General features: G+C 62.8%; 88 protein-coding genes, 1 tRNA gene and 1 riboswitch (1 of these 90 running past the window's edge). Of the genes, 53 read left to right on the forward strand and 36 right to left on the reverse strand.

Annotation, left to right across the window (positions count from 1 at the left end; translation table 11 throughout):
• Positions 1–543 precede the first annotated feature (543 nt).
• Positions 544–774 carry a hypothetical protein gene (locus AB3G31_RS16175; RefSeq protein ID WP_367847105.1) on the forward strand — a complete coding sequence of 77 codons (231 nt, stop codon included), beginning with the start codon at positions 544–546 and terminating at the stop codon, positions 772–774.
• A 326-nt stretch (positions 775–1,100) separates the two neighbouring features.
• A complete protein-coding gene (locus AB3G31_RS16180) occupies positions 1,101–1,313 on the forward strand; it encodes a hypothetical protein (RefSeq protein ID WP_367847106.1) in 213 nt (70 codons plus the stop codon).
• A gap of 204 nt (positions 1,314–1,517) precedes the next feature.
• Here AB3G31_RS16180 and AB3G31_RS16185 read toward each other — a convergent pair whose 3' ends face one another.
• From AB3G31_RS16185 to AB3G31_RS16200, 4 genes are read right to left on the reverse strand one after another with little or no spacing between them, the layout of a single operon-like run.
• Complete coding sequence (locus AB3G31_RS16185; RefSeq protein ID WP_367847107.1) at positions 1,518–1,805, reverse strand: hypothetical protein; 288 nt, start codon at positions 1,803–1,805, stop codon at positions 1,518–1,520.
• Positions 1,806–1,808: 3 nt separating this feature from the next.
• Positions 1,809–2,909 (reverse strand): type IV secretion system protein, encoded by a 1,101-nt coding sequence (locus AB3G31_RS16190; RefSeq protein ID WP_367847108.1) that lies wholly within the window; start codon positions 2,907–2,909, stop codon positions 1,809–1,811.
• 8 nt (positions 2,910–2,917) lie between these two features.
• Positions 2,918–3,181 (reverse strand): EexN family lipoprotein, encoded by a 264-nt coding sequence (locus tag AB3G31_RS16195; RefSeq protein WP_367847109.1) that lies wholly within the window; start codon positions 3,179–3,181, stop codon positions 2,918–2,920.
• The gene (locus tag AB3G31_RS16200) at positions 3,178–3,654 is read right to left on the reverse strand and encodes a hypothetical protein (protein WP_367847110.1); all 477 of its coding nucleotides are present in this window, start codon (positions 3,652–3,654) and stop codon (positions 3,178–3,180) included. The genes AB3G31_RS16195 and AB3G31_RS16200 overlap by 4 nt, the downstream gene beginning before the upstream one ends.
• Before the next feature lie 723 nt (positions 3,655–4,377).
• Here AB3G31_RS16200 and AB3G31_RS16205 point away from each other — a divergent pair.
• The 6 genes from AB3G31_RS16205 to AB3G31_RS16230 all read left to right on the forward strand — a co-directional run bounded on the left by AB3G31_RS16205 (position 4,378) and on the right by AB3G31_RS16230 (position 15,606).
• Complete coding sequence (locus AB3G31_RS16205; RefSeq protein ID WP_367847111.1) at positions 4,378–4,599, forward strand: hypothetical protein; 222 nt, start codon at positions 4,378–4,380, stop codon at positions 4,597–4,599.
• Between the two features lie 6 nt (positions 4,600–4,605).
• A complete protein-coding gene (locus tag AB3G31_RS16210; RefSeq protein WP_367847112.1) occupies positions 4,606–6,477 on the forward strand; it encodes a DNA methyltransferase in 1,872 nt (623 codons plus the stop codon).
• A gap of 41 nt (positions 6,478–6,518) precedes the next feature.
• Positions 6,519–8,558, forward strand: coding sequence for an N-6 DNA methylase (locus AB3G31_RS16215; RefSeq protein WP_367847113.1), 2,040 nt, complete (start codon positions 6,519–6,521; stop codon positions 8,556–8,558).
• The gene (locus AB3G31_RS16220; RefSeq protein WP_367847114.1) at positions 8,545–11,781 is read left to right on the forward strand and encodes a hypothetical protein; all 3,237 of its coding nucleotides are present in this window, start codon (positions 8,545–8,547) and stop codon (positions 11,779–11,781) included. Before AB3G31_RS16215 ends, AB3G31_RS16220 begins: the two co-directional genes overlap by 14 nt.
• 208 nt (positions 11,782–11,989) lie before the next feature.
• Entirely contained in the window at positions 11,990–14,656 is a 2,667-nt protein-coding gene (locus AB3G31_RS16225) for an AAA family ATPase (RefSeq protein WP_367847115.1), read from the forward strand.
• A 386-nt stretch (positions 14,657–15,042) separates the two neighbouring features.
• Positions 15,043–15,606, forward strand: coding sequence for a GbsR/MarR family transcriptional regulator (locus AB3G31_RS16230; protein WP_367847116.1), 564 nt, complete (start codon positions 15,043–15,045; stop codon positions 15,604–15,606).
• Positions 15,607–15,612: 6 nt separating this feature from the next.
• Here AB3G31_RS16230 and cydX read toward each other — a convergent pair whose 3' ends face one another.
• From cydX to cydD, 5 genes are read right to left on the reverse strand one after another with little or no spacing between them, the layout of a single operon-like run.
• Complete coding sequence (gene cydX / locus AB3G31_RS16235) at positions 15,613–15,744, reverse strand: cytochrome bd-I oxidase subunit CydX (RefSeq protein WP_315186722.1); 132 nt, start codon at positions 15,742–15,744, stop codon at positions 15,613–15,615.
• Positions 15,745–15,780: 36 nt separating this feature from the next.
• Positions 15,781–16,935: a cytochrome d ubiquinol oxidase subunit II gene (cydB, locus tag AB3G31_RS16240; RefSeq protein WP_367847117.1), complete on the reverse strand. Its 1,155-nt coding sequence runs from the start codon at positions 16,933–16,935 to the stop codon at positions 15,781–15,783.
• A 16-nt stretch (positions 16,936–16,951) separates the two neighbouring features.
• Positions 16,952–18,535, reverse strand: coding sequence for a cytochrome ubiquinol oxidase subunit I (locus AB3G31_RS16245; RefSeq protein ID WP_367847118.1), 1,584 nt, complete (start codon positions 18,533–18,535; stop codon positions 16,952–16,954).
• A gap of 20 nt (positions 18,536–18,555) precedes the next feature.
• On the reverse strand, positions 18,556–20,208 hold the full coding sequence (locus AB3G31_RS16250) for an amino acid ABC transporter ATP-binding/permease protein (protein WP_367850364.1): 1,653 nt from the start codon (positions 20,206–20,208) through the stop codon (positions 18,556–18,558).
• A 35-nt stretch (positions 20,209–20,243) separates the two neighbouring features.
• On the reverse strand, positions 20,244–21,926 hold the full coding sequence (cydD, locus tag AB3G31_RS16255) for a thiol reductant ABC exporter subunit CydD (protein WP_367847119.1): 1,683 nt from the start codon (positions 21,924–21,926) through the stop codon (positions 20,244–20,246).
• Positions 21,927–22,248: 322 nt separating this feature from the next.
• Here cydD and AB3G31_RS16260 point away from each other — a divergent pair, with 322 nt between their 5' ends.
• On the forward strand, positions 22,249–22,713 hold the full coding sequence (locus tag AB3G31_RS16260; RefSeq protein WP_367847120.1) for an META domain-containing protein: 465 nt from the start codon (positions 22,249–22,251) through the stop codon (positions 22,711–22,713).
• Positions 22,714–22,779: 66 nt separating this feature from the next.
• On the opposite strand, the gene gshA is transcribed toward AB3G31_RS16260, so the two are convergent.
• The 4 genes from gshA to AB3G31_RS16280 all read right to left on the reverse strand — a co-directional run bounded on the left by gshA (position 22,780) and on the right by AB3G31_RS16280 (position 30,503).
• Entirely contained in the window at positions 22,780–24,363 is a 1,584-nt protein-coding gene (gene gshA, locus AB3G31_RS16265; RefSeq protein ID WP_367847121.1) for a glutamate--cysteine ligase, read from the reverse strand.
• A gap of 191 nt (positions 24,364–24,554) precedes the next feature.
• Positions 24,555–26,006 (reverse strand): efflux transporter outer membrane subunit, encoded by a 1,452-nt coding sequence (locus tag AB3G31_RS16270; RefSeq protein ID WP_367847122.1) that lies wholly within the window; start codon positions 26,004–26,006, stop codon positions 24,555–24,557.
• Positions 25,999–29,148, reverse strand: a complete 3,150-nt coding sequence (locus AB3G31_RS16275) for an efflux RND transporter permease subunit (RefSeq protein WP_367847123.1) — start codon at positions 29,146–29,148, stop codon at positions 25,999–26,001. Before AB3G31_RS16275 ends, AB3G31_RS16270 begins: the two co-directional genes overlap by 8 nt.
• A 14-nt stretch (positions 29,149–29,162) precedes the next feature.
• Positions 29,163–30,503 carry an efflux RND transporter periplasmic adaptor subunit gene (locus AB3G31_RS16280; protein ID WP_367847124.1) on the reverse strand — a complete coding sequence of 447 codons (1,341 nt, stop codon included), beginning with the start codon at positions 30,501–30,503 and terminating at the stop codon, positions 29,163–29,165.
• Positions 30,504–30,599: 96 nt separating this feature from the next.
• Here AB3G31_RS16280 and AB3G31_RS16285 point away from each other — a divergent pair, with 96 nt between their 5' ends.
• From AB3G31_RS16285 to AB3G31_RS16315, 7 genes are all read left to right on the forward strand, one after another.
• The gene (locus tag AB3G31_RS16285) at positions 30,600–31,238 is read left to right on the forward strand and encodes a TetR family transcriptional regulator (protein ID WP_367847125.1); all 639 of its coding nucleotides are present in this window, start codon (positions 30,600–30,602) and stop codon (positions 31,236–31,238) included.
• A 33-nt stretch (positions 31,239–31,271) separates the two neighbouring features.
• Positions 31,272–31,664 (forward strand): S-adenosylmethionine decarboxylase family protein, encoded by a 393-nt coding sequence (locus AB3G31_RS16290; RefSeq protein ID WP_367847126.1) that lies wholly within the window; start codon positions 31,272–31,274, stop codon positions 31,662–31,664.
• A 230-nt stretch (positions 31,665–31,894) separates the two neighbouring features.
• On the forward strand, positions 31,895–32,335 hold the full coding sequence (locus AB3G31_RS16295) for a hypothetical protein (protein WP_367847127.1): 441 nt from the start codon (positions 31,895–31,897) through the stop codon (positions 32,333–32,335).
• The gene (locus tag AB3G31_RS16300) at positions 32,328–33,818 is read left to right on the forward strand and encodes an RAD55 family ATPase (protein ID WP_367847128.1); all 1,491 of its coding nucleotides are present in this window, start codon (positions 32,328–32,330) and stop codon (positions 33,816–33,818) included. Before AB3G31_RS16295 ends, AB3G31_RS16300 begins: the two co-directional genes overlap by 8 nt.
• Positions 33,815–35,410, forward strand: a complete 1,596-nt coding sequence (locus AB3G31_RS16305) for a putative bifunctional diguanylate cyclase/phosphodiesterase (RefSeq protein WP_367847129.1) — start codon at positions 33,815–33,817, stop codon at positions 35,408–35,410. The genes AB3G31_RS16300 and AB3G31_RS16305 overlap by 4 nt, the downstream gene beginning before the upstream one ends.
• Positions 35,411–35,576: 166 nt before the next feature.
• Positions 35,577–38,555, forward strand: a complete 2,979-nt coding sequence (locus AB3G31_RS16310; RefSeq protein WP_367847130.1) for a chemotaxis protein CheB — start codon at positions 35,577–35,579, stop codon at positions 38,553–38,555.
• Positions 38,548–39,222 carry a PAS domain-containing protein gene (locus AB3G31_RS16315; RefSeq protein WP_367847131.1) on the forward strand — a complete coding sequence of 225 codons (675 nt, stop codon included), beginning with the start codon at positions 38,548–38,550 and terminating at the stop codon, positions 39,220–39,222. The genes AB3G31_RS16310 and AB3G31_RS16315 overlap by 8 nt, the downstream gene beginning before the upstream one ends.
• Here the strand turns inward: AB3G31_RS16315 and AB3G31_RS16320 are convergent.
• Positions 39,219–39,944: a Crp/Fnr family transcriptional regulator gene (locus tag AB3G31_RS16320; protein WP_367847132.1), complete on the reverse strand. Its 726-nt coding sequence runs from the start codon at positions 39,942–39,944 to the stop codon at positions 39,219–39,221. The genes AB3G31_RS16315 and AB3G31_RS16320 overlap by 4 nt on opposite strands.
• A 242-nt stretch (positions 39,945–40,186) precedes the next feature.
• On the opposite strand from AB3G31_RS16320, the gene AB3G31_RS16325 reads away from it, so the two are divergent.
• The 6 genes from AB3G31_RS16325 (at position 40,187) to AB3G31_RS16350 (ending at position 50,717) form a co-directional block, all read left to right on the forward strand.
• Positions 40,187–40,453: a hypothetical protein gene (locus AB3G31_RS16325; RefSeq protein ID WP_367847133.1), complete on the forward strand. Its 267-nt coding sequence runs from the start codon at positions 40,187–40,189 to the stop codon at positions 40,451–40,453.
• Between the two features lie 3 nt (positions 40,454–40,456).
• Entirely contained in the window at positions 40,457–48,802 is an 8,346-nt protein-coding gene (locus AB3G31_RS16330) for a glucoamylase family protein (protein ID WP_367847134.1), read from the forward strand.
• A gap of 10 nt (positions 48,803–48,812) precedes the next feature.
• Complete coding sequence (locus AB3G31_RS16335) at positions 48,813–49,364, forward strand: DUF1003 domain-containing protein (protein ID WP_367847135.1); 552 nt, start codon at positions 48,813–48,815, stop codon at positions 49,362–49,364.
• Positions 49,365–49,560: 196 nt separating this feature from the next.
• A complete protein-coding gene (locus AB3G31_RS16340) occupies positions 49,561–50,073 on the forward strand; it encodes a bacterioferritin (protein ID WP_367850365.1) in 513 nt (170 codons plus the stop codon).
• A gap of 73 nt (positions 50,074–50,146) precedes the next feature.
• The gene (locus AB3G31_RS16345; RefSeq protein ID WP_367847136.1) at positions 50,147–50,467 is read left to right on the forward strand and encodes a BON domain-containing protein; all 321 of its coding nucleotides are present in this window, start codon (positions 50,147–50,149) and stop codon (positions 50,465–50,467) included.
• Positions 50,468–50,498: 31 nt separating this feature from the next.
• Complete coding sequence (locus tag AB3G31_RS16350; protein WP_367847137.1) at positions 50,499–50,717, forward strand: CsbD family protein; 219 nt, start codon at positions 50,499–50,501, stop codon at positions 50,715–50,717.
• A gap of 71 nt (positions 50,718–50,788) precedes the next feature.
• On the opposite strand, the gene AB3G31_RS16355 is transcribed toward AB3G31_RS16350, so the two are convergent.
• Positions 50,789–51,205 carry a hypothetical protein gene (locus tag AB3G31_RS16355; protein ID WP_367847138.1) on the reverse strand — a complete coding sequence of 139 codons (417 nt, stop codon included), beginning with the start codon at positions 51,203–51,205 and terminating at the stop codon, positions 50,789–50,791.
• A 185-nt stretch (positions 51,206–51,390) separates the two neighbouring features.
• Here AB3G31_RS16355 and AB3G31_RS16360 point away from each other — a divergent pair, with 185 nt between their 5' ends.
• Positions 51,391–52,161 (forward strand): exodeoxyribonuclease III, encoded by a 771-nt coding sequence (locus AB3G31_RS16360; RefSeq protein ID WP_367847139.1) that lies wholly within the window; start codon positions 51,391–51,393, stop codon positions 52,159–52,161.
• A 195-nt stretch (positions 52,162–52,356) separates the two neighbouring features.
• On the opposite strand, the gene AB3G31_RS16365 is transcribed toward AB3G31_RS16360, so the two are convergent.
• The 11 genes from AB3G31_RS16365 to AB3G31_RS16415 form a co-directional block, all read right to left on the reverse strand.
• Entirely contained in the window at positions 52,357–54,996 is a 2,640-nt protein-coding gene (locus AB3G31_RS16365; RefSeq protein WP_367847140.1) for a putative bifunctional diguanylate cyclase/phosphodiesterase, read from the reverse strand.
• A 431-nt stretch (positions 54,997–55,427) separates the two neighbouring features.
• A complete protein-coding gene (gene ntrC / locus AB3G31_RS16370) occupies positions 55,428–56,969 on the reverse strand; it encodes a nitrogen regulation protein NR(I) (protein WP_367847141.1) in 1,542 nt (513 codons plus the stop codon).
• Between the two features lie 38 nt (positions 56,970–57,007).
• Positions 57,008–58,081, reverse strand: coding sequence for a nitrogen regulation protein NR(II) (glnL, locus tag AB3G31_RS16375; protein ID WP_367847142.1), 1,074 nt, complete (start codon positions 58,079–58,081; stop codon positions 57,008–57,010).
• Between the two features lie 11 nt (positions 58,082–58,092).
• On the reverse strand, positions 58,093–58,590 hold the full coding sequence (locus AB3G31_RS16380) for a hypothetical protein (protein ID WP_367847143.1): 498 nt from the start codon (positions 58,588–58,590) through the stop codon (positions 58,093–58,095).
• 213 nt (positions 58,591–58,803) lie between these two features.
• Positions 58,804–60,219: a type I glutamate--ammonia ligase gene (glnA, locus tag AB3G31_RS16385; protein ID WP_367847144.1), complete on the reverse strand. Its 1,416-nt coding sequence runs from the start codon at positions 60,217–60,219 to the stop codon at positions 58,804–58,806.
• Positions 60,220–60,444: 225 nt separating this feature from the next.
• Complete coding sequence (locus AB3G31_RS16390) at positions 60,445–61,284, reverse strand: competence/damage-inducible protein A (protein ID WP_367847145.1); 840 nt, start codon at positions 61,282–61,284, stop codon at positions 60,445–60,447.
• Positions 61,250–62,146 carry an EI24 domain-containing protein gene (locus tag AB3G31_RS16395; protein WP_367847146.1) on the reverse strand — a complete coding sequence of 299 codons (897 nt, stop codon included), beginning with the start codon at positions 62,144–62,146 and terminating at the stop codon, positions 61,250–61,252. The genes AB3G31_RS16390 and AB3G31_RS16395 overlap by 35 nt, the downstream gene beginning before the upstream one ends.
• 24 nt (positions 62,147–62,170) lie before the next feature.
• A complete protein-coding gene (locus AB3G31_RS16400) occupies positions 62,171–63,136 on the reverse strand; it encodes a sterol desaturase family protein (RefSeq protein ID WP_367847147.1) in 966 nt (321 codons plus the stop codon).
• 16 nt (positions 63,137–63,152) lie between these two features.
• The gene (locus tag AB3G31_RS16405) at positions 63,153–63,926 is read right to left on the reverse strand and encodes a polysaccharide deacetylase family protein (RefSeq protein WP_367847148.1); all 774 of its coding nucleotides are present in this window, start codon (positions 63,924–63,926) and stop codon (positions 63,153–63,155) included.
• Positions 63,927–63,939: 13 nt separating this feature from the next.
• Positions 63,940–64,887, reverse strand: a complete 948-nt coding sequence (locus tag AB3G31_RS16410) for a YncE family protein (protein ID WP_367847149.1) — start codon at positions 64,885–64,887, stop codon at positions 63,940–63,942.
• A 74-nt stretch (positions 64,888–64,961) separates the two neighbouring features.
• Positions 64,962–65,714: a 16S rRNA pseudouridine(516) synthase gene (locus tag AB3G31_RS16415; RefSeq protein ID WP_367847150.1), complete on the reverse strand. Its 753-nt coding sequence runs from the start codon at positions 65,712–65,714 to the stop codon at positions 64,962–64,964.
• A gap of 143 nt (positions 65,715–65,857) precedes the next feature.
• Between AB3G31_RS16415 and AB3G31_RS16420 the strand changes: the two genes are divergently transcribed.
• The 23 genes from AB3G31_RS16420 to AB3G31_RS16530 all read left to right on the forward strand — a co-directional run bounded on the left by AB3G31_RS16420 (position 65,858) and on the right by AB3G31_RS16530 (position 89,622).
• Positions 65,858–66,346 (forward strand): hypothetical protein, encoded by a 489-nt coding sequence (locus AB3G31_RS16420; RefSeq protein WP_367847151.1) that lies wholly within the window; start codon positions 65,858–65,860, stop codon positions 66,344–66,346.
• 81 nt (positions 66,347–66,427) lie between these two features.
• Positions 66,428–67,918 carry a Do family serine endopeptidase gene (locus tag AB3G31_RS16425; RefSeq protein WP_367847152.1) on the forward strand — a complete coding sequence of 497 codons (1,491 nt, stop codon included), beginning with the start codon at positions 66,428–66,430 and terminating at the stop codon, positions 67,916–67,918.
• 612 nt (positions 67,919–68,530) lie between these two features.
• Positions 68,531–69,364, forward strand: coding sequence for a transglycosylase SLT domain-containing protein (locus tag AB3G31_RS16430; RefSeq protein ID WP_367847153.1), 834 nt, complete (start codon positions 68,531–68,533; stop codon positions 69,362–69,364).
• 22 nt (positions 69,365–69,386) lie between these two features.
• Positions 69,387–69,549, forward strand: a riboswitch (ZMP/ZTP riboswitch).
• 47 nt (positions 69,550–69,596) lie between these two features.
• Entirely contained in the window at positions 69,597–70,841 is a 1,245-nt protein-coding gene (glyA, locus tag AB3G31_RS16435) for a serine hydroxymethyltransferase (protein ID WP_367847154.1), read from the forward strand.
• Positions 70,842–70,860: 19 nt separating this feature from the next.
• A complete protein-coding gene (nrdR, locus tag AB3G31_RS16440; RefSeq protein ID WP_367847155.1) occupies positions 70,861–71,304 on the forward strand; it encodes a transcriptional regulator NrdR in 444 nt (147 codons plus the stop codon).
• A gap of 95 nt (positions 71,305–71,399) precedes the next feature.
• The gene (locus tag AB3G31_RS16445) at positions 71,400–72,026 is read left to right on the forward strand and encodes a GspH/FimT family pseudopilin (protein ID WP_367847156.1); all 627 of its coding nucleotides are present in this window, start codon (positions 71,400–71,402) and stop codon (positions 72,024–72,026) included.
• A gap of 12 nt (positions 72,027–72,038) precedes the next feature.
• A complete protein-coding gene (gene pilV, locus AB3G31_RS16450) occupies positions 72,039–72,818 on the forward strand; it encodes a type IV pilus modification protein PilV (protein ID WP_367847157.1) in 780 nt (259 codons plus the stop codon).
• Positions 72,815–73,927 (forward strand): PilW family protein, encoded by a 1,113-nt coding sequence (locus AB3G31_RS16455; RefSeq protein WP_367847158.1) that lies wholly within the window; start codon positions 72,815–72,817, stop codon positions 73,925–73,927. Before pilV ends, AB3G31_RS16455 begins: the two co-directional genes overlap by 4 nt.
• Before the next feature lie 9 nt (positions 73,928–73,936).
• A complete protein-coding gene (locus tag AB3G31_RS16460; RefSeq protein WP_367847159.1) occupies positions 73,937–74,656 on the forward strand; it encodes a PilX N-terminal domain-containing pilus assembly protein in 720 nt (239 codons plus the stop codon).
• 62 nt (positions 74,657–74,718) lie between these two features.
• The gene (locus tag AB3G31_RS16465; protein ID WP_367847160.1) at positions 74,719–79,962 is read left to right on the forward strand and encodes a pilus assembly protein; all 5,244 of its coding nucleotides are present in this window, start codon (positions 74,719–74,721) and stop codon (positions 79,960–79,962) included.
• Complete coding sequence (locus AB3G31_RS16470; protein WP_367847161.1) at positions 79,959–80,447, forward strand: type IV pilin protein; 489 nt, start codon at positions 79,959–79,961, stop codon at positions 80,445–80,447. Before AB3G31_RS16465 ends, AB3G31_RS16470 begins: the two co-directional genes overlap by 4 nt.
• A gap of 366 nt (positions 80,448–80,813) precedes the next feature.
• Positions 80,814–81,083 (forward strand): hypothetical protein, encoded by a 270-nt coding sequence (locus AB3G31_RS16475; RefSeq protein WP_367847162.1) that lies wholly within the window; start codon positions 80,814–80,816, stop codon positions 81,081–81,083.
• A 66-nt stretch (positions 81,084–81,149) separates the two neighbouring features.
• On the forward strand, positions 81,150–82,235 hold the full coding sequence (gene ribD / locus AB3G31_RS16480) for a bifunctional diaminohydroxyphosphoribosylaminopyrimidine deaminase/5-amino-6-(5-phosphoribosylamino)uracil reductase RibD (protein WP_367850366.1): 1,086 nt from the start codon (positions 81,150–81,152) through the stop codon (positions 82,233–82,235).
• Between the two features lie 141 nt (positions 82,236–82,376).
• Complete coding sequence (gene ribBA, locus AB3G31_RS16485; RefSeq protein WP_367847163.1) at positions 82,377–83,552, forward strand: bifunctional 3,4-dihydroxy-2-butanone-4-phosphate synthase/GTP cyclohydrolase II; 1,176 nt, start codon at positions 82,377–82,379, stop codon at positions 83,550–83,552.
• Positions 83,553–83,554: 2 nt separating this feature from the next.
• The gene (ribH, locus tag AB3G31_RS16490; RefSeq protein WP_367847164.1) at positions 83,555–84,031 is read left to right on the forward strand and encodes a 6,7-dimethyl-8-ribityllumazine synthase; all 477 of its coding nucleotides are present in this window, start codon (positions 83,555–83,557) and stop codon (positions 84,029–84,031) included.
• Entirely contained in the window at positions 84,028–84,591 is a 564-nt protein-coding gene (gene nusB, locus AB3G31_RS16495) for a transcription antitermination factor NusB (protein ID WP_367847165.1), read from the forward strand. The genes ribH and nusB overlap by 4 nt, the downstream gene beginning before the upstream one ends.
• A gap of 11 nt (positions 84,592–84,602) precedes the next feature.
• The gene (locus AB3G31_RS16500; protein ID WP_367847166.1) at positions 84,603–85,802 is read left to right on the forward strand and encodes a pyridoxal phosphate-dependent aminotransferase; all 1,200 of its coding nucleotides are present in this window, start codon (positions 84,603–84,605) and stop codon (positions 85,800–85,802) included.
• Positions 85,795–86,196, forward strand: coding sequence for a tol-pal system-associated acyl-CoA thioesterase (gene ybgC, locus AB3G31_RS16505; protein WP_367847167.1), 402 nt, complete (start codon positions 85,795–85,797; stop codon positions 86,194–86,196). Before AB3G31_RS16500 ends, ybgC begins: the two co-directional genes overlap by 8 nt.
• Positions 86,193–86,903, forward strand: coding sequence for a protein TolQ (gene tolQ / locus AB3G31_RS16510; RefSeq protein ID WP_367847168.1), 711 nt, complete (start codon positions 86,193–86,195; stop codon positions 86,901–86,903). Before ybgC ends, tolQ begins: the two co-directional genes overlap by 4 nt.
• Positions 86,904–86,906: 3 nt before the next feature.
• Positions 86,907–87,326 (forward strand): protein TolR, encoded by a 420-nt coding sequence (tolR, locus tag AB3G31_RS16515; RefSeq protein WP_367847169.1) that lies wholly within the window; start codon positions 86,907–86,909, stop codon positions 87,324–87,326.
• A 28-nt stretch (positions 87,327–87,354) separates the two neighbouring features.
• On the forward strand, positions 87,355–88,359 hold the full coding sequence (tolA, locus tag AB3G31_RS16520; protein ID WP_367847170.1) for a cell envelope integrity protein TolA: 1,005 nt from the start codon (positions 87,355–87,357) through the stop codon (positions 88,357–88,359).
• 13 nt (positions 88,360–88,372) lie between these two features.
• On the forward strand, positions 88,373–89,068 hold the full coding sequence (locus AB3G31_RS16525; RefSeq protein ID WP_367847171.1) for a fumarylacetoacetate hydrolase family protein: 696 nt from the start codon (positions 88,373–88,375) through the stop codon (positions 89,066–89,068).
• An 8-nt stretch (positions 89,069–89,076) separates the two neighbouring features.
• A complete protein-coding gene (locus tag AB3G31_RS16530) occupies positions 89,077–89,622 on the forward strand; it encodes an NUDIX hydrolase (RefSeq protein WP_367847172.1) in 546 nt (181 codons plus the stop codon).
• 104 nt (positions 89,623–89,726) lie between these two features.
• Here AB3G31_RS16530 and AB3G31_RS16535 read toward each other — a convergent pair whose 3' ends face one another.
• From AB3G31_RS16535 to AB3G31_RS16550, 4 genes are all read right to left on the reverse strand, one after another.
• On the reverse strand, positions 89,727–101,705 hold the full coding sequence (locus AB3G31_RS16535) for a YDG domain-containing protein (protein ID WP_367847173.1): 11,979 nt from the start codon (positions 101,703–101,705) through the stop codon (positions 89,727–89,729).
• Positions 101,706–101,717: 12 nt separating this feature from the next.
• Entirely contained in the window at positions 101,718–103,451 is a 1,734-nt protein-coding gene (locus AB3G31_RS16540; RefSeq protein WP_367847174.1) for a ShlB/FhaC/HecB family hemolysin secretion/activation protein, read from the reverse strand.
• A 241-nt stretch (positions 103,452–103,692) separates the two neighbouring features.
• On the reverse strand, positions 103,693–104,286 hold the full coding sequence (locus AB3G31_RS16545; protein ID WP_367850367.1) for a lytic transglycosylase domain-containing protein: 594 nt from the start codon (positions 104,284–104,286) through the stop codon (positions 103,693–103,695).
• Positions 104,287–104,326: 40 nt separating this feature from the next.
• Positions 104,327–106,084: a proline--tRNA ligase gene (locus AB3G31_RS16550; protein ID WP_367847175.1), complete on the reverse strand. Its 1,758-nt coding sequence runs from the start codon at positions 106,082–106,084 to the stop codon at positions 104,327–104,329.
• A gap of 103 nt (positions 106,085–106,187) precedes the next feature.
• Here AB3G31_RS16550 and AB3G31_RS16555 point away from each other — a divergent pair, with 103 nt between their 5' ends.
• Complete coding sequence (locus AB3G31_RS16555; RefSeq protein WP_367847176.1) at positions 106,188–106,799, forward strand: RNA pyrophosphohydrolase; 612 nt, start codon at positions 106,188–106,190, stop codon at positions 106,797–106,799.
• A 22-nt stretch (positions 106,800–106,821) separates the two neighbouring features.
• On the opposite strand, the gene proB is transcribed toward AB3G31_RS16555, so the two are convergent.
• From proB to rplU, 4 genes are all read right to left on the reverse strand, one after another.
• Positions 106,822–107,985 (reverse strand): glutamate 5-kinase, encoded by a 1,164-nt coding sequence (gene proB / locus AB3G31_RS16560; RefSeq protein WP_367847177.1) that lies wholly within the window; start codon positions 107,983–107,985, stop codon positions 106,822–106,824.
• Positions 107,986–108,036: 51 nt separating this feature from the next.
• The gene (cgtA, locus tag AB3G31_RS16565; RefSeq protein WP_367847178.1) at positions 108,037–109,122 is read right to left on the reverse strand and encodes an Obg family GTPase CgtA; all 1,086 of its coding nucleotides are present in this window, start codon (positions 109,120–109,122) and stop codon (positions 108,037–108,039) included.
• 167 nt (positions 109,123–109,289) lie between these two features.
• The gene (rpmA, locus tag AB3G31_RS16570) at positions 109,290–109,550 is read right to left on the reverse strand and encodes a 50S ribosomal protein L27 (RefSeq protein WP_315429619.1); all 261 of its coding nucleotides are present in this window, start codon (positions 109,548–109,550) and stop codon (positions 109,290–109,292) included.
• Between the two features lie 12 nt (positions 109,551–109,562).
• Entirely contained in the window at positions 109,563–109,874 is a 312-nt protein-coding gene (gene rplU, locus AB3G31_RS16575; protein ID WP_295960805.1) for a 50S ribosomal protein L21, read from the reverse strand.
• A gap of 147 nt (positions 109,875–110,021) precedes the next feature.
• On the opposite strand from rplU, the gene AB3G31_RS16580 reads away from it, so the two are divergent.
• Positions 110,022–111,005, forward strand: a complete 984-nt coding sequence (locus tag AB3G31_RS16580; protein ID WP_367847179.1) for a polyprenyl synthetase family protein — start codon at positions 110,022–110,024, stop codon at positions 111,003–111,005.
• 26 nt (positions 111,006–111,031) lie between these two features.
• A tRNA-Pro gene (locus AB3G31_RS16585) sits at positions 111,032–111,108 on the forward strand.
• 6 nt (positions 111,109–111,114) lie between these two features.
• Here AB3G31_RS16585 and AB3G31_RS16590 read toward each other — a convergent pair.
• Both AB3G31_RS16590 and AB3G31_RS16595 read right to left on the reverse strand, forming a co-directional pair.
• Positions 111,115–111,831, reverse strand: a complete 717-nt coding sequence (locus AB3G31_RS16590) for an LrgB family protein (RefSeq protein ID WP_367847180.1) — start codon at positions 111,829–111,831, stop codon at positions 111,115–111,117.
• The gene (locus AB3G31_RS16595) at positions 111,824–112,189 is read right to left on the reverse strand and encodes a CidA/LrgA family protein (RefSeq protein ID WP_367847181.1); all 366 of its coding nucleotides are present in this window, start codon (positions 112,187–112,189) and stop codon (positions 111,824–111,826) included. The genes AB3G31_RS16590 and AB3G31_RS16595 overlap by 8 nt, the downstream gene beginning before the upstream one ends.
• 148 nt (positions 112,190–112,337) lie before the next feature.
• Here AB3G31_RS16595 and hppD point away from each other — a divergent pair, with 148 nt between their 5' ends.
• The 4 genes in view from hppD to maiA are tightly spaced (at most 5 nt apart) and all read left to right on the forward strand, a layout consistent with a single transcriptional unit that may run on beyond the window.
• Positions 112,338–113,414, forward strand: coding sequence for a 4-hydroxyphenylpyruvate dioxygenase (gene hppD, locus AB3G31_RS16600; protein WP_367847182.1), 1,077 nt, complete (start codon positions 112,338–112,340; stop codon positions 113,412–113,414).
• Complete coding sequence (locus AB3G31_RS16605; protein ID WP_367847183.1) at positions 113,411–113,950, forward strand: VOC family protein; 540 nt, start codon at positions 113,411–113,413, stop codon at positions 113,948–113,950. The genes hppD and AB3G31_RS16605 overlap by 4 nt, the downstream gene beginning before the upstream one ends.
• Positions 113,947–115,197 carry a fumarylacetoacetase gene (gene fahA, locus AB3G31_RS16610; protein WP_367847184.1) on the forward strand — a complete coding sequence of 417 codons (1,251 nt, stop codon included), beginning with the start codon at positions 113,947–113,949 and terminating at the stop codon, positions 115,195–115,197. The genes AB3G31_RS16605 and fahA overlap by 4 nt, the downstream gene beginning before the upstream one ends.
• A gap of 5 nt (positions 115,198–115,202) precedes the next feature.
• Positions 115,203–115,343: the start of a maleylacetoacetate isomerase gene (gene maiA, locus AB3G31_RS16615; protein WP_367850368.1), read on the forward strand. Its footprint extends 501 nt past the window's final position; only the first 141 of its 642 coding nucleotides appear in the window; its start codon is at positions 115,203–115,205; its stop codon lies beyond the right edge, outside the window.

Below are 115,343 nucleotides of genomic sequence, written 5' to 3' on the forward strand. Positions count from 1 at the left end.
AGCGGACGCTCATCTGTGTGTGTCATCAGAAACTGATCACAAACCTCGCCAATGGTTAGATCGCGCACCATCGCTAAAAACTGCAAAACCTGACAATGGCGACGCCCGCGAGTCGGCCAGGCCGAAAGGCTGTCACCAAAATTCTGTGGATGAGCCTGTGGACGGGCAGGACTTGTCTACGCTGAAACGCCGATACGAATGCCAACCGGCGCAACCCCTTGCCCACCAACGTTTTCCAGTCTTTCAGCCGAATTTATTCACGCTGAAACACCGATATCGCTACGCTGAAACGCCGATACGGGCACGCTGAAACGCCGATATCACGCTTAGTCATGCAACACTTAACTTGTTGATTTAAAATGGAAATTCTCGTTAAGCGACTACCAAGCAGGTAGTTCTTCAAATAGTTCTGCATGTATAAACAAGTAGTTGCTCGCCTTGAAAATGTGGACAAGCTATAGCTTCTGTGGTTTTTCTTGTGAGATCGCGCAACTTATCCACATCCCTGCGGTAGGGTGTAGGCATAGATGAAGGGGTGAAGTAATGAGTGACCAATGCAAGCCCTACAAGCGTCGGCCAGCCGACGACGGCGGGGAATATCTACTGATGCCCCGCGACGATGATTTCCCTGGCCAATCAATGGCTCCCGGCAAGCCAGTTCGCATTGGAATACCGATGTCGGATCAGCCGCAATGTACGCCCAAGGTAGAAAGCTCAGCAGAAGTCGAAGCAATGGTTGAAGCGTTCTTTGCATCCCTCAACAAAGCGGGTTAACGCACGCAGTCCTGCATCCAGGTTATGGGAGGAGGCCACCCAGATCATGAGGCCGCAGCCCCGCCCCTCGCCAGCGAGGGGAGCGAGTCGCCCTCTGTCGTCAGGGGTGCAGGCGGGGCGGTGCGCTTCGCTTCCTTCGACTGCCCCCCAGACTGGAGGCTTGGGGCGCTCCTGCCGCGTCAAGGGGCCGAGTCCTCGCCCTACGGGCTGCGGGCCGCACCAACCCCTTGACCCGTCATCCGCTGGCTGAAGCAGGCCGTGCCGCGATCCTGGCCGGGCTTCGGTTGTTGGCTGGAGGTGGTGTCAAGGGCACGCCCGGAGGCCGCATGCGGAGCGCAGCCGAAGGCGAGTACCGAACGGGTGAGGACGTGGGCGAAGCCGCACCCTTGACGCCACTGGAGGCCATGCAGCCTGTCGGCAAGGGGGAGGTCAAGGGCAACGCCCGCCGCGCCTGCCCCCGCAGCCAGTCGGGCAAGAACCGACGCAGGATGCAACCCAAAGGGGGTTGCCCAAGCGAAGCGCGGAGCAAGGGCCGCTAGTAGGAATAGTAGTAGTAAGACTATTACTATTCCTACGGAGTCCAGCTGTTGATTCCAAATGGTGACAGGGCTACCACCTGGTCGAGTTGCCGGTGTCACCAAGCCAGGCAGATGGTGACACCGCCGCGCGATCAAAGGATATCCGTTGTCATCAAAAAGACACCCCTCTGATGCGGGGTTGAGGCTGCTGCTATGGTTCCTGCTCTAATGGGGGAGCGGGTAAACGCGTTCAATGTTTTGCATGTTGTAGGCGTATTCCAGGCGGCCCAACGTCGTAGGCCGGTCGCCATCGCGCTTCACTGCCTTGGCTACCTTCGCCACATCAAGGGCATGGGCAGCCGCCAGACCGGGCACATGCGCTTTGGCTGTGCGCGGGTTTTCGGCCCTTTCCCACTCTTGCAGCCAGTGGGCAATTCGCTGGCTGTCGGCCGTGTGGCCCGTGGCATAGGTCATAAGCCGCATTAAGGCTTCGTGTTCAAGCTGATTGAGCATGGCTTATTTCCCCTTTACGTCACCGCCTGGTTGCTTTGCCCATGCTGACCCCAAGCGTTCCTTGATGGCCTCCCGATACGCGGGGTTGCGTGCCCATACGCTGCGACCCATAGCAAGGTGTTCGGCTCGCCGCGCTGTCGTCTGGTGGCCGGTCCGAGGGTCAAGGCGGGTTGAAGCGGGATTGACCACGTTATGAGCAGCGCCCACGGCACGGACCGGCGACATTGCGCCCGACGCAATTTGGCGCAGTGACAGCGCGGAGGTGGAAACGCCGCCGGCCAAGCCAGATGCCATGTTGCCCGCCTGCATGGCAATCCAGCTCAGAATCAGGGTCAAGCCAAACACTTGAAGGCCGGCAATATAAGGGTTTTGTATGCCTTCACCCGTCAAATCAACGCCGCCGATAAAACCATTAAATGCGACGATGCCAAAAGACATGATGAGGGCAATAATCACAATCGTGAAAATGTAATTCATCACCTGACTTAGCCACCTGTCGAAGAACTGCGAAGTCAGCGGGAACATTGCGCAAGCAACGAAGAACGGACCAAGGGCGAACATCACGGCAAGAGAAAATTTCGCCACGATGATATTCACGCCGCCGACGATGGCAAATATCAAGGTTCCGATAGAAACGAAGATGCCAGTAATGAACCACGATGCCGCTGCGCCGATGTTCCATCCTGCATCGCTGGCTTGTTGCAAGGCGATAGAGGCCAGTTGAGCGCCCTTGTTCACGACCTCATCAAGCGTTTGATATATGGTGGAGGGCGGCGCACCTGGAGCGGTGATTTTCAGAACGTCGGAGAGGCCAGTTTCAATACCGTTCAGCGTGCCCATGACTTGTTGATGGTATCCATCAGCAGTGAAGGCGAAATAGGCAATGAACATGATCTTGGCCCACTGCTTCATGACAGTCCAAAAAGGCGATTCCATCGAACCCGTTGCAATCGCATAACCCGACATGACGATGTATAGGGTGACGCCGCCCAGAACGGCCATTTGCAGCTTGAACATTAAGTCGCTAGCCGCCGGCACCATGAATGCGTTGGTGGCGTTTGTGATTGTTTCACCAATGAATGTGAATAATGTGAGCTCGTCCATAGCGTCACCTACCTCGTGAATTGGGGAGGGGTGGCCTTAATATTGAAATTTTGGCTACCGAATATTGTTTGATCGTGTGCGGATTTGGCGTTGATGCAATTCGGAGTGCCCGCAATTTCGCCCGGACTGCTCTTGCACTTTTTAACCATTTCGATGCGTTCGGCGTCGTGGGCTTTGTACCAATCGACGGTTTGAACGACTTCGACGGGCTGATCTTCTTTGCAACCGGCCAACGCCATGAGCGCGGCGAGGACTATAGAGAGGTTTTTCATTTGTCCACATCGCGGAAGTTGCCGACTTCAATCACTCGGCTATTTTTGGCTTCGTGTTCGCGAACGTATTGCAGCGCATAGGCCAGTTCGGCCGCGTCGATGATGCGCAGCATGGCGACGACACGTAATGCACCTTCACGCGAGCCAGCCCAAGAGAGGGCGAGGCGTTCACCCGTGTTCTTGAGAAGGAGCAGGCACCCACCGAGACATGCCGCAGACATGAACGCCGCAATGTAGGCATTCATCGGGGCGGTCTGGTGAGGTAAGTTGATGCCTGACCAAGTAACCACCGCGATCAATAGCGGCATGATGGCAAGCACTGCGGCTAGCAAATGGCCCTGGAACATCAAGGGTGCCCGCTGTAAAACCTCCCTCATGAACCCGAGCCGATCAATGCATGCCCACAAACGCCATATTGCCAGCAATATGAACGAGCAAAGCGTCGCGATGGGCAGATGACTATAAGAAACCATGTTCGCCTCTCCTGAATAGGGAGGGACACCGGGCATTTCAGCCACTCTGCCAACGCTATCGGCAGTCTTGCCCACCTTCCGAGGGCGTGCCCATGCGGGCTATCACAACGTGTCTTCCCACGTCTCCATGCCGTTTTACGGCCATCAGCTCAGGCTTTCACAATGAGCGCCCTACCCCATCAGGGTGGAGGGCGGTGTAGAAGGTCGATGCCCCAGTTTGGGGTTAAAAAACGCGCCAGAACATGATGTTATGGCACTTGTTATTGTCTCACTTTGAAGTCGGTTGGTCGATGGTAGAAGGCATCCAGACCGTACGCAAAAAGCACCGCAGCAGTCCGACGCGCAAAGCGGAAAAGAAGACATCATGGGTTTGAAATTGGTCATGACCAAATTTTGAGGGCGGCCCGGCATTTCCCGAATATTTGGTCATGACCAAAAATATTATGCAGTGTGGACTAGTGCAGGATAGGCGAACCGCCAGTGAACTACGCGCGTACGCGTTTTTTTCTAGTGATGGCCAGTCCACGAGGATTTGGTCATGACCAAATATCTGAATCGTGTGGGCTAATGCAGGATAGGCGAAGCGCCGGTAAGCTGTGCGCACAGCTACCACAAATACAACCAGAACGACGCACGCGTCGAGCAGGTGGCACGCTGAATGTTCTACTTCCTACACGCCGCTCTGATACCATAACGCAAATGCACAGACATCTGCGGGGCGCCATGAGATTTGACGACGTGAAGAGCGACACACTGAACTTGAGGGTGTCGCCCAGCTTCAAACTTGCTTTGAAAGCTGCAGCCGACCATGAGCAACGAAGTATGGTGAACATGCTGGAAGTTCTGGTCGCGGTTTTTTGCGAATCCAAGAACATCGCCGTTCCTGCCGTGCGAGCGACTCAAACGCGAGCCGACAAAAAACTGCACGTCAAAGCCGTGGCCTGAACTGCCATGAGCCTCGAACGAGAAGCGACCTGCGCCCATTCGGACCCGCAAGAGGTCGACAACCAAAAGAATCAATCACCTGTGGCAAACATCGCTGAGCTTTACAGCACTCCCTTGCCATCACCGCGCACGGGACCGCTTTACAACGCCTTTTCCTATCCAACGAAAATCTCACCCGAGGTGATCGCCGTCTTTATCGCGGCACATACAAAGCCGGGCGCGACTGTTCTCGACGCATTCGCAGGAAGCGGAACCACAGGGCTCGCGACACTGCTATGCGATCGTCCCACCGATGAGATGCGGCGCATGGCCGACGCGCTTGGAATCAAACCAAAGTGGGGACCGCGCACCGCCCATCTTTTCGAGATCGGCACCTTGGGCTCGTTCGTCTCAGAAACTCTCTGCCGCCCACCAGAGCCGGAGACATTCGCAGCGGCGGTCAATGAGCTGTGCCGGCGCGCCGAAGAAAAGCTCTCCTGGCTATATGAGGCGAAGGACGCGAGCGGCTCTCCCGGAACGCTGCGCCACATGATCTGGTCCGAAGTGCTCGTTTGCCCGCACTGCGGCAACGAAGTCTCGTTGTGGGATGCGAGCGTGAAGACAAAGCCACTGAGCATGTCGGACACTTTTCGCTGCAAGAGCTGCCGAAAGCAGGTCGCGGTCGGAGCCTGCGAGCGAGCGCTTGAGTCATCCCTAGACGCATTTGGACGCAAGCAACTTACAAAGAAGCGCGTGATCGCGCGGGTGCATGGCCGGACCGGGTCGGCCAAATGGCAGCGGCCACCCACGCCCGAAGACCATGAAGTCCTCGCGCGAATCGCCAAAGCGAGACCGCCGAAGTCCGCTCCCAACGCCGATCTTGTTTGGGGCGAGCTGCGCCGCACGGGCTATCACGTCGGCATCGAGAAGCTTCATCACTTCTACACGAAGCGCAACTTCATCGCGATGGCGGCCCTTTTCGATCTCGTCGCCGATTTCCCAGAGGACGTGCGCGACGCATTGCGACTCCTAGTCCTGAGCTACAACTCGAGCCACTCGACGCTCATGACCCGCGTGGTTCTCAAAAAGGGGCAGAGCGACTTCGTTCTCACGGGGTCGCAAAGCGGCGTGCTCTACATCAGCGGACTGCCGGTGGAGAAGAACATTCTCGAAGGCGTGCGGCGCAAGTCCAAAGCGTTCATCGATTCCTTCCACATGCTCCATGGCAGCAGAAGCACGGTTGTCGTCCACAACGGCACCAGTGAAAGCATGTCGCTAAAACCTCATTCGGTGGACTATGTCTTTACGGACCCACCTTTCGGCGCCTACATCCCCTACGCGGAACTCAATCAGATCAACGAACATTGGCTTGGAAAGACCACTGACCGCGCACGCGAAGTGATCGTGAGTCCCTCGCAATCCAAAGGCGTGTCGGAATATGGAGCCATGATGGCGAGCGTCTTCAAGGACATTTCGCGCGTGCTTAAACCAGAGGGCTTGGCGACGGTAGTGTTTCACTCTGCGCATTCGGAGGTATGGCGGGCGCTTGCGCAGGCCTACGTGGCTGCTGGCTTCACCGTCGAAGCCACGAGCGTCTTGGACAAGATTCAAGCGAGCTTCAAACAGGTCGTCTCCACCGTTTCGGTCAAAGGCGATCCATTGTTGTTGCTGTCGAAGCGCTCTCCTGATCGGGCAGTTGGCAAGACGAGTTCCAAGATCGCAGCGGAAGTGATCCGAGGTGCCGGCAATAGCTCGCTGTCTGATCCGCAATTGCTCTATTCGCAATTCGTCGGCAAGTGCTTGCAGCTTGGCTGTGACGTTGAGATGGACGCCAAGGCCTTCTATGCCCTTGCGCGCGCAGAGGTCAGTTCGGGCCGCAGGCCCTCCGCAGACCGATGAAGCAAGCTCGCCAGCCACTGCCTGCTGGCCACGCGCCAGATATGGAGCGCCGCAAACGCTTGGGCCAATACTTCACTGGTGTGGGCCTCGGCCGAATCCTTGCCGCGCTGGCCCAAGCGGAGAAGGCAGAGAGCATCATCGATCCAATGGCTGGATCAGGCGATCTGCTGGCTTCATGCCTGGAAATTGGCGCAGCTCCGGCATCGATCGTGGGCATCGAAATCGACCGCGCCGCCAGAGACGTGTGCTCAAACCGATTGCCGCAGGCCGACTGCATTCTTGGCAGCGCTTTCGACTCAGACACCATCTCGCGCCTGCCAAAGACGGAGTGGGACTTGGTGATTGGCAATCCACCCTACGTCCGATATCAGTCGTTCTCAGACAAGTCGGAGATTGACCACTTTCTTCCGAGCGCGATGCAAATTCGGACCGGGCTGCTGCAGACCTTGCCAAGGCTCTCTGCTCTCGATGCAGAGGACAAACGCCTCTTCGCGCACCTCATAAGCGGCTACTCCGGCCTGTCCGACCTGGCCGTTCCCTCCTGGATTCTTTGTGCCGGCCTCGTAAAGCTTGGTGGCCGCTTGGCGTTGGTAGTGCCTGAGTCTTGGCTGACGCGGGACTACGCGACGATCGTGCACTACCTGCTGTTCCGCTGGTTCGACATTGAGTTCGTCGTGGAAGACGAGCACGCCTCTTGGTTCGACGACGCTCAGGTCAAGACGACGCTCATCGTGGCTAAGCGGGTGAAGCGGCGCGCATCGGCCCTAGTGCGAGCAGACAGCTCCACCTACTGCCATATCTTAATCTCCGCCGCTGCGGCCAGCCCGGAAAGTCCCATTGGGAGGATCGCACTCGCAGGAGGATCGAGCCCAGAAAGAGATTTCGCTAAGCAAGCGCGTTCGTGGCTTCGAAATGGCGCTAGCCATCCCACAGGCCTCGCCCGCGCGCGTCCCGCGTCGATGAAGCTCGCATGCAGAAACATGGTTGCCGCCGCCTCCAGGCAAAAATGGTTCGCAGCTATCGGCGAAACAGGTAGCCAAGCGTCGGAAGGCATCTACGTCTCTCACGAGATTCATGATTGGCTTACCCGCCAGGGCATCGCCCCATCCTTCGCCACGTTCGAGTCGCACGGCGTGGCTGTTGGTCAGGGCCTGCGCACCGGAGCCAATGGCTTCTTCTACGCCGACGGCGTGCGCTCGTCAGGGCACATAGCGCTGTCCTTTTCTGGCCCGCTGGCGGGATTGGTCGCGCGGGCACCAGATAGCGTCGCTCGGCCCGTCATTCGCCGGCAATCTGAGCTTCCGGCGGGCTTCGCCGTCTCTCCTGAGCTCGCCACGGGCTGGGCGCTGGACCTCAGACAGCACGCGCTCCCGGAGGACTTGGGCGAAGCCGACATGTTCCCATCGGTCTATGAACGCATGCCCGAGTCAATTGCGGCGGTAGTTCGGGCGGCAGGCCAGGCCAACTTCGGCACTGACGTCAAGCCGCAAAAGGTTTGGAACCTCACCGCCGTCTCTCCGAACATCAGGCCTGCGGCTCGCGGCATGCCGCCGCGCCATTGGTACATGTTGCCCGACTTTGCGGCGAGGCATTTGCCGGACGTTCTGTTGGCGCGAGTGAATTCATCCACCCCGACGGCCTACTTGAACAAGGCTCGGCAATGCCTCATCGACGCAAATTTTTCGACGATGTGGACTTTGCCGCTCAGCAAGTGGAACGCAGCAGCTTTGCTCGCTTTCATGAACAGCGCGTGGGCGCAGGCGGTCATCGAAACGTCGGGAGCAGTCATGGGCGGCGGCGCCCTGAAAGTGGAAGCCGCGCACCTGCGGCGCTTCCCAGTTCCAGCGTTCAATGAAGAGCAGCTTTGCAAACTCTCACGGCATGGCGACGAGCTCGCTGCCAAGGCCGAACACGCAGAAGCGGAAGCGTCGCTGAACAGCATCAACGCCATCGTGGCCGAAGTTCTCGGGTGCGATGGCGAAGGAATCAAGGAATTGCGGCAAATCGCGCGCGGGGGACAGGAAAGACGCGCGAAACACAACACAAAAAAGGGGGGACAAGATGGTGGTGAAGTATGTTGAAGCGCAGGGCAAGGCTTTCCTGAAGGAAGCCAGCGACCTCATCCGTGAAGGCAAGGCGGAGGATGTGCTGCGGCACGCGCTCTCAGCCAAGCTGCCGTTGATGTTCCCCGACCAGCCTTGGTGGACCAAGGCTCACGTCACCGGGACGGAGTCGTTGGCAAAGTTCCACGAGCTCGGGGCCAAGAAGCATGGCTTCGTCGATGTGCTCGTGGGCGCCACCGTGATCGAATACGAGAGGGACTTGCACGCGCTGGGCACCTTCGCGCACGGCCTCCATCAGGTGAAGCAATACTGTGCTGGCCAGCTCAACGCGGGGACGCCTCGCGACCTGCTCGTTGGCGTGCTCTCCGACACTGTCCGATGGCATGCGTTCGGCATTTCGGAGGTCAAGGATATTTCGACCGTCGCTGGCGCCACCAGCTACGGCCCGGAGCACATCGAGCTCACCGAGATCGAATCATGCGACCTGTCAGCGGCAGGCGATGTCGAAGCGAAGAAACTCGGGGCGTTTTTGGTTCGCCATCTTGGGCGCGAAGGTGGCCGCTTGCTGGCCGCGCTCACTCTGGCGAAAGACTTGGGATTCAATAGCCCATTCTGTCAGGCCCATGTCCAGCCAATTGACGCGCTTGTGGACCACGCGTTCGCCCATGACCCGACCTATGCCAGCTTGATCACAAAGCTTTGGACAGACTTCGTTTCATACCTGGGCGGGGACGCCGCTGCCGGCAAGTTCGACAAAGGCTCGTATGTCGGGGAGCTATACATCCTCACGCTCGCCAAGCTCATTTGCGCCAACGTTCTGAACGGGAGGGCTTTGATCAGCGACGACGCAGAGTTGCAAGCGATCTTGGACGGCTCGTTCTTCAAAGCTCGTGGGCTGCCCAACCTCGTTGAATACGACTATTTCGGCTGGCTCAACGCCAGTCCCTACGTGAGCGACTTGGTCGCCGTTGCGCGCGATCTTCAAAACGACCTTCGCGCCTACGACTTCGAATCGTCCCCCGCCGAGGATCTTTTCGGCACTCTCATGGCGCAGTTGGCGGCCCGCTCGCAACGACTTCTGCTTGGGCAGGAATGGACCCCTTCATGGCTCGCCGGCAAGCTTGTCGAGCATGTCATGTCGGCGCTCCCCGAGGGACAACAGCCGCGCTTCGTCGATATGTGCTGCGGATCGGGAGCGATGGTCGTGGAGACGGTGAAGCGCGCTCAACAGCGCCTTCGCGCTGCTGGCCGAATTCCAGGCGACCCCGCTGCGCTTAGCGAACTCGCGACTGCGATCACCGCATTCGACATCGACCCATTGGCTGTGATGCTTGCCAAGGTTGGCTGGGTGCTGGCCAGCAAGGATTGGCTCGCCGCCGGGCATGAGGCGCAGATTCCCGTCTATCACGCGGACTCGCTGTTTGCGAACACTCCGGTGACAAAGGTGTTCAGCGCGACCGGAGAAGAGCAGCGCAAGCTCAAACTCGACACGGAAGAAGTCCAACTCCCCCAGTTTTTGATCACGGCATCGAACCAGACCTTGTTCGACGCCCTGCTCTCGCGTGGCTATGACATGGCGATGAGCAGCGCGGCGGCAGCGAGCACGACGCTCACGGACAAAGACATCGAGACGATGGTGGATGCGGTTTTGACCGACACCGGGGTCGCGCTAGCCATCGACGAAAGGGCCGCATCAATCGAGTTCTGCAAGAAGTTGCTGAAAGCGCTGGAGAAACTGCAACGCGCTGGACGCAATGGCATCTGGGCATTCGTGCTGCGAAATAGCTTCCGGCCAGCTCTCGTCGCAGGACGCTTCAACGGAGTGGTGACGAACCCGCCATGGCTGGCTCTCAGCAAGATCGCGAGCAACCCCTATCAGAACGCATTGAAAGCCAAGTCGGAGCTCCACGGCATCAAAGCGCCAGGCTCTTCGCATTTGCATGTGGAAATCGCAACCATCTTCCTCTTGCACGCCATTGAACGCTATTTGACTCCGGGGGCGGTGATCGGATGCATCCTGCCGGACACGGTGCTCAACGGGTCGCACCACGAGCCATTCCGCTCGGCCGGCTACCTCACCGCGAGCAAGCCTGTGCAATTCGCTCCTGGCGAGATATGGAAGATTGCCAACCAGACGTTCAAGAACGAAGCGATTGTGCTTTTTGGTTCCAAGTCGCATCCCGGCGGCGCCACGACTTTCGTGGGACGGGACGTGAGCAGAACATCAGAGACTGCGACGACTTACCACATCGTCAAGTCCAACGGCCGCACTGCATGGACGACCACGCTACCTGCTGCACCGGCCGTGAAAGTTGCGACCAAGAAGTCCATCGGGCCGCTGTTTCGACAAGGCGCCGACGTGATGCCGCGCGGCATCGTTTTTCATGCGACGACAAAGAACGGCGCGGGTTGGAACTTGATGCCAATCAACGCCGGCTCGCCCTTCTACTTCCTCAGATCGGACGGCCATCGGCTTAAAGATTTCGCACTGACTGCAAACGGCGTTAGCGACCAGGTGATGTTCGACGTGCTGATCTCAAAGCATCTGGCTCCCTATGAGCTCGCCGCCGGCGCCAAAGGACTTTTGCCATTTCAATACGGGACGGGCGGGTGGGAGCCTCGCACAGGACCGGGGATCGCTGCGCTTGGCGGAGCGACAGGTGGCGCGATCAAAGCTGCCTTGACCGCCATCAACGAGAGCGTCGATGAATTCTTCGAGACGGTGGACACGGACCGCAAAAAGCTGTCTGGCCAAGGCTGGACCGGCCAGGACTGGCTGGTGTTCGCCTCGGCGGGCGGCAAGCTGCCATGCGCCGCGTATGTGCGCGGCGACCAGATACCTTGCGACAAGACTGTCATCGACCAGACGCTTTATTGGGGGCGCGTTGCGACCGAGGACGAGGCAATCTACATCACCGCGTTGATAAACAGCCAAGCCGTCATCGAGGTCATCAAGGCGCACCAGCCACGCGGAGCCTTTGGCGAACGCCATATCCACAAGTTGGCATTCGATCGAACCCCGGCTTTTGACGTGGCAAACCCAGACCACCGAGCGATCGTTAATGCAGCCAAAGCGTTGCTATCCGAATGGGCCACCCGACGCACGCAACCTGACATGCAACCCATGCTCTCGCCTCAGAAGCACATGATCACGCGACGGACGAAAATTCGAGCGGCGCTTGAGCAACTGCCTGGCTGGGACGCCTACCAAGAGGCATGCGCCAACCTCTATGGTGTTTGAATCCACTGAGCGTTGACCATAACTGGCACCGGAGAGCAGCGGCTCGCAGGCTCTCCGCCAAGCTCGTTTTCGATGCCGCGCGTAACTTGCCGTTACGATTGAGCAGGCGCTGAGCCTCACGCCCATGCTGACGACCCCCCCTGGGAAGGGATGGTGGACAGCGGGCCGAAGCTTGGCTCAACAAAAATCAGAACGACCAGGGGGTCACATGGCATCTTCCAAACGGGACTTTGAGCGGTTCGTGGCCTGGCTGCATCTGCCGGCGACCGTGGCTCCGCCAAATGTGCGGCGCTTGGCGAACTTGGCGCTGGCGCACTTTGACGCGCTGGCGCAGACCTCGCGCCAGCACAGCCAACGGTCCATCTACTTGGTCGGCCAAGCTCGCAGGGCCTTGGCCCAGACTGCTGACGGTCCTCCCCCAATCCAAGCTGTGGCCGCAGATGGCGCGTGGCCGTGGAAGCGGCTGCGGACCATGACTATCGGTCCCTTCCGGGGCTTTCGCACGCCGGAGCCTTTCGACCTGCAAAAGCGCGTCATCCTCTTCTACGGCCCCAACGGCAGCGGCAAGACAAGCTTTTGCGAAGGGCTTGAATACGGCCTGCTAGGCTCGGTTGAAGAGGCAGAAACCAAGCGCATTGACGGGCGCACGTATCTCGCTAATTTGCACGCGCGGCGCTTTGAAGCTCCGGCGTTACGGGCGACCGACCACCAGAACCGCGAGGTGGCGGTGGCCGCAAACCCCGACACCTTCCGGTTCTGCTTCATCGAGAAGAACCGCATCGACGCGTTCTCGCGGATCGCAGCCCGCCCGCCAGCCCAACGCACTGAGCTGATCGCCACGCTGTTCGGCATGGACAAGTTCAACGAGTTCGTCGGGCACTTCAATGAATCCATCGACCAGCAGCTCGTGCTGGCCGCCACCAAGCAGCTCGCACTCACCGGCAAGCGCAACGCTCTAACCGCCGACCAGGCCACAGTGAACGGCGAGGCTAAGGCCCTGCTCGACTTGGCGGCTGAAGAGGCGGCGCTGGCCCTCACGCACTCAGCCGGCATGACCTATGCCGGCCTCAAGGCTCTCATTGGCACGCCGGAGGCTCCTGGCCGCCTTCAAGAGCTCGACGGCATCCTCAACGCAGTGCCGCCAACGGCCATCGGCCTTTCGCGCGATGGCCTGCTGAACGCCTTCGAGGCGCCGCGCTTGGGCCAAGAAGTGCTCGCGGGCATCGCCGCCAAGCTCGAAGCCCGCAGCAGCCAGGTGTCCTTCAAAGACCTCTACACCGCAGTCCTGGCACTGCAGGCTACCGAAGGCGACCATTGCCCGGCGTGTGACACGCCGCTGGCTGACGCGAAGTCCAATCCGTTCGAGAAGGCCACGGCTGGCTTGGCCCAGTTGAAGGAGCTTGGCGAACTGCAAGATGAGCTCAAAGCGGCCAGGACGAAAGTTGGCACAGCGTCGCGCGAGCTCCGGCGCCAACTCGGCCTCATCGCCACCTTCACCGCTGCCCAAGATGAGCAAGAAACGCCGGTCGGGCGATACGTTGCGGGCCTGGCTGCCGAGCCGGCCGGAGAGTGGTGGAGCGCGGTCTACCCTGCCCGCCCGCCGCAGGAAGGCGCTGCCGCCGACGCCTTGTCGCTCGAGGCCATCCTTGCAGAGGCTGACCGCGTCGCGGCCAGGGATGCGGCCTCGGCCCTCGCGCGGCAAGAGCGCCAGCGCAACGCTACCGAGCGCGCCGGGCTCGTCGCCCATCAACTGGCTGTCCAAGCCCAGGACTTGAAACGCCAGCAGCTTGTGGATGCCGTGGCGGCGGCCAAAGACCGGATCGCGGCTTTCGACGTGGACAACGCCCAGCTCATTCGCGACGTGGCCCAGGAAGCTCTCGACATAGAGCGCGACACCCCGATCAAGGCGGCATACGATCGCTTCCTGGCTTTGCTGCGGAGCTACCGCAATCAGCTTCCAGGCACTCTGATGGCGGGCCTCAACGACGCGGCCATGAACCTCTACAACGAGTTCAACCGCAACGACTTGGACCCGGACAAGCTCGCGGCGTTGCGCCTGCCGCTGACGGGTGAGCAAAAGATCGAGATCGCCTTTCGGGGAAATCCTGGCGTGCGGGTGGACGCGCTGCGCATCCTCAGTGAGGGCCACATCCGCTGCCTGGGCCTGGCGATCCTGCTGGCCAAGGGCCAGAGCATCCAAAGCCCGCTGATCGTGTTCGACGACGCCATCAACGCCATCGACCACGACCACCGCAGCGGCATCCGCGAGACGATCTTCGAGAGCGACCATTTCGCCGACACGCAGCTCATCGTCACGTGCCATAGCAATGAGTTCATCAAGGACATCCAGCAGCACTTGCCCGCCGCTCGCCGCGGCGATAGCCAGGTCTACCTGTTCCGCAACCACAACGGCAACTACCAGCCGCGTGTGTCGGGAAACATCACGAGCAGGAACTACGTTCTGAAGGCCCGAACGTCGAAAGACGCACTGGACAATCGCGAGTCCCTGGCGTCTTGTCGGCAGGGCCTTGAGATGCTCTCTGAAAAGGTGTGGCGCTGGCTCGTGAGCCACGAGCTGGGTGTGTTGAATCTGCAGCTTGCAGGTGTAGGGGCAGAGCCTGGTCTCCGCAACCTTTGCGAGGCGCTACGCAAACGACTCGAAGACGCGGCAACCTGTAACCATGCCAACAAGCCTCTGCTTGTGTCTGCGTACGGTCGAATCTTGGGCATTCCAGCTGCGAATCTGGTGTGGACCTACCTAAACAAAGGTACACACGAGGAAGCGAACCGGGATGATTTCGACGCCGACCTCGTGGAATCTGTGGTCAGCACGCTCGAAGAAATTGACGCCCTTGACCTTCGCGCAGGTCGATAGACGCGGTTTGCACTCCATCGATAAAACGCTTCCCTGCATGGGAGCCCAACATCGGCCAATCGAGATGGAGAGGGTGAGCTGCAGTCCGCAGTACAGTACAGGTACACAGATCAGTTTTCACCGATTTCTGAAAACTTCGCTAACCTACTGATCTATAATTACTTTTTATTTCTTCAACCTTCGCTTGGGTTCGCAGGTTTTACTGGGGCAGAGTACCTTACACAGCGACTCAAAATCCCCCGCCGCAAGGCGTGCCGGTTCGATTCCGGCCTCGGGCACCACACACCAAAAACCCCTTAACTCCCACGAGTTAAGGGGTTTTTTTTTACCCGCTTCACCATGCAGTACAGTAAATTCTGAAAATTCGGGAATCAAAGGAATCCAGTATGAACTTGCAGCCCCTGACCCAGCGTTTTGTTCTGCACTTTGGCGAAATGGGCAGCCGCTGGGGCATCAACCGCACAGTGGGGCAGATCTATGCGCTGCTGTTTGTGTCGGCCAAGCCGCTCAATGCCGATGAAATTGCCGAAGCGCTGGCGTTTTCGCGCTCCAACGTCAGCATGGGGCTGAAAGAGCTGGCCTCGTGGAATCTGGTGCGGCTGCACCACCTGCCCAACGACCGGCGCGAATACTTCCAGGCCCCTGAAGACGTGTGGGCCATCTTTCGCACCCTGGCAGCCGAGCGCCGCAAACGCGAGATCGACCCCACCCTGTCGATGCTGCGCGATGCCCTGCTGGAAGAACCCACCGCCGAGGAAGATGTGCACGCCCAGGCCCGCATGAAGGAGATGCACGACCTGATCGAACTGGGCACCTCCTGGCTGGACGAGGTGCAAAAGATGGACTCGGCTTCACTGGCCCAGCTGATGAAAATGGGCTCCCAGGTGCAAAAGCTCATCCAGGTCAAAGACCGGGTGAAGCAGGCTTTCAAGTCTGACAAAGCCTCCTGACACGTTTTACACGTGCGGTGGTTTATCGAGCTTGTCGTGCCGCGTGGCGGCATCGTCCATCAGCTCGTACCACATGGCATTGAGCACCGCGAACGTCGCGGCCAGCGGCAGGCCTAACAGCCAAGAGAAATACCACATCTTTGATTTCCTTTGAATAAGAGTGCGCGGCCGGGTTCAGTACGCGTGGCCACGGTTGTCGCGGATGGCATCGGCATCCACCTTGCCCCACATCACCTTGTAGACCCAGCTGGTGTAGGCCACGATCAGCGGAATGAAGACCACGGTGACCACCAGCATGATGAACAGCGTCAAATGGCTGGAGGATGCGTCCCACACCATCAGGCTGGAGCGCGGGTCCAGCGACGAGGGCAGGATGAACGGAAACATCGACACGCCCACGCTCAAAATAATGCAGGCAATCGACAGCCCACTGGCCAAGAGGGCCAGCCCGCCGCGGCGCAGCCGCAGGCACACCAGGGCCAGCAAGGGCCCGGCCAGCCCGAGTGCCGGCACCAGCCACAGCCCGGGGTGGGCGGTGTAGTTGGCAAACCAGGCACCGGCTTGCGAGGCCACGGTTTTCAGCAGCGGGTTCGACGGCCCGTTCACCGGCAAGGCGCTGGTGACCTGGTAGCCAGCCACCCAGCCCCACAGCACCCAGCCCGCCAGCGCGTACAACACCAGGCTGGCCACCGCAGCCACGCTGCCGATGCCCCGCGCCCGCTCGGCCACAGGGCCCGAGGTTTTCAACACCAGCCAGGCACTGCCGTGCAGCAGCAGCATGGCCACCGATACCAGGCCGCACAGCAGCGCAAACGGGTTCAGCAGGCCAAAGAACGTGCCTTCGTAAAAAATATGCATGTCGCTGGAGAAGCGGAAAGGCACGCCTTGCAGCACATTGCCGATGGCCACCCCAAAAATCAGCGACGGCACCAGGCCGCTGAAGCACAGCACGGCATCCCAGCGGGCGCGCCAGGCGGGTTCTTCGCGCTTGCTGCGGAACTTGAAAGCCACGGGCCGCAGAATCAAGGCCAGCAAAATCGCAAACATGGCCAGGTAAAAGCCTGAAAACGACACCGCATACAGCGGCGGCCAGGCCGCAAAAATCGCCCCGCCGCCCAAAATCAGCCACACCTGGTTGCCCTCCCACACCGGGCCCACGCTGTTGATGATGACGCGGCGCTCCACATCGTCGCGCCCGGCAAGCGGCAGCAGCATGCCCACGCCGAGGTCAAAGCCATCGGTCACGGCAAAGCCGATCAGCAACACCCCCAGCAGCAGCCACCAGACCAGGCGCAGGGTTTCATACGAAAGCAGTTCATGCAAGACCATGTTGGGTTTCCTCGGTTCAGACAGCAGCGGTACGGGTCGCGCCGACAGGCGCGGATGACGGTGGTAGTCCATGGTGGGCTTCCGGCCCCTTGCGGATGGCCTTGAGCAGCAGCTTCATCTCAATTACGAACAACACGGTGTACAAGGCCACGAAGCCCACGATCGTGGCCAACACGGTGCTGGCGCCCAGGCTGGAGACGGCCACGGCGGTGGGCAACACGCCCTCGATCACCCATGGCTGGCGGCCAAGCTCGGCCACAATCCAGCCGCATTCCGCCGCCACCCAGGGCAGCGGAATCGCCCACACCGCCACCCGCAGCAGCCAGGGGTAAGCGTCCAGCTTGCGGCGTGCCGACAGTACAAAGAACGTGCCGGTCAGCGCAATGAAGAACATGCCCAGCCCCACCATCACCCGGAACGACCAGAACAAGGGGGCCACCGGCGGAATGGTGTCGCGGGCCGCCTGCGCCACCTGCTCTGCCGTCGCCTGGCGCGGATCGTCCACATAGCGTTTGAGCAACAAAGCGTAGCCCATGGCGTTGCCGTTTTTCTCGAAGATGGATGCCGCCACCTCGCGGGCCGCCGGGTCGGTGGCCGGGTCGCGGATCTTTTGCAAGGCGTCATAGGCCGATATGCCCACCCGGATATTCAGCTCGGCATGCATGACCAGGTCGTCAATACCCAGAATTTCCGTGTTCAGCGAACGGGTTCCGATGAGCCCCATCACCGCCGGAATATGCACGGCGAAATGCGTCTCGCGCGCCTTCTGGTCCGGAAAGCCGAAAGCGGTAAAGGCCGCAGGCGCGGGCTCGGTCTCCCACATGGCTTCAATGGAGGCCAGTTTCATCTTCTGGTGTTCGGTGGACAAATAGCCGCTTTCGTCACCCAGCACCGCCACCGACAGCGCAGCCGCCAAACCAAACGACGCCGCCACCGTCATCGAGCGCTTGGCCAGCTCGGTATGCCGACCGTGCAGCACATACCAGGCCGCTACGCCCAGCACAAACAGCGATGCCATGGTGTAACCCGCCGACACCGTGTGGACGAACTTGGCCTGGGCCACCGGGTTGGTCAATACCGCATAGAAGTCGGTCACCTCCATACGCATGGTTTGCGGGTTGAACGCCGCGCCCACCGGGTTCTGCATCCAGCCGTTGGCAATCAGAATCCACAGCGCCGACAAGTTGGTGCCCAGGGCCACGGCCCAGGTGACCGCCAGGTGCCCGAGCTTGGAGAGCCGGTCCCAGCCAAAAAAGAACAGACCCACAAAGGTGGCTTCCATGAAGAAGGCCATCAGCCCCTCGATCGCCAGCGGTGCGCCAAACACATCGCCCACGTAGTGGCTGTAGTAGCTCCAGTTCATGCCGAACTGGAACTCCATCACGATGCCGGTGGCCACGCCCATGGCGAAATTGATGCCAAACAGCCCGCCCCAGAACTGGGTCATGTCACGCCAGATGGGCCGCCCGGTCATCACGTAGACGGTCTCCATGATGGCCAGCAGTACCGCCAAACCGATGGTCAGCGGCACAAACAAGAAGTGGTACAGCGCCGTCAAGGCAAACTGCAACCGGGACAAATCCACAATATCAAGGTCCATAAGACAGCTTTCGTTACGATTTAATCGGGCCGCAGCGCATGCAGCGCTGCTTCAAATTCCGCCGAACCCCGCCGCAGATCGGCTGTGATGCGCCCCTCCCGCAGGCACAGCAGGCGGTCGGCCAGCGCCGCCTCCCGGCGCAAATGGGTGGCTATCAACAGGGTTTTGCCGTGCGCCTGCGCCTGCAGCCGCTGCAGGACATCGTGGGCCGTCAAAGTATCCAGCGCCTCGGTAGGTTCGTCCAGCAGCCAAAATGTCACCGGGCGCAACAACAGCCGTGCCAGCGCCAGGCGGCGCAACTGGCCACCGGACAAGCCCAGCCCGCCCTCGCCCAGCCGTGTGTCCAGCCCCACCGCCATGGCCCGCACCTCATCGGCCAGGCCTGCCACCTCCAGAACGGCCCACAGTTGGGCATCCGAAGCCATCGGGTCGGCCAGGCGCAGGTTGTCGCGCAGCGTGTCGGCAAAGAGTTCCGTGCGCTGGGTCAGCAGGCTGTGCGGCTGCACCTGCAGGCTGCCCGCATCCGCCGCCAACTCGCCCGCCACCAGGGCCAGCAAGGTGGATTTGCCTGCGCCGCTGGGCCCCACCAAGGCCACCCGCTCCCCCTGGGCCAGCGTGAACGACGTAGGCTGCAAGGCGCGCAGGAGGCTACCGGGATAGGCCACGCTGACCGCAGTGAGCTGTACGGCGAAATCTGAGCCGCCGCCGACGGGCAGGCTGGGTTGCTCGGCCTGCGCCATGCGCGGCGCCAGCCGCCGGGCAGCGCGCCAACTGCGGCCCGCCTCCAGGGCGCCCCGGCGCAGCGCCGCAAAGGGTTCGGTGGCGGTCAAGGCCAGCAGCAAGGCCAACGCGGCGGCGGGGGCACCGATGCGGCCCTGCTCCACCAGCACGGCTACGGCCAGCAGCACCGCTACCAGCGTCAGGCTGCCCGCCATGCCGTAGGCCGCGCCAGAGCGGGATTCCAGCCGGTTCAGCGCCAGATCGGCCCGGGCCAGTTGCTGGTCGGCGGCGGCCAGGGCGGCGCGCTGTGCATGCAATTGCCCGGCCATGGCCAGCTCGGTCTGCCCGGCCACCAGATCCACAGCGCGGGCCCGCAGCAGCTCCAGCGCATGGGCCCGGCGCACCGCCGCAGGCCCGGCGCGCTGCGCCACCACCAGGGCAATGCCCCATCCCGCACCCAACAGCCACAGGGCCAACAGCAGTCCGAGCCAAGGCTGCATGAAGCCCAGCACCAGACCGGCCAACAAGGCCGCGCCCAGCGCCGCCAGCGCGGGCACCAGCAGGCGCAGGTACAGCGACTCCAGCGCGTCGATATCGGCCGTCAGGCGAAACAGCAGGCGGGCGGGCTGCGCCAGCAGTTGACGCGCCGCATCGGGCCGGGCCCAGCCGCGGAACAAGCGCTCGCGCAGATCGGCCAGGGCCGCAAAGGTGGCATCGTGCGTGACCAGCCGCTCGGCGTAGCGCGAGCCGGTGCGCCCCAGGGCCAGCAGGCGGATGCCTGCCGACGGCATGAACACATCAAAATGCAGCGCGGTGGCCGCCTGCAGCCCGGCCAGGGCGGTGGCGGTGATGAACCAGCCCGACAGACCCAGCAAAGCCATGCCCGCCAGCACCGTCAGGGTGGCGCACCCGGCCCCCAGCGCCAGACGGGTGCGCTGCGTGGCCCAAAACATGGCCAAAACCACCCCCACGTCGTGCCAGCGCCGGTTCATGCCGCGGCCCTCACCGCATCGGCATCCAGCTGCACCACCCGGTGCATGCGCGCGGCCAGCACCGGGTCGTGGGTGGCGGCGATCAGCGTCTTGCCTTGGGCGAACTGCAGCAGCGCGTCGACCACGCCCTGGGCGGTTTCGGTGTCCAGGTGGGCGGTGGGTTCGTCTACCAGCAGCAGGTCGGCATCGGCATGTAGCACCATCCGGGCCAGTGCCAGCCGCACCTGTTCTCCGCCCGACAAGCCGGTGCCGCCCTCGCCCAGCGCCACGCCCACACCAGCCTGGGCGACGCGGCCCAGACCGGCCTGCTGCAGCGCTGCGCGCACTTCGGTCGATGCCACGTCGGAACGGCCCAGCACCAGATGGTCTTGCACCGAGCCCGCAAAAATATGCGGCTTTTGCCCTATCCAGCCCATGCGCTGGCGCAGGGCCGAGACGGAAGCGTCGGTCAGCAACACGCCGCCAATGCGGATGCGCCCCTGCTGTGCAGGCACCAGCCCCGCCAGCAGATGCAGCAAAGCCGTCTTGCCCGCGCCGCTGGCCCCCATCAGCGCCACGTGCTCGCCAGGGGCCACCCGCAGCCCGAAACCCGTAAACACAGGGGTTTCTCCCAGATGGCCAAAGTGCAGGTCGTTGACCTGTACCGAAGGGGCGCCCAGGCTGCGCACGCCGGTGGGCGCTACAGCAGCCCCCGGCAAAGGCACGCCGTCTTCAGCAAGTTCTGCCAGGGCCGCCAAGGCCGCCTCGCCCGCGGCGCGGTCGTGCCACACCGCGGCGAGTTCGCGCAAGGGCTCAAAAAATGCCGGCGCCAACAGCAGGATGAACAGGCCCTCGGCCAGGCTTAAACGCTGCCCCCAACTACCCCAGGGGATGCTACCCAGCAGATGGAAACCCACATAGGCGGCCACCATGGCGACCCCCAGGGCCGCAAACAGCTCCAGTACCGCCGACGACAGGAACGCAATGCGCAATACCACCATGGTGCGCTGTCGCAGCGACTGGGCCGACGCACCCAGGCGGAGGGCGGTGGCATCGACCGCGTCCAGCGCGCGCAAGGTGGCCAGGCCGCGCAGGCGGTCCAGCAAAAAGGCGTTCATCTGGCCCATCTCCACCATCTGGGCGGCGCTGGCCGCCTGGGCACGCCAGCCCACCAGCGCCATGAAGATCGGAATCAGCGGGGCGGCCACCAGCAGCACCAGGGCCGCAGCCCAGGAAAAGTAGGCCACGGTGGGCAGGATCAGCAGCGGCACCACCATGGCCCGCCAGCGCGCGGGTTGGTAGCGCACCAGGTAGGGCAGCACCGCCTCGGCCTGCTCGGCCACTACGCTGGCGGCCAGCCCCGACGCGGGCCGGGCCGCGTCCAGCGGTGAGCGCGCGGCCAGCACTGCGGCCACCTGGGCCCGCAGGTCCGACACGTACCGCCGGGCAGCCGCAAAGACCCGGCGCAGCCCCCAGGCCTCGGCCGTGGCACGCAGCGCGCCCAGCAGCAACACCCCGGCTGCGGGCACCAGCACGGCATCCAGGCCGACGCCCCCGGCGGGGCTGGCCAGGCGGTCCACCGCCCAGGCCAGCAAGGCCGCTTGTGGCAGCCACAGCACGGCGGCCAGACCCTGCACCACACCGCCCGCGCCCCAAGGGGTCAGGCTGCGCAGGCGGGGGGTGGGGTGGGAGGTTTTCATCTTTTAATGATTGAAATTTCAGTAATTACTGAAATTTCAATCATTAAATTATAAGAAAAACTTTGCGCTGGGTCAAACGCCATGCGGGTGGGCCACCACACCCTGTGGTGGGATGGAAGCTTCGCCGCCAAAGTTAACCCTGTCAACACGGGACAAACTTGTGGATAAGCCGGGAAAACCGCTGTATGCGCGTCCTAAGTGCTTGTTTTCAATGGGTAAAGCTTGCATTGCCCAAAAAACAGGCAGCTTGTGCCCATGGCCCGGATGGCCGAATTCGCCTACCATGGACTGCCCCCGTGGCCCGCTGAAAAGGAGATTTTTTATGCCCATCCGCCCGCTTGTCTGGTTGGCTGTTGCCGCCCTCGCCCTCGCTGCCTGCGCCACCCCCTCCGCGCCCTCCGGCCCGGCGTTGCAGGGGCGGCTCAGCGCCCTGCGTTGGACGCTGCAATCGGCCACCGACGGCCAGGGGCAGCCGATGGCCGTGCTGTTTCCGCGTGCCGATCCGCGCTTTACGGTGGAGTTCAAGGAGGGCCGCATGGGCATCCGGGGCGGCTGCAACGCCATGGGTGGCAGCTACCAGATCGACGCGGCCAACCGCTTGCAGGTGGGGCCGATGGTGTCCACGCGCATGGCCTGCGGGGGCGGGCTCATGGAGGCCGACCAGGCCCTGGGCGCCCTGCTCGCCCAGCGCCTGCAGGTGCGGCTGGACGACGGTCCGGCACCCGTGCTGCGGCTGCTGTCCGATGCCGGGCAAACACTGGTGTGGGTGGGCGTGCCCACACCATAACGCTACATTTTATATAGCTGCTTGCGCTTATTCAATAAGCGCAAAGTGCCTGTTTGACCCTTGATGTCACGCCGCCACAGAAGGTGCCCCGGCCCGGCGGTGTTTCACCACCAGACGCTCCGGTGACAGGTATTCCGGCAGGTAGACATCGAAGGGCATGGTGTCGGCGGCTTCGATGGCTTTCTGGGCAGCGACCGAGGCGGTGGTCATGGCCTCGAAGCGGGCTTGTTGCTCGGCACTGAACGGCAGGTCCAGCAGGTGCTGGCGGGTCTTCAAGGACTGGGCGGCGATGAAGGGCACGAACGAGCCGCACGCGGTCTCTTGCATGGCGGCTAGCACGCGGGCCGACGACAGCAGGCTGGGGTCGGCCAGGGCGGCGTCGGCAGAGGCCAGTGCATCGCTGTACAGCGTGCCGCCGTGCACGGCATCCAGCGCGGCTGCGATCGGGCGGCATTGGGCCACCAGGTCGCTGCCCCACTGGGCCAGCGGCACCTCTGCGCCAGCGCGCTCCAGCGTCAGGCCGGGCTCGCGGCCCCGGGCGGCCACGCGGTGCTGGTTGTGCGCCAGCTCGGTGATTTCCTGCGGGGTGTCGGGCGGGCTGTCATTGAGCAGGCAGTGCAGCAGAAACACGTCGATAAAGCGCATGGTCTGGGCGGTGATGCCCACCGGCACAAACGGGTCCAGGTCCAGCAGGCGCACCTCCACGTACTCCACACCGCGCTCGCGCAGGGCATGCAGCGGGCGTTCGCCGGGGTAGATGACGCGCTTGGGGCGGATGGTGCCGTAGAACTCGTTCTCGATCTGCAGCAGGCTGGTGGCCAGCTGGTTGTAGTCGCCTCCGGTGCCGCGCACGCCCACCGCCTTGTAGGCCGGGTACGGACGGGTCAGTGCGTCCTGCAGCGACGCGCCATAGCCTTCCAGGCTGTTGTAGCTGACCGCCAGCGAGGCCTGGGCATCGCTTTGGTAGCCCAGGCGGCCCATGCGCAGCGAAGTGCCGTAAGGCATGTACATGGTGCGGTCGTTGAGCTGCTGCAGTTCATGCTGGCGGCCCGCCACAAAACTGGAACACACGGCGGGCGACGCACCAAACAGGTACAGCAGCAGGAACGCGTGGCGGCGGAAGTTGCGGATCAGGCCAAAGTACTCTTCGCTGCTCACCCCTGGCAGCGACCAGTTGTAGTGGATGCCCGAGATGGTTTGCATGCGGCGGCCATAGCGGTGGCCCAGGCCCATGCGGTAGACGCTCTTGGCGCGGCCCACATTGGAGCTGCCATAGCGGCCAATGGGGATGGTCTCGTCGGTCGGCAGGCCACAGGGCATGCTGGACACCCAGAGCATTTCGTCGTCGCCCTGGGCCTGCAGGGTGCGGTAGGTGAACTGGTGCACTTCGGTCAGCTCGTCCAGGCAGTCCTGTACGCCCTGGTGCACGCCGGTGATCAGCTCGACCTGGGATTCGCTGAAGTCGGTGGTGATGTGCGGGTGTGTCAGCGCGGAGCCGAGTGCGGCCGGATGGGGTGTCAAGGCCAGGCTGCCGCTGGGCTGGGCGCGCAGGCTTTCTTTCTCCAGGCCACGGCGGATGCCCTGGAGCCGGTCGGGCGCGAGGGCCTGCAGGCGTTCTAGCAATGCGGCGGGGGGGGTGGAGCTGCTCATCTTGGGTATCCGTTAGAGACTGGATGCAGTGCCCAGACTCTGGGCGGCTCGCCCACGGTCTGGGCACTGCATCCAGTCAAACATAAATCTTGACCGGGCGTGGAAGGTATCACAGGCGCGCCGGGCGTGCTGGAGACGGCACAACGCCCCCAGCCGCAAGGCGTGGGGGCGTTCGTGTCAGGACAAAACGGCTACTTTGTGGTCTGCGCGGTGACGCTGGCGGCATCCCAGCCGCCACCCAAAGCCTTGTACAGGCTGACCACGGCATTCAACTGGCTGCGCTGGATATCGATCAGGCCGGCTTCGGCCTGGGCCAGGTCGCGCTGGGCGTTCAGCACTTCCAGGTAGCTGGAATAGCCATTCTTGTAGCGCAGGTCGGCCAGGCGCAGGGTGCTGCGCAGGGCGGCGATGCGCTGGGCCGTGGTGGCGGTGATGTCACGGCCCGCAGCCACGTTGTTCAGCGCGTCGTGCACGTCGCGGAAGGCGTTTTGCACCGTCTGCGTGTAGGTGGCCAATGCCTGCTGCTGGCGCGCGTTGGACGCGGCCACCACGGCATCGATAGCCCCGGCGCGGAAGATCGGCTGCGTCAGATTGCCCACCAGGTTCCACAGCAGCGAGGCCGGGTCGAACAGGTCCGACAGGTCTTTCGACTGGTAGCCCAGGCCGGCCGTGAGGCTGAGCTTGGGAAAGTAGGCGGCGCGGGCCTGGCCGATGTCGGCGTTGGCCGCGATCAGGCTTTGCTCGGCGGCCACCACGTCGGGGCGGCGGGTCAGCACATCGGACGGCAGATCGGCCGGAATCGCCTGCGCGGCGTACAGCGCACCCAGGTCGGCACCGCGCACCAGCACCGGGTTAGCGATGTCGCTGGGCTTGCGGCCCAGCAGCACGGCCAGCGCGGATTCGGCATTGCGGCGGGCCTGGCCGGTCTGCTGCAGCGTGGCCTGGATGCCAGCGGCTTCGGACTCGGCCTGGCGCAGGTCCATCTCGCCGATCACTCCGGCGCCGAAGCGGCGGTTTTGCAAACGCAGGTTTTCGGTGCGGGTGGCCAGGGTCTGCTCGCCCAGGGTCTGCTGGGCATCCAGAGCACGCAGGGCAAAGTAGCTTTGTGCCACGTTGGCGTACAGCGTGGTCAGCACCGTGCCCCGGCTGGCGGCCTGGGCCAGCAGGCGGGCACGGGCGGCTTCGTCGGCGCGGGCGTATTTGCCCCAGAAATCGAGTTCGTAGCTGGCACTCAGGCCCAGTTGCCGGTCGTTGGAGTACAGACTGGCACCGGGGTTGAGGCTGGCCGAATTCTCGCTGGCCCGGCGGCGCGCGGCGCTGGCGTTCAGGTCCACCGTGGGGTAGAAATTGGACGCGTTCTGGTCCAGCGTGGCGCGGGCCTCGGCAATCCGGGCGCTGGCCAGGGCCAGGTCCTGGCTGTTGGCCGCGGCCTCTTGCAGCAAACCGTCCAGCACCGGGTCATTGAAACCCTTCCACCACACCAGCCAGTCCACGCTGGTGGCGGTGCCACTGCTGGTCAAGGTGGCGGGCAGGTCCAGCGCCGGGCGCTGGTAGTTAGGACCCACAGGGGCGATAGCGCACGCCGATAGGGCGCAAGCAGCTATTAAAGTAATAGCAAACGATGTGAGAGTGCGCTTAGACATGCTGCGCTCCTTCGCCATGGGCAGGTCGGTTCAGGCTCTGGAAGTCCTCCGGCGTGCTGCGGAAGTTCCAGTCGTTGACCAATTTAAAGAACAGCGGCACCAAAAATACCGCCAAGAAGGTCGCCGCAAGCATGCCGCCCAGCACACCGGTACCGATGGACTGGCGCGCAGCCGCACCCGCACCACTGGAGAACGCCAGGGGCACCACGCCCAAAATGAAGGCCAGCGAGGTCATCAGAATCGGGCGGAACCGCAGGCGGGCCGCTTCCAGCGCGGCGGCCACCGGGGTCAGGCCGTCGTGCACCTTCATGGTCGCGAACTCGACGATCAGAATCGCATTCTTGGCCGACAGGCCCAGCAGCGTGACCAGACCGATCTGGAAGTACACGTCGTTGGTGTAGTTGCGCAGGTACACCGCCACCAGCGCGCCGAAGATACCGAACGGCAGGGCCAGCAGCACCGAGAACGGCAGCGACCACTTTTCATACTGCGCGGCCAGGATCAAGAAGATCATCACAAAACCGGCGCCGATCGCCAGCCCGCTGGAGCCGCTGCTGCGCTTTTGCTGGAACGCCGTGCCACCCCAGTCGTAGCCCACGTCGGACGGCAGCACATTGGCCGCGGCCCGTTCCATGGCGGCAATCGCCTGGCCCGAGCTATAGCCGGGCTTCGGATCGCCCAGGATCTGGATCGATGGCAGCGCGTTGAAATGCTGCACCGAATCGGGGCCGGCGGCAAACTGCACATCGGCCACGCTGCGGATCTGGATCATCTTGCCGGTGTTGCTGCGCACATACAAGTTGCCGATGTCGTCCGGCTTGGCACGGTACTGGCCTTCGGCCTGCATCAGCACCTGGTAAATACGGCCGCTCTTGTTGAAGTCGTTCACGTAGTAACTGCCCAGGGTGGCGGCCAGGGTGTTGTAGATGTCGGCCACCGCGATGCCCATGGAGCGGGCTTTCTCAGTGTCCACGCTCACATACAACTGGGGCGAATTGGCTTGCCACAGGGTTTGCACGCCCTTGAGCTCGGGCTGCTTGTTGGCCTCGGCCAGCAGCGCGGGCAGAATTTGCGCCAGGCGGCGCACGCCACCGTCACCCTTGTTTTGCAGGTAGAACTCAAAGCCGCCGGTCTGGCCCAGGCCCTGGATGGCGGGCGGGGTGAAAGCCAGGGGCAGGCCTTCCTTGATACCGCCGGTCTTCATGTAGAACTCGCCCACCAGCTCTTTGGCCGACTGGTTGCGCTCGGCCCACGGAACCAGCGGAAAGAACATGGTGGCTGCCGACGACTTCAGGCCGCCACCGCCCAGGAAGTTCAGGCCCACCAGGCTAAAGGTGGAGTCGATGTTCTTGTTGGGCGAAACTGCCGCTTCGATCTGCTTGACCACCTGGTTGGTGCGGTCCAGCGAAGAACCTTCGGGCAGGATGGCCGCAGCAATGTAGTAGCCCTGGTCTTCGTCAGGCACCAGACCACCGGGGACGATCTTGAACAGCAGGCCGGTCAGCCCCGCCATGCACAGGAACAGGATCACCCCCAGGATGCCGCGCTTGAGGAAGAAGCCCACACCGCGGGTGTAGCGGTGGGTCAGCTTCTCGAAGCTGCGGTTGAACCAGTCGAAAAACGCGTTCTTGCGCTCGGCACCGGGCTTGAGCAGCACCGCGCACAGGGCCGGGGTCAGGGTCAGTGCGACCACACCCGACAAGCACACGGCGATTGTGATGGTGACCGAGAACTGGCGGTACAGCTCACCGGCCAACCCGCCCAGAAAGGCCACCGGGATGAAGGCGGCGCACAGCACCAGCACAATCGCCACCACCGGGCCGGTCACTTCGCGCATGGCCTCGATCGCGGCTTCGCGCGGGCTCATGCCTTCTTCGTGCATCAGGCGCTCGACGTTTTCCAGCACCACGATGGCATCGTCCACCACGATACCGATGGCCAGCACCATGCCGAACAGGGTCAGGGTGTTGATGCTGTAGCCCAGCAGGTGCAGCCCCGCCATGGTGCCGATCAGCGACACCGGCACGGCCAGCGTGGGGATGATGGTGGCGCGCCAGCTTTGCAGGAACAAATACACCACCACGAACACCAGCACCATGGCTTCGGCCAGGGTTTTGAGCACTTCGTGGATCGACTCGGTCACGAACGGCGTGGTGTCATAAGGCGTGGAATAGGTCAGGCCCTCGGGAAATTTGGCCTTCAACTCGACCAGCGTCTTCTCCAATGCTTCGCGGGTGTCCAGTGCATTGGCACCGGTTTGCAGGAACACGCCCACGGGGACCGTGGGGTGGCCATTGATGCGGCCATAGAAGTTGTAGTCTTTGGAACCCAGTTCGACCCGGGCCACGTCTTTGAGGCGCACCAAGGCACCGTTGGCCCCCGTGCGCACCACGATGTTGGCAAACTGCTCGGGCTCCAGCAGGCGGCCCTTGGCGGTGACGGTCAGGGTCAGTTCCTCGGTATTGCCCGGGGGTGAGCCGATCTTGCCGGCAGCGTACTGGGCGTTTTGCTCGGTCACGGCGCTGGAGATGTCGCCCACGGTGATACCCAGGGCGGCCATCCGGTCCGGGCGCAGCCAGATGCGCATGGCGTAGTCTTTGGCGCCGAAAATCTGCACATTGGTGGTGCCGGGCACGCGCTTGATGGCATCCAGCACGTTTTGCGTCACGTAGTTGGAGATGAATAGCGCGTCGTAGCGGTCGTCGGGCGAATAGATCGCCGCCACGGTCATGAAGCTGGCCGAGCTTTTGGCGACGGTGACGCCCTGGCGCTGCACTTCCTGCGGCAGCTTGTTCAGCACCTGGTTGACGCGGTTGTTGACGTTGACCGCCGCGATGTCCAGGTCGGTGCCCACGTCAAACGTGATGCTGATGGACACGGCACCATCGCCGGACGAGGTGGAGCTCATGTAGAGCATTTTTTCCACGCCATTGATCGATTGCTCGATGGGCGCGGCCACGGTGGTTTCCAGCACTTCGGCCGAAGCACCGGGGTAGACCGCGCTGACACTCACCACCGGGGGCGAGATTTCCGGGTAGCGGGCAATCGGCAGCACGCGCATGGCGGCCAGTCCGGCCAGCACCAGGAACAGGGACAACACCGTCGCGAAGATCGGACGGTCGATGAAAAACTTGGAGAACATGGGGGTGTTGCTCCTTATTTCGCAGCAGAAGCAGCAGCACTGGCGGGCGCAACCGGTGCTTTTTCTGCAGCTGGCGCGGCGGGAGCCGAGCCAGGCGCCGCGGGCGCGCCAGGGGCGGCACCGGGTGCAGCGGCCACGTAGGGCACGGGCTTGACCGTCATGCCGGGTTCGTGGGCCTTGATGAAGCCTTCGACCAGCACGCGGTCACCGCTTTGCACGCCCTTGGTGACGATCCACTCGCCCTTGGTCCAGCCGTCGAGTTCCACGGGACGCGGGGCCAGCTTGTCGTCGGGGGTGACCAGAAACACGATCTTGCCCATAGGGCTGTCGATCACCGCACGCTGTGGCACGCTGATGGAGTTGGGGCGGCTGGCGCCGCTGAGCAGCACGCGCACAAACTGGCCGGGGCGCAACACGCCATCGGGGTTGGGGATTTCAGCCCGGGCATCGAAGCTGCCGGTGGTGGGGTTGAGCCGTTCGCCGGTGAAGTTGAGCTTGCCGGTGCGCGGGTAGGTGCTGCCGTCGGCCAGTTTGACGTTCACGCTGAAGCCCAGGCTGCCATTGGCCGCCTTCTTGCCGGGCACGGCCAGTTGGCCCGAACCCACCTGCTTGGTGATGCGCAACATGTCGGCCTCGGACACGCTGAAGTTCACATACATCGGGTTGGTTTGCACAATCGTGGTCAGCAGGCTGTCGGTGGCCGAGACCAGGTTGCCGTCGGACTTGGCGGCGGCGCCGGTGGTGCCGCTGATGGGCGCCACCACGGTGGTGTAGCCCAGGTTCAGGCGGGCCTCGTTGGCCTGGGCCTGCGCCTGCTTCAAGGTGGCGGCAGCGGATTCGGCGGCCGACTTGGCGTCGTCAAATTCTTTCTGGCTGATGGCTTTCTCGGCCACCAGCGGGGCCAGACGGGCCTGGTCGCGCTGCGCCTGGTTGACCTTGGCCTGGGCCACGGCCACGGCGGCCTCGGCAGAGGCGGCCTGGGTCTGGAAGTTGGCCGGGTCGATCTGGAACAACGGCGTGCCCGCTTTCACGGTAGCCCCCTCTTCGAACAGGCGCTTGCTCAGAATGCCGGCAACACGGGCCCGCACCTCGGTTTCGCGCGAACCGGCGGTCTGGCCCACGTACTCCAGCTCGACCGCGTGGTCTTGCGCCTTCACGGTCACCACCGACACCTCGGGCGGTGGCATGGCACCGCCGGGGGCACCGGCCTGGCCCGCAGACTTGCCGCATGCCACCAGGGCCAAAGGCAGAGCCGCTAACAAGAAAGGCGACATCCACCGCTGGCGCAAGGAACGCGCCTTGGATGCAGGATGGGGATGGTCGATCGAGGAAACACGAGTCGGTGCGATGGACATAAACATAGTAAGGTTTAATAAGGTTGATGTAGTATCACATACATTCGTGTATGTTTACTTTGAGTTCGTTAGTAACCCGCAAGCAACTTTCCCGCCATGGCCAGAAAAACTAAAGAAGACGCAGAGCATACCTACGCCACCCTGCTAGAGGCTGCGGAACAAGTGTTTTTTGACAAAGGTGTTGCCCACACCACGCTGGCCGATATTGCCAGCGCCGCAGGCATGACGCGGGGTGCCATCTACTGGCATTTCAAGGACAAGGGTGCGCTGCTGAAGGCCCTGTTCGAGCAGGCCACGCTGCCCATGGAGAACATGCTGGCCGAGGCCACCGTGAACACCCCCGCCGACCCGCTGGAAGCCCTGCGCCACATGTGCGTGCAGGCCCTGACCACGCTGGCCGCGTCACCCCGCCAGCAACGAATATTTAACATACTTTTTCACAAATGTGAGAACGTGGGGGAAGTGGCCGACGTACTGGAGCATGAGCTCGAATGCCGCGACGAATGCATGGCCAAGTTTGAAGACATCCTGCAACAAGCCATTGCCCAGGGCCAGCTGCCCGCCGACACCGACGTGTTTCTGAGCCTGCAGACCCTGCACAACTTCACCATGGGCACCATGCGCGAATGGTTGCTGGAACCCACCAGCTATGCGCTGGCCAGCGCCGCCCCGGCCATGGTGGACATGCTGATCGCCGGGCTGCGCACCTGCCCGCCCCGGGTTAAACCCGGCTAAGAACGCTCCAGGCGCCGGGTTACAGTGCGCGTCATGCAAGGCCTGCACCTCACCGCCGATCTCCACCACTGCGATTGCGATAGCGCCTGGCTGCTGGACGCGCGGCTGCTGGGCGTGGCCTGCCGCGACGCGGTGCAGGCCGCCGGCCTGCAGGCGGTGGCCGAGCTGTTCCATGGTTTTCCGGCCACTTCGCAGGGCCCTGGCGGTGTTACAGCTACTATTTTGCTAGCAGAGTCACACCTGTGCGTGCACACCTGGCCGGAGCTGCGCGGCGTGACGCTGGATGTGTACGTGTGCAACTTCGGTGCCGACCACTCGGCCCAGGCCCGGGCGCTGATGGACGGGTTGATTGCCTTGTTTGCCCCCAACTTGGTGCAGCGGCACAGCCTGCAGCGCGGGGCGGAGGCCCCAGAGCGCCCTTTCTAGACTCGCGCGCCAAATCAGGCTATAGCGCTTAATCTATAAGCGTTATCAGCTATCAAAACTATAGTAATTTTGGGCACTATGCGGTCTACCGCACAGACCCGCGCTGTCACCGGAGGCAGACTGGCATTCAAACTGCATGCAATTTTGGTACTACTCTGGTTGCACACAGCCCCTATTCCGTTTGGCACACGGTTTTCAGCTGACGCTGCCATCCCCCAGGAGATGTTGACATGCCCCTTCCCCCGCACTCGACCGTGAGCGCATCGGTCCACGGAACGCTGACCCAGCGCGCTGGTGGCTCGCCCGATGTCAGCGCCATGGTGGAGGCGGTCAGCCGCACCTGGCAATTCATGGCGGCGCAGCTGGAGCCGGTAATCGGGGAACGTGGCGTGGGCGTGCTGCTGGACCGTGCCTTGCACCTGACCGGCAAGAACTTTCCCTGGTTGGTAGACCCCGGCCCGCCACAGGACCACGCCGACCGGCTGACCCGCCTGCAGGCCCGTTTCGCCAGCCGCGATCTCCAGGAATCGGCGGCAGCGGGTTGCGCCTTGCTGGTGACCTTTACCGAGTTGCTGGCCAGCCTGATTGGTGACTCGTTGACCGAACGCCTGCTGGCGTCCGTCTGGCTGGACGCCCCTCCCCCTTCCGACCAGGACCACCCCCATGGCTAAACCAGTGACCATACGCCGACTTGCCACGGGCGTGCCCGGACTGGATGCCATTCTGGGCGGTGGCCTGCCCGAGTTCTCCTTCAACCTGGTGACCGGACCGCCCGGCTCGGGCAAAACCACCCTGGCGCACCAGCTGATGTTTGCCCTGGCCACGCCAGAGCAACCCGCGCTGTTCTTCACTGCCCTGGGCGAGCCACCCTGGAAGATGCTCCGCTACCAGCAGCAGTTTTTGTTTTTTGACGCCGACAAAGTCGGCAGCTGCGTGCATTTCATCGATCTGGGAAGCGAACTGGCCCAGGGCGATTTTGAGCAGGTGCTGGCGCGCATTGCCGCCGAGGTCAAAGCGCTGGGCCCGGCCTTTGTATTTGTGGACTCATTCCGCTCGGTGCTGGCCGAGGCCCACCTGCGCGACGGCAGCATGATGGGCATGCGCCGTTTCACCCAACAGCTGGGCACCCTGCTTGCGGGCTGGCAAACCACCAGCTTTCTGATCGGCGAATATTCCCCCCACACCGACCCGCACCCGGTGTTTACCGTGGCCGATGGCATCCTGGCGCTGGACCAGAGCGTGCAGCGCAACTCCATGGTGCGCAAGATCCAGGTGATGAAAATGCGCGGCCAGGCCACCAGCCCCGGGGTCCATACCCTGCGCATCACCGGCAACGGCTTGACCATCTTTCCGTCGGCGGTGGTGCGCGACGACAACAGCGCCACGCCGCCGGTGAACACACCGGTGCGCACCGAAACCCGCATCCCCATGGGCGTCCCGCTGCTCGATGCCATGCTGGGCGGTGGCCTGCCCGCGGGGTACTCGCTGCTGGTGGCCGGGCCGTCCGGCTCGGGCAAGACCATTCTGGCCACCGCCTTTTTGCAGGAAGGCGTACGCCTGGGCGAGACGGGGGTGATTGTGGCTTTTGAGCAAACCCCCAGCCGCTCGCGCACCCACACCATCGACGACATGGTGCGCGCGGGTTGCCTGGGGCTGATCAACACCCGCCTGACCGACCTGTCGGTGGATGAGATCGTGCAGCAGATGGTGCACAACATCACCAGCCTGAAGGCCACCCGGGTGGTGATCGACTCGCTGTCGGGCTTTGAACTGGCGGTGGCCCCCACTTTCCGGGAGGACTTTCGCGAGTCGCTGTTTCGCCTGGTGGCGGTGCTGTCGGGCATGGGGGTGACGGTGCTGATGACCTCGGAGCTGGAAGACCGCTACACCGACCTGCGCTTCAGCCCCTACGGCACGGCGTTTTTGACCGATGCCATCATTGTCCAGCGCTATATCGAGGTCGACAGCAGCCTGCAGCGCGTGATGGCGGTCGTCAAGGTACGTGGCAGTGCCCACAGCAACGACATCCGGCGCTACGAGATCACCAACGACGGCATCGCCATCGGCAAACCGGTGCTGCATTACGAAGGGCTCCTGGGCGGGCGGCCCACCCACGCCCCGGCACCCCCTGCCCTGCCGAGAGGCGCCGCATGACCGGCCAGATCCCGTTTCTGGAACAAGGCCCTGCCCCGGACGGTTCGCCGCAGGCCCTGGCACTGGAGCAGCTGTCGCGCGCACTGCATCTGCGCGAAGCCGCAGCCGACACCCGTGAAGCCGAGATGGCACAACGCGAAAAGGCCTTGCTGGTGCTGGAGGATGCCACCCGCGCCAAAGAAGCGCAGGAGCAGCAGACGGCAGCCCAGCTGCGTGAGGCCAACGAGCGCCTGGTGATGGCCACCATGCATGCCCAGACCATGGCCGAGGCGGCCGAGGGAGCCACCGCGCAGATGTCGTACATGGCCAAACACGACATCCTCACCGGGCTGCCCAACCGCGCGTTGCTCGCCGACCGCCTGGCCCAGTCCATGCTGCTGGCCCAGCGCCATGACCAAAAGGTGGTGTTGATCTATCTGGACCTGGACAACTTCAAACACATCAACGATTCGCTGGGCCATGCGGTCGGCGACGCGCTGCTGCGGGCGGTGGCCCAGCGCTTGAACGGCAGCGTGCGCCAGTCGGATACGGTCTGCCGCCAGGGCGGCGACGAGTTTGTGCTGCTGCTGGCGGAGGTTGACACGGTAAAAGATGCCGCGCGGGCTGCCGCGATGCTGGTCGAAGTCTCTTCGGAGCCCTATGTGGTGGACGGCCACCGCTTGCATGTCACCGCCAGCATCGGCCTGAGCATCTACCCGGACGACGGCGCCGATGTGGAAACCCTGCTGCGCAATGCCGACACGGCGATGTACCACGCCAAGAAAAGCGGGCGCAACAACTTCCAGATGTTCTCGCCGGACATGCATGTGCGCGCCGTGGCCCGCCAGACCATCGAAGCAGCCCTGCGCCACGCGCTGGCCTCTGACGGCCTGCTTTTGCACTACCAGCCCAAGATGCACCTGGAGAGCGGAAAAATCATCGCCACCGAAGCCTTGGTGCGCCTGCAGCGCCCCGACCAGCCGCTGCTGTACCCCGCCCACTTCATCGGGGTGGCCGAAGAATGCGGCCTGATCGTGCCGCTCGGGCAGTGGGTGCTGCACACCGCCTGCAGCCAGGCGGTGGCATGGCGGCAGGCCGGGCTGGCGTGTGGGCGCATGGCGGTCAACATATCGGCAGCAGAATTCCACGCCAAAGGCTTCTTGCTGGGCATCCAGACGGTGCTGAAAGACACCGGCCTGGACCCGGGCATGCTGGAGCTCGAGCTGACCGAAAGCAGCCTGATCCAGGACAGCGAGCCCACCACCGCCATTTTGCGGGCCCTGAAAGACCTGGGAGTGCACATCGCCATTGACGACTTTGGCACCGGCTACTCCAGCCTGAGCACGCTGCGCCGGTTCCCGATCGACACGCTGAAGATCGACCAGTCGTTTGTGCAAGACATTGCCTCCAGCCACGGGGAGGTCAAACTGGTCAATGCCATCATCGCCATCGGCAAGAGTCTGGACCTGGGGGTCATTGCCGAAGGCATAGAAACCCGGGAGCAGTTCACCCATCTGCAGACCCAGGGCTGCGCCGAAGGCCAGGGCTCTTACTTCAGTCGGCCACTGGCCGCCGAGATTTATGCCGATGTACTGCGTGACAACGCTCTTTAGCCCGACCGGGGCCCTTCTGAACTTAGGCATCAAATTGGCAACCCACGCTTATACAATCAGCATGAGTAGCTATATTTTTTGTATATTTTTACTTTCAGTTACGCAGCGATTACACTGTCATCTGATGAAGCGCCTGCATGACCCTTCTATGTAACCGGAGGACTCCATGGCAGCCAAGCCAAAAAGCATCAAGCCCTCCGCGGCCACCCCCACAGTGTTGCCAGAAACGCACCCTGCTCCGGCCCCCCCCAGCTTCCCCATCGTCGGCATTGGCGCGTCTGCAGGAGGGCTGGCGGCGTTTGAAGCCTTCTTTTCCGGCATGCCTACCGACAAAGACCCCGGCATGGCTTTTGTGCTGGTGCAACACCTGGCGCCCGACCACAGCAGCATCCTGACCGCACTGGTGCAGCGCAACACCCGCATGCAGGTACGGGAAGTGGAAGACGGCATGGTGGTGCAGGTCAACTGCGCCTACATCATTCCGCCCAACCGCGACATGGCGTTCTTGAACGGTGCGCTGCACCTGCTGGAGCCCACCGCACCACGGGGCCACCGCCTGCCCATCGACTACCTGTTCCGCTCGCTGGCCCAAGACCAGCATGAGCGGGCGATTGGCATCGTGTTGTCGGGCACCGGCAGCGACGGCACGCTGGGCGTGCGCGCCATCAAGGGCGAAGGCGGCATGGTGATGGTGCAACACCCCGGCTCGGCCGAGTTTGACGGCATGCCGCGCAGCACCCAGGCCACCGGCCTGGTGGATTTTGAGCTGCCCCCGGCCGAAATGCCCGCCCAGCTGATGGCCTACGTGGCCCACGCCTTTGGCCGCCCGCCCAACACCGGCATGGTCAACGCCCCCCTGTCCGAAAACAACTTGAAAAAAATCTTCATCCTGCTGCGTACCCACACCGGGCACGACTTCTCGCAGTACAAGTCCAACACCATTTTCCGGCGCATCGAGCGGCGCATGGCGGTGCACCAGATCGACACGCTGGACAGCTACGTGAAGTACCTGCAGCACGTACCGGTCGAGGTGGATGCGCTGTTCCACGACCTGCTGATCGGGGTAACCAACTTCTTCCGCGACCCCGAAGCTTTCGCCCTGCTGGAGGAGCAGGTGATTCCCAAGGTGTTTGACCACAAACCCGCGGGATCTGTGGTGCGCGCCTGGTCGGCGGGCTGCTCCACCGGCGAAGAGGCGTATTCGCTGGCCATTCTGCTGCAGGAGCGGCTGGACGTGCTCAAACTGAACTACAAGGTGCAGGTGTTTGCCACCGACCTGGACAACCGCGCCATTGCCGCCGCCCGCGCCGGGCTATACCCGGCCAGCATTGCCGACGACATTTCGCCCGGGCGGCTGGCCCGCTTTTTCACCGCCGAGCCCGACGGCAGCGCCTACCGGGTGCACAAGAGCATCCGCGACATGCTGGTGTTCTCGGAGCACGACCTGATCAAGGATCCGCCGTTTTCCAAGCTCGATCTCATCAGTTGCCGCAACCTGCTGATCTACATGGGCCCCGAGCTGCAAAAGAAGGTGATGGCGCTGTTCCATTACGCGCTGCTGCCCGGCGGAATGCTGTTCCTGGGCAGCTCGGAAACCGTGGGCGAGCTGGCGGACCTGTTTGCCGTGGTAGACCGCAAATCCAAGGCCTACCAGCGCAAGGAAGACTTCCAGGGGGCGCAGCGTGCCGCCCTGGGCCGGTTTCTGCCACCCATGACCACCCGCGACGTGATGCTGCCGCCGGTGATCGACAAAATCGCCCACCCCATGAAGCTGTCTCTGCGCACCCTGACCGAGCAAACCCTGTTGCAGCACCTGGCCCCGGCGGCAGCGCTGGTCAACGGCCAGGGCGACATCCTGTACCTGCACGGCCGCACCGGCATGTTTCTGGAGCCCGCCCCCGGCGAGGCGGGCATCAACAACATCGTCAAAATGGCCCGCGAAGGCCTGCGCCGCGAACTCACCACCGCGTTGCACAAGGCCAGTGTCAGCAAGACACCGGTGCAGGCCCTGAACCTGCGGGTCAAGACCAACGGCCATTTCACCCTGGTGAACCTGGCCGTGTGCCCGGCGGCGCCGGTAGCCCCTTCGGCGCTGGAGTCGGCGCTGTACCTGGTGGTGCTGGAAGTGGCCCGGGTGCAGGAGCTGCCGCAGCCCCAGCAGCTGCCGCCAGCCGCCACCAGCCAGGCTTCGCAGCAGCAGATCAATGAGCTCAACGATGAACTGCAAGCCAAGGAAGAGTACCTGCAGGCTGCCAACGAAGAACTCGAAACCTCCAACGAAGAGCTCAAGTCGTCCAACGAAGAAATGCAGTCGGTGAATGAAGAGCTGCAGTCCACCAACGAGGAGCTGGAAACCTCCAAGGAAGAGCTGCAGTCCATCAACGAAGAGCTGGCCACCGTCAACACCGAGCTGCAGACCAAGGTGGTCGACCTGTCCCGCGCCAACAACGACATGAACAACCTGCTGGCGGGCACCGGCATTGGCACCATTTTTGTAGACCATGGCCTGCGCATCCTGCGCTTTACCCCGGCGGCCACGCAAATCATCCACCTGATCCAAAGCGACGTGGGCCGACCGGTGGGCCATATCGCGTCCAATCTGCTGGGCTACGACCGGCTGGTGGCCGATGTACAAGCAGTACTAAAGAACCTGCAGCCCATCGAGGCCGATGTGGAGACGCTGGAGCACAAGCACTACACCATGCGCATCCTGCCCTACCGCACGCTGGACAACGTGATCGAGGGCGTGGTGATCACCTTTGTGGACATCACCGAGATCGTGCGCACCCGCGAGGCCCTGCGCAAGGCCAACGAGCTGCTGCGCCTGGCGGTGGTGGTGCGCGACGCGTTCGATGCCATCACCGTGCAAGACCTGGACGGGCGCATACTGGCCTGGAACCCCGGCGCCGAGCGCATGTACGGCTGGACCGAGGCCGAAGCCCTGCAAATGAACGTACGCGACCTGCTGCCGCCAGGCAGCCCGGCCCAGGCGACAAAAACGCCCCAGCGGCGGACCAAAGACGGCCAGCTGCTCAACATTTCCCTGATCTCGACCGAGCTGCTGGATGCCGCCGGCCAGATGTATGCCCTTGCCACTACAGAACGTATCCAGCACAACACCACCAATGAGACCCGCCATGGATAAGTACCACGCCGCAATGGCATTGCGTCTGCAGGCCGAAGCCATCATCCGCGACAAAGTCGCATTGAGCAACCGCCCGCCCGAAACCCTGACGCTGGCAGGCATGCAGCGCGCCATGCACGAGCTGCAGGTGCACCAGATCGAGCTGGAAATGCAAAACGACGAGCTTCAGCGTACCCAACTGCTGCTGGAAACATCCCGCTCCCGCTATTTCGAGCTGTACGACATGGCCCCGGTGGGCTACTGCACGGTGAGCGAAGGCGGCCTGGTGGTAGAAGCCAACCTGGCTGTGGCGGCGCTGCTGGGCATTGCGCGCGGCACGCTGGTGGGGCAGCGCATCAGCCGATTTATTGGCAAGGACTACCAAGACACCTACTACCGCCTGCGCAAGCAATTGCTGGAAACCGGCACCCCCAAAACCTGCGAGTTGCAGGTCGTCAGCCTGGAGGGCCACCCCTGCTGGGTGCAATTGACGATCAGCGCGGCGCACGATGCGACCGGTGCGCCAGAGCAGCACCTGGTGCTGGCCGATATCAGTGAATCCAAGGTCATGGCTGCGGCCATGCAGGCCAGCGAAGCACGTTACCGGGCGCTGGTAGACGGCTCACCCGAGGCCACCACCGAGCGAAAGCGCCAGGATGGAGCCAAGGAAGCGGGCCTGCAGGACTAAGCCGCCATCGTCATCCGATCCCGCTGGGTGGACTTACTGGCCCCATAGAACTCGCAGGCCCTCTGCTCCAGCCGGGGGCGGTTCAGTACCTCGATATGGCCGCGGCGGTAGGCAATCACCCCGGCCTGTTGCAGCTTGCGGGCAGCGGCCGTCACGCCCTCGCGGCGCACGCCCAGCAGGTTGGCGGCCAGTTCCTGGGTCATGGCCATTTTGTTGCTGGGCAACCGGTCCAGGCCTTGTAACAGGCGGCGGCAAAACTGCTGGTCGATCGAATGGTGGCGGATGTAGGCGGCGGTTTGCGTCACCTGGGCAATCAGCGCCTGGGTGTAGCGCAGCAGCATGCGCATCACCGGGCCGCCAGATTCGGCCTCGGCATTCACATGGTGGGCACTCAGCCGGTAGCCCTGCCCGGCGCTTTGCACCACCGCCTCGTGCGGGCTCACTTCACCGCCCATGAACAGCGACAGGCCAACCACTCCGTCCAGCCCCACCACAGCCACTTCGGACGACGCGCCGTCCTCCGCCAGGTACATCAGCGAGACGATCGCGGTGGTGGGAAAAACCACATAGCCCGGCGTGCTGCCCGAGCGGCACAGCACCTTGCCGAGCGGCAGGTCCACCCATTCCAGGTAGGGCTGCCAACGCTTCCAGTCGGCATCGGACAGGGAAGCCAGCAGCTGGTTCTGGCGTGGATCGGAAACGGTTTGGAGAGCAGTAGACATGGGAGTCCTCGGGCAAATGTAACGGTGTAGGGCTTGGTCAGTCCTGATGCTTCCCATCATTCCCGTCCCTACCCGCCTCGGCTATCGGCGGGCGTCGGCAATTTGCGTCGGCTCTTTCCTACAAGCGGCCTGAAAAAGAGATCTCGTCCTACCGCCGATGGCGCCCTGTCCGACAGACATGTGAAGGGTGCTTTCCTACGATGGACGTATCAGTCCACCTACCGCTAACCCTGGAGAACTCCATGCCTGCTTCTACCTCCCCATCGTCCGCTTCTTCCCAGTACGCAGGCCCTAACTGGAGCACCTCGTCGTTCCACGATGCCACCGCCAGCCAGCCCATGGAACTGGCCGCGCTGGGTGAACACCTGAGCCAGTGCCAGGGTGAAAACCGGCGCTGGTCTACCCTGCGCCATGTGGGCAATACGGTTCATGGCTTTGCCGCCTCGCGATTTGTAACCACCCTGGCCGTTGCAGCCCTCCTGATCGGTGCCACCTTGTTGGCGCTGTAAGGCATGGCGACCGATCTGTTGCGCCTGGTGCCCGGTGCATCCCCCATCCTGTGCCAAATGCTGGACGGGGTGCGAGGCCCGGTGCTAGCGCCGATACGGTCTGAAATTTTTGGCCTGCAGCGCTTTGCCCAGCATGGCCGCAGCCTGGGGGAGACGCACCGCGCAGAGCGGCTCAGTCTGCGCGCTGCCCTTTTTTTTCCGCGCCTGCGCGACAACATCCATGCGCTGGCCGAAGCCCACCGCTACATTGGCATCCAGGCCGCCACGGGCTATGACGTCAGCCCGGCAGCCGAGTGGCTGTTGGACAACTTCCATTTGATCGAAGCCCAGCTGGAAGAAATCCATGCCGGGCTGCCACGCAGCTACTTCCGCACCCTGCCTGTGCTGCAGGACGAGCCGCTGGCCGGGTTGCCACGGGTCTACGGCATCGCCTGGGCCTTTGTGGCGCACACCGATGGCGCGTTTGACGAGACGCTGCTGGTGCATTTTCTCAGCGCCTACCAGGAGACCCGCGAGCTGAACCTGGCCGAGATGTGGGCCCTGCCCACCACGCTGCGGGTGGTGCTGGTGGAGAACCTGCGCCGCCTGGCCGAGCGTGTGGCCACTAACAAGGCTGCCCGCGAAGTTGCCAACCTGTGCTGCGACCACCTCGCGACCACCTCTATCGCGACCCTGGACGGATTGTTGGCACTGATGCACCAACGTGGTGTGGGCAGGATGTTTCTTACCCAGATCGCCCTGCGCCTGCAAGACAACCGCAAAACCGCCAATTCCGAGGTGCATGACTGGCTGCATGCAGCCCTGCCCGACTTTGCCGCCGCCCAGACCCAGCACAACGTGGACCAGGCCGCCGACAACCTGAGCGTGAGCAACGCCGTGAAGTCGCTGCGTGCCATCGGTGATGCCGACTGGCCAGACATCGTGGCCCGCACCAGCCTGCTGATGCAGCGCATGCTGGCCTCCCCCATCTTTGAGGCCGAGCACCCGCGCACCCGCGATGCCACTTTGCATGGCATTGAGCGCCTGGCCAAACGCAGCGGCCACAGCGAGGCTTCGGTGGCCCAAACCCTGCTGGGGCTGATGCAGACCGGCAACCCGTTCGATACCGCCACCAGCGTACCCAGTTACTGGCTGGAGGGCGCGGGCCGCCCGGTGCTGGTCAAATCACTGGGGCTGCGCGAGGGCGCCGCAGTGCTGTGGCGCAACTTCATCCACCGCGCCGCCCTGCCCGCCTATCTGGGCGCTTTGGGCCTGGGCACGCTGGGCCTGGTGGTCTGGATGCTATACCACTCCACCGGCGGGCTGGCCATGGCCCTGGTGATGGCGGCGCTGATGCTGTTTCCGGCCTCGGAAGCCATGGTGGCCATCATCAACCGGCTGATCAGCGAATCGGTGCGCCCACAGCACCTGCCGCGCCTGGGTCTGCTGGACGGCATACCGCCTGCGCACCGGGTGCTGGTGGTGATTCCGGCCATGCTCGACAGCGTGGCATCGGCCCACGCCCTGGTGCACCGGCTGCACCTGCACTACATTGCCAACCCCGAGCCCTGCGCCCAGTTTGGCCTGCTGTCCGACTGGGTGGATGCCGATACCCAGCGCACCCCGGCCGATGCCGACCTGCTGTCGGCGGCCACGCAGCACATCAGCGCGCTGAACCAGCGCTACCCCACCCCCTTGGGTGCCGCCCCGCGCTTCATCCTGCTGCACCGGGAGCGCAGCTTCAGCCAGACCGAGCAGCGCTGGATCGGCTGGGAGCGCAAGCGTGGCAAGCTGGAGCTCCTGGTCGATGCCATGGCCACCGATTCCGGCGCTGCCTTCATGTACCTGGGCGACACCTCGCGCATCGCGTCGCACACACCCTACATCGTCACCCTGGACAGCGACACGCAGCTGCCGCCGGGCCGTCTGCGTGAGCTGGTGGGTGTGGCGGCCCACCCGCACAATCTGCCCCGGCTGGATGCCAGCGGACGCAGCGTGGTGCAGGGCTATGGCATCCTGCAGCCGCGGGTGGCCACACCGCTGCCTGCGCGCAAGGATTTCACGCTGTACCACTGGTTGTTTGCCGGACAGTGCGGCATCGACCCCTACAGCGCGGCAACCTCCGAGGTCTACCAGGATGTGTTTGGCGAAGGCAGCTTTACCGGCAAGGGGCTGCTGCACGTGCAGGCCTTGCACGCCGTGCTGTCGGGTCGGCTGCCCGAGGGCCAGGTGCTCAGCCACGACCTGCTGGAAGGTTCGCTGGCGCGCTGCGCCGCCGTGACCGACATCAGTGTGATCGAGGACGCGCCCTTCCACGCCGACGTGGCGGCCTCGCGGGTGCACCGCTGGACGCGCGGCGACTGGCAACTGCTGGCGATTCTGCTCAACTCCGGGCGCTACCCGCTGCCGGGTATCAACGTCTGGAAGATGTTTGACAACCTGCGCCGCTCGCTGGTGGCACCGGCGTCCCTGGTCTTGCTGCTGTTGGCGCTGTGTACCCCTACGCTGTCGCCCTGGGCCGCACTGGCCCTGGTGGCGGCGGCATTTTCTGCCGGGCCGCTGATGGGCGCGGTGGCGGGCTTCTCACCCAGCCGCGACGACCTGGCCATGCGCCACTTTTACCGCCAGGCCGGGGCCGACCTGGCCCGCACCCTGTGGGGCGGGCTGTGGCACGTGGCCCAGTTGCTGATGCACGCCCTGCTGGCGGTGGACGCGATTGCCCGGGCGCTGTACCGCATGTTTGTAAGCCACCGCTACCTGCTGCAATGGACCACGGCGGCGGCGGCCCAGGCCCAGGCCAGGACCCATTTGCCCAGCTTGCTGCGCACGCACTGGAGCCTGCCGGTGGTGGCGCTGCTGTTGCTGGCCGGACTGCTGGCCGTAGGCACGCTGCACCCGGCCCTGGCCACCGTGCTGTGTCTGCTGTGGGCCGCGTCGCCGGTGTGGATCTGGTGGACCAGCCGCCCCCGCGCCAGCAGCGAAGATGCGCGCCTGCCCGCCGCCGACCTGGCGCGGCTGAACGCCATTGCCCGCGACACCTGGCGCTGGTTTGAGCGCTGCATCGGCCCTGAAGACAACTACCTGCCGCCCGACAACCTGCAAACCGTGCCGGTGGACATGCTGGCACACCGCACCTCGCCCACCAATATCGGCCTGTACCTGCTGAGCACGGCCTGCGCCCGCCAGTTTGGCTGGATCGGCACGCAAGACCTGCTGGAGCGGCTGGAGGCCACACTGGCCACGCTGGGCCGCATGCAGCGCCACCGGGGCCACTTCTACAACTGGTACGACACGCAGACCTGTGCGCCGCTGCTGCCGCTGTATGTGTCCGCCGTCGATAGCGGCAACCTCAGCGGGCATCTGCTGGCCGTGGCCCAGGCCTGCCGGGAGATGGCGGCTGCGCCACACAACACCAAGGCCGCCCACTGCGCCCTCATGGCTTCGCGCCACCGCATCGCCCCGCTGCTGGCAGCCCGTAGCAGCCTGGCACCTGCCCAGCGCGAACAATTGCGCTGGATGCTGGCCGACCACCGCGCCACCCGCACGTCCGCCGAAAAAGACCTGGGAGACCACACCCAGACCGACGGCCCACGGCTGCTGGCGCTGGCGCACAGCATGGAGCACCTGGCCTGGTCGGCCGACTTCCGCTTTCTGTACCACCGCAAACGCAACCTGCTGCATATCGGCTACCGGGTGGCCGAGCAGCAACTGGACGCGGGCTTCTACGATCTGCTGGCCTCCGAATCGCGATTGACCAGCCTGCTGGCGATTGCCAAGGGCGATGTGCCGGTGCGCCACTGGGCGTCGCTGGGCAGGCCGTTTTACGCCACTGGCACAAATGCCGGTCTGCGTTCGTGGTCGGGCTCGATGTTCGAGTACCTGATGCCCACCCTGGTACTGGTCGAGCCCCCCGGCAGCGTGCTGCAGGAGGCTTGCCACGCGGCGCTGCAAGAGCAGATCGCCTACGCCCAGGCGCACAGCGTGCCCTGGGGGATTTCCGAGTCGGCCTATGCCGGGCAGGACCACACCCTGGCCTACCAGTACGCGCCGCAGGGCGTGCCCCGGCTGGCACTGCGCCGCACCCCGATCGATGAGCTGGTGATCGCTCCCTATGCCACTGGGCTCGCAGTGCAGGTGGCACCAGCACTGGCAGCTGCGAATTTTGTAGCACTGGAAAATCTGGGAACGCACGGACGCTACGGTTTCATCGAGGCACTGGACTTCACCCCGGCACGCCAGGCCGACGGCGAAGGGTTCACACCGGTCTACACCTTCATGGCCCACCACCAGGGCATGACCCTGGTGGCCCTGGCAAACGTGCTGCTGGACGGCCCGGCCCAGCGCTGGGGCATGGCCAACCCCTCGATCGAGGCGGTGGCTTCCCTGCTGCACGAACGTGCGCCGCGCGAGGTCTCGCTGCTGAACGCCCCTCCGGCAGGGCCCCCCACGCAGCTGATGCAGCAGCGGGCCCCCGGCCTGCTGCGCGAAGTGGTGCCTGGCACCGCCGCGCTGGAGCCCACGCACCTGCTGTCCAACGGGCGCTACCACGTGGCGCTGCGGGCCAATGGCGCGGGCTGGAGCCGGCGCGGCAGTACCGGCATTACCCGCTGGCGCGACGATGCGCTGCGCGATGCCTTCGGCAGTTTCTTCTACCTGCGCTGGGGCACTGACCAGCCGCTGGTGTCCATCACCCAGCACCCGGCACCCGACCCGGCCGCCAGCTACCACAGCACCTTCCACGCCGACCGGGTGTGCTTTGATGCCGAGTGGCCCGGTGTGCAGACGCACACCACGGTGTGGGTCAGCCCCGAGGACGACATCGAGTTCCGCCAGGTGGAGCTGCGCAACCTGGGCGACCAGCCGCTGGAGATCGAACTGGTATCGGCCTTTGAAGTCACCCTGTCGGACGCACGGGCGGACGAGGCGCACCCGGCCTTCACCAACCTGTTCATCCGCGCCCAATGGCAGGCCGAAGACCAGGCGCTGGTGTTCGAGCGCACACCGCGCCTGCCCACCGAACAGGCCTTGCAAGCGGCCCACTTCATGGCCGATACCGACCCGCAGGTGCTGGGCATACGCATCCAGACCGACCGCCAGCACTGGCTGGGCCGCAACCGCGATGCCAGCCAGCCATTGGCCCGCATGGATGCCCCACCCGCCACCGCCCGCGCGCTCGACACCGGGCTGGACCCGGTCTGTGCCATGGCCGTGCGGCTGCGGATTGCCCCCCATGGCAAGGCCCGGCTGACCTTTGCCACCGCCGCATCGGACAACGCCGATACCCTGCAGGCGGTGATCGACAAGTACCGCCAGCACATCCACGTCAAGCGCTCATCGCTGATGTCGGCCACGCTGACGGGCATCCGCCTGCGCACCTGGGGTTTGGCACCCGACAGCCTGGTGGCCATCCAGACCCTGACCAGCGCCATGGCGTTGAGCCTGGCCCGCCCCACGGTGCGCACCACGCCCGACGGCATGGCCCCGGTGAGCGACCGGCGGCTGCTGTGGCGCTTTGGCATCTCGGGCGACCGCCCCATTCTGCTGGTGTCTGCCAGTGCCATGGAAGGCCTGGGCCTGCTGCGTGCCCTGGCCCAGGCGCTGAGGCTGTGGTCCTGGGGTGGCCTGGGCTGCGACCTGGTGGTGGTGAACGCCGAGCCCGCGTCGTACCTGATGGCGCTGCACCGCGAGATCGGCATCCTGCGCGACCGCCATGCGGCTGACCGGGGCGGCGAGTCCGCCCCCACCACGATGTATTTGCTACGGGCCGATGAACTGACCCCCGACGAGTTCAGCACCTTGCACGCCCAGGCCCGCGTGCGCCTGCTGGCCGATGGCCGCCCGCTGCTGCACCATGTGCTGGCCTGGACTGCTTTGCACGAGCAGGCTCGGCAAACCCGCGAATCCGAGTTCACCCTGGCGGTGCCGCTGGTGCCACACCGCACCCAAGCCGTACCGGCGCCCACCGGTGTATTCACCGCCGACGGTGACTTCCGCTTCGATGTCAGCCCCGCCTTGCGCACCGTACGCCCATGGACCAATGTGCTGGCGAATCCGGCCTTTGGGGCGCACATCACCGAAGCCGGTGGTGGCTACAGCTGGGGCATGAACAGCCGTCTGAACCAGCTCACCACCTGGTCCAACGACCCGGTGGGCGACACGCCTTCGGAATGGTTTTTCCTGCAGGACCGCAAGACGATGGAGGTGTGGAGCATCGCCCCCAACGCCTGGGCCGACCCGCAAGCCGTTTACCACGTAGTGCACGGCCAGGGCAGCACCACCATCCGCCACCGCCGGGGCGACGTCGACGTCGCCGTCACCTGGTGCGTGGACCCCGACACCTCCGTCAAGCACGTGCGGATCCACACCATCAACCGAGGCCACCGCACGCTGCACCTGCGCATCGTCGGCATGGCCGAATGGCTGATGGGGGCCAACCGCGGTGACCGCAGCAGTGTGCACATGGGCGTGTTCCAGCACGCTGACACCACCGCACTGCTGTGCACCCAGCGTGAGCGCAGCGCGGGCTTTGGCGAGGGTACGGCGTTCCTGGCGCTGGCAGGCGAGGCCAACCACCCGGTGGAGGACTGGACCTGCGACCGGCGCGAATGCTTTGATGCCCGTGGCCGCCTGGTGCTGCCCGACCACCTTGGCCAGGCTACCGGTGCCGGGCTGGACCCCTGCGCCGCGTTGTCCACCACGCTGCAACTGGCCGCGGGCGACACCGCCGACCGGGTGTTTCTGCTGGGCTTTGCCGCCAATCCGCTGCTGGCCCGCAAGGTGGTGGTGCAGGCCGCTGCGTTCAACGCTCCCGAGCGCCTGGCTTTGGCGCGCGCCCATTGGGACAGGCTGCTGGGGGCTACCGTGGTGGCCACGCCCGACCCGCTATTCGATGCCATGGTGAACCATTGGCTGCTGTACCAAACGGTGGCCTGCCGCCTGTGGGCCAAGTCCGGCTTCTACCAGGCCGGTGGGGCCACGGGCTTTCGCGACCAGCTGCAAGACGCCATGGCGCTGGCCTGGGCCGCACCCGGCATGCTGCGCGAGCAAATCACCGTATGTGCGGCCCGCCAGTTCCCGGAAGGCGACGTGCAGCACTGGTGGCACGCCCCCAACGGTGCCGGGGTGCGCACCCATTTCTCGGACGACCTGCTATGGCTCCCGCACGCCTGCGCCCACTATTTGCGCAGCACAGGCGATGCCTCGCTGCTGGAGGTGCAAGTCCCCTTCCTGGAAGGCGCGGGCATCCCGGCAGGGGCCGAAGACGCCTACTACACGCCCGATATTGGCATGGAGACGGCCACGGTATTCGAGCATGCCGCGCGCACCATCGACCGCAGCCTGGCGGTGGGTACGCACGGCCTGCCGCTGATGGGCAGCGGCGACTGGAATGACGGCATGAACCGCGTCGGCATCGAGGGCCGGGGCGAATCGGTGTGGTTGGGCTGGTTCCTGTGCCGGGTGGTGGCCGAATTTGCGCCGCTGGCCCATGCACGCGGCGACACGGCCCGGGCCGAGCGCTGGGAGGCCGCCGCCGAGGGCTGGAAGGCCGCTTTGGTCGGGCCCGCGTGGGACGGCCAGTGGTTCAAGCGCGCGTTTTTTGACAACGGCGAAGCCCTGGGCTCGCACGCCAACCCGGAAGCCCGGATCGATCTGATCGCCCAGGCCTGGGCCGTGCTATCCCACGCCGCCCCGGTGGCTCTGCAACGCATCGCACTGACCGCCATGGACGAGCACCTGGTGGACCCCCAAGCCGGCCTCATCAAGCTGCTGGATCCGCCGCTGGCGCAGGCTGTGCCCAGCGCAGGCTACATCCAGGCCTACCCACCAGGCGTGCGGGAAAACGGTGGCCAGTATTCGCATGCCGGGGTCTGGGCGATGATGGCGCAGGCGGCCTTTGTGCAGAGCCAGCCCGACAGCAGCGTGGCAGAGCGGGATACCGCCTACCGCTATTTCACCTACCTGAACCCGGCCCACCGGGCCAGCAACCCGGCCCACAACGCCGCCTACGGCATTGAACCGTATGTGATGGCCGGTGACGTGTACACCCAGCCGCCCTATGTGGGGCGCGGGGGCTGGAGCTGGTACACCGGCTCGGCCGCGTGGATGCACCGCGCCGCCATCGCCTCGATCTTCGGGCTGGAGCAAGGCGCGGATACGCTGTGCTTCACGCCTTGTCTGCCATCGCACTGGCCGCAGGCCGAGATGACGCTGCGCCGGGGCGAACGCAGCATGCGCTTCATCCTGACCCGCGGCGCACCGGATGCGGTGCTGGCGGCCAACGCACCATCGAACGCCCGGCTTTTGCGCGTAGGTGAGCCACTGCACTGGGCAGGGCTGGCCGCGCAGAGCTGCTTCGTCATCCCCCTATGAGTTCCTCCAAATGACCACCCCTGACAACACCACCGAGAAGCTGCTCGGCCTGGCCTATGAAGCCATGGACGCGCAAACCCAGAAGGTCGCCACCCATATCGCCGGACGCAAGCACATTGCCCGCAATACCGCCACGGATCTGGACGACGACACCGCCTTTGGCGCACGCGCCGCCGATGCGGTGGCCCGCTTTGGCGGGTCGTGGACCTTCATTCTGCTGTTCTTGGCGGTGCTGGTGGTGTGGGTGGTCATGAACGTGTTTCTGCTGGTGCGCTGGAACGCGGTATTCGACCCCTACCCGTTCATTTTGCTGAACCTGTTTTTGTCGATGCTGGCGGCAGTACAGGCTCCGATCATCCTGATGTCGCAAAACCGCCAGGCGGTCAAGGACCGGCTGCACGCCGAGCACGACTACGAGGTCAACCTCAAGGCCGAGCTGGAGATCATGCTGCTACACGAAAAGATCGACTTGCTGCGCCAGGACCAGTGGGCCGAGCTGCTGGACATCCAGAAAGAACAGCTGCAGCTTTTGTCCCATCTGAAAGACAAAGTGACAAGCTAGCCGACATGCCCATGCGGTGCCGTCCTACACCGCCTAGCGGTCCAGGCCGATAGGCCGCAGCAATGCCCGGTTTTAAAGTTCAGGCATCGGTTTGGTAGTACCTCACCCCCCAGAACCGACCAACCAAGGAACCACGATGGCCGCCAAGATTGAACCTACGAATGTCACGCAATTGCCGACCCCTAGCGGTGATCGCATGGTGTTGAACGAAGCTGCACTCGGTGCCGCCCGCCGCAGCCTGGACCAAGGTGCTGTCAACCCCAGTTACGGTCCGTGGCGCGAAGACATCATCCAGTTGCTGAACGATTCGTTGGCCACCGAACTGGTGTGCGTGCTGCGCTACAAGCGCCACCACTTCACCGCCGAGGGCCTGGCTTCCTCCGCGATTGCCGCTGAATTTCTGGTGCATGCCACGGCAGAGTCAGGCCACGCCGACCGCCTGGCCCAGCGCATTGTGCAACTCGGCGGAGAGCCCGACTTCTCGCCGGATTCGCTCACCAAGCGCAGCCATGCCGCTTACGACGATTCGAAAGAACTGAAAGAAATGATCAAAGCCAATCTGGTGGCTGAGCGCGTAGCCATTGAAGCCTACAGCCAGATGATTGCCATGATTGGTGACAAGGATTCCACCACCCGCCGTTTACTTGAAGACATTCTCAGCGACGAGCAGGAGCATGCCGAAGAGCTCAAGGACTGGCTGGTCGTCTAGCGTTTTAGCCCTGGCTGGTGGGGCCATTCACCATGCCAAACCCAACTTTTTTTTACCAACTGGAGTATCCAAAATGAAACTGAACATCCGCACCACGCTCGCCGCTTCCATCACCGCCATCGTTTTGCTGACCACCGCCGGCTGTGCCGTCACCCGTGGCCAAGAGACTGTGGGCGCCTATGTGGATGACTCCGCAGTGACCACCAGCGTCAAAGCCCGCTTTGTGGACAACAAGGAAGTGGACGCATCGGCCATCAGCGTGGAAACCCTGAACGGCACCGTGATGCTTTCCGGTTTTGCCAAGAGCCTGAACGAAAAAGCCACCGCCGAGAGCATTGCCCGCAATGTCAAGGGCGTGAAGGCTGTGAAGAACGCGATTGCGATCCGTCCTTAATTTTTTACCTACCAACTGCAAGGAGATTGCTATGAACTGGGACACCATTCAAGGGAACTGGAAACAGGCCACCGGCAAAGTCAAGGAGCAATGGGGCAAGCTGACCGACGACGATCTTGACGTGGTCGCCGGCAAGCGTGACCAGCTCGCAGGCAAAATCCAGGAGCGCTACGGCGTTGCCAAAGACGAAGCCGAAAAGCAGCTGTCTGACTGGGAAAAGAAGGCCAACGACGACGCCTGGTTCAAGTAAACCCACGCAGGTCTGACACAAAAAAACCCCGTACACCTCCATTGGTGTACGGGGTTTTCTTGCATGGGGAATCAGCAACGGCCTTTTTTGGCTTGGCCGGGAGGGCAATGGCCATTGCCGTGGCGTTCGTCATCCCGGTCCCGGTGCTCGCCATGGCGCTCCTCACGGCGCTCGGCCTGCTGCCATCCACCCTCGACCCAGCGCCACCCGCCGTCGGCACGCATCCAACGGCCAGGCGTGAAGGTCTGGTCCGGACGCGCAGCTTGCCAATAGCCAGCGTGCCAGGCGTAGTCGCGCCCGCTCCATTGCCAACTGCCAGGCACCCACACCTGGCCCATTTGGGGGCTGGGCACGCGCTCCAGGCGCGGTGCGGGCGGCGCTATTTGCACCAGCCCTGGCAGGTTGATGTTGACCGACACTTGTGCGTGAACAGACGACACCGCGGCCACGGCCACAAGAGCCGCAAGTACAAAGGGAATAGGTTTCATAGGAAGATTGAATAGATGGAAATGGAGATGCAAATGGAAGTAGGCCAGCGTCCTAACGCCGCGCAAGCCCTGGCAGATGACAGGGCCGCTTCAGCCGAGGTGCCACAACGTGCAAAATTGCACACATCCGGCCGCAGCAAAGGCGGCCCAGAACACCTCCATTTCACATCGAACCGAAACACACCATGCAATTCGCCACCTGGAACGTCAACTCCCTCACTGTACGCCTACCCCAGGTGGTGGACTGGCTGGCGGCCAACCCGGTCGATGTGCTGGCGCTGCAAGAAACCAAGATGACCGACGACAAGTTCCCGCACGCGGCTTTTGCCGAAGCGGGCTACCAGGCGCAATGGTTCGGCCAGAAGACCTATAACGGCGTGGCCCTGCTCAGCAAGACGGCGATCACCGATGTGGTGAAAAACATTCCCGGCTTCAGCGATGACCTGGCCCGCGTGATCACTGGCACGGTACAGGGCGTACGCGTCATCGGGGCCTACTTCCCCAACGGCCAGGAGCCGGGTAGCGAGAAGTTTGACTACAAAATGCACTGGCTCAAAGCCCTGCGCGACTGGATCAAGACCGAACTGCTGCTGTACCCGCAGCTGGTGCTGATGGGCGACTACAACATCACCTTCGACGATGCCGATGTGTGGGACCCGATCGGCCTGAAAGACACCATCCATTGCACCGACGAAGAGCGCTACCACCTGCAGGCCCTGGTGGGCCTGGGCCTGACCGACACGCACCGGATGTTTCCCCAGCCCGACAAATGCTATTCGTGGTGGGACTACCGCGACTTTGGCTTTCGCCGCAACCGGGGCATGCGCATCGACCACATTCTGGTCAGCCCGGCACTCAAACCCCTGGTCACCGCCTGCACGATCGACAAGATCCCCCGCAAGAACGAGCGCCCCAGCGACCATGCCCCCGTGGTCTTGACGCTCGACATACTATAGTTTTTATAGCTTCTTACGCCCTACTGGCAAGCACTAGAGGCCTATAAGCCACCCAACCATCGCCGTCAAAGCCGCGGCATCGGCGGATAGCGCCCGGGCCGAATATAGTGGGATGGAAGCGGCGCGACGGGCGACCACCGCGAAGGCGAAAGCCCCCCCACACCCGGCGGTGAGGGCCAAGATATTTTGCACACCCTAAGCCGTCGCCTCGGAGCGCTGCACAAACTCCACAAACTGCGCCGCGGGCAAGGCCCGGCTGAACAGGAAGCCCTGGTAGGCATGGCAGCCACACTGGGCAAGAAACTCTTTTTGTGCCAAGGTCTCCACGCCTTCGGCCATCACGCCCAGGCCCAGGTTTTGGGCCAGGGCCACGACGGTGCGGGCGATGGCGGCATCGCTGGGATCGTTGAGCACGTCGCGCACAAACGACTGATCGATCTTGAGCTGGTCCAGCGGCAGACGTTTGAGGTATGACAGCGACGAATAGCCGGTACCAAAGTCGTCCAGCGACAAGCCAATGCCCTGGGCCTGCAGGGCGGCCATCTTGCCGACCATCTCTTCCAGGTTGTCGATCAGCATGCTCTCGGTGAGCTCCAGCTTGAGGCGCTTCGGGTTGGCCCCGGTGGCGGCCAGCAGGGCCAGCACGCCGCCGACGAAAGTGGGTTCGCGAAACTGCCGGGCGCTGACGTTGACCGCCAGCACCAGGGGCTCCATCTGCGGCTGCTGGGACCACTGCACCAGTTGCTTGCAGGCCGTCTCCAGCACCCAGTGGCCTAGCGGCAAGATGTGGCCGGTTTCCTCGGCCAAGGGAATGAAGCTGGCCGGGGACACCATCCCGCGCACCGGGTGCGGCCAGCGCAGCAGTGCCTCGGCGCCGGTAATGCGGCCCTGTCCGTCCACCTGGGGTTGGTAATACAAGTCAAATTGCCGCTGGCTGATAGCCAGGCGCAGATCGGACTCCAGGGCGGCCCGGGCGTTGACCACCGCCTGCATGGCGGGATCGAAAAACCGCAGGCCATTGCGCCCGGCCGCTTTGGCCTGGTACATGGCCAAGTCGGCCTGCTTGAGCAACTCGTCCATGGACAGACTCAGGCCGCTGTACAGCGCCACCCCTACGCTGGCCGTACTGTTGAAATCAAAATCGCCGAGCTGGTAGGGCTGGTTCAGCGCGGTGACGATCTTCTCGCCCACGGCGCGTACGTCGGCTGCCGCCGCCGCTGCCGAGCTGTCCAGGTTTTCCAGCACCACCAGAAATTCGTCGCCGCCGAGCCGGGCCACGGTGTCGCAGTCGCGGATGCAGGCCGACAGGCGCTGGGCCGCCTGGCGCAGCAGCAGATCGCCCTTGTCGTGGCCCCGGGTGTCATTGAGGGTCTTGAAGTTGTCCAGATCGATGAACAGCAGCGCCCCGGTGCGCTTGTTGCGGTCGCTGGAACTCAGCGCACGCTGCAGCCGGTCCATCAGCAGGCGCCGGTTGGGTAGCTCGGTCAGGGGGTCGAAAAACGCCAGCTGGCGAATCTGGTCCTCTGCGGCTTTGCGCAGAGTGATGTCGGACAGCGTGGCCACAAAATAGCTGACCTCGCCCGCCGCGTCGTACACCGCATTGATGTTGACCCACTGCGGAAACACCTCACCGTTTTTGCGGCGACTCCAGATTTCACCGGCCCATTTGCCCGTGCGCCGCAGCGCCTGCTGGATGCCGACGAAATACACGTCGGTGTCACGGTCGGACTTGAGCAGCGCCAGTGTCTTTCCCAGGGCCTCGGCATCGCTGTAGCCCAGGCTTTGGGTGAAGGCTTTGTTGACGCGCAGAATGCGCTGCTCGGGGTCGGTGACCACCACCCCCTCCTGGGCTTCAAACGCAGTGGCGGCAATGGCCAGTTCGGCCTCCACACGGTAACGGAGCGACAAGTCGATGTCCACACAAAACATTTCCGGCGGTCGCCCCGGTGCCTGCACAAACGCATGGCTGGAGAACACGGGCACGCCGCTGCCGTCCTTGTGCTGCAGCACCAACTCGCCTGCGGGAATAGCCTCGCGGGTGGCAAACATGTGCTCCATCGCCTGGCGCACGCCTTCGCGCATGGGCGGCGGAATGATCAGGTCGCGCAAATTGCGGCCAATGGCTTCCTCGGCCGTAAAGCCGTACAGACGCTCGGAAGCCTTGTTCCAGTAGCGGGTGGTGCCGTCCGGCGCGTAGGCCTGCACCGAAACCCCCGGGATATCCTTGATCAGGGTGCGAAAGCGCGTCTCGGACTCGCGCAGCGCCACATCCAGCGCGTCGCGGCGCTGCCCCTCCTGCAGCACCAAGGCCAGCAACAAGGTGGCCGGGGTGAATACCAGAATCAGCGCGGTAGCGATCGACGCGATGGCCCGTGGCTCCAGCGGCGACAGGGCTAAAAACCCGATCTGGCACAGCTGTAACACCACGCCAAACACCAGCAGCGACGGCACATCCACCTGCGCCCGGCGTCGGACCACCGCGCGGCGGTACACCAAGCCCAGGCCTACGCTGACCAGTAAGGCCGCAAACACCATCACCATGTGGGGCGAGCCACGCCAAAGGTGGTACACCGCCACCACCACAACCGCCACGCAGGCCGACAAAAGACCGCCGAACAGCCCCAGAATGCCCATGACCACCGAGCCACCGGACACGGCGATACCCGGCAGCGGTACGTAGGGCTCGGCCATGCCCAGCACACACACCATGCCAAACAGGAGGCCCGTGGCCACCTGGCCTGCCCGGCGCTGGTCGTGCCACAAACGCACGTGCAAACACTGCACCACACCCAGCACCAACATCCAAGCCACATCCTGGGCAAGATATACAACCATGAAAACCGTCTCCTCACCGAAAGCACATGCTGAACTGCCCACGCGCGATCAGGACAACGCAGCAGCCACCCACAAAGGCGCGCAGAGGCACACCACCAAGAGGCACATTGTTACAAATGAGGCCGACTTTAGTATGCTTTAGTTTTCCAGCTGAGAAGATTGAAGATGTGCAAACTGGTGCAGGCACTCGCAAAAAAGTAGCTGCCTACGCGCGGAGCAGATGCCCAGACGCCACTTTTGACAAGAAATCCTGGCGCACCCCACGCCAGCGATACCCAAAATTCTTCATCGATATTGTGGATCCCAGTCCGCCGGGCAGGGCTCATGCCCCGCCACAGCGTCCGCCAGGGACACTATCTATTAAATAGCTGCTTACGCCCACCCCGTCTGCACAAGCGGCCAAAATGGCCCTAAATCACCAGGGTGCCGCCCTACTCCAGACCCAGCTCCTGGATCTTGCGGGTGATGGTGTTGCGGCCAATGCCGAGTTTTTGCGCCGCCTCGATGCGGCGACCCCGGGTGTTATGCAGAGCGGTGAGGATGAGTTTGGACTCGAACCGGCGCGATAGCACGTCCCACACGTCGTGCCGGTCGTTGGCCAGCAGCTCCAACGCCTCAGCCTCCAGGCCGAGCTCCCAGCCGCTCTGTGCCGTCGGGGCATGGGCGTGGGCATCTGCGGGCCGCAAGGGCTCGGCACCAGGCGGGAAGGCGGGGTCGGCATCCACCTCGGGACCGGTGTCCGCAGGGACCAGCGGCACGCCAACGAGGCGGGTTGCCGTGGTGTGGCCCAGACTGGAGGGCGGCACGGTGACACCCAGCACATCGGGCGGAAGGTCTTTGGGCTCGATGGTCTGGGCCGGGGCCATCACGGTGAGCCAGTGGCACAGGTTTTCCAGCTGGCGCACGTTGCCAGGAAACGGGAACAGCGCAATCTGCGCCAGCGCCGCGTCGGAAATGCGCTTGGGCTCCACGCCGAGCTGCTTGGCGCTTTGCTGCAAAAAGTGCCGGGTCAGCATGGGCACGTCTTCCACCCGCTCGCGCAGCGCGGGCAGGCGCAGGCGGATGACGTTCAGGCGGTGGAACAAATCTTCGCGGAACACGCCATCGCGCACGCGTTGCTCCAGATCCTGGTGGGTAGCGGCAATCACGCGCACCTGGGCTTTGACGGCGTTGTGGCCACCGACGCGGTAGAAATGCCCGTCGCTCAGCACCCGCAACAGCCGGGTTTGCAGATCGAACGGCATGTCGCCGATTTCGTCCAGAAACAGCGTGCCGCCATCGGCCTGCTCAAAGCGGCCACGGCGCATGGTTTGCGCACCGGTAAAGGCCCCGCGCTCGTGGCCAAACAACTCGCTCTCCAGCAGGTCTTTCGGGATTGCTGCAGTATTGATAGCTACAAAGGGCCCATTGGCGCGCGGTGAGTGCTTGTGCAATGCACGGGCTACCAGCTCTTTGCCGGAGCCGGACTCGCCGGTGATCATCACCGTGACGTTGCTCTGGCTGAGGCGGCCAATCGCGCGGAACACGTCCTGCATGGCCGGGGCCTGGCCCAGCATTTCCGGGGCGGCGGCCATGCGTTCTTCGGCCACTTCTTCGCGCTGGCTCTCTTCCACCGCGCGGCGGATCAGTTCCACCGCCTTGGGCAGGTCAAACGGCTTGGGCAGGTACTCGAACGCGCCGCCCTGGAAGGCCGACACGGCGCTGTCCAGGTCGGAGAAGGCGGTCATGATGATCACCGGCAGGCCGGGGTGCATGAGCTTGACCTTCTCCAGCAGGTCCAGGCCGGAGCCGCCGGGCATGCGGATGTCGCTGACCAGGATTTGCGGGCCGTCTTCGTCGGTGGCGGATTCCAGCGCAGTCAGCACGTCGCGCGGATTGGTAAAGCTGCGGGTCGGCAGGTCTTCGCGCAGCAGCGCTTTCTCCAGAACAAAGCGGATGGATTGGTCGTCGTCTACTATCCAGATCGGCTTCATAGTGGGGGTCACCTCGGGTCAGGATGCCTTGGTTTTGGTCAAGGCAGGGGTATGAGTAATTTGAAATCCGTGCGGCCCGGGACACTGTCACATTCGATCAAGCCGTGGTGTTGCTGAACAAAGGTTTGCGCCAACGTCAGCCCCAGCCCGGACCCACCTTCCCTGCCCGACACCAGCGGATAAAAAATGCGGTCCTTGATCGACTCGGGAACCCCCGGGCCGTTATCGATGACATGCAATTCCAGTGCCAATCGGTAACGCTGCTTTCCAAATGTGACCTGGCGCGCAATCCGGCTGCGGAATGTGATTTCGGCATCGCCCTCGGCAATGCGTTCGGCCAGGGCCTGGGTGGCGTTATGGGCCACGTTGAGCACCGCCTGGATGAGCTGTTCGCGGTCGCCGCGAAACTCGGGGATAGACACGTCGTACTCGCGCTCGATGCGCAGCCCGCGCGGAAACTCGGCCAGGATCAGGGAGCGCACGCGTTCGCAAATTTCGTGGATATTCACGTCGCCCACCACGTGCGGGCGTCTGTGCGGGGCCAGCAGGCGGTCGACCAGGCTTTGCAGCCGGTCGGCCTCGTGGATGATGACCTGGGTGTATTCGATCAGCTCGCGCGACTCGATCTCCATCTCCAGCAACTGCGCTGCCCCACGGATGCCGCCCAGCGGGTTCTTGATCTCGTGGGCCAGGTTGCGGATCAGTTCCTTGTTGGCCTGCGCCTGGTCGATCAGGCGCTCTTCGCGGTCTTGCTTGGCCTGCTGCTCCTGCGGCAGCAGTTCAATGATGATCTCGCCGGGGCGCTCGGTCTGCGCCAGGATCACATGCACCGGCACCGGCTCGTGGTTCAAGCGCTTGAGCCAGGCGTCGTAGCGCAGCGCGGCAAATTCGTTGCTGCCAGCACCTTCCAGCGCGTTTTGCAGGATGTGTGGCTCGGTGAAGCAGTCGGGAAAGTGCGAGCCCTCGATGGTGCGGCGCGAGGTGCCCAGCGCGTCTTCCAGGGCCGCATTGGCAAACAGCACCGCGCCGTCGCTGGCCAGCACCGCCACCAGGGTGGCCAGCAGATCAAACGCGTGAAAGCGCGCGATGTAGGGGTGGGTGGGGAGTGTCAAACCAGGGCTTTTCAGGGAGGGTTACGGGGTGGGGGCAGGCGCGACAATTCGCGCCGCAGGCCTGCGATGTCGGCGTCGTTGCGGGCGATGCTGGCTTTCAGCTCGGCCACACGGTCCAGGTATTTTTGGTAGTTGCGGGCCTCGCCGCCTTGTTTGTCGGGCTCGCCACCGTTGTATTCCTTGAGCAGTTCGGACTGGCGGGCTTCGGCTCTTTTCAGCTCGGACTCCAGGATCATGCGGGCATCAGAATCGCGGGCGCGCTGCTCGGCACCGTCGTTGCGCGGGGTGTTGGGCGTTGGCGCGCGCACCGGCGCAGACGCAGTACCCGGTGGATTGCTGTGGATGATGGTGACGTTGCCGCCCTCGACCAGTTTGCAACCACGGGCCTTGGCATCTTTGGCGTCCCTGACCGCATTGGTGTATTCGTTGCCGCAGCGGTAGACAGCCGTGTCCTGCGCCCAAACGGCTGCCGATCCACATACCAAAATCAGACCAAAAAAGTGTTTCATGCGTAAAAGGTAAAGCCCTGCCGGGCTTGAACTGGGGAGAAATACGCAACGGTACTCTGTTTATCGGGGGCCACGGGCCCTAACTTTCATGAACGCGGGTGCAGAGCACTCCGGGCCACGAACGTTATTCCACATTAACGAAAAAAGGACGGCTTGCGCCGTCCTTTTGAGAGCCTGGATGTCGCAATAAGTTGCGCCTCCGAAGGCCTGCTCTTAGAGCGAGTAGTACATGTCGAATTCGACCGGGTGGGTGGCCATGCGCATGCGGGTCACTTCGGTCATCTTCAGTTCGATGTACGCGTCAATGTACGCGTCGGTGAACACGCCGCCCTTGGTCAGGAACGCACGGTCTTTGTCCAGGCATTCGAGCGCTTGGTCCAGGCTGTGGCAGACGGTAGGGATCAGCTTGTCTTCCTCGGGAGGCAGATGGTACAGATCCTTGGTGGCAGCTTCGCCAGGATGGATCTTGTTTTCCACGCCGTCCAGACCGGCCATCAACAGGGCTGCAAAGCCGAGGTAAGGGTTCATCAGTGGATCGGGGAAACGTGCTTCTACGCGGCGGCCCTTGGGGTTGGCCACGAAAGGAATACGGATCGAGGCCGAGCGGTTCTTGGCCGAGTACGCCAGCTTCACCGGGGCTTCGTAGCCAGGTACCAGGCGCTTGTAGCTGTTGGTACCGGGGTTGGTGATGGCGTTCAGGGCACGGGCGTGCTTGATGATGCCGCCGATGTAGTACAGGGCGTATTCGCTCAAACCGGCATAGCTGTCGCCAGCAAACAGGTTCTTGCCATCTTTCCAGACCGACTGGTGCACGTGCATGCCGGAGCCGTTGTCACCCACGATGGGCTTGGGCATGAAAGTGGCGGTTTTGCCGTAGGAGTGCGCAACGTTCTGGATCACGTACTTTTGCAGCTGAACCCAGTCGGCGCGCTCGATCAGCGTGCTGAACTTGGTGCCCAGTTCCATTTGGCCGGCGTTGGCCACTTCGTGGTGGTGCACTTCGACCGGGATGCCCAGGGATTCGAGCACCAGGCACATCTCGGAGCGCATGTCCTGGAAGCTGTCCACGGGTGGCACGGGGAAGTAGCCGCCCTTGACGGAAGGACGGTGGCCGGAGTTGCCGTGTTCGTATTCCTTGCCGGTGTTCCAGGAGGCTTCTTCGGAGTCGATCTTGAAGAAGCAGCCCGACATGTCGTTGGCCCAACGCACGCTGTCGAAAACGAAGAATTCCGGCTCAGGTCCGAAGTAGGCTGTGTCGCCCAGACCAGAGGCCTTCATGTAGGCTTCGGCGCGCTTGGCCAGCGAACGGGGATCGCGCTCGTAGGGCTTGCCGTCGGCGGGGTCGATCACGTCACAGGTCAGGATCATCGTCGTTTCTTCGAAGAACGGGTCGATGTTGGCGGTGTTGGCGTCGGGCATGAGTTGCATGTCCGAAGCCTCAATTCCCTTCCAGCCGGCGATAGAAGAACCGTCGAACGCGTGGCCCGAAGTGAACTTGTCTTCGTCGAAATGGGACACCGGCACGGTCACGTGGTGCTCTTTGCCACGGGTATCGGTGAAGCGGAAGTCAACAAACTTGACTTCGTTCTCTTTCACCATCTTCATCACGTCAGCGACGGTCTTTGCCATCAAGAATCTCCTGGTAGGGTTTGGGTTTAGGTAGGACTACAGATTTTCAGCACATCAGGCAATGCAGTTTTTGTGCCATCGCGCGCCAAACGCACAATTTGTAACCGTGTGCACGCTTGCTACTTTACGCCACCGCATTTTGCGCCAGAAAGCTGCGACCACGGCATTGGGGCGCCCCAGATTGCACCAATAAAGAGCGCCACGTATGGCACCAAAATAGTGCAGTCAACTACGCACCAGTTCGGGGCCTAGTTTGGCATCGAAACCATGCAGACCCGCCAGCAATGCCGGGTAGGCGTGGGCCACCAGTTCCGGTGTGCCCTTCACCCCCAGTTCGATATGGCGGCCGTATTCAGGGTGGTCCACGCTGGGCAGGCTGAACACCTTGACCCCGTCGAACTGGCGCTCCAGCGCCTCCATCAATGGCGTCAGCGTAGCCTCCATGGCGCCAAACACGATCACCGACTTCTCGATCCAGGCCGCCTGCTGGAACCAGGGCCGGTAGTATTGGTCGAGCACCCAGGCCACCATCGGCCAGGCCATCACCGGAAAACCGGGCACAAAGTGCACATGGCCCATGCTGAAGCCAGGGATCTTGTTGTAGGGGTTAGGAATGATTTGCGCGCCCTGCGGAAACACGCCCATGTTCAGGCGGTGGATGTTGTCCGGGTGCGTGGGTTCGTAGGGCAGGCCCTGGTCGCGGGCGGTGTCCTGCATGCGTTCGCGGATCAGGGCCTCGGCCTGCGGGTGCAACGCCAGCGGCAGGCCCAGGGCACGGGCGGCGCACTGGCGGGTGTGGTCGTCAGGCGTGGCACCGATGCCACCGGTGGAAAACACCACATCGCCCGAGGCAAACGCCCGCTGCAAGGTGCTGGTGATGCGCGCCGGGTCGTCGCCCACGTAATCGGCGTAGCTGAGCTGCAAGCCGCGTGCGGCCAATAGTTCGATCACTTTGGGCAGGTGTTTGTCGGCGCGTTTGCCCGACAAGATTTCGTCGCCGACGATCACCAGCCCAAAAGTGGGCGCGGACTCAAGGGGGCGGAAGGTAGGTAGATCCAGCGTCATAGGGGGGTTTTGGTTGAACAGGTTCCAGAATTTCCAGCGGTGCAGGTGCCGGGACGACGGGCGCGGCAGTCTCGGCCCGCAGGGTTTCCAGAGCGGCCAACACGTAATGGGCGAACCAGAGCGACGAAAAGGCAAATACCAGGGTGTAGATCCAGATGGCCAGAGGCACCAGCACCACGAAAGCGGCGGCAAACAAGGCCCCAGAAGCCCATACCAGACTGGGTGCTGCCCCCAGGTAGCCCGTCAACACGCCCATGCCCATCAGGGTGATACGGTGGCGGCGGTAGATCTCACGGCGCTCTTCCTTGCTGGCATGCAGGGCCAAAGCGTCGTAAGACATGACGCGGTAGGTCAACCAGCCCCAGATCAATGGCGGCAGCACCAGGATCAGCGGCGGCACCAGCCACAGGGGAATCGACACCACGATCGCCACCAGGGCCAGCAGAATGGAGCCCAGCGACCAGAACAGCCCGCCAATAAAGGTACCGCCCTTCTTTTTTTCCAACTGGGGAAAACGGCGCTCGGCCACCAACGCCACCAGCGCCGGGGTCATCATCAGGGCCACCGCCAGCAGCGACAACACCACGATGAACGGTGTGACGGCGAAGATCACCAGCAAGGGTGCCAACGCCACCTTGAGCTGGCCCACGCCCGCGCTTTCCAGCCAGGTCCACATGCGGCCCACCCAAACGGACGCGTCCAGCATGCCGCGCACCATGTCCAGTGCCGGTTCCCAGTAAAAGTACCCTACACCCAGGGACAGGGCCACCATGAGCAGCAGAGGCAGGAACGAGAGCGCAATCACGCGGTGGTGCATGCAGTACGCTGCAGCACGCCAAAAAGAGTCCAAAAGCAGTTTCATGGGGCTAAGGATACCCGGATCGCATTAACGCAATACGGTCCACAACCGCCGCAGACCCAGCCACTGCTGCTGCCAGAAACCCTGGCCGTAGTCATGCGCACCCTCCTCGGCCAGTTGGTCGCGGATGCCGGTGGGGTCGTAGCGCAACTCAAAATTGGCGGTGCCAAACAGCATGTCCCACCAGGGCAGGAGCACGCCGAAATTATGCCCACCCAGGGTATTTTTGCCCGCGGACTCGTGGCCAATGCCGATGCTGTGGTGCCGCCGGTGGAAGCGCGGGCTAACCCACAGACGCTCGCCGACCTGGCCAAACCAGAGCCGTAGATTGGCGTGCTGCAGGCTTTCGCTGAGCTGGGTACAGGCCACGATGGCAATAAACTGGCCCGGGGCTACCCCGACCAACTGGGCCGCCACGGCGAAGATGACGTCTCCGATCACGCTGTCGAGCAGGTGGTTGCGGTTGTCGCTCCATAGGGTCATCTGCCGCTGCGAGTGGTGCAGGGCATGCAGGCTCCACCACCAGGCAAACTGGTGCTGGCAGCGGTGCACCCAGTAGCCCAGCAGGTCAAAGGCCACCAAATACAGCGCAAAACTGAACACCGGTTGGTCGGTCACGCCGGGCCACAGGGCATCCAGATGGAAAGTGGCTATGCCCGCTACCCGCAGATCGCCGAACAGGCCATCCATCAGCGGGTCGAGGGTGAAAAACAGCAGCAGCCGGAAGACGCCCAGTCGGTGCAATAGCGTGTAAATGATGTCAATGCGCACCACCGCCCGGTCGCGCACCGGCTCCACAGGCCGCCAACGCTGCAAAGGCCCCAGCACGGCCACCAGCACCAGCAGTTGCAGCAGACCGACCAGCAGCCAACCCGTGGCGGTAAAGGCTTGCTCCACCCATCCGCCAAAGCCCAGGCCAAACACGATGGGCTGGACAGCCGCTTCAAACAGCCACTGCTGCGCGTCAGAAAACAGGTTGCTCAGAAAATCCATGGGGGTCAGCGGGCGGTTATGAAGGGTGGGCGGCGATCCACGCCGTGTAGGCAGGGTGCTCGCGCAGGGTGCGGAAGCAAAAGCCGCGATCTTTCAGGCCGACGATCAGGGGCTCCAGCACCGCAGGGGCCCACGGGTCTTTGCGCGACCAGATGCCCAGGTGGGCCAGCAAAATGTCGCCGCTGCGAATGCCGCGCAGGGCCTGGGCCAGCAGCGCCGGGTTGCTGGCACGCTCGCTGGACAGTTCGTCGCCCAGAAAGCCAGCCGGGACCCAGCCCACGTGCGCATAGCCGCAGGACTGGGCCGCCGCCAGCAGTGCGGGCGAGGTCTTGCCGCCAGGCGCGCGAAACAGCGGCAGCGGGGCCTGGCCGGTCAGGGCCTGCATGCGCTGGCTGGCGTGGCGGATTTCTTCGCAGTACTGGGCCGCAGTCCAGGTAAATTCGCGGTCGGTGTCCGGCCCGGCGGAGGGCTTGACGCGAAACTGCACCGGTGTGCCCGGCACGTCCGCCTTCCAGTAGACGTGGTCAAACGTGTGCGAGGCGAAGGCATGGCCCTCAGCGGCGCGGGCCTTCCACCAGGGTGCCCAGTGTTCGCCCAGGCTGCCATCGCCCTCTTGCGTGCGCTCCTGGGCGCCAAAGAAGGTGACCTGGACCTGCTGGCGCATCAGCACTTCGGCCACCAGAGGGGCGATGCCCATATGGCCGGTGTCAAATGTCAGGTAAACCGGTTTATCACAAGGTTTTTGGCCGCTAGAGCTTATGGAATCAGCACAAGCAGCTATTAATACCATAGCAATTGCACATTTAGCGTGCTGCGTGGTCCAGCGTCCAGACACCATGGGGAGACCTTCCAACATTGATTTGACGCACCACTTGCTTCGACTCGAGGTCGATCACCGTGAGCTTGCGGGCCCAGCGCGATGTCACCATCAGCAGCTTGCCGTCGGCCGACACATCCATGCAGTCCGGCCCACCGGGTGCGGGGTACGTGGCTACCGACTCCAGGGTTTGCAGGTCGATCTTGCTGATGGTGTAGGCCACCCGGTTGCTCACGAATACATGGCGCTTGTCGCCCGCTGCCCGGAACGCGTGCGAACCCTTGCCGGTCGCAATCACCTTGGTCCGCACGGGAGCCTTGCCAGACACGTCGTAGACCTCCACGCCCTCCCCGCCCGTCAGGCCGACCAGCAGGGTTTTGTCGTCAGCCGTGCCATACACATCGGCGGGCATGGCGCCAGTGGGGGTACGCCATTTGATGGTTTGGGTCGCCAGGTCCACCGCGATCAGCTCGTCGCTGTCTTGCATGGTGGAGTAAATGGTGGTGCTTTTGCTGTCGATCCACAGATGGCTGGGCGTTTTGCCGGTAGCCACGCGCTTGGCCAAGACCATGTCTTTGCCATCCCAGCGGTAGATGTCGATGTGGTTGAGGCGGTTTGCCGCCGTCACAAACCACTTCATATTGGGCGAGAAGCGCAGCTGGTAGGGGTCCAGCACGCCGCTTACGACGCGCTGGATTTCTGCCGTCCTGGGGTCGATGAAGGTCAACGTGTCGGACAACGCGTTGGCAATCAGCAGCGACTTCTCATCAGGGCTGAGGTACATGTGGTGCGGCTCTTTGCCGGTGGGGATGCGCTTGGTTTCGCTCCAGCTCCCGGGGTCGATCACGCTCACGCTCGCGTCCAGCGAGTTAAGTACAAAAATCGGGGTGGATTGGGCCTGGGCGGCTACGGCAACAACAAGAACAGAGGCCAAGAAGGCAACACTTCGGACAAACAACTTCACAAGACACTACCCATAACAGACAACCCGCGAGTGTAGCCGCCGGGCTAGACCGACAACGCCGACAGCTGCGCCAGATCCTCCGCGCTAAGCCAGCGCCACTGCCCAGGCAGCAGGTCGGCGGGCAGGGCAAACCGGCCCATTTGCGAACGGTGCAGTCCTTCCACCCGGTTGCTTACCGCGGCCAGCATGCGTTTGACTTGGTGGTATTTGCCTTCGGTCAGCGTCAGGCGCAGATGGTGGCTGTCAACGGCCTCGCACGCAGCAGCACGGACCGGCTTGGGGTCGTCGTCCAGCACCACGCCAGCCAGCAGCTTGGCCACCTGCTGCTCGTCCAGCGGGTGCTTGGTGGTCACCTCGTACACCTTGGGCACATGCTTTTTGGGCGAGGTCATGCGGTGGATGAACTGGCCGTCGTCGCTGAGCAGCAGCAGGCCGGTGGTGTCCTGGTCCAACCGCCCCACGGCCTGCACGCCTTGCAGCGCGCCTTTTTGAGGCCGCAGCCGCAAGGGCGACGGCAGCAGCGTATAGATGCTGGGGTAGGTGGACGGCTTTTGCGAACACTCGGTGCCCGTCGGCTTGTTCAGCAGCACATAGGCCTGGCGGTGGTAGGGCCAGTCCACGCCCTGCACCCGAAAACGCAGGCCATCTGGATCAAAATCCATAGCTGACTCTGTACACAGCACGGGCACAAGCGCCGAATTTTCTGGGTAAACCTCCACCAGGCCTTGTTGGACGAGGCCGGCGCACACACGGCGGGTGCCAAAGCCCTGCGAATAAAGAATGTCTTGAAGCTGCATCTCCCGAGTATCGCAAACGCAGCGCAGCCCCCCCGCGTAACAGATGGATACGATATGTCCACAATATGGAGCATAAAGCGTGAAGCAATTCACACGGGCAGGTAGCGTATGCGACTACAAACGTGGCTCTACCGGAGTCCTCCATGCGCGAACTATTTACCACCCTGTTTGTTTTTGCCGCCGCTTTCATGCTGTGGCGTACCGTGCGGCCCCAGCACCGCAACGGCGATTACCAGATGGCCGCGTCGCCACAGCTATACAACGGCAATTCGGCCAGCCAGCCAATATACAAATGGCCCTCGCTGGGCCTGTTTCAAATGGGTGCGGCCGACAGCCACCGCTACCAGGCCGCCCTGAAGCTGGTGGCCGACGGCACCCCGATCAGCCCGGCAGGTACCCAGGTGGTCGCCCAATTGCACACCGGAGGCACCGACGCCGAATTCTGGAAACCGGTGGAAATCCGAATCCACGGTGCGCGCGTAGGGTTTTTGTCGAGTGGTGATGGCAGCCGCTTCCAGCGTCGCCTGACCCACGAAGGACACGCAGGGGAAACCACCTGCTGTGACGCACTGATTACCTGTACCGATAGCCACTACGACATCCGGCTGGACCTGAAAGAATTCCGCCACTGACCACCGGCTTGGGCTTAAGTCTGGCCTAAGCCAGCATCCTGATAGTTGGGCATCGCCACCCAACCACCGAAGGATGCCCTCATGCAAGTTCTGTCTCTCCAAAATACCAAACTCGTTCTCGCCCTCGTAGCCGCCGGAGCCATTGGGGGCATGGGGGGATCCTTGCTGCACAACATGGGCGAAGCCCGTGCAGCAGCCCCTCTGGTCAACACCGCCAGCGTGCCCGCAGCGGCCATGGTGCTTCCCGATTTCTCGCAGATCACCACCCAGTATGGCCCAGCGGTTGTCAACATCAGCGTGACCAGCGTCGGCAAAGCCAGTGACGACAGTGCGGAAACCGCCCAGCGCCCGCAACGTGACGATCCATTTGGCAACGACCCCTTCTTCGAGTTCTTCCGCCGTTTCCAGCAAGGCCAGGGCGGAGCCCCTGGGCAGAAAGAAGCCCCTGCGCGAAGCCAGGGCTCGGGCTTCATCGTAAGCGCCGACGGCATAGTGATGACCAACGCCCATGTCGTCAAAGATGCCAAGGAAGTGGTTGTCAAACTCACCGACCGCCGCGAGTTCGTCGCAAAAGTACTAGGGGCAGACCCCAAAACCGACATCGCTGTATTAAAGATAGATGCCAAGAACCTGCCGGTGGCTACCATCGGCAAGTCCAGCGACCTGAAAGTCGGCGAGTGGGTCCTGGCCATCGGCTCACCTTACGGATTTGAAAACACCGTCACCGCCGGTGTGGTCAGCGCCAAGGGCCGCTCCTTGCCCGACGACAGTGCAGTGCCGTTCATCCAGACCGACGCTGCCGTCAACCCCGGCAACTCCGGTGGCCCCTTGTTCAATAGCCGAGGGGAGGTGATTGGCATCAACTCCCAGATCTACAGCCGGACCGGTGGCTACCAGGGTTTGTCGTTTGCCATTCCCATGGACCTGGCAAGCAAGGTTAAGGACCAAATCGTCGCCCACGGCAAGGTCGAACATGCGCGCCTGGGCGTCTCGGTGCAAGAGGTCAACCAGGCCCTGGCCGACTCATTCAAACTGGACAAGCCCGAAGGCGCGCTGGTTTCCGGCGTCGAAAAGGACGGCCCCGGGGGCAAAGCCGGACTGCAACCTGGCGACGTGATCCGCCAGGTAGACGGGCATGCGGTGGTGTCATCGGGCGACCTTCCCGCCGTGATCAGCCAGAAGGCGCCCGGTGACAAGGTCCAGTTGGACGTATGGCGCAAAGGCGCCGCGCTGGCGATAGAAGCCCGACTGGGTAACGCCAATGACAAACCGGTTCAGGTCGCCACCAGCAAAGAGGCCGCATCACAGGGCCGACTGGGACTGGCCTTGCGCCCCTTGCAGCCCGAGGAATTGCGTGCTGCAGGTGTCGCCAACGGGCTGCTGATTGAGTCATCCGCTGGCGCGGCGGCCATTGCCGGGGTTGAAAGCGGGGACGTGTTGCTGGCAATCAACGGCACGCCGGTCAAGAGCATTGACCAAGTACGGGTTGCTGTCGCCAAGTCTGAAAAATCAATTGCATTGCTGATCTTGCGTGCAGGCGACACCATCTTTGTGCCGGTGCGGATGGGTTGATCAACCCGTAACAGACAGCCCACGCAAGAGTGGGCTGTCTAAAAACAGCCTTTTTAGGTGCTCTGTTGGGTAAAACACAACGGCTGCACTGGGGCTAATCAAGGCCCACAGGATCCCATATTTGGTATACAAAAACAAAATACAATCAAGGAAATAAACCTGAAAAACTCCTAAAAAAATAGACTTCAGCAGCCAACGCCGACACCGCAGAGCTCCGCAGATCCCCTGGCAATGGCATACAGGCGCTGCCTTTTCGCTAGCAGTAGCATTTTGTAAGCTTTGGAAATATCGCGGCCTATGTTCGGTACTGCTCGCCCAGAAGGGAGCCAAAACGATCGCAAAACTGGATACATATACATACTAATTAAATCTATCAATTAGATTTGATATGCTTGACTCGATATTAATAGTCCTCCTAGAATTCGCCGTCCCCCCTAACTACCCTAGGGACAACCCGAACCCGCTGCCGAACCCCGGCTAAGTCAAATCGCTGCCAACGCCCTAAGTGCACCGCAGGATCTTGATGGCGTACCCACCCAATCGAGGTGCCCCAAGCGAATTGCTCTAACGCAAACTCTATCGCCCCAGGCCCTCGCTAGATGAGGAAGTGCTATGACAGCGTTACACAAGATTGGCCAGGGGCTGCGAACTTTCGCAGCCGATATTGCCCAAGGCTTCTTTGAGATTACCCATAACGGATTCGCCCTGCTGGGCTTGGTCGTTGCTTTTTCGGTCGTGACCATGACTGCCCGGCCTGACCTGCGCCAGATTGCAGAAGTTCAACTGATGGGCTGGCTACAAGAACGCCAGGTGGTGCCAGGCACCGACACGGAGTTGGTTGCTGAGGCCGATACCGACGCGGTAGACCGTGCTACCGCCAGCAATCCCCAAGACTTGCCCAAGCAGCAGGCGGCCGTGGCCTATTGGTTGAGCAAAAAATACCATGTGGCGGCCGAACCCGTGAGCGCCCTGGTGGCTGAGGCATATGACCTTGGCAAACGCGTCAAACTTGACCCAACGTTGATCTTGGCAGTGATGGCTATTGAGTCAGGTTTTAACCCATTCGCCCAAAGCCCCGTTGGTGCCCAGGGACTGATGCAGGTAATGACCCGCGTGCACACCGAAAAATACGATGTATTCGGCGGAAAGCTGGCGGCGTTTGACCCTCTGACCAATTTACGCGTGGGTGTAAAGGTGTTGCAGGAGTGCATCGCCCGTGCCGGGTCGGTAGAAGGCGGGCTGCGGAACTACGTGGGAGCGGCCAACATCCAGGACGACGGCGGCTACGCTGGCAAAGTTATGGCCGAACACAACCGCCTGCAGCAGGTTGCCGCGGGCCGCGCCACGTCTACCGCCACCCCGCGGTCCATGCCGGTATCAGCGCCGGTGCTGAAAACCCAGGTGCCGACGGATGAAGACAAAGTCGCCTTGCTCGTCAAATACTAAACCGCCAAGCCTCCGTTACACTAGCGCCGTACGCAACTGGCGATAGGCGTGACCCCCTGGGGTGCTCACGCTGACGTGGACTACCGCTGCGGCCTTTTTCACAGGGCTCGTCGGGCAACCACTGGGAAGCGTACCGCCAGGATCTCCAGATCCTTGGTGTTCAGCCGTTCGCCTGGGCAGCACTTGCTTCATCGCAAGGACCACGTATTGACTACCAGGTTAAAGGACTGCCATGTACGACCGTACGATTCTCGTAGAGCAAACCGATCCCGAGTTGTTTGCAGCCATCCAGGCCGAAAACGCCCGCCAGGAACACCACATTGAGCTGATCGCCAGCGAAAACTACGCCTCTCCCGCCGTGATGGCCGCTCAAGGTTCGCAGCTCACCAACAAATACGCCGAAGGCTACCCCGGTCGCCGCTACTACGGCGGCTGCGAATACGTCGACGTGGCAGAGCAACTGGCGATTGACCGCGTCAAGCAAATCTTCGGAGCCGAAGCCGCCAACGTACAACCGCACTGTGGCGCATCGGCCAACGAAGCGGTTTTCCTGGCGTTCCTGAAGCCTGGCGATACCATCATGGGCATGAGCCTGGCCGAAGGCGGCCACCTCACCCACGGCATGGCACTGAACATGAGTGGCAAGTGGTTCAATGTGGTCAGCTACGGCCTTGATGCCAACGAAGCCATTGACTACGATGCGATGGAGCGCAAGGCCCACGAATCCAAGCCTAAACTCATCATTGCGGGTGCCAGTGCTTATTCTTTGGCTATTGATTTTGAGCGTTTCGCCAAAGTCGCCAAAGACGTGGGGGCCATTTTCATGGTAGACATGGCCCATTACGCTGGATTGATTGCTGCAGGCATATACCCTAACCCTGTTCCTCATGCCGACATCGTCACATCGACCACCCACAAGAGTCTGCGCGGCCCACGTGGCGGCATCATCCTGATGAAGTCGCAGTTTGAAAAAGCCATCAACAGCGCCATCTTCCCCGGCCTGCAAGGCGGCCCATTGATGCATGTCATTGCGGCCAAGGCGGTTGCATTCAAGGAAGCCCTTGCCCCGGAATTCAAAATTTACCAGCAACAGGTTTTGAAGAACGCCCAGATCGTCGCTGAAACCCTGACCCAGCGCGGTCTGCGCATCGTCAGCGGCGGAACCCAAAGCCACGTGATGTTGGTGGATTTGCGCGCCAAAGGTATCACCGGCAAAGAGGCTGAAGCCGTGTTGGGCAGCGCCCATATGACCATCAACAAGAATGCGATCCCTAACGACCCCGAAAAGCCCATGGTCACCAGCGGCGTGCGCATAGGCACCCCGGCCATGACCACGCGCGGCTTCCAAGACGAAGAAGCCCGCGCCACAGCCCATCTGGTTGCTGACGTGCTGGACAATCCACGTGATGCAGCCAACCTGGATATCGTGCGCGCCAAGGTCGCTGCATTGACCAGTCGCTTCCCCGTCTACCGGTAAGCACGGAAACACAGCCCCCATGAAGTGCCCCTTTTGCGGCCATGGTGAGACCCAAGTGGTCGAAACCCGCGAATCCGACGACGGCGACCTGGTACGCCGTCGGCGTCGCTGTGGGGGCTGTGAGCAACGTTTCACCACCTACGAACGTGCCGAGGTGGCAATGCCCACAGTGGTCAAGAAAGATGGTAGCCGCACCGATTTCGACCGCAAAAAGCTGCACGCATCCATGCGCTTGGCGCTGCGCAAGCGCCCGGTCGGCATAGAGCAAGTCGATGCCGCAATGGACCGTATCGAGCGCACCCTGCTGTCCAGCGGTGCCAAGGAAATGGCCACGTCCAAACTCGGCGAGTTGGTAATGCGCGAACTTAAAGCCCTCGACAAGGTAGCCTACGTGCGCTTCGCCTCGGTGTACCGCAGTTTCGAAGATGTGGATGAGTTCAGCCGACTTATCAAAGACATCTGATAAAAGTGGAAAAGGCCGTTTAAATACTACCAACGGTCAATTTGCCAAGACAGACGGCTTTCCACCGAACCAGGGTTGACGGCACAATCCCGCTCATGTTTGTCAACTCACCCTTTGTACGCCAGCCCCGCCTACGTGGCTTCACGCTCATAGAGTTGTTGGTCGCTATGGCCATACTGGGAGTTTTGGCAGCATTAGCAGCGCCTTCGTTGCGTACCTTCATCGTTCGAAATACTTTTTCAACCATTGGCAACGAATTCAGTTCCAGTGTTTTGCGAGCACGTAACGAGGCGGTTAGCAAAAATATGTGCGTCACTATGTGTATGAGTACCACAGTGGACACGACGACTGGCAATGGCCCTACGTGCGTTACCAGTGGACAAGACTGGCAAGTGGGCTGGATTGTTTTTTTAAATCCTGAATGCAACGCCAGTATAGACCGACCCCGCGAAACGAATGCTGCAGGAAACCTGGTAAATGCGCCCGAGAACATGCTTCTCGTTCGACGCCAGGGAAAGACTGACTACAGTCTGATGTCCCAAAGCAGTACCCAGAAAATCCTTTTCAACCCCCGAGGCAACGCAACATTAAGTGCTGCAGGCAGATTCGATCTGACTTACACCGACAACACGCTGTCCAACGCCTATGCTTCCAGCATCTGTCTGGACAAGATGGGGCGCACTCGGCCAGTACCGGCTGCAGCCACGTGCAACACCTACTAACAGGCGAATACCGTGCAGACTCAATGGCCCATTTCGACCCCATACCTCAACCAGGCCAGAGGCGTCACACTGATCGAGGTGCTGATTGCCATCGTGATTTTGTCCATAGGCCTGCTTGGCATTGCTGGTCTGCAAGTAGCCACGGCCAAATTCAAACTTGGCAGCCAGACCCGGGCCATCACTGCATCGCTATATGCTGAATACACAGATATGGCGCGCCTCAACCCCGATATGCTGGGAAAAAATTGGATAGACGGCGGGTCGAACAAAGCCATTCCTACCCATACGGGTTACAGCTCGCTTTACGCATTTCCAGCTTACACAGACACGACCACCTATGCCCAAAACCCGGATGCCGTTGGCATCAGCTATCCCAGTGGCAGTAAATGGGCGACCCAACAGGCCATAACCGATGCAAGCCTAGCAAGCCAAATATCCACAGCCTACTGCGAAAGCGGAAGCAACATATGCGCACCAGACGCGCGCGCGGTCTATGAGATGCTGACCTGGCGCCAGCGGGTGCGCAATAGCCTGCCACAGGGCGCGGTTTTTGTAACGGGAGACCGCAGCACCGGCATCGTCGTCACGTTGATGTGGATGGACAAGGACAACACCGACAAAACAGCTTCTACCAACGACGGCACCAGCGCCACCCAGTCCAGTTTAGTGACAGCCACGCAATGCAGCACACTCGCCAGCACAACTATCGGCCTGGCCCGACAAACCTGTTGTCCCGATGCCGCAGAAGTACCTGCAGGCGTACGTTGTAGCCGTTTTTCATTCTCGCCATGACTTCATCATCTATCCACTTCGTCCGCCAGCGTGGGGTTTCGCTGGTAGAACTGATGGTGACGATTGCTATCACCCTGTTCTTGATAGCCGCTGCTGCCTATGTCTACCTGGGAACCCGCGAAACACAGCGGGCCATCGATCGCAACGGCAGCAACGCAGAAACCGGCACTTTCGTGCTGCAGTTGATCGGACGAGACATCATGAAAGCTGGTTACTACCCGGCCAATATCTCGCGAATTACTCCCGACGAAGGCTTCCCAAAGCTCACAAGTTATCCGCCTGTCAGACTCGCAGAAAACAGCGCACTCGCAACCGACTGGACACCTCCGACGCCCCAGGCAGTCTACCTATCCGGCCTGTTTGGCTGCGATGGAGCCCGCTACGACCCTACGGCCACCCCACCCTGCGGCACACCATCCGACACAGAACCCGACTCGCTGGTTGTGAATTTCTTCACCAATGACACCATGGATGTCAATGTGGGCGACCGATTCGACTGCACAGGAGCTGACGTAACTAACACTGTGAGCACCAGCAACAACAACCGGCGAAACACCGCTCAACCCAACCTGCCCCCTTTGCAGCCGCTGTTTGTATCTAACCGATACGCCATTTCTGACTTCAAAAAAACCGAGATAGACAAGCAAGAGGTCACTACACGCAGCTTTGCTTGTGTCGGCAACGGCAGCGGCGACAACGCTGGTAGTTCTGGAATCCCCTATCAGCCCATGATTGCAGGCATTGAAGACATGCAGATCACGTATGGGGTTTTTGCAACTACTGCCCCAAGTTCGGACAACATGGCGCGCCGAACACCTGACAAATACCTAACTGCCACCCAAGTCAGTGCCCTGTCCACCGTGTCGGTAGAGTTTGGCGCATTGGGCATAGTGCCACTACCGCCGTGGTCAAGGGTGGTTTCCGTGCGTATATGCGTGATGGCCAGAAGTATTGGAGCCAGCCCTAAAGTCGCCGCGCCAACCGATGCAGAACGGAAATACCTCGACTGCAAAGGTGTGGAGCAAACCCAAGCCGCCAGCGACTACAGCTTGCGCAAACGCTTTGTTCAAGAGTTTGCAGTACGCAACCGACTGAACCAAGCATATTAGGCCCCCGACATGACACGGCCTCTCAAATTCACATTGAACCCGGCTACCCCTGCTTCTCAAAAAGGGGTCGCTCTGGTCATGGTGCTACTTTTTTTGGTAGCTATAACCGGCATCACAGTGTGGGCGGCTCGCCAATCCATGCTGGGAGAAGGCATGGCCCGCAACCAGCAAGATATGGAAGTTGCGCGGCAGGCGGCAGAGTCTGCATTACGTGATGCAGAACGGGATATAGAAAACGCAGGACTCAAGCATGCCAATTGGGCTGTAAAACCCGATGATCTAGCTACTGACTCCTGCATACGTTCACGCAAATTGATAGCAATCGACTTTACTACTGACTGCGCCAAAGGATTATGTATTCGTACCGACGCGCAATATGCCAACTACCAATGGAGTTCTGCTAGCGCGTCCAACGGAGGTGAACCTTGGTGGCCTACCGGCAAAGGCGGGCAATGGGTGAATGACTTCAATGGAAGCACGGTCACCAAGCCTGGCAGAACTCCCGTGGACCAAGCCAACTGTGCAAGTTTCAAAGGGGGCGTCCCCCTAGGCACCTACACCGGCGCTGTCGCAATCAAAGGTGTCTCGGTACAGCCCGAATACCTGATTGAGTACTTCAAGCGCGCAGTTGCTGGCCAACAGGAAAGAGATATGTACCGCATCACGGCACGGGGCTTTGGATATACCCCACGTACCCAAGTGGTAGTGCAGTCCATTTATCTGCCTTAACGGCGCACATGTATCCGGGTGCGGCGCATGCCGACCAACTTGAACGATCTTCTGGAGTTTTTATGCACCAAATAGCCCGCACCCTGTCCAAATGCGTTTTTGTGGCGGCGACCCTGCTAGGACTCTTGCCCGCGAATGCAACCCCCATAGAGGTGTCCACCCCGCGCCCCTTGATTCCCCCCAATGTGACCACGGCCTCTAACCGCCCAATGATCGTGCTGGCGGCATCCAAAGACCACAGCATGTTTGGCCCGGTGTACACCGACTTTGAAGATCTGGATGGTGACGGCACCATCGACACCACATTTAAGCCCACATTCAAATATTATGGGTATTTTGATCCAACCAAATGTTACGCTTACGACAATACCGCCAAGCAATTCAACCCTGCAGCGCTAGCTACTATTACAACTTCCACAGTCACCGTTACGGCAAATGGGATTGCCAGCACCAAAACTTTAGAGAAATTTAGTTGCAGCTCCAGCCAAAGTTACTGGAGTGGAAATTTCCTCAATTGGTCCAGCATGACTCGCATGGATATTGTGCGAAAAATGCTTTATGGCGGCAAACGGAGCACCGACTCTAACGGCAGTACTGTATTGGAGCGCACCCTCTTGAACTGGGACGCCCATTCTTTTGTTAAGTTCTACAAAGGAACCGATGTCCGCGACTACACGCCATTTACAGTTGCATATTTGACAAAAACAACAGGAACCAACGCCAATATATATGCAGGTTTAAGTATCTGCAATTTAGGCACGAGTGATAGTGCGAGTGCCGCATCTAATCCGCCCATCATGCGTATGGTTCGTGGAAACGTGCGATTTTGGGCCACTGTGGAATATGAAGTATGCCAATGGCGAGGCACTTACAGTTCCGGCACTTTCGGACCAAAACTGGCCAGATATTATAAAAATTCTGACGCCGATAATATTTCCCACGAAGTCACCATTCCATCTATCGGGACTGACGGCGCCACATATGGAAGCATTGGCCCCGAACTTACGGTGCGAGTTAAAGTGTGTGATCCGACTTTGATTGGCGAAGAACGTTGCCAAGCTTTTCCATCCGACTCCACTACCAATTTGAAGCCCTATGGGTTATTTCAGGAATTCGGTTATGCCACTACAGGTACTGCCGCCCGGGCTGAATTTGGTGTCATTACCGGCAACTACAGTGAAAACTACACTGCGGGAGCACTTCGTAAGAACATGGGGGATTTCGCAGATGAAATCAACCCTAGCACCGGTGTGTTTTGCCACGCGGCTTCTTCTGGTTGCGTTACCAATTTAGCATCTCCCGACGGCCGGACGACCGGCCAAGGAGCCATCAAAGCGTTTGACGCTCTGTTGCTTAACGACCGTGTATCGCGCTCCTACGGAGCATCAGGTACACCCAATGGGGCGTATGGCACCAATACTGTGTCACAAGGCGTTCTATCGTCGTGGGGCAACCCCATCGGGGAGATGCTGGTGCAGGCGCTGCAATACTACGCCTACAACGGCACCACGCCAGCGTCAAGCAACCCCAGTTCCACCACAAAAGATACCAACTTGGGTCTGCCCATAAAAACTTGGAGCGACCCCTTATCTACGAGTAACTCCACACGAAACAATTTATACGGAAACTCTATTTGTCGCCCACTCAATACTCTGCTACTCGCCAGCAGCAGCTTGAGTTTTGACATGGAAGCCAACGCCGCATTTAATACCTTACCCAACAAAACAAATACACTTGCAGGATATACAGATGCTATTGGTGTGGCAGAGAATATCAACAACACTGACAGATCGGTCGGCTCAAATACACTGGACTACGGTACATCGTGCTCTGCAAAACGGGTAGGAAATTTATCCGACGTGACGGGTATTTGCCCCGAAACTCCGGCCATGGGCGGCACCTACCATGTGGCGGGCGCAGCCTTATATGGGAATACTTCCAAAATCCGCACCATTACCAGTCCACCCAGCGATTTAAAGTACGTCAAAAATGCGCTTAAGGTAAAGACCATGGCAGCATCACTGACTGGTGGTGCGCCGCGCATTGATGTAGTGGTGCCCGGCACAGGCACCGACGCCGTCACAAACCCTGCAAAATATGTTTATATCACTCCCGAAAGCATTCAATCTGGCGGCGGCATAAGCGCGCCACTAACCTTTGCTTCCATCAGTGCAAGCAATACCCATGGCGCATTTATTGTCACGTGGAACGATATCTTGATGGGGGGTGATTACGACATGGATGTGGTTGGATTTTTGCGTTACGACATCATTACCAACGCCACCACACCCGTCACTTACGACATTAAAATAACTACCGATATTCCAGGTGTATGTGGCGGCGGTGCAGCCACCCATGGTTTCAGTATTATTGGCGTAAAGAACACCTTGGGCAGCAATGCTAATGGCCGCTACCTGACACACCAGCATTTCAGTGGAAGCAAATTAAATGGAATGCCCGCCAACGATTACCTCTGCGGTGACGATACCTATCGCAACCTAGCCAGCCCACAGACCACGAAAAACGGCAATATCGTTCTGACCCAATGCCCTGCCGGCTCTGGCGTAGCCTGCCCGTTGAACACCACCTATAAAAATCTCGCCTTATCCAGCCCTGGATTCGCGGGCACTTACGCGGGAAACGTCTGCAATGTCACTGGTGACGGAAATACGGGCGACCCAGGCATTCCCACCGTTAATAACTACTGCAGCGTCAAAGATGCAGACTATCCCGTATCTTTGACCTTCCGTATGGAAGGCGCAGCGGATGCCTTGATCAAAGACCCCCTGTTGTATGCCGCCAAGTACGGGGCATTTGACTCTAGTACCAAGAACAATGACAACACCTATACCGATGTAGCTATGCCACCGTCGGTAGATTCTTGGGACAAAACCAATGTGGACGGCACCGCTGGTGCAGATGGCATGCCTGATGGCTACTTTTTGGCCCGCCGCCCGGACCTGCTCGAAGCGCAATTGCGCAAGGCACTGGACAGTTTGGCCAAAAATGCCAACGCGGCACCTGCGACCACCTCCGGGCAATTGACCGACGGCAGCTTTAAATATGTGGCCAAATTTGACTCCACCACAGTGACGGGCGATGTCGTGGCGTACATGCTGCAAACCAACGGAGCCTTCAGCACAACCCCCGCCTGGGACGCGGGAAGCAAGCTGAAAACACGCGCCAGCTCGGACTACGTGTCTCCAAATCTGCCGGGCAATTCACGCCAGATCATTACCAACTTTGGCAACACCAGCACTACCAACACCACGGCAGCAATGCGCTTTCGCTGGGCCGATCTTCCCACCGGTTACGTAACCCAAATGACATCCAGTGGCACCAATACGCTCAGCGCTACCAACGCAGAGCGTGTGCTGAACTACATGCGAGGTGACCAATCTCTGGAAGGTGCGTCTACGGGCCTGCGCGCCCGGGGCGATAACCTGTTGGGCCCTGTGGTCAATGCCACGCCCTGGGTACAAAGTCCACCCGCGGCTAATTTTCTGGAATACCAAAGCCCCGGTTACACCACATTCGCTAACCTGCAGAAGAACCTGGATCGCGAGAAACTGCTATGGGTGTCCGCCAATGACGGCATGCTGCATGCGTTTTGTGCGGAGGAAACAGGTGGCGTCTGCCCCGCAGGCTCGGGCGGCAAGGAAATTTTTGCCTACGTGCCAGGCATGTTGGCTAACCGCCTAAACGAAATACCCATGCAGCGCGGCACCACCGCTAGAACCCGCGTGCTCAATGCCAACTTCACCAGCAACACCCCTGAGGTGCAGCCCACCAGCACCGTGTGGGCCTACGTGGATGGCAACCCTTTTACCGCAGACGTCAAAACCAACATCGTGCCAGCGGTAGGTGTCACCGCTGAAACTGGCACCTGGAAGACTATGTTGTTTGGTAGCCTGGGCCGCGGAGGGCGCGGCGTGTATGGGCTGGATGTCACCGACACCAGCGTCCTGGTCGCTGGCGAAAGCAACCCAAGCAGCATTTTCCAGTGGCAATTTACCAGCGATGACGACCGCGACCTCGGATACCTGATCAACGACATCAGCATCAACGCCAACACCCGCCAAGCCATGCCAGTCGTGAAACTGAACAACGGTCAATTTGGCCTGCTTTTGGGCAACGGCTACCAATCGGCCGATGGAAAGGCTGCGCTGTTCATTTTGTTTGTAGATGGCCCCGTCAGCGGCACAGGTCTCTGGACGACCCGGTACGTCAAGTTGGTATCTGACAACACGGTCCGCACAGGCACCGACAAAAACGGGCTGATGGGCGTGACCTGGCTAGACCGCGACAACAACGGCACAGCCGACGTGGTGTATGCAGGTGATATCAAAGGTAACCTGTGGAAGTTCGATATCAGTAGTGAACTCATCACCGATTGGAAAGTGGCCTACAAAGGCACAGGGGGGGTCAACCGGCCACTTTTTACCGCGCAATACAGCGCCACATCGGGCAACACCACAACCGTGACCCCCCTGCCGATCGTGGCAGCGCCTGAATATGTGTACCCGGCCTTTGATGGTGTTGTCATCAACTTCGGAACCGGCAGCTCATTGGAGTCCACCGACTACCCCAACACATCGGTACCACAACGCTTCTTCGGTGTATGGGATCGCCCATCCTTTGCCTCCACCGCTCCCACCGGCACCGGCCCCATGGTCAAAGCCGATCTATCCACTATGGTGACCCGCTCCTATGCCCGCGACTCTGCGGGGCAAGTAACGGCAACTCCCAACACCACCACGAACGGAGTCTCCACCTACACCGCCATCGACTGGACCGCCAAAGACGGCTGGTATTTCAACTTCCCCGGTGCTTCGGCACCGCCTAGCACCCCCAACCTGTCCGAAATGCTGGTCGCCGACCCCGATGTGCAAGCGGGCTACCTGATGTTTCCCACCATCCGCAAGAAATCGGGTACGGCGAGTTGCTACGACACTCCCGATATCACCTACTACATCATTGACCCTATCGCAGGGATACCCACGCGCAAGGCCCAAGGCCTGACATCGGACGGCACTTTGGTCGCGGGCACTGCGGTGCTGAGCCAAAAGTGGGTTACGGTGAGCAACCGTTCCTCCTCCACCTTCCAGCCGACCACCTGCGTTCAAGGTGCGGCAGGCTGTACCAGTACGGACTGCACCAATGGCATTTGCAAAGTTGATGCCACCTGCCCGCCGGGCAGCAAAGCACTATCGGTGGTCAGTGGCGACGACAGCCGCGCCCTGTGTTACAACCCATTGGGCCGCGTGCAGTGGCGTGAAATCCCAGGACTAAGGACCGACAAATGAGGCAATTGAAGACCCAACGGGGCTTTACCCTGATCGAGCTGATGATCACCGTTGCGGTCATTGGGATATTGGTTGCGATTGCGCTGCCCAGCTACACAGAGCAAGCCGCACGTGGCCGCCGGGCTGATGCGCAAACCGCTCTGATGGGTGGGCAACAATGGATGGAGCGTTTCTATTCGGAAAATTTCCGCTACGACCAAAACAGCGGCGGCGTAGCTGTTACCGACAGCAGCCAATTTCCCGCCCGGGTGGCTTCGCTGCCCTCGGCCAAGTACTACGACATTGCCGTCGCCGTGGCGGCCTCCAGCCCTCGCACCGCCTACACCATTACGGCCACGCGCAAAACCGGCTCCAGCATGGCCGCAGACCGTTGCGGCAACATGACGGTAGACAACCTGGGTCGGCGCAGCATTGCCACAGGCACCTACGACACGGCCAAAGTCGGAGCCGACCTCAGCTCCGCCATTGCATACTGCTGGAGATAAAGGCTGGCACCGCAGCCCCTTTGCCAGCGCCAGGCCCTGCGCCGATGGGTGGGGGCCTGCTTGGGATCGGTGGCACTCCATTGGGTAGCCCTGGCTGTGTTGGCACCCTCCACACCTGAGAAGCACATCTCACCGCACCGCCAGCAGTCGCTGGTCCACGCCCGGCTGATCCCATCTGCGGATATCCACGTTACCGCCTCCGCAGCGGTTCCTGGCCCGGCACCAACAGCGTCCGCACCACCCGGAATACCGGCCAAGCCACTGCCGCCTCCGACCGCAATTGAGCCACCAAAGCCCCCCTCCACAGAAGACCCGCCCCCGCTACCTGCCAATCCATCCCCGCCAGGCTATCTGCCCATCGAGGCCGTGGACCAGCCCGCAACCCCTCTGGGCGACTGGGAAATCAACCCCGACGAACTGCCCCGGAACACGGCCTTGCGGGTCAATATCCAGCTCTGGATATCGGCACAAGGCACCATCGACCAATGGGACCTGCTGGATGCATCGCTGGCCGATAGCGGTTTGGTAGATGCCGCCTTGACCAACTTGCAGCGCACCCGCCTGCAACCTGCACTGCTCAACCACGTGGCAGTGCCCAGCGTGCGCAGATTGGAGCTCGTCATCAGCCGTGAATAATGCAGTCACCGTATACGTCCCCACTTTAGAAATGCCCCCGTGACCGAAACACCCCACCCAAGCTGGATGCGCCAAGCGCTGGACCAGGCCGCCCAAGCCCGCCTGCTCGCCCCCCCCAATCCGGCGGTGGGCTGCGTCATCGTCGATGCCCACGGCCAGATCCTGGGCCAAGGCCACACCCAGCGCGTGGGCGGCCCGCATGCCGAAGTCATGGCCCTGCGCGATGCCGCCGCCCAGGGCCGGAGCACCCAGGGGGCTACCGCCTACGTCACCCTGGAGCCCTGCTCCCACCAGGGCCGTACAGGCCCCTGCTGCGATGCCTTGGTGGCAGCCGGCATCCGCAAAGTGGTAGCGTCGCTCGCCGACCCCAACCCGCTGGTGGCAGGCAACGGCTTCGCCCGCCTGCGCGCGGCCGGGGTGGAGGTCGAAGTCGGCCCCGGTGCGGCCGAGGCGCGCGAACTCAACCTCGGCTTTTTCAGCCGCATGGTCCGCAAGACACCCTGGGTCCGCATGAAAATTGCCGCTTCGCTCGATGGCCGTACCGCCCTGGCCAATGGCGACAGCCAGTGGATCACGTCGCCCGCTGCCCGCGCCGACGGCCACACCTCCCGTGCCCGCGCATGCGCCATCCTGACCGGCATCGGCACCGTGCTAAAAGACCGGCCCACACTCGATGCCAGGCTGGCCAACACCCCCCGGCAACCCCATCTGGTCGTGGTGGACAGCCGACTCGAGACACCACCCAACGCTTCTATTTTTATAGCTGGTCGTGCTTTATTCATAAGCGCTAGCGGCCAAAATGATACTAAAAAACAGGCCCTGGAAGCTGCCGGAGCCACGGTGCTGTACCTGCCAGGCGCAGAGGGCCGGGTGGACCTGGCCGCCCTGCTGCAGGAACTGGCCCGGCGCGAAATCAACGAAGTGCATGTGGAAGCCGGCCGCACCCTCAATGGCGCGCTCATCCAGGCCGGGCTGGTAGACGAATTTTTGGTCTATCTGGCCCCCAAGCTGGTGGGGCCGGGCCTGGACATGGCCCAGCTGCTGCCGCTGGCCCAGCTGTCCAATGCCGTGCCGCTGCAGTTCACCGCGGTGGATCGGGTCGGCCCGGATATCCGCATTACCGCACGCATCCCTGGCCGCGACCAGTTCTGACCCAGCCACGCCCCCGAGGGGTGGCTGCGGGCAATTGCGGCGATAATGACCGGCTTTGTAGAGCGTTGCCCGCACACCCGCGCGGGCCACAAGCTCCACGCAGCGCGGACCCCGACGCTGCAGCTTTCAGAACTGCACCCTATGACATCGCCCTCCCCCCTCCAGCCGGTATCCATTTCCTCCGTCGAAGACATCGTGGCCGACATGCGTGCGGGCCGCATCGTGATCCTGGTCGATGAAGAAGACCGCGAAAACGAAGGCGACCTGGTCATCGCCGCCGACCACATCACGCCGGAGGCCATCAACTTCATGGCCCGCCACGCCCGTGGCCTGATCTGCCTGACCCTGTCGCGCGCACTCTGCGAGCGCCTGCAACTGCCGCCCATGGTGGCCCGCAACGGGGCCAAACACGCCACCGCGTTTACCGTCTCCATCGAAGCCGCCGAGGGTGTAACCACCGGCATCTCAGCCGCCGACCGTGCCCGCACCGTGCAAGCTGCCGTGGCCCCCAACGCCACCGCAGCCGACCTGGTGCAACCCGGCCACATCTTTCCATTGCAAGCCGTCGATGGCGGCGTGCTCATGCGCGCGGGCCATACCGAAGCCGGTTGCGACCTGTCGGTGATGGCCGGTTGCAGCGCCGCGTCGGTCATTTGCGAAGTGATGAACGACGACGGCACCATGGCCCGCCTGCCGGATCTGCAAATCTTTGCCGCCGTGCACGGCCTGAAGATCGGCACCATTGCCGACCTGATCGAATACCGCAGCCGCAACGAGTCGCTGATCGAGAAAATGGGCAGCCGCCAGATCGAAACCGCCTTTGGCAGCTTCACCGCCCACGCCTTCCGCGACAAACCCAGCCAGGGCGTGCACCTGGCGTTGGTCAAAGGCAGCTGGCAGCCCGACGACACCGTCCCCGCCCGCGTGCACGAGCCGCTGTCGGTGCTGGACGTGCTGGAAGTCAACCGCAGCCTGCACTCCTGGAGCCTGGATGCCAGCCTGCGCCACATTGCCGCCCAGGGCCAGGGCGTGGCCGTGCTGCTCAATTGCGGCGAAAGTGCCGCCGACCTGCTGGCCCAGTTTGACGGCACCGCCCGCCCGGCCCAGGCCCCCGAGCGCGGCCAAATGGACCTGCGCACCTACGGCATCGGCGCGCAAATCCTGTTGGCTTGCGGTGTGCACAAAATGCAGCTCATGGGCAGCCCGCGCCGCAGCCCCGGCCTGACCGGCTACGGGCTGGAGACCACTGGCTACCTGTCGCCCCCTCACAACACGACGCAGGCGCCGCCTGAGTCCTTCCACGTACACAAGGAATAAACATGCAGCACGCAGACCAAGGCGCACTATCCGCCGCTGACTCCCGCATGGACGGCAGCAAGCTGCGCATTGCCATCGTGCAGGCCCGCTTCAACGAAAGCATCACCAACGCCCTGGCCGATGCCTGCAAGGCCGAGCTGGCCGCACTAGGTGTGCAGGCCGACAACATCCAACACATACAAGTGCCCGGTGCCCTGGAGGTGCCGCTGGCCCTGCAAGCCCTGGCCGAAACCGAGCAGTTCGACGCGATGGTTGCTCTGGGCTGCATCATCCGCGGCGAAACCTACCACTTTGAGCTGGTCGCCAACGAATCCGGCAGCGCCGTGACCCGCATCGGGCTGGACTACCAAATCCCGATCGCCAACGCCATCATCACTACCGAAAACCTGGCGCAAGCCGTGGCCCGCCAAACCGACAAGGGCACAGACGCTGCCCGCGTCGCGGTGGAAATGGCCAATTTACTAGAGCAATTGGCATGACCAACCCCGATACCCCTTCCTCGTCCACACCCAAGCGCCCGCGCCAAACCCGCAGCGGCCTGACCGACACCGGTGTGCGCAAAGCCGCCGCCAAGTCCGACCGCAGCCGCGCCCGCGAATTTGCCCTGCAAGCGCTCTACCAGCACCTGGTGGGCCGCAACGATGCCGAAGCCATCGACCACTTCACCCGCGACCTGGCCGGTTTCCACAAGGCCGACTCGGTGCACTACGACGCCCTGCTGCACGGCTGCATCGAGCAATCGGCCGAACTGGACGCGCTGATCATCCCCCTGCTGGACCGCAAGCTGGACGAAATCTCGCCGGTCGAGCGCTCGGTGATGTGGATCGGCGTGTACGAGATGCGCAACTGCCTGGACGTGCCGTGGCGCGTGGTATTGAACGAATGCATCGAACTGGCCAAGGAATTTGGCGGTACCGACGGCCACAAATATGTCAACGGCATCTTGAACGGCCTGGCCCCCAGCCTGCGCGCCGCCGAAGTGCAAGCCGACAAGGCGGGTAAAACCAACACAGCCCCGGCCAACAACGCAACCGAATAAGGCCCCACCGCATGCGGATATCCCGGCGCGCCCAGGCCATCGAGCCGTTTTACGTGATGGAAGTGGCCAAGGCCGCGTCCGAGCTGGCCCAGAAGGTCGCCCACACCGACCGGCCCATGGTGTTCTTGAACATCGGCGAGCCCGACTTCACCGCCACGGCGCAGGTGCAGGCCGCCGCAGTCCAGGCCATCCACAACGGCACCACCCAGTACACCCAGGCCACCGGCCTGCTGGCCCTGCGCGAACGCATCAGCGCCTGGTACGCCAGCCGCTTTGGTGTGGATGTGCCCGCCAGCCGCATCGTGGTCACCGCTGGGGCATCGGCTGCACTGCAACTCGCCTGCCTGGCGCTGATCGACGCGGGCGACGAAATCTTGATGCCCGACCCCAGCTACCCCTGCAACCGGCATTTCGTATCGGCTGCCGATGGCAAGGCTGTGCTACTGCCCACTACCGCTGCCGACCGCTACCAGCTCAACGCAGACATGGTGGCCACCGCCTGGACCGACAAGACCCGTGGCGTGCTGCTGGCGTCCCCCTCCAACCCCACCGGCACCTCCATCGACCCGGCGGAATTGCGCCGTATCCACAGCGTGGTGCAGGCCCGCGGCGGCATCACGCTGGTGGACGAGATCTACCTGGGCTTGAGCCACGACGACCGCTTTGGCCAGACCGCGCTGGCCATTGACGACCAGATCATCAGCATCAACAGCTTCAGCAAATACTTCCACATGACCGGCTGGCGACTCGGCTGGCTGGTGGTGCCCGAGGCGCTGGTGCCGGTGGTGGAACGCATTGCGCAAAACCTGTTCATCTGCCCCAGCACCATCGCCCAGCATGCGGCGCTGGCCTGCTTTGAAGAGGCCAGCATCGCCGAATTTGAACGCCGCCGTGCCGAGTTCAAAGCCCGGCGCGACTACTTCATTCCGGCCCTGAACGCGCTTGGGTTTATCGTGCCTGCAATGCCAGATGGTGCTTTCTACGCCTGGGCAGACTGCTCTTTAATTTGTAGCAAACTGGGTATCAAGGACAGCTGGGACCTGGCCTATGAAATCCTGCACCGCGCCCACGTCGCCGTGACCCCAGGGCGCGATTTCGGCACCGCCGAAACCCACAAATTTCTGCGCTTTTCCACCGCCAGCTCGATGGACAACCTGCACACCGCCATCGCCCGCCTGCGCGACATGCTCAACGTTCACCCCCATGCTTAACACCACCTTCACCCACCCCATCCGCGTCTACTGGGAAGACACCGACGCCGGTGGCATCGTCTTCTACGCCAACTACCTGAAGTTCTTTGAACGCGCCCGCACCGAATGGCTGCGCTCGCTGGACATCCACCAAAGCAGCTTGAAGGAAACCAGCGGCGGCATGTTTGTGGTGGCCGAAACCACGGTGAAATACCTGCGCTCGGCCCGGCTGGACGACCAACTGATGGTTACCGCCCGGTTGGAACAAATCGGCCGATCCACACTCACAATCACACAACAAGCCATCCTGGATGGCACCGTGCTGTGCGAAGGCAGCATCCGCCTGTGCTGGGTACGCTACGACACCCTCAAATCCGACCGCATTCCGGCCCCTCTTTTAGAAGTTTTGCAATGACCCAAGACCTGTCGATCTGGACCATGGTGCTGAATGCCAGCATCGTGGTGCAACTGGTGATGCTGCTGCTGGTGGTGGTCTCCATCTCCAGCTGGGCGGCGATTTTTCGCAAACTGTTTGCGTTGCGCAAGGTCCAGGCCCACAACGAAAGCTTTGAGCGCGATTTCTGGTCGGGAACCAGCCTGAACGACCTGTTCAATACCGCCGCCCGCAATGCCCAAAACGGCCAGGATACCGGCCCGATGGAGCGCATTTTTGCCAGCGGCATGCGCGAATACCAAAAACTGCGCGAGCGCCGCATTGCCGACCCCGGCACCCTCATGGACGGCGCCCGCCGGGCCATGCGCGCCAGCTACCAGCGCGAGATGGACGTGATCGAGTCCAGCCTATCCTTCCTGGCCTCCGTCGGCTCGGTATCGCCGTATGTGGGCCTGTTCGGCACGGTCTGGGGCATCATGCACGCCTTCACCGGGCTGGCCAGCATGCAGCAAGTGACCCTGGCCACCGTGGCCCCCGGCATTGCCGAGGCGCTGGTGGCCACCGCCATTGGCCTGTTCTCGGCCATCCCCGCCGTGGTCGCCTACAACCGCTTTGCCCGCGAAATCGACCGCACCGCCATCCGCCTCGAGACCTTCATGGAGGAGTTCTCCAACATCTTGCAGCGCAACGTGGCGGCCCAGTCGCCTGCGGTGCCCGCGGGGAAGTAAGCCATGGCCAGTATGGTGTCACGGGGGCGCGGACGGCGCACCATCAACGAGATCAACATGGTGCCCTTCATCGACGTGATGCTGGTGCTGCTGATCATCTTCATGGTCACCGCGCCCATGATCACCCCCAGCGTGGTCAACCTGCCCAGCGTGGGCAAGGCCAGCAAACAGCCCGACCGGGTGATCCAGATCGTCATCGCCAAGGACGAGTCACTGGAGCTCACCCAAAAAAGCAAAACCACCAAGCTCGGCAAAAGTGATGTCGCCAGCGCCGTAAAAACCGCGCAAGACGGCGATGCCAGCGTGCCCGTGGTCATCAGTGCCGACCGCAATGTCAAATACGAGTCGGTGGTGAAGGTCATGGACACCTTGCAGCGCGCAGGCATACAGCGCGTGGGCCTGTCGGTCCAGCTCGGCAAGTAAGCCACCCGAGCCCTCCGCACACAACCCTATGCACGCCGCCCAGGACACGCTCAACCTCACGCCCCCCCAGCCCCCTGGCATGGTGCGGGCGCTGGGCCTGGCCCTGCTGGCCCACGCGCTGCTGCTGGTGGCCCTGGTGATCAACGTGCAGTGGAAGCAGACAGAGAGTGCCTCCGTGGAAGCCGAACTCTGGTCCTCCTCGGTGCAAATGGCGGCCCCAAAAGCGGTGGATGTGCCGCCGCCCCCACCCGTAGAAACGCCGCGCCCCACACCTCCGCCCCCACCCGTGGCCAAGGTCCAGCCCCCTCCTCCCGCCCCCGATGTGAAAGATGCCGACATCGCCCTGGAGCGCGCCAAAAAGAAGCGCGAGGCCGAAAAGCTGGAACAGGCCCAGCAAGACAAGGCCGATAAAGCCGAAAAGGCCAAGCGCGAGAAGCTCGAAAAGGACAAGGCCCTCAAGGCCCAAAAAGCCGAGGAAAAGGCGGCAGAAGCTGCCGAGAAAAAGGCCGCCGAAGACAAGCGTCTGAAAGACAAAAAGGCCGCCCAGGAAAAGCAGGACAAGCAGGACGCGCTGGACAAAAAAGCCAAGGCCACCCAGGACGCGAAAGATGCGGCCAAAGCCGCCGCCGAAAAAGCCAGCGCCCAGGCCGATGCCAAGGCCCTGGCCGCCCAACGCGCCGACAACCTGAAGCGCATCGCCGGCATGGCCGGGGCCACGGGTGGGGCCAATGCCACCGGCAGCGCGCTGCAGTCCTCTGCGCCCTCGGCGGGCTACGGCGGCAAGGTGGTGGCCAAGGTCAAGCCCAACATCGTATTTCCCGACGATTTCGAGGGCAACCCGAAAGCCGAAGTAGAAATTCGGCTATCCCCCGACGGCACCATCCTGAGCAGCAAACTGGCCAAACCCAGTGGCAACAAGGCTTGGGACGATGCCGTGCTCAAGGCCATCGACAAAACCCAAACCATGCCCCGCGACACCGATGGCCGGGTGCCTTCGTCCATGATCATCGGCTTCAAGCCCCGCGATTTTTAACCCCAGGAAAACCATGGACTACGTTGTTTCGCCCCCTGCTGTTGTCTCCATCCCCGTCGTCGGCCAGGCGGCCCGCTTCCCCGTACACCGCATCTACTGCGTGGGCCGCAACTACGCCGAACACGCCAAGGAAATGGGCTTCACCGGGCGCGAGCCACCGTTCTTTTTCATGAAGCCCGCCGATGCCGTGGTGGCCGTCGAAGCGGGCCAGACCGGCTCCGTGGCCTACCCCACACTGACTGGCAACCTGCACCACGAGATCGAGCTGGTGGTGGCGATTGGCAAGGGCGGCAGGAACATCACGGCGGCCGAGGCGCACCAGCACATCTACGGCTACGCCGTGGGCCTGGACATGACCCGGCGCGACCTGCAAAACGAGATGAAAAAGCAAGGCCGCCCCTGGTGTATCGGCAAGGCGTTTGAGCAGTCGGCCCCGATTGGCCCCATCAGCCCGGTGGGACAGGCTGGCGACGTGGAGCATGCCGAGATTGCCCTGCAGGTCAACGGCCAGGAGCGCCAGCGTAGCAACGTGGCCCAGCTGATCTGGAGCATCGCCGAGACCATCGAACACCTGTCTGCCGCCTGGGAGCTGCAGGCCGGTGACCTGATTTACTCGGGTACGCCCGAAGGCGTCGGGGCCGTGGTACGTGGCGACACGCTGGTCGGCAGCGTGGCCGGACTGGAGCCCTTGACCGTACGCATCGTTTAGGCATCGACATGCACCGCAGCCCCATCAAATTCTGCAAAGACTGCGGCGCAGCCGTGGTGTACCGCCTGCCCGACGACGGCGACACCAAGCTGCGGGCAGTCTGCCCCGCCTGCCACGCCGTGCATTACGAGAACCCGATCAATGTGGTCGGCACCGTGCCGCACTGGGGCGACAAAGTCCTGCTGTGCAAGCGCAACATCGAGCCGCGCTTCGGCAAATGGACCCTGCCTGCAGGCTTCATGGAGCTGGGCGAAAGCACCGCCGAAGGCGCCGCCCGCGAAACCGTGGAAGAAGCCGGTGCGCAGTTTGAAATGCAGGAGCTGTTCAGCGTGATGAGCGTCATCCACGTCGGGCAGGTGCACCTGTACTACCGCGCCGAGCTGCTCAGCGATGTGTTCGACCCTGGTTTTGAGACCATCGAAGCCCGGCTGTTCACCGAGGCCGAAATTCCCTGGGACGAAATTGCCTTCCGCACGGTATCGCAGACCCTGAAGCACTATTTTGCCGACCGCAAGACAGGCCAGTTTGGTTTGCACCACGAGAGCCTGGTGTAAGCGGCCCAAGAATACGCTATTATTTTAATAGCTTCTCACGCCTATCCAGCAAGCGCAAACGGCCAAATTAACAATATATATGCCCGTTGGCGGCCTGCGCTGCCTCAGGGCAGGGCCGTCATCTCGACCTCGACCCGCTCGTCCCCTGTGCCGACCACCACCGTGCTGGGCAGTGCCCCGACAGGCATGGCTTTGGCCATCAGCACCAGGCTCTGAGGATCCCACTGCAGCCAATCCGGCAGCGCCTGGCCATCAGGCCGCGTAGCCACGGTCGTTGCGTTGCGTGCACGCAGCGCCACGCTGGTTTGCAGCGGCAATGCGGCCTCGAACCTGCCGCTACGCAGCACCTGCTCGCTGACCTGCACCATCACCTGGCCCGCCAGCGTCGGCGAGACGTTGCGCATAGGCGTCACTATCACAAAGCCATTCTGTCGGTCCCCGCGCCCGCATTCCTGCGCGTTCTGGGATGTCCCTATGCAGCCCGACACCACCGCACGGCTTGGGAGCGCTGCTTCCACACCCGTCTGTGCGCTGTCCGATGCACTGTCGGATGCACGGCTGGTACGCACAGCCGGACTTGCCGCCACGGGGATGCGGGTCTGGGGCACCAGCACCTCGCTGGTCAGCGCAGGGGACGGGGTCAAGGCGGGCAGTGGTGTCACGGGAACCACAGGCGTGCTTGGATTGATTGGCGTGACGGGCGTAACCGGCGTGACCGGTACCGGACGGATCGTACTGGTCGTATTGTTAGCATAGGAAACCCGGTAGTTGTTGCCACCGTTGCCATCGTTGACGACCACACCCACCGTGGTTACGGTTTTGCTGCCCAGCCCGACACCAGGGTCTGTAAACGCAAAGCTGCCACCGCTGAGGCTGTCGCCGCCAAACAGCGTGCCATTGGCAATCAAGGCGGTACCGGCAGCGGACGTGGTGCCGTCGTAAGCTTTGACCACATTGGCGGTAGCCACCGTGATGGCGGCAGGATTGATAGTGCTGGTGGTGTTGTTGGCGTAAGCCACCGCGTAATTGCCGCCGCCGTTGCCGTCGGACAGGGTCACGCCCGAGGCCGTCACCACCTTGTTGCCGATGCCCACGTTCTTGTCGGTAAAGGCAAAGCTGCCACCACTGAGGCTATCGCTGCCAAACAGCGTGCCACGGGTCACCATGGCCGACCCGGCAGCGGACGTCGTGCCGTCGTAGGTTTTGACCACGTTGGCGGTGGAGACGGTGAGGCTGGCGGGCGTGATGCTGCCGTCGCTGCCACCCAGGCTGTTGCCGCCCGCCAGATAGTAGTTGCCCACGTCGGCGCCGGTCAGCGCGATATTGGCAAAAGCGTAGTGTTGGTTGTTGCCCACGTTCTTTTGTGCAAAGGTACCGGTGCCGTTCACCAACAAGGAATCACCGGCCTCCTGCCCGATCAGGCCCAGGTTGACACCGGCCAGGCTGGCCGTGCCGTCGTAGGTCTTGGTCACCGTGGGCAGGCTGGCGCTGACGGCCTTTTGCGCCACAGCCAAATTGCCCACAAAGACGGGGTTACCCACAAAGTTGGCCCCGACCACCCCGGGGTTGGTATCGGTCAGTGCATAGTTGCCCACCGCGGTCTTGCCTGCGCTGCTGGTGACAGCACCCTGGGGGCTCAGGGTGAACTGGATACCGCCATTGGAGCCGTCTGAGTAGGAAAAGCTATTGCCCGTGCCGCTGCCGGCCAGGTTGTAGATAGTGGAATTGTTGCTGTCCAGGTACTGCACGCTGGTGACCGCCAAGGTTGGCGTACCGCCGTACACACTGCCGGTGTTGGCCACGCGCACCAGCAGTTGGTTGGCGGGCAAGATGGTGTAGAGGCCGTTGGCGTAGCCGATGGTGTAGTTGCTGGAAGCCAGACCGCTGGGTACCAGGGCACCGGCATAGCTGCCTGCGGCGACGTCGGTGACGGCATTCGGTCGGTTGATGGCCAGGGTGCCACCGAGTACGCTACTGGTCTCGCCCCCCACCAACCCGCTGTAGCTGGCACCAAAGTAGCCCGGCGTGTCGGCTTGGGTCACGAACCGGGCATCGGCATGGGCCGTGACCAGCAAAGGAGCGGGCGTGATGCTGGCCGTGACCCCGACGGGCTGCAGCAACGCGTAATTGGCCGCATCGGCGCCGCTGAGGGTGTAGCCCGAGACCGCTACTGTTTTGCCCGTGCCCGCATTTTTATCGGTAAAGCTGCCCACACCGGTGCCACCGAGCGAGACGGCATCGCTGCCCAAAGCAGCCACTGCCGCCGTGCCCGTGAGGGTGGCCGCGGTGCTTGCGTCGTAGACCTTGTTGGCCGCAGCGATGCCTGTCACGGCCAGGTTGGCTTGGGTGATATCGGCCGTGATACCGGTGGGCTGCACCAGTGCGTAGTTCGCAGCGTCTGCACCGCCAAGCATATAGCCCGTCACCGCCACGGCCTTGCCGGTGCCAACATGCCGGTCGGCAAAGCTTCCTGTGGCGGCGCCTGCAACAGTCACCACATCACTGCCCAGTACCGCCACGGTGGCCGATCCGGTCAAGACCGCATTTGTCGTCGCGTCGTACACCTTGCTGGCCGCGCCAACGCCGGTGACCGCCACGCTGGCAGGGGTGATGTTGGCCGTCACACCCGTGGGCTGCACCACGGTGTAGTTCGCGGCGTCCGTACCGCTGAGGGTGTAGCCGCTGACGCTGACGGTTTTACCGGTACCCACATTTTTGTTGGCAAAGCTGCCGGTTCCCGTGCCCAGCACCGACACCGTGTCGCTACCCAGCGCGGTCACCGCCGCCACGCCCGCCAGGGTCGCGGCCGTGGTGGCATCGTAGACCGTGTTGGCGGCCCCCACACCGGTCACCGCCAGATTGGCTTGCGTGATATTCGCCGCCACACCCGTGGGTTGCACCACCGCGTAGTTGGCGGCATCCGCGCCACTGAGGCTGTAGCCAGACACCGCCACGGTCTTGCCAGCACCCACATTCTTGTCGGCAAAACTGCCAACACCCGCACCTACCACTGCGACAACATCGCTGCCCAGCGCCGACACGACCGCAGCGCCCGTCAAGGTGGCTGCCGTGGCCGCGTCGTACACCTTGTTGGCGGCTCCAACACCGGTGACGGCAAGCGGGGCCTGGGTGATGTTGGCCGTCACACCCACGGGCTGCACCACCGCATAGTTGGCAGCATCTGCGCCACCCAGGGCGTAGCCGTTGACGTTCACCACCTTGCCCGTACCCACGCTCTTGTTGACGAAGCTGCCGATACCGGTACCCACCACGGTCACCACGTCGCTGCCCTGGGCGGCGACTACGGCGGTGCCTGTCAGGGTGGCGGTCGTGGTCGTATCGTAGACCTTGCTGTTGGCCCCCAAGCCCGCCACGTTAAGGCTGGCTGGGGTGATGTTGGCCGTGACACCTGTAGGCTGCACCATGGCGTAGTTGCCCGCGTCGGCACCACCAAGGGTGAAGCCGTTGACGGTCACGGTCTTGCCGATTCCGACGTTCTTGTCCGCAAAACTTCCTGTGCCAGAGCCACCGACCGCCACCACATCACTGCCCAGTGCCGCAACCGTGGCCGTCCCTGTCAAGCTGGCACCCGTCGTCGTGTCGTACACCTTGTTGGCCGCACCCACTCCGGTAACCACCAGGTTCGCTTGCGTGATGTTGGCCGCCACACCCGTGGGCTGCATGACGGCGTAGTTGGCCGCATCCGCCCCGCTGAGGGTATAGCCGGTGACGGCCACCGCCTTGCCGGTACCGACGTTCTTGTCCGCAAAGTTGCCCACGCCCGTGCCGCCTACCGCCACAACATCAGTGCCCAGGGCCGTGGTACTTGCGGTACCGGTCAAGGTGGCGCTGGTGGTTGCGTCGTAGACTTTGCTGACAGCACCCACGCCCGTGACCAACAGAGGGGCTGGGGTGATGCTGGCCGCCAGACCAGTGGGCTGCACCAAGGCGTAATTGGCGGCATCGGTGCCACCCAAGGTGTAGCCGCTGGCCGTGACGGCCTTGCCCGTGCCCACCTGCTTGTCGGCAAAGCTACCCGAGCCTGTGCCGCCGAGCGTCACGGCGTCACTGCCCAGGGCGGACACCACCGCGGTACCGGTCAAGGCCGCGCCGGTGGTGGCGTCGTAGACCTTGTTGGCGGCCGCCACACCTGTGACATGCAAGTTGGCGGCGGTGATATTGGCCGTGATGCCGGTGGGCTGCACCACGGTGTAGTTGGCCGCGTCGGCACCGCTGAGGGTGTAGCCACTGACTGTTACCGCCTTGCCCGTGCCGACGTTCTTGTCGGCGAAGCTACCCACGCCACCGCCGACCGCCACCACGTCACCGGCCTGCGCAGTGACGACTGCTGTGCCGCTCAAGGTGGCGGTAGTGGTTGCGTCGTAGACTTTGTTGGCCGCCGCCACGCCGGTCACCCCGAGAGTGGCTTGGGTGATATTGGCGGTGACTCCGGCCGGTTGCACCACCGTGTAATTGGCCGCATCCGCCCCGCTGAGGGTGTAGCCACTGATGGCCACCGCCTTGCCGGTGCCCACGTTCTTGTTGGCAAAGTTGCCGGCTCCAATGCCGCCCACGGTAACAACATCACCGCCCAGGGCGGTCACTGCCGCCGTCCCAGTCAGGGATGCCGTCGTCGTGGCATCGTAAACCTTGTTGGCGGCCCCCACACCGGTCACCGCCAGGTTGGCTTGCGTGATATTGGCGGCCAACCCTGTGGGCTGCACGACGGCGTAATTGGCAGCATCGGCCCCGCCGAGCGTATAGCCGCTGACGGTGACGGCCTTAGCCGTGCCCACGTTCTTGCTGGCGAAACTGCCAGCCCCAGTACCCCCCACGGTGACCACGTCGCTGCCAAGCGCCGCCACCGCCGCCGTCCCGGTCAACGTCGCGGTGGTGGTCGTGTCATAGACCTTGTTGGCCGCTCCCACCCCGCCCACCACCAGGCTGGCCTGGGTGATATTGGCGGTTACGCTGGCGGGCTGCACCACGGTGTAGTTGGCGGCATCGGTACCGCTGAGGGTGTATCCGCTCACCGTGACAGTTTTGCCAGTACCCACATTCTTGTTGGTAAAGCTGCCGACCGCCGTACCGCCCAGGGTCACCGAGTCGCCGCCCAAGGGGGCGATGCTGGCGCTTCCATTCAGTGTGGCACCCGTGCCGGCATCGTAGGTTTTGTTGTTTGCGCCCACGCCGCTGACGGCCAAACCCGCAGGGGTGATGGTGCTGGTGGTGTTATTGGCATAGGCCACAGCGTAGTTGCCACCGCCATTGCCATCGTTCACCGTCACCCCCGAGGTGGTTACGGTTTTGTTGCCTGTACCCGCATTTTTATTGGAAAAAGCAAAGCTGCCGCCGCTGAGCGTATCGGTGCCAAACAGGGTGCCGCTGGTCACCACTGCCGTACCACTGGCGCTGGTGGTGGTGTCATAGGTTTTGCTGACATTGCTGGTGGCCACCGTCAGGCTGGCCTGGGTGATGTTGGCCGTGGCCGTGCCACCAGCCAAGGTGTAGTTGCTGGCCAACCCGGTGCCGTTGCCAAGCGCCAGGCTGCCCAGCGTGACGGTTTGACCTGAGCCCACGTTTTTGCTGGCCACGGTACCGGTGCCGCCCAGGGTGAGCGTCTGGCCACCCACCAGAGAACCCAAGGTGAAGATACTTGCGGCCACATTGGCCGTGCCATCAAAGCTGCGGCTACCGCTCAGGCTGACGGCGTAGGGGTTGACCGTGAGGCTGCCGCTGGTATAGCTGATCGCATAGCCCTGGCCACTGCTGAATCCGCTGGCGCTGATGGCATAGGGGCTACCCGCCACATTGAGCGCGCCCTGGCTGCTGCCGCCATACACGATGCTTCCACTAAGGCTGTCGCCATTGACCAAAGCGCTGGTGGCGTAACCATTGCCGCCGCTGTAGGCATTGCCATCGTAGGTTTTGCTGGCGTTGTTGACGGTGACCGTGATGCTGGGTGCTTCGCGGTAGACGGCGTAGCTGCCGCTGCCCAAGCCGGTGCTGTAGTTGGTGGTGGCCTCGTCGCTGTTGTAGCGAAAGCGCCCGGAGCCGGAGCCGATGAACGCCGTAAGCCCCGTGCTGCCGCTGACCGAGCCGGTCATCAGCGTGGCGCGCCCGCCGCTGCCGGTGGTGATGCCGGGGCTGCCGCTGAGGACGATGTTGCCGCCGGTGCTGGTGCCAGCGTTGCTGCTGACACCGGCATTGAGCAGCACCGCCGCGCTGCCGGTGTCGGTGCTGGCCACAGTTTGCGCCACAGTCAGGTCCCCGCTGGCAGTGCCAATGGAGACCGGTCCGCTGGCGCTGATACCGCTGATGCCGTTGACCGTGCCGATTTGCAGTTCGCTATTATTTTTGTAGCTTGTTGTGCCCGTCCCACCGGCGGCAAGGGCACTTACGACGTTAGAGCTGGCAGTGGCCAACGCGTAGTTTCCAGAGCCATTGAGCAGCAGGTTCGTCGCGGTGAGGTTACCGGCCACCGTTTGGCCCACGGTGCCCGCCGCCGTCAGGGTCAGGGTGCTGCTGGTGACGGGGGCGTTGATGGCGATGGTGGCGCCGGTTTTGAGGGTCAGATCGGTGGCCAAACTGGGCGCGATGGCGCTGGAGACCGTGATGGCCCCGGCGGCAGTGGCATCGTTGCGGCCCACCACCAGGGTACCTGCGGTGATGCGGTTGAGCTCGGCGCTACCCAAGCCCAGCGTCAGCGGGCTGCCCGAAAGCACGTCCGCGCCGCCCAGGTCGATCTTGGTGCCGACCGTGCGGTTTTGCAGCGTCACGGTTCCCGTGCCCGCAGAAATAGACCCGGTGGCATCGCCGGTATAGCTATCGGTGGAGAGAAAGACGGCATTGTTGCCGCCGCTCTGGACCGCACCGCTGCTGAGTATGGCAATGCCCGCATTGGTGGTACCGCCAGTGGAGCCCGTGAGGGTGACGGTGCCATTGTTGCTGCCAATGGCACTGGAACTGTCGGTGACCAAAATCCCCTGGTTGTTGGAGCCCGATGCGCCGGAGCCCGTACCGGTGACCGTGGTGGAGCCGGTGCCACCCGCGGATATTCTGCCGCCGGTGCGCACCAGCACGCCCTCGCCGTCGGTACTCGTGCCGGTTCCCCGGCCCTGTCCGGTAACCGATACATTGCCACCGGCCGAGGTAATCGTCGCGGCCGAATCCAGCAGCGTCCCGCGGTTGAAGTTGGTCGCCATGTTTGCGCTGGTCCCCTGCACCGTCACGCTGCCGGTGCCCCCGCTGGTGACGGTGGCCCCACCGGCCATGCTGACACCGTAATGGCTGTTGCCGCTGCCGCTGCCCGCACCGGTACCGCTAACCGTAACGCTGCCGCCACTGCTGGTCACCAGGGTGTTGGCATCAAAAATGCCGACACCGATGCCGTAGTTGCCGCCCCCCGACCCCCCTGTACCTTGCACCGTGACCGTGCCACTCCCCCCTGCGGACAGGGTGGCAGCGGTGCCCACATAAACCCCTTCTTCGAAGTCCCCGGGGCCGCTGCCTCCGGTGCCCGTCACGCCCACATTGCCGCCGCTGCTGCCTACCGTGGTGCCGGTGCCCATTAATTGCACCCCGTAGTCATTCCCACCGATGGACGTGCCTCCGGTGCCCGTAATGGTGAGGCTTCCGGTGCCACCCGACTGCACGGTGCTCCCGTTGCCGACAAATACGCCCTTGTTGGACTGCCCCCCAGAGGCTGCACCGCCCGTGCCGGTGATGGTCGTAGCCGCAGCGCCCGTGACGCTGCTGCTGGAGATACTGACCCCTATGTTGAACGAACTGGCATTGGCGTTGTTGCCCGTGCCAGCACCGCCGGTACCGGTGATGGTCGTCGTGCCCGTCCCGCTGGTAGTGATGGCGCTCGACGCGTTGACGAACACGCCGTACTGGTTGTCGCTGGAGCCGCCATAGCCCTTGCCGCTGATCGCGATATTGCCACCACCGGCACTGAGCGTGGCACCGCTCAGATCCACGCCACTGATGTTGGTGCTGCTGCCTATCGCATTTGCGGCACCGGTGCCTGCGGCGCCGCCGCCCAGCGTGATGTTGCCGCCGTTGCTGGTAATGCCGGAGCCCGTGTTGAGCACAATGGCGCCTGCACCGCTGCCGTCACTGTCGGCATTGAACAGTACCGCCCCGCTTTGGGTGGTCACCGACTGGCTGGCCGCCAGCGTGATGTCCCCCGAGGCAAGTACCCGCACCGCCGCGCCCGCGGCGGTGGCGGCCAGGCTGGCATTGAGCGCCACGTTGCCGCCATAAATGTTGATCGGCCCGTTGATGCTTTGGTTGCTGCCCACGGTGATATTGGCCGCGTTGCCTGTTTTGCCCAAGGTCAGCCCGGTCAGGGTGGAGGCCACGGTCAGGTTACTCAGCGGATAGGCCAGGGCGCTGCTGAAGCTGGCGCTGTAGGGCTGCACCGTCAGCGTGCCCGTGGTGTCGACCGTGGTTGCCGCGCCGAGGTTGACCACATCGCCGGTCAAGCTGATGTTGCTGGTACTGCTGGTCACGCCCGTGGTTGATTTGCCCAGCTTGGCACCGGTAACAACATTGATGCCCTTGGTGCCACCGTCCACGGTGATCGCACCCGCCGAGGCCAGCACATTGCTGTTTTGCAGCCATACGCCGTAGCCCGATCCGGTTCCCGTGCCGGTGAGCGCAATGCCGCCGCCGCCGGTGGCGAGCACGTCTTCCACCGCGTCGTTGTTCAACACCAGGCCGTGCGTGCTGGCTGCGGTGGTGATGCCCGTCAGTGCAATCGCCGTGCCGCTGGCTTTGGCCGAAGTCAGGCTGAGTCCGGTGCTGGTTCCGGCCACACTGTTGCTGAACTCCATGCCGTAGGAGCCGGCACTTTCGCCCACCATGGTGATGGCGCCTTGGCCACTGTTGACCGTCAACAGGCCGGCACTTTGAACACCGCGGTTTCCCGTTGTGGTCACGCTGGTCTTGCCTTTGAAGAGCACGTCGCCGCCGCCGGAATAGACCGCCGTGTTGCTGGCACCCGTAGTGCCAATAGCCAAGCCATGGCCGGTGGCACTGAAGGCGTAGCCATCGGGCAGGCCGTCCGCGTTGCTGTCCGCCCCGCCCGCCAGCGTGATCTTGCCGCCGCCGGTAGCCTGGCTGGTGGATGCGCCATTGAGCGACGTGTTGAAGGTGTTGCTGTTACCCAGCGCCATGCTGCCCACGCCGCTGCTGTCGCTGTCGCTCCACAGCGTGAGGTTGCCATTACTGGTTTTCAGGCTGGTGTTGGCCGCCGTGCTGATGTTGCCACTGGCCTTGACCAGCATGGCGGCACCGGCCAAGGTGCTGGTCAGGTTGGCGTTCAGCGCCACGTCTCCCCCATAGATACTGATCGGCCCGGCTGCGGTCTGCGCGGCGCTGACCGTCACCGCCTGGACGTTATTGGCATTTCCCAGCGCCAGGCTGCTGTGGGCGCTGCCCAAGTCCCAGGTAGAGTCCAGCGTGAATGCACGGTTGAAGCCTGCCGCGCTGGTTTTGGGCTCTATCGCCATGGCACCCGTGCCCCTGGCTTGCAGATAGCCACTGGCGAATCCGTCTACGCCGATCTGCCGACCCTGGATGGCCAGATTACCCGTATATGTGCCCGACTCGTCCTGGCCCAGATACACCTTGCCAAAATTGCTGCCATTGAAGCGCACCGCCTGGTTGAGCGTGCTGGCGTTGGTGTTGGCGGGGTTGTCGCCCGCAATGGTGATGTTGCCCGAAGAGGACACCACCTTGACCTTGGCCCAGTTGGCGTCGGTGGCGGAGCTGTTGTTGGCCATCAGCAAGACACCCGCGCTGTCGGCCTTGTTGGTCGTGTTGACCGTGCCGGTGAGCGTGATGTTGCCGCTATTGGTGGCGATGCGCGTGGTCTGGTTGCTGCTGTCCGCCAAAAGCACGATGGCGCTCTTGGTGGCCGACTGGCCGTTGTCGGCGTCTGCCGTGCCCAGCAGGGTGATGTTGCCGGTACCCGTGGCCGACACGCTGGTGTTGATCAGCTTTACCCCTTCGGCCTCGGTGCCCAAGCCGTTCTGGCTGCCGGTGATGTCGATGTTGCCGTGGGTGCTGGCCAGGGTACCGCCGTCGATGATGACACCGCCGTTGTTGACAGGCACAGAACCGCCCCGCAGAGAGCTTTGTCCGTCCAGCGACAAGCTGCCCGTGCCGGTGCTGATGGCACTGTCTCGGATGTAGATGCCGACCCGATCGTCGGTTCCACTCACGCGGTCATTGATGCCTTTGAAAAGCAGGTTGCCGCCGCCCGTGTTGATGGTGGTGGAGCGCAACTCCACGCCACTCCAGGAGGCGGTCAGCGTATTGGAGTTGGCGTAACCGTCGCCCACCGTCAGGCCGTTCCAGGTGGTTGAGCCACTGCCGCCACCCACCCAAAAGTGCCCCCCATTGGTATTGATACTGACCGAATTCAAATTCATGCCCATAAACACCGCACCGGCGCCAACGTTGTCCTGGTCAGCCCAAAAGACCAGGTTGAGCTTGCCAGACGTCGACGTGATCGCGGCGTCATTGGCGTTGGCGATGCGGATGCTTTGGTGCGCCTTAAAGGTCAGCGTGGTATCCACGCCGCCGGTTTTGCTGATGTTGGCATCCAGAGTGACGTTGCCCACATCGCCGCTGTTGCCACTGGAGCCGAGCGATCCCACATTGGCCGAGGTGTCCACGGTCACACTGGTGCCGCTGCTCAGGCTGCTGCTGATGGTGGCGGCCTGGGAGGCGCCTATCGTGTAGCTGAACGGGTCAATCAGCCACAGCCCCGCACGCGCTTGCCCGCCCGCGTGAACCTGCGCCGTGTCCAATACCACCGTGTGGCCCGACGTTTCCACCTGCCCACCGGCGCCCACCCCCTGGGCCGTGATACGCCCCTGGACCGAGGTCTGGCTACTGGCGTTGTGCACATCGCTCCACAGCACCACCTTGCCGCCGTCACCACTGTGCGTGGCGCTGGCGTCAATGCGGGCACCCTGCTCCATCGCCACCGTGGTGGCCTGGCGCAGGCTGCCGCTGCCCTGCCAGTCCCCTCCCACCAGCACCGTGCCGCCGCCCGTGGCCCCGCTAGCGTTGAGGCTGCTGCCCGTCTTCAAGGCAATGCTGTCGCCTTCGAGCACGATGCGCCCGCCCCGGGCACTCAGGCTGCTGGCATCGAGCTGCCCGCTGTGGATGACGCTGGCCTGCAGCCCGCTCAGGGCCGTGGCGCTCAGGAGGATGGTGCCGCCCGGGGCCAACACCGCCGTGCGGTTCTCCACCAGTGCGGCGATCTGGCTGGGTGTGACGCTGATGCTGGACAGGCGGCTGAAGGCGTCAAAGTTCAGCTGGATGCTCTCGCCTGCGGCCAGCACCACGGCGTTGGCGGTGATGGTGCCCTGGTTGCGCACCTCGGGAGCCAGCAGAGCGATGTAGTCGGTGGCTTTGAGGGTGCCTTCATTGACCACGCTGCCGGTAGCCCCCTGTCGTTGGAACCGGGCCTGGCCGGCCATGAAGTCGACGTCGGTCTGGTTCAGGGTGGTGGCGGTGAGGGCGCCCACGTCAAGGACCGCGCTGGGGCTGAAGTAAACCCCGGCGGGGTTGATGAGGGTGACCTGGCCGGGGGCGTGGATGTGGCCCAGGATCTGGCTGGGCTGCATGTCCTGCACCCGGTTCAAGGTGGCCGACTGGGCGTTGGGCTGGTGGAAGTTGACGGTGCTGGCCGCGCCAAGGTTGAAGCTGTTCCAGTTGATCACCGCACGCTGGCTGGTCTGGTTGATGTTCAACACCGGGGCGCTGGCGCTGCCTGCGCCCTGCAGGGTGGCCGCGCCTTGGGTGACCACGCCGCCCTGGGGCACGGTGGTGGGGGCTATGGTCTGGGCGGACACCTGCTGGGAATTTATAAGAAATAAGGCTCCAGCGCCCATGGCATAGGCGCAAGCAGCTATGTTTTTAAGAGTAAATGGCTGTGGCGCTGCACCCGGCCTGCGCCGCTGGTCGGTGGTGCGGCGGCTGCCCAGGCCACTGGCCACTTCGGACACCACCACCCAGGCTCGGTGCAGCGCGCTCCAGACGAGTTGGTAGATGTGGTTCACGGAAGGACCTCCTCAGAAAGCGATGCTGGCGGTGAGCCAAAGGCGGTTGGTGGACAGGCTGCCGTCGGTGTCGGTCCCGCTGGGGGTGGCCAGCGGGTTGCTGCCGATGCGGTGGGCCCAGGTGCCCTGGATCTGGGTGCCGTGCGCGCCGTGCCAGGTGAGGGCCAGGCCTGCGCCTTGCAGGGTGATGCGGTTGCGGGCCAGTAGCGGCGTGGTGGTGGCGCTGGCGTAATGGTTGTGTTTGTACTGCTGGACCTGGCCCCAGTCGTAGAGGGCGCTGGCCTGCCACTGGGCGCTGAGGTCCTGGCGCAGCTCCAGGCTGGCCTGGGTGCCGGTGCTGCCGCCGCCTTCGGCATTGGGGTAGGCGCGCACGCCGTTGATGCCGCCCAGGTACAGTTTCTCGGAGGGGTCGAGGTTGGTGCTGGCGAATTGGCCGGTGGCCGATGCCATTAGCGACAGGCCGGGGTTCAGGGTTTGCAGGCGGCTGGCAGTCCAGCGCAGTTTGCTGTAGCGGCCCTGGGTGGCAACGGTTTGCGTATCGCCAGCGATGGTGCTGGCCGGCGAGCCGTCCAGGCTGAGGCGGCCGGTGCCCAGGGTCAGGCTGGCGCTGGTGGCTCCGCCGCCTTGCCAGCGGTCAAACTGGTTGCCGACCCACCCCAAGATGAGTGCCCGGCTGCGCGCGCGGCTGGTGGGCTCCAGCGTGCCCAGGGTCTGGTTGTCGTCGCGGTTCAACAGCCGGGTTTGCGCATAGCCCGCGGAGACCAGCCCACTGGCCACGGCGGTCCGTACCAGGGGGTATTGCACACTGGCACCCAGGGTGGTGCTACCGCCTTCGGGGGGCAGGCCGGTGGTGGTGTTTTGCGACTCCTGCACTTTGTAGGCCAGTACGCTGGCGGCGCCGACGATGCGCCAGCCTTGGTTGCCTACGGGCAGGCTGCCTCCCAGGCTGAGGTATTGGCTACCCCGGCTGGCGCTGCCGTAGAGGTTGATTTGCTCGCCCTGGCCCAGGGGCGAGAGTAGGCTGAGCTGGGCCGTGGCACGTTCGCTGCCCGTGGCGCGGTTGCCGCCGTTGTCCAGGCTGGCTTCGCCCCGGTAGGCCACGCTGGAGCTCAAGGCGACCACCACGTCGGTGCTGCCCGGGGTGTCGCTGGCCTGCAGGCTGCCGGTCACGCGCACACCGGGCAGGTCGTCGGCCAGCAGCAGAGCCCGCTCCAGCGCCAAAAGGTTCAGCGGTTGGCCTGCGGGCAGATAGTGCGCAAGCACCGCCTGGACTCGGCTGGCCAGGGCAGCACCCACAGGCGTTTCCGATGCCTGCAGCCGTACCTGGCCGACACGGGACTCGGTCACCGTGATCTGGACCGTACCGTCCGTGATGTCCTGGCCTGGCAGGCCCGCCCGGACCAGCCAGCCCCGCCGACGGTACACATCTTCCACTGCCGCAACCGCCTGGCGCAGATCGGCCATGCCGACCGGGCGATCCACCCAGGGGGCGAGCGCAGCCTGCACCTCAGCGGGGTCTAGCAGGGTGTTGCCCGTAACGACGAAGGTGCGCACGGTGGTACGTTGGGACGAATGGACCGGGAGGTCGGGCGCTGGCGATGCAGGCGCGACCGGCAGTACGCCGAACTCTGGCGTTTGCGCGGGAACGGCTGGCGCCAGGCGGCGCTGCTGCTCCAGCAAAGTACCCGCCCCGACAGGGCCCGTCGGCAAGCCTTGGGCCCGCACCGGGCACACGAGGCTGGCCACCAGCGAAACAATAAACCATGGGCATATCTGCTGCATATTCAAATTTATTGTTTGCGGCATTCGCAGTTATTTGGAGGAACCCGAGAAGCGAGAGCGAAGAACAGGCGCCGCCAGGCCACCGGTGTCGCGGCCATTTGTCTTGTAATATTTGGAAACTACTGTACACACAATGGCACAAAAAAGCGCGATTTTGTGCACAATCTCCGACGACTGTGGAGGGTTGTATGGCCTCGTCGGCCCGTTAAGGGGTGAGAACCCAGTTCTTGCGTGCGGACAGTACCGCGCCGGGGTATGGTGCTTTTCCCCGCGAGCCGTTGTAGCGGCCCAGACCCATGAACAGGTCGCCGCCCTCCCGGTCCAGGTAGTGGCGCAAGATCACGCAGCCAAAGCGCAAGTTGGTCTGCATGTGGAACAGTTTGGCCGGATCGCCATCGCCCAGCACCCGGGTCCAGAAAGGCATGACCTGGGTGTAGCCGCGCGCACCCACGCTGCTGACGGCAAATTTGCGGAAATTGCTTTCCACCTGGACCAGGCCCAGCACCAGGGCTGGCTCCAGGCCGGCCCGGTGGCTTTCGTACCAGACGGTTTCCAGAAACTCCCTGCGCACCGCCCAATCGGGCTTTTTGGACCGCAGGCGGTCGCTCATGGCCGCCAGCCAGCGCAAATAGGCCAGGCGGGCTTCGGTATTGGAAAACTCGGGCACGGGCGGCGCAGCGTTGTGCACCGCCGAACTCAGGGCCCCGCGCACGGCATCGGCCAGGGGCTCTTCAATTTGGCTCCCAGCCTGGGCCAATTCTATTTTTGATAGCAGCCCAAGCAGGCCACAAGAGCGCAGGACTGCATTTCTTCTGGTAATCCTGCGCGGGTCCAAAGCATCAGGCTCCGGTAGCGGGTGCCAACCGCGCTTGCACAAAAGCGAATACGTCACCCACCGCGACCTTGGTGGCGGCGGCATCGCGGCGGTGCTGGTATTCCACCTGGCCGTCTTTCAGGCCCTTGTCGCCCACGGTGATGCGGTGCGGCACACCGATCAACTCCCAGTCGGCAAACATGGCCCCCGGGCGCTCGCCACGGTCGTCCAGGATCACGTCCACGCCCGCGGCCAGCAATTGGGCGTAGAGCGTGTCGGCAGCGGCCTTCACGTCGGGGCTGCGGTCGGGGCTGATGGGGCAGACCACCACGGTGAACGGGGCCAGCGCGTCGGGCCAGATGATGCCGCGCGCGTCGTGGTTCTGTTCGATGGCCGCCGCAGGCAGGCGGGTGATGCCGATGCCGTAGCAGCCCATTTCCATGAACTGGGGTTTGCCGTTCACGTCCAGGAAGGTGGCGTTCATGGCCTGGCTGTACTTCGTGCCCAGGTAGAACACGTGGCCGATTTCAATGCCGCGCTCAATGGCCAGCACGCCCTTGCCGTCGGGCGAAGGGTCGCCCTCAACGATGTTGCGCAAGTCCGCAATCGCATCGGGCTCGGGCAGGTCGCGGCCCCAGTTCACGCCGGTGTAGTGGTAGTCGGCCTCGTTGGCACCGCAGACCCAGTCGGCCATCACGGCCACTTCGCGGTCGACCACCAGCTTGATGGGCAACTTGGAATTCAGCGGGCCCAGGTAGCCGGGCAGGCAGCCAAAATGCGCGTCGATCTCGGGGATGGAGGCAAAGCGGAAGCCGTCGCCCAGGCCGGGCACCTTGGCCACCTTGATCTCGTTCATGGAATGGTCGCCGCGCAGCAGCAGCAGCCACACCTGCACCTTGACCACCGCGCCCTGGTCGTCGAGTTGCTCGGTGGCCAGCACCAGCGACTTGACGGAATTCTTCAGCGGCAGGCCCAGAAACTCGGCCACGGCGGCGCACGTACTTTTGTCGGGCGTGAGCGTTTTGGTCAAGGCCTGGCTGGGGTCGGGCCGCGCGGCCTGGGGGGCCAGCGCCTCGGCTTTTTCCATGTTGGCGGCGTAATCGCTGGTGGGGCAGTAGACGATGGCGTCTTCGCCGGTGGCGGCAATCACCTGGAACTCTTCGCTCAGATCACCACCGATCGCACCGCTGTCGGCGGCCACGGCGCGGTAGGTCAGGCCAAAGCGGTCAAAGATCTTGCGGTAGGCCTGCGCCATGTTCTGGTAGCTGGCTTTGGCGGCATCTGGGTCGCGGTCGAAGCTGTAGGCATCTTTCATGGTGAATTCGCGGCCCCGCATCAGGCCGAAGCGGGGGCGGCGTTCGTCCCGGAACTTGGTCTGGATCTGGTACAGATTTTTCGGCAACTGCTTGTAGCTGCGGAATTCTTGCCGGGCAATGTCAGTGACCACCTCTTCGCTGGTGGGCTGCATCACGTAGTCGCGCTCATGGCGGTCCTTGAAGCGCAGCATCTCGGGGCCCATCTTCTCGAAGCGGCCCGTCTCTTGCCACAGCTCGGCGGGCTGCACCACGGGCATGGCCAGCTCGATGGCACCGGCGCGGTTCATCTCTTCACGCACGATGGCCTCCACCTTGCGAATGACCCGCAGGCCCATGGGCATGTAGCTGTAGATGCCTGCGCCCAGTTTTTTGACCATGCCCGCCCGCGTCATGAGCTGGTGGCTGACCACCTCGGCATCGGATGGCGCTTCTTTGAGCGTGGAAATGAGGAACTGGGAGGCTTTCATGGGCGAGTTTCAGGGCTAGTGGGGTCGGGAAAACAGGCTGTATCGCTTGATACACAGGTATCGCTGTGCATAATGGATACAGTTTAAAAATTGGGGTTTGATTATGCTTGACCGCGAAGGCTTTAGGCCTAACGTCGGCATCATCCTGCTCAACCAGAGAAATCAGGTATTTTGGGGCAAACGCATACGGACCCATTCTTGGCAGTTTCCGCAAGGTGGCATTGACCGGGGTGAAACCCCCGAGCAGGCCATGTTCCGCGAACTGCACGAGGAAGTAGGTCTACATCCTGAGCATGTACGCGTTGTGGCCCGCACCCGTGACTGGTTGCGCTACGAGGTGCCGGACCGCTTCATCCGCCGGGATGCACGCGGCCACTACAAAGGCCAGAAACAGATCTGGTATCTACTGCAATTGGTTGGCCACGACTGGGACCTGAACCTGCGCGCCACCACCCACCCGGAGTTCGACGCATGGCGTTGGAACGACTACTGGGTTCCGCTGGATGTGGTGGTGGAATTCAAACGCGGCGTGTACGAGATGGCGCTGACCGAGTTATCGCGCTTTCTGCCGCGCTGCGACTACCGCAACCGCTTCTTGCGCAGCAATATGCGGGGCCGCGATGGCGAAGGCTGCTTTGAAGAGTCGCAAGGTGCGCATTTCGAGCTGCCGCCGGGTGCCACCTTCGACCCGGACCCGCAGCTCAGCCATCCTTAGCAACGTGGTTACCGCCTAGGAGCTACCGCGACAGCACCAGGTTGTCGCGGTGCACCATCTCGGCTTCGGCCACATAACCCAGCAGGCTTTCAATCTCGCTCGACGGCTTGCGGCAAATCAGCCGCGCCTCGGCGCTGGCGTAGTTGGCCAGACCGCGGCCGATGGCGATGCCATGGGTGTCACGGATGGCGATCACGTCGCCACGCGAGAAATCACCTTCCACCTGTGTCATGCCGATGGGCAGCAAACTCTTGCCGCCGTCGCGCACCTTGGCGGCAGCACCGGCGTCCACCGTTACTGCACCACGCATCTGCAGATGGTCGGCCATCCACTGTTTGCGGGCCTGGGTTTTCTGGGTCTGCGCCACCAGCAAAGTGCCGATGGCTTCGCCGCGCGACAAACGCACCAGCGCGTCAGGCTCACGGCCCCAGGCAATCACGGTAGAGGCTCCCGAACCGGCAGCCCGCTTGGCCGCCAAAATTTTGGTGATCATGCCGCCGCGCCCCAGGCTGGAGCCGGCACCGCCTGCCATGGCCTCCAGTGCCGGGTTGCCCGCATGGGCCTCGTGCACAAAGGTGGCGGTGGCATCTTTGCGCGGGTCGGCGGTGAAAAGGCCTTTTTGGTCGGTCAGGATCACCAGCGCATCGGCCTCGACCAGGTTGGCCACCAGCGCACCGAGGGTGTCGTTGTCGCCAAACTTGATTTCGTCGTTGACGACGGTGTCGTTTTCGTTGATAACCGGCACCACTCCGTGCTGCAGCAGGGTCAGCAAGGTGGAGCGGGCGTTGAGGTAGCGCTCGCGATCGGCCAGATCGGCGTGGGTCAGCAGCACCTGGGCACTGCCCAGGCCGTTTTCGCGCAGCTTGGTCTCATACATCTGCGCCAGGCCCATCTGGCCTACGGCTGCGGCCGCCTGCAGTTCATGCACGGCACGGGGCCGGGTGGTCCAACCCAGGCGCTTCATGCCCTCGGCAATGGCCCCGCTGGAGACCATGATGACCTCGCGTGGGCGCACTGGCTGGTCTGCGGTCTCCCGCCCTTTGACCAGCACCGCCAACTGGCGGCACCATTCACCGATGGCCTGTTCGTCCAGACCCCGGCCCTCGTTGGTGACCAGGCTGGAGCCCACCTTGACCACGATGCGCCGGGCATCCCGCAATACCGTTGAAGCAAAAATAGGTGTCATTTAGGCATGTAGCGCTTATAAATAAAGCGCAAGCAGCTATGATTTTAGGAGTTACTCTTCGGCCGCGGTATCGGACGGCATCACCACAAACCGGGGGTCGATTTCCACCGGTGTTTGCTCGGCCAGTTGCTGCGCCTTGACGTGTTGGTAAATCGCTTTCACCAGCGGTTCGCAGCCTTCGCGGGTCAGGGCCGAAATTTCGAACACCGGGCCCTTGAACTTGAAGCGCTTCACGAAGTCTTTGACCAGGGCCGCACGCTTGTCGCTCTCGGCCATGTCCAGCTTGTTCAGCACCAACCAGCGCGGCTTTTTGTACAGGCCATCGTCGTACTTCTTGAGCTCACCCACAATGGCCTTGGCCTGCGCCACCGGGTCCACGGAGTCGTCAAACGGCACCATGTCCACAATGTGCAGCAGCAAGCGGGTGCGCTGCAGGTGGCGCAAGAACAGATGGCCCAAACCTGCACCTTCCGCGGCACCTTCGATCAGACCCGGCAAATCGGCCACCACGAAGCTTTGCTCGGGGCCGACACGCACCACACCCAGGTTGGGGTGCAAGGTGGTGAACGGGTAGTCGGCAATGCGCGGACGGGCGTTGGAAATGGCGGTGATGAAGGTGGATTTACCGGCGTTGGGCATGCCCAGCAGGCCCACGTCGGCCAGCACACGCAGCTCCAGCTTCAGGCTGCGCTTTTCGCCAGGCCAACCGGGCGTCTTCTGGCGGGGCGCACGGTTCACGGCGCTCTTGAAGCGCATGTTGCCAAACCCGCCGTCGCCGCCCTTGGCGATGGTGATGACTTCACCTTCGACCAGCAGCTCAAACAATTTCTCGCCGGTTTCGGCATCGGAAATGATGGTGCCGACCGGCATTTTCAAAATGATGTCGTCACCGGCAGCACCAAACATGTCGGAGCCCATGCCGTGCTCGCCACGCTTGGCATCGTGGCGGCGCGAGAAACGGAAATCGACCAGCGTGTTCAGGTTGATGTCGGCCACCGCGTACACGTGGCCACCCCGGCCACCGTCGCCACCGTTGGGGCCGCCGAATTCCTTGTATTTCTCGTGACGAAACGACACGCACCCTGCCCCGCCATCGCCTGCGGAGATGTCAATGAAGGCTTCGTCAACGAATTTCATACCGATTCCAATATCAAAATTGCGAGTCCTCTCGAAATATGATTCTCGGGCAGCATCTCTGCAAGCCCAAAATCAAATTTCCAGAAGCCTCTTGGGTGTCCCTGAAACACCGAAGCCCCGACGAGGCGGGGCTTCGGGGGGATCCAAGCGATCTATTTAACCAGGGCTTAGGCCGCAGGTGTAATGACGACTTGGTGCTTGTTCATCGAACCCTTGATAGCGAAGGACACATGGCCCGCCACCAAAGCAAACAAGGTGTGGTCCTTGCCAATACCGACATTGGTGCCGGGATGGAACTTGGTGCCACGTTGGCGAACGATGATCGCGCCTGCGCTCACCAGTTCACCGCCGAACTTCTTCACACCCAGCATCTTGGGGTTTGAATCACGCCCATTTCGCGTAGAGCCGCCGCCTTTTTTCTGTGCCATGACCTGTGCCCGTTATGCTGCAATCACGCCGATTTGCAGTTCGGTGAACTGCTGGCGATGACCTTGGCGTTTCATGTAGTGCTTACGACGGCGCATTTTGAAAATGCCCACTTTGTCGTGCTTGCCGTGAGCCACTACCGTGACCGTAACCGTTGCGCCGGAAACCAAGGGGGTGCCAACCTTGATCTCGCTGCCGTTGCCGACTGCCAGAACCTGATCAAACACAATCTCTTGGCCTACGTCCGCAGCAATCTGTTCTACTTTAATTTTTTCACCAGAAGCAACACGATACTGTTTGCCTCCGGTTTTTATGACCGCGTACATACTTGACCTCTTCACTAAATCTGCAGACGGATTTCCACAGAGCCTTAGATTCTAGCATTGTCCGGCGCTTACCACTAATCGCGTTGTTTTGGTGGGCAATTTGCAGCTGCGAACTTCCTATAATTGCGTAACTAACCGTTTTTTACCTTGTCCGTCAATTCCTCCCGAACCGCCGCCGCCCTCGCCCTCATTGCCGATGACATGCGCGAGGTGGATCTAGTGATTGCACAGCGCCTGGCCTCTGGCGTACCGCTGGTGGGCACCGTATCGCAGTACATCATTTCGGCTGGCGGCAAGCGCCTGCGGCCTGCAATTTTGCTGTTGATGTGCGGAGCCCTGGGCTATACCGATGCGCAGCGTTTCAACATGGCCGCCGTGGTGGAATTCATCCACACCGCCACCCTGCTGCACGACGACGTGGTGGACGAATCCACCCTGCGCCGGGGCCGCCCCACCGCCAACGAGGCCTTTGGCAACCCGGCCAGCGTGCTGGTGGGCGACTTTCTGTACTCGCGTGCCTTCCAGATGATGGTCGATGCCAAAGACATGCGCATCATGCAAATTCTGGCCGACGCCACCAATGTGATCGCCGAGGGCGAGGTGATGCAACTGGTCAACATGCACGACGCTTCGCTCGACGAAGCTGCCTACCTGCGCGTGATCCGCTCCAAAACCGCCAAGCTGTTTGAAGCCAGTGCCCGGCTGGCCGCCATCCTGTCCCACAGCACACCCGAGGTAGAGGCCGCCTGCGCCGCCTATGGCCAGGCACTGGGCACGGCATTCCAGGTGATTGACGACGTGCTCGACTACGACGGCGATGCCGCCGAAATGGGCAAAAACCTGGGTGACGACCTGCGCGAAGGCAAGGCCACCCTGCCACTGATTGCAGCCATGCGGCGCGGCAGTGCGGAGCAATGCGCCTTGATCCGCGGCGCTATTGAAACCGGTGAAACCGAACGCTTGGACGAAATTATTGCGATTGTCAAAAGCACTGGCGCGCTGGACGTAACGCGCCAAGCCGCCGCCGCCGAGGCGCAGCGCGCGGTAGAGGCCACAAAGCACTTCCAGCCCAATGCCTACACCGACGGCTTGCTACAATTAGCCGCGCAATTATTGGAACGCCGCTCCTAGCGCTGCGGCGTAACCACCAGCTTTATCGGGGTGTAGCTTAGTCAGGTAAAGCGCTACGTTCGGGACGTAGAGACCGGAGGTTCGAATCCTCTCACCCCGACCACCCAGGTCACCCCCACCAGCCAAACAGCAGGGGCATCAGCAACGACGACAGCACGGCCTGCATGCCCAGCGCGATGCCGGCGTAGGCACCGGCGTCCGGGTGCACCTGCAGCGCCCGCGCCGCGCCGATGCCGTGGGCCGCCGTACCCAAGGCAAAGCCGCGCACCGACCAGGCATCGATTTTCAGCAGGTTGAACAGGTACTTGCCCGACAAGGCCCCCACCAGCCCGGTCAGCACCGCAAACACCGCCGACAGCGCGGGCACACCGCCGATGCGTTCGGCAATGCCCATCGCCACGGCGGCGGTCACGGATTTGGGGGCCAGCGAACGCACCACATCCCCCGGCATGCCCAGCGCCCAGGCAATGGCGACCGCGCTGCCCGCTGCCGCCGTGCCCCCGGCCAGGGCGGCCAGCGTCAAGGCCACGCCGCGTCGGCGCAATTCGGCACGGCGCAGCCACAGCGGCCAGGCCAGCGCCACCACCGCCGGGCCCAGCAGCACATGCACAAACTGCGCACCCGCAAAATACGACGGATACGGCGTGCGGGTGGCTACCAGCACGCCGCCCAGCACCACCACCGACCACAGCACCGGGTTGGCCCAGGGCGCCCGCCCACACCGGTCGTACACCGCCTGCGCGGCGGCGTAGGTCAACAGCGTGGCGGTCAGGCCAAACAGCGGTGTGGCCGACAAAAACACCCACAGTTGGACGAAATCAGCCATGGGCGTCCTTGTTCACCGGGTCGTCCCGCAACAAAGCCCGCAGCACCAGCGCCGTCACCGCCAGGCCGATCCAGGTGGACAGCACAATCACCACCAGCAACTGCACGCCGTACTGCGACACCAACGCCATGTGGGTGATGACGCCCACCCCCACCGGGATGAACAGCAGCGACAAATGCGCCAGCAACAACTCTGCCGCGGCCGCCACCGGCTCGCGCACCCAGGCCAGGCCCAGCGCCGGAAGCAGCAGCACCAAACCCACCACCGGCCCCGGAAACGGCAGCGCAAAGAAGTGCGCCAGCCCCTCCCCGGCAGCCTGCAGCAGCAGCAGATAGGCCAACCCCCGCAGGGCCATCATGGCGCGAGAGCTCCACGCATTGCGTGGGTGCTAACTCCCGCGCTGAAATCCTGTGTTGTTTGCATAGTTGACGCTGTAAGTTGATTGAAAACTGCGCACCGCCTATTGGATGATGGCCCTACCCAATCGCAGCACAAGGATACACAGCATGGCAGATTTGTTCGACAACCCGATGGGCCTGATGGGCTTTGAATTTGTGGAGTTCGCATCGCCCGCCCCTGGCGTGCTGGAGCCGGTGTTCGAGCGCATGGGCTTCACCCTGGTGGCCAAGCACCGCTCCAAGGACGTGGTGTTGTACCGCCAGGGCGGCATCAACTTCATCGTCAACCGCGAGCCCAAAAGCGTGGCCGGGTACTTCGCCGCCGAGCACGGCCCCAGCGCCTGTGGCATGGCGTTTCGGGTGAAGGACTCGCACCACGCCTACCGCCGGGCGCTGGAGCTGGGTGCCCAGCCCATCGAGCTGCACCCCGGCCCCATGGAGCTGAACCTGCCCGCCATCAAGGGCATTGGCGGCGCGCCGCTGTATTTGATCGACCGGTTTGAAGACGGCAAATCCATCTACGACATTGACTTTGACTTCATCGACGGCGTGGACCGCCACCCCGTGGGCCACGGCCTGCAGCTGATCGACCACCTGACCCACAACGTCTATCGGGGCCGCATGGCGTTCTGGGCGCACTTTTACGAGCGCATCTTCAACTTCCGCGAGATCCGCTTCTTCGACATCCAGGGCGAGTACACCGGCCTGACCTCCAAGGCGCTGACCGCCCCCGACGGCAAGATCCGTATTCCGCTGAACGAAGAAGCCCGCCAGGGTGGCGGGCAGATCGAAGAATTTTTGATGAAGTTCAGCGGCGAAGGCATCCAGCACATCGCGCTGATCTGCGACGACCTGCTGGCCACGGTAGACCGCCTGGCCCTGGCCGGGGTGCCGCTGATGACGGCGCCCAGCGACAGCTACTACGAGATGCTTGATGGCCGCCTGCCCGGCCACGGCCAGCCGGTGACAGAGCTGCAAACGCGCGGCATCCTGGTGGACGGATCGACGGAGGGCGGCACACCCCGCCTGCTGCTGCAGATCTTCTCGCAAACCCAGCTCGGCCCGGTGTTCTTCGAGTTCATCCAGCGCAAGGGCGACGAGGGCTTTGGCGAAGGCAATTTCAAGGCCCTGTTTGAATCGCTGGAGCGCGACCAAATTATCCGTGGCGCATTGGAGACCGCATGAAAATAGACCGCATCCACCACGTTGCCTACCGCTGCAAGGACGCCAAAGAAACCGTGCTGTGGTACCAAAAAATGCTGCACATGGACTTTGTGCTGGCGATTGCCGAAGACTTTGTGCCCAGTACCAAAGCCCCCGACCCCTATATGCACGTGTTTCTGGACGCAGGCCAGGGCAATGTGCTGGCGTTCTTCGAGCTGCCCACCCAGCCCCCCATGGGCCGCGACCCCAACACCCCCGCCTGGGTGCAGCACATCGCCTTCCGGGTCAAAGACCGGGCCGAGCTGCTGGAGTTCAAGGCCCATCTGGAGGCGAATGGCGTGGACGTGCTGGGCGTGACCGACCACGGCGCCTTCCACTCCATTTACTTCTTCGACCCCAACGGCCACCGGCTGGAACTGGCCTGTCCCGACCCGGAAGAGGCCGCCACGCTGGCCCGGCTCGACGCGGTGAAATGGGAGATGCTGGAAGAGTGGTCCCAAACCAAGCGCGCCCCGCGCCACGCCGCCTTTTTGCACCACCGGGAGACCGCGGCATGACGGCGGCGGACCTGCGCAGCTGGGTCGCCTCGGCCAACGACCCGGCCAGCGACTTCCCCTTGCAGAACTTGCCGTTTGGCCGCTTCCGGCAGCACGGCGACTGGCGCATAGCTGTGGCCATTGGCGACCAGGTGCTGGACCTGCGTGCCGCCGGGCTGATAGACCACGGCGACATGCAGCACCTGATGGCGCAGCCAGCGCAAGCCCGCCGCAGCCTGCGCCAGGCCCTGGTGGACGGCCTCACGCTCGGTAGCCCCCAGCAAGCGCAGTTCCAGGCCGCGCTGCACGCCCAGGCAGAGGTGGAACTTGGCCTGCCCTGCGAGATCGGCGACTACACCGACTTCTACACCAGCATCCACCACGCCACCACCATCGGCAAACAGCTGCGGCCCGACAACCCACTGCTGCCCAACTACAAATGGGTGCCCATTGGCTACCACGGCCGCGCCTCCAGCATCGTGCCCAGCGGCACGCCCTTCCACCGGCCCCACGGCCAGACCAAGGCCCCTGACCAGGCCGCGCCCACCCTGGGCCCCAGCCGCAAGCTGGACTACGAGCTGGAGTTGGGCCTGGTGATCGGCCAGCCCAACCCGCTGGGCCAGCCCATCCGCATGGACAGCGCCGAGGAGCATGTGTTTGGCGTGGCGCTGTTCAACGATTGGAGCGCGCGCGACGTGCAGGGCTGGGAGTACCAGCCGCTGGGGCCGTTTCTGGCCAAGAACTTCGCCAGCACGCTCTCGCCCTGGGTGGTGACGCTGGAGGCCCTGGAGCCGTTTCGCGAGCCGCACGTCCGCCCCGAAGGCGACCCTTTACCCTTGAATTACCTGCTATCGCCCGCCAATAGGGCGAGAGGTGCTATCAATATTGAACTAGAGGTGTGGATTCAGACGGCACAGATGCAGGCCGCGGGCCAGGCGGGCGACCGGCTGTCGCAGTCCAACTACCGCGACGCGTACTGGACCGTGGCGCAACTGGTGGCGCACCACACGGTGAACGGCTGCAACCTGCGCGCGGGCGACCTGTTTGGCACCGGCACGCTGTCCGGCCCCCGCCCCGAGCAAGGCGGCTCGCTGATGGAGCTGAGCGCAGGCGGCAAGCAGCCCATCACCCTGTCGAACGGCGAAACCCGCAGCTACCTGGAAGACGGCGATACGGTCATCCTGCGCGCGTATTGCGAGCGCGCAGGCTATCGGCGTATCGGCTTTGGCGAATGCCGGGGCACGGTGCTGCCCGCGCGGGAGCTGTAGGCATGCTGGTGCTGCACACCTACTTTCGCAGCTCGGCGGCCTACCGGGTGCGGATTGCGCTGGCGCTCAAGGGGCTGGCCTACCAGTCGGTGCCCGTGCATTTGCTGCGCGGTGGCGGCGAGCAGCACAGCGCCGCGTTTGCCGCC

Source organism: Rhodoferax sp. WC2427, assembly GCF_040822085.1.
Lineage (GTDB): Bacteria > Pseudomonadota > Gammaproteobacteria > Burkholderiales > Burkholderiaceae_C > Rhodoferax_B.

Excerpts from the sequence above, each read along its gene's own strand:
- AB3G31_RS16180 (WP_367847106.1), top strand. The coding sequence starts at position 1,101 with ATGCGGAGCGCAGCCGAAGGCGAGTACCGAACGGGTGAGGACGTGGGC.
- ybgC (WP_367847167.1), top strand. The coding sequence starts at position 85,795 with ATGCTTAACACCACCTTCACCCACCCCATCCGCGTCTACTGGGAAGAC.
- AB3G31_RS16355 (WP_367847138.1), bottom strand. The coding sequence starts at position 51,205 with ATGAAACCTATTCCCTTTGTACTTGCGGCTCTTGTGGCCGTGGCCGCG.
- ntrC (WP_367847141.1), bottom strand. The coding sequence starts at position 56,969 with ATGAAGCCGATCTGGATAGTAGACGACGACCAATCCATCCGCTTTGTT.
- cydX (WP_315186722.1), bottom strand. The coding sequence starts at position 15,744 with ATGTGGTATTTCTCTTGGCTGTTAGGCCTGCCGCTGGCCGCGACGTTC.
- AB3G31_RS16185 (WP_367847107.1), bottom strand. The coding sequence starts at position 1,805 with ATGCTCAATCAGCTTGAACACGAAGCCTTAATGCGGCTTATGACCTAT.
- AB3G31_RS16290 (WP_367847126.1), top strand. The coding sequence starts at position 31,272 with ATGCAAGGCCTGCACCTCACCGCCGATCTCCACCACTGCGATTGCGAT.
- AB3G31_RS16335 (WP_367847135.1), top strand. The coding sequence starts at position 48,813 with ATGACCACCCCTGACAACACCACCGAGAAGCTGCTCGGCCTGGCCTAT.
- AB3G31_RS16275 (WP_367847123.1), bottom strand. The coding sequence starts at position 29,148 with ATGTTCTCCAAGTTTTTCATCGACCGTCCGATCTTCGCGACGGTGTTG.
- AB3G31_RS16330 (WP_367847134.1), top strand. The coding sequence starts at position 40,457 with ATGGCGACCGATCTGTTGCGCCTGGTGCCCGGTGCATCCCCCATCCTG.
- rplU (WP_295960805.1), bottom strand. The coding sequence starts at position 109,874 with ATGTACGCGGTCATAAAAACCGGAGGCAAACAGTATCGTGTTGCTTCT.
- AB3G31_RS16430 (WP_367847153.1), top strand. The coding sequence starts at position 68,531 with ATGACAGCGTTACACAAGATTGGCCAGGGGCTGCGAACTTTCGCAGCC.
- AB3G31_RS16205 (WP_367847111.1), top strand. The coding sequence starts at position 4,378 with ATGAGATTTGACGACGTGAAGAGCGACACACTGAACTTGAGGGTGTCG.
- AB3G31_RS16260 (WP_367847120.1), top strand. The coding sequence starts at position 22,249 with ATGCCCATCCGCCCGCTTGTCTGGTTGGCTGTTGCCGCCCTCGCCCTC.
- AB3G31_RS16270 (WP_367847122.1), bottom strand. The coding sequence starts at position 26,006 with ATGTCTAAGCGCACTCTCACATCGTTTGCTATTACTTTAATAGCTGCT.
- AB3G31_RS16500 (WP_367847166.1), top strand. The coding sequence starts at position 84,603 with ATGCGGATATCCCGGCGCGCCCAGGCCATCGAGCCGTTTTACGTGATG.
- AB3G31_RS16295 (WP_367847127.1), top strand. The coding sequence starts at position 31,895 with ATGCCCCTTCCCCCGCACTCGACCGTGAGCGCATCGGTCCACGGAACG.
- ribBA (WP_367847163.1), top strand. The coding sequence starts at position 82,377 with ATGACATCGCCCTCCCCCCTCCAGCCGGTATCCATTTCCTCCGTCGAA.
- AB3G31_RS16455 (WP_367847158.1), top strand. The coding sequence starts at position 72,815 with ATGACTTCATCATCTATCCACTTCGTCCGCCAGCGTGGGGTTTCGCTG.
- AB3G31_RS16325 (WP_367847133.1), top strand. The coding sequence starts at position 40,187 with ATGCCTGCTTCTACCTCCCCATCGTCCGCTTCTTCCCAGTACGCAGGC.
- glyA (WP_367847154.1), top strand. The coding sequence starts at position 69,597 with ATGTACGACCGTACGATTCTCGTAGAGCAAACCGATCCCGAGTTGTTT.
- AB3G31_RS16360 (WP_367847139.1), top strand. The coding sequence starts at position 51,391 with ATGCAATTCGCCACCTGGAACGTCAACTCCCTCACTGTACGCCTACCC.
- AB3G31_RS16445 (WP_367847156.1), top strand. The coding sequence starts at position 71,400 with ATGTTTGTCAACTCACCCTTTGTACGCCAGCCCCGCCTACGTGGCTTC.
- AB3G31_RS16315 (WP_367847131.1), top strand. The coding sequence starts at position 38,548 with ATGGATAAGTACCACGCCGCAATGGCATTGCGTCTGCAGGCCGAAGCC.
- glnA (WP_367847144.1), bottom strand. The coding sequence starts at position 60,219 with ATGGCAAAGACCGTCGCTGACGTGATGAAGATGGTGAAAGAGAACGAA.
- AB3G31_RS16195 (WP_367847109.1), bottom strand. The coding sequence starts at position 3,181 with ATGAAAAACCTCTCTATAGTCCTCGCCGCGCTCATGGCGTTGGCCGGT.
- AB3G31_RS16200 (WP_367847110.1), bottom strand. The coding sequence starts at position 3,654 with ATGGTTTCTTATAGTCATCTGCCCATCGCGACGCTTTGCTCGTTCATA.
- ribH (WP_367847164.1), top strand. The coding sequence starts at position 83,555 with ATGCAGCACGCAGACCAAGGCGCACTATCCGCCGCTGACTCCCGCATG.
- AB3G31_RS16550 (WP_367847175.1), bottom strand. The coding sequence starts at position 106,084 with ATGAAAGCCTCCCAGTTCCTCATTTCCACGCTCAAAGAAGCGCCATCC.
- AB3G31_RS16345 (WP_367847136.1), top strand. The coding sequence starts at position 50,147 with ATGAAACTGAACATCCGCACCACGCTCGCCGCTTCCATCACCGCCATC.
- AB3G31_RS16595 (WP_367847181.1), bottom strand. The coding sequence starts at position 112,189 with ATGATGGCCCTGCGGGGGTTGGCCTATCTGCTGCTGCTGCAGGCTGCC.
- AB3G31_RS16425 (WP_367847152.1), top strand. The coding sequence starts at position 66,428 with ATGCAAGTTCTGTCTCTCCAAAATACCAAACTCGTTCTCGCCCTCGTA.
- AB3G31_RS16470 (WP_367847161.1), top strand. The coding sequence starts at position 79,959 with ATGAGGCAATTGAAGACCCAACGGGGCTTTACCCTGATCGAGCTGATG.
- AB3G31_RS16300 (WP_367847128.1), top strand. The coding sequence starts at position 32,328 with ATGGCTAAACCAGTGACCATACGCCGACTTGCCACGGGCGTGCCCGGA.
- cydD (WP_367847119.1), bottom strand. The coding sequence starts at position 21,926 with ATGAAAACCTCCCACCCCACCCCCCGCCTGCGCAGCCTGACCCCTTGG.
- fahA (WP_367847184.1), top strand. The coding sequence starts at position 113,947 with ATGACGGCGGCGGACCTGCGCAGCTGGGTCGCCTCGGCCAACGACCCG.
- tolR (WP_367847169.1), top strand. The coding sequence starts at position 86,907 with ATGGCCAGTATGGTGTCACGGGGGCGCGGACGGCGCACCATCAACGAG.
- nusB (WP_367847165.1), top strand. The coding sequence starts at position 84,028 with ATGACCAACCCCGATACCCCTTCCTCGTCCACACCCAAGCGCCCGCGC.
- tolQ (WP_367847168.1), top strand. The coding sequence starts at position 86,193 with ATGACCCAAGACCTGTCGATCTGGACCATGGTGCTGAATGCCAGCATC.
- AB3G31_RS16340 (WP_367850365.1), top strand. The coding sequence starts at position 49,561 with ATGGTGTTGAACGAAGCTGCACTCGGTGCCGCCCGCCGCAGCCTGGAC.
- proB (WP_367847177.1), bottom strand. The coding sequence starts at position 107,985 with ATGACACCTATTTTTGCTTCAACGGTATTGCGGGATGCCCGGCGCATC.
- AB3G31_RS16175 (WP_367847105.1), top strand. The coding sequence starts at position 544 with ATGAGTGACCAATGCAAGCCCTACAAGCGTCGGCCAGCCGACGACGGC.
- AB3G31_RS16280 (WP_367847124.1), bottom strand. The coding sequence starts at position 30,503 with ATGTCCATCGCACCGACTCGTGTTTCCTCGATCGACCATCCCCATCCT.
- rpmA (WP_315429619.1), bottom strand. The coding sequence starts at position 109,550 with ATGGCACAGAAAAAAGGCGGCGGCTCTACGCGAAATGGGCGTGATTCA.
- hppD (WP_367847182.1), top strand. The coding sequence starts at position 112,338 with ATGGCAGATTTGTTCGACAACCCGATGGGCCTGATGGGCTTTGAATTT.
- AB3G31_RS16390 (WP_367847145.1), bottom strand. The coding sequence starts at position 61,284 with ATGACGCTGGATCTACCTACCTTCCGCCCCCTTGAGTCCGCGCCCACT.
- AB3G31_RS16320 (WP_367847132.1), bottom strand. The coding sequence starts at position 39,944 with ATGTCTACTGCTCTCCAAACCGTTTCCGATCCACGCCAGAACCAGCTG.
- tolA (WP_367847170.1), top strand. The coding sequence starts at position 87,355 with ATGCACGCCGCCCAGGACACGCTCAACCTCACGCCCCCCCAGCCCCCT.
- AB3G31_RS16365 (WP_367847140.1), bottom strand. The coding sequence starts at position 54,996 with ATGGTTGTATATCTTGCCCAGGATGTGGCTTGGATGTTGGTGCTGGGT.
- AB3G31_RS16420 (WP_367847151.1), top strand. The coding sequence starts at position 65,858 with ATGCGCGAACTATTTACCACCCTGTTTGTTTTTGCCGCCGCTTTCATG.
- AB3G31_RS16250 (WP_367850364.1), bottom strand. The coding sequence starts at position 20,208 with ATGTTTTGGGCCACGCAGCGCACCCGTCTGGCGCTGGGGGCCGGGTGC.
- AB3G31_RS16210 (WP_367847112.1), top strand. The coding sequence starts at position 4,606 with ATGAGCCTCGAACGAGAAGCGACCTGCGCCCATTCGGACCCGCAAGAG.
- AB3G31_RS16590 (WP_367847180.1), bottom strand. The coding sequence starts at position 111,831 with ATGGCTGATTTCGTCCAACTGTGGGTGTTTTTGTCGGCCACACCGCTG.
- AB3G31_RS16555 (WP_367847176.1), top strand. The coding sequence starts at position 106,188 with ATGCTTGACCGCGAAGGCTTTAGGCCTAACGTCGGCATCATCCTGCTC.
- AB3G31_RS16225 (WP_367847115.1), top strand. The coding sequence starts at position 11,990 with ATGGCATCTTCCAAACGGGACTTTGAGCGGTTCGTGGCCTGGCTGCAT.
- AB3G31_RS16230 (WP_367847116.1), top strand. The coding sequence starts at position 15,043 with ATGAACTTGCAGCCCCTGACCCAGCGTTTTGTTCTGCACTTTGGCGAA.
- AB3G31_RS16305 (WP_367847129.1), top strand. The coding sequence starts at position 33,815 with ATGACCGGCCAGATCCCGTTTCTGGAACAAGGCCCTGCCCCGGACGGT.
- AB3G31_RS16380 (WP_367847143.1), bottom strand. The coding sequence starts at position 58,590 with ATGAAACACTTTTTTGGTCTGATTTTGGTATGTGGATCGGCAGCCGTT.
- AB3G31_RS16400 (WP_367847147.1), bottom strand. The coding sequence starts at position 63,136 with ATGGATTTTCTGAGCAACCTGTTTTCTGACGCGCAGCAGTGGCTGTTT.
- AB3G31_RS16310 (WP_367847130.1), top strand. The coding sequence starts at position 35,577 with ATGGCAGCCAAGCCAAAAAGCATCAAGCCCTCCGCGGCCACCCCCACA.
- cgtA (WP_367847178.1), bottom strand. The coding sequence starts at position 109,122 with ATGAAATTCGTTGACGAAGCCTTCATTGACATCTCCGCAGGCGATGGC.
- AB3G31_RS16605 (WP_367847183.1), top strand. The coding sequence starts at position 113,411 with ATGAAAATAGACCGCATCCACCACGTTGCCTACCGCTGCAAGGACGCC.
- nrdR (WP_367847155.1), top strand. The coding sequence starts at position 70,861 with ATGAAGTGCCCCTTTTGCGGCCATGGTGAGACCCAAGTGGTCGAAACC.
- AB3G31_RS16405 (WP_367847148.1), bottom strand. The coding sequence starts at position 63,926 with ATGGTATTAATAGCTGCTTGTGCTGATTCCATAAGCTCTAGCGGCCAA.
- AB3G31_RS16285 (WP_367847125.1), top strand. The coding sequence starts at position 30,600 with ATGGCCAGAAAAACTAAAGAAGACGCAGAGCATACCTACGCCACCCTG.
- AB3G31_RS16395 (WP_367847146.1), bottom strand. The coding sequence starts at position 62,146 with ATGAAACTGCTTTTGGACTCTTTTTGGCGTGCTGCAGCGTACTGCATG.
- gshA (WP_367847121.1), bottom strand. The coding sequence starts at position 24,363 with ATGAGCAGCTCCACCCCCCCCGCCGCATTGCTAGAACGCCTGCAGGCC.
- ribD (WP_367850366.1), top strand. The coding sequence starts at position 81,150 with ATGCGCCAAGCGCTGGACCAGGCCGCCCAAGCCCGCCTGCTCGCCCCC.
- AB3G31_RS16350 (WP_367847137.1), top strand. The coding sequence starts at position 50,499 with ATGAACTGGGACACCATTCAAGGGAACTGGAAACAGGCCACCGGCAAA.
- AB3G31_RS16415 (WP_367847150.1), bottom strand. The coding sequence starts at position 65,714 with ATGCAGCTTCAAGACATTCTTTATTCGCAGGGCTTTGGCACCCGCCGT.
- AB3G31_RS16525 (WP_367847171.1), top strand. The coding sequence starts at position 88,373 with ATGGACTACGTTGTTTCGCCCCCTGCTGTTGTCTCCATCCCCGTCGTC.
- AB3G31_RS16465 (WP_367847160.1), top strand. The coding sequence starts at position 74,719 with ATGCACCAAATAGCCCGCACCCTGTCCAAATGCGTTTTTGTGGCGGCG.
- AB3G31_RS16460 (WP_367847159.1), top strand. The coding sequence starts at position 73,937 with ATGACACGGCCTCTCAAATTCACATTGAACCCGGCTACCCCTGCTTCT.
- AB3G31_RS16190 (WP_367847108.1), bottom strand. The coding sequence starts at position 2,909 with ATGGACGAGCTCACATTATTCACATTCATTGGTGAAACAATCACAAAC.
- AB3G31_RS16530 (WP_367847172.1), top strand. The coding sequence starts at position 89,077 with ATGCACCGCAGCCCCATCAAATTCTGCAAAGACTGCGGCGCAGCCGTG.
- cydB (WP_367847117.1), bottom strand. The coding sequence starts at position 16,935 with ATGGTCTTGCATGAACTGCTTTCGTATGAAACCCTGCGCCTGGTCTGG.
- AB3G31_RS16245 (WP_367847118.1), bottom strand. The coding sequence starts at position 18,535 with ATGGACCTTGATATTGTGGATTTGTCCCGGTTGCAGTTTGCCTTGACG.
- AB3G31_RS16215 (WP_367847113.1), top strand. The coding sequence starts at position 6,519 with ATGGAGCGCCGCAAACGCTTGGGCCAATACTTCACTGGTGTGGGCCTC.